The 112,007-nt window shown below is 68.9% G+C and carries 111 protein-coding genes, 1 tRNA gene and 1 pseudogene (2 of these 113 only partly in view); 49 read left to right on the top strand and 64 right to left on the bottom strand.

Features of this window, described 5'->3' with window-relative positions; genetic code table 11:
* Positions 1-335, top strand: the final stretch of a protein-coding gene (locus ACSHWB_RS21790; protein WP_439663842.1) for a PLP-dependent aminotransferase family protein. The gene continues 1,072 nt to the left of window position 1, outside the view; only the last 335 of its 1,407 coding nucleotides appear in the window; the start codon falls outside the window, past its left edge; its stop codon occupies positions 333-335.
* Positions 336-338: 3 nt separating this feature from the next.
* Here the strand turns inward: ACSHWB_RS21790 and ACSHWB_RS21785 are convergent, their stop codons facing one another.
* On the bottom strand, positions 339-935 hold the full coding sequence (locus ACSHWB_RS21785) for a TIGR03086 family metal-binding protein (RefSeq protein ID WP_439663841.1): 597 nt from the start codon (positions 933-935) through the stop codon (positions 339-341).
* Positions 936-981: 46 nt separating this feature from the next.
* On the opposite strand from ACSHWB_RS21785, the gene ACSHWB_RS21780 reads away from it, so the two are divergent.
* Entirely contained in the window at positions 982-1,422 is a 441-nt protein-coding gene (locus ACSHWB_RS21780; RefSeq protein WP_439663840.1) for a MarR family winged helix-turn-helix transcriptional regulator, read from the top strand.
* Between the two features lie 9 nt (positions 1,423-1,431).
* Positions 1,432-2,622, top strand: coding sequence for an amidohydrolase (locus ACSHWB_RS21775; RefSeq protein WP_439663839.1), 1,191 nt, complete (start codon positions 1,432-1,434; stop codon positions 2,620-2,622).
* Here the strand turns inward: ACSHWB_RS21775 and ACSHWB_RS21770 are convergent.
* On the bottom strand, positions 2,619-3,245 hold the full coding sequence (locus ACSHWB_RS21770) for a TetR/AcrR family transcriptional regulator (RefSeq protein ID WP_439663838.1): 627 nt from the start codon (positions 3,243-3,245) through the stop codon (positions 2,619-2,621). The genes ACSHWB_RS21775 and ACSHWB_RS21770 overlap by 4 nt on opposite strands.
* Positions 3,246-3,340: 95 nt before the next feature.
* On the opposite strand from ACSHWB_RS21770, the gene ACSHWB_RS21765 reads away from it, so the two are divergent.
* Positions 3,341-4,921 carry a flavin-containing monooxygenase gene (locus tag ACSHWB_RS21765; RefSeq protein WP_439663837.1) on the top strand — a complete coding sequence of 527 codons (1,581 nt, stop codon included), beginning with the start codon at positions 3,341-3,343 and terminating at the stop codon, positions 4,919-4,921.
* On the opposite strand, the pseudogene ACSHWB_RS21760 reads toward ACSHWB_RS21765, so the two are convergent.
* Together ACSHWB_RS21760 and ACSHWB_RS21755 are read right to left on the bottom strand one after the other, a co-directional pair.
* Positions 4,876-5,196, bottom strand: a pseudogene (locus ACSHWB_RS21760) (SRPBCC family protein); the annotation flags it as partial. The gene ACSHWB_RS21765 and the pseudogene ACSHWB_RS21760 overlap by 46 nt on opposite strands.
* Before the next feature lie 6 nt (positions 5,197-5,202).
* Positions 5,203-5,547 (bottom strand): VOC family protein, encoded by a 345-nt coding sequence (locus ACSHWB_RS21755; protein ID WP_439663836.1) that lies wholly within the window; start codon positions 5,545-5,547, stop codon positions 5,203-5,205.
* A 108-nt stretch (positions 5,548-5,655) separates the two neighbouring features.
* Between ACSHWB_RS21755 and ACSHWB_RS21750 the strand changes: the two genes are divergently transcribed.
* The 4 genes from ACSHWB_RS21750 to ACSHWB_RS21735 all read left to right on the top strand — a co-directional run bounded on the left by ACSHWB_RS21750 (position 5,656) and on the right by ACSHWB_RS21735 (position 9,694).
* Entirely contained in the window at positions 5,656-6,507 is an 852-nt protein-coding gene (locus ACSHWB_RS21750) for a helix-turn-helix domain-containing protein (RefSeq protein WP_439663835.1), read from the top strand.
* A gap of 132 nt (positions 6,508-6,639) precedes the next feature.
* Positions 6,640-8,913, top strand: a complete 2,274-nt coding sequence (locus tag ACSHWB_RS21745; RefSeq protein WP_439663834.1) for a M4 family metallopeptidase — start codon at positions 6,640-6,642, stop codon at positions 8,911-8,913.
* 18 nt (positions 8,914-8,931) lie between these two features.
* The gene (locus ACSHWB_RS21740) at positions 8,932-9,543 is read left to right on the top strand and encodes a lysoplasmalogenase (protein WP_439663833.1); all 612 of its coding nucleotides are present in this window, start codon (positions 8,932-8,934) and stop codon (positions 9,541-9,543) included.
* Between the two features lie 77 nt (positions 9,544-9,620).
* Positions 9,621-9,694 (top strand) — tRNA-Lys (locus tag ACSHWB_RS21735).
* 333 nt (positions 9,695-10,027) lie between these two features.
* Here ACSHWB_RS21735 and ACSHWB_RS21730 read toward each other — a convergent pair.
* Positions 10,028-10,585, bottom strand: a complete 558-nt coding sequence (locus tag ACSHWB_RS21730; protein WP_439664646.1) for an ImmA/IrrE family metallo-endopeptidase — start codon at positions 10,583-10,585, stop codon at positions 10,028-10,030.
* Between the two features lie 32 nt (positions 10,586-10,617).
* Positions 10,618-11,004, bottom strand: coding sequence for a helix-turn-helix domain-containing protein (locus tag ACSHWB_RS21725; RefSeq protein WP_439663832.1), 387 nt, complete (start codon positions 11,002-11,004; stop codon positions 10,618-10,620).
* 158 nt (positions 11,005-11,162) lie between these two features.
* Between ACSHWB_RS21725 and ACSHWB_RS21720 the strand changes: the two genes are divergently transcribed.
* Genes ACSHWB_RS21720 through ACSHWB_RS21710 form a run of 3 tightly spaced genes read left to right on the top strand, consistent with a single transcriptional unit; the run spans position 11,163 to position 13,158 of the window.
* Positions 11,163-11,438 carry a multiubiquitin domain-containing protein gene (locus ACSHWB_RS21720; RefSeq protein WP_439663831.1) on the top strand — a complete coding sequence of 92 codons (276 nt, stop codon included), beginning with the start codon at positions 11,163-11,165 and terminating at the stop codon, positions 11,436-11,438.
* Positions 11,435-11,818, top strand: a complete 384-nt coding sequence (locus ACSHWB_RS21715) for a hypothetical protein (protein ID WP_439663830.1) — start codon at positions 11,435-11,437, stop codon at positions 11,816-11,818. Before ACSHWB_RS21720 ends, ACSHWB_RS21715 begins: the two co-directional genes overlap by 4 nt.
* Complete coding sequence (locus tag ACSHWB_RS21710; RefSeq protein WP_439663829.1) at positions 11,707-13,158, top strand: ThiF family adenylyltransferase; 1,452 nt, start codon at positions 11,707-11,709, stop codon at positions 13,156-13,158. The genes ACSHWB_RS21715 and ACSHWB_RS21710 overlap by 112 nt, the downstream gene beginning before the upstream one ends.
* A gap of 109 nt (positions 13,159-13,267) precedes the next feature.
* Here the strand turns inward: ACSHWB_RS21710 and ACSHWB_RS21705 are convergent, their stop codons facing one another.
* Complete coding sequence (locus ACSHWB_RS21705) at positions 13,268-13,561, bottom strand: hypothetical protein (protein ID WP_439663828.1); 294 nt, start codon at positions 13,559-13,561, stop codon at positions 13,268-13,270.
* Between the two features lie 805 nt (positions 13,562-14,366).
* Between ACSHWB_RS21705 and ACSHWB_RS21700 the strand changes: the two genes are divergently transcribed.
* Positions 14,367-15,698 (top strand): hypothetical protein, encoded by a 1,332-nt coding sequence (locus ACSHWB_RS21700; protein WP_439663827.1) that lies wholly within the window; start codon positions 14,367-14,369, stop codon positions 15,696-15,698.
* A gap of 718 nt (positions 15,699-16,416) precedes the next feature.
* Here ACSHWB_RS21700 and ACSHWB_RS21695 read toward each other — a convergent pair.
* The 18 genes from ACSHWB_RS21695 to ACSHWB_RS21610 form a co-directional block, all read right to left on the bottom strand.
* Positions 16,417-16,974, bottom strand: a complete 558-nt coding sequence (locus tag ACSHWB_RS21695; RefSeq protein WP_439663826.1) for a hypothetical protein — start codon at positions 16,972-16,974, stop codon at positions 16,417-16,419.
* A gap of 291 nt (positions 16,975-17,265) precedes the next feature.
* A complete protein-coding gene (locus ACSHWB_RS21690; protein WP_439663825.1) occupies positions 17,266-18,246 on the bottom strand; it encodes an alpha/beta hydrolase in 981 nt (326 codons plus the stop codon).
* A gap of 23 nt (positions 18,247-18,269) precedes the next feature.
* Entirely contained in the window at positions 18,270-18,623 is a 354-nt protein-coding gene (locus ACSHWB_RS21685; RefSeq protein ID WP_439663824.1) for a hypothetical protein, read from the bottom strand.
* Between the two features lies 1 nt (position 18,624).
* Positions 18,625-19,098 carry a TetR/AcrR family transcriptional regulator gene (locus ACSHWB_RS21680; RefSeq protein ID WP_439663823.1) on the bottom strand — a complete coding sequence of 158 codons (474 nt, stop codon included), beginning with the start codon at positions 19,096-19,098 and terminating at the stop codon, positions 18,625-18,627.
* 58 nt (positions 19,099-19,156) lie between these two features.
* Positions 19,157-19,696 carry a TetR/AcrR family transcriptional regulator gene (locus tag ACSHWB_RS21675; protein ID WP_439663822.1) on the bottom strand — a complete coding sequence of 180 codons (540 nt, stop codon included), beginning with the start codon at positions 19,694-19,696 and terminating at the stop codon, positions 19,157-19,159.
* Positions 19,697-19,720: 24 nt separating this feature from the next.
* Positions 19,721-20,182 carry a nuclear transport factor 2 family protein gene (locus tag ACSHWB_RS21670; protein ID WP_439663821.1) on the bottom strand — a complete coding sequence of 154 codons (462 nt, stop codon included), beginning with the start codon at positions 20,180-20,182 and terminating at the stop codon, positions 19,721-19,723.
* A 98-nt stretch (positions 20,183-20,280) separates the two neighbouring features.
* Positions 20,281-21,873: a glycoside hydrolase family 64 protein gene (locus tag ACSHWB_RS21665; RefSeq protein ID WP_439663820.1), complete on the bottom strand. Its 1,593-nt coding sequence runs from the start codon at positions 21,871-21,873 to the stop codon at positions 20,281-20,283.
* A 183-nt stretch (positions 21,874-22,056) separates the two neighbouring features.
* Complete coding sequence (locus tag ACSHWB_RS21660; protein ID WP_439663819.1) at positions 22,057-22,467, bottom strand: ATP-binding protein; 411 nt, start codon at positions 22,465-22,467, stop codon at positions 22,057-22,059.
* Positions 22,467-23,633, bottom strand: a complete 1,167-nt coding sequence (locus ACSHWB_RS21655) for an AI-2E family transporter (RefSeq protein ID WP_439663818.1) — start codon at positions 23,631-23,633, stop codon at positions 22,467-22,469. The genes ACSHWB_RS21660 and ACSHWB_RS21655 overlap by 1 nt, the downstream gene beginning before the upstream one ends.
* Before the next feature lie 95 nt (positions 23,634-23,728).
* The gene (locus ACSHWB_RS21650; protein ID WP_439663817.1) at positions 23,729-24,085 is read right to left on the bottom strand and encodes an STAS domain-containing protein; all 357 of its coding nucleotides are present in this window, start codon (positions 24,083-24,085) and stop codon (positions 23,729-23,731) included.
* Positions 24,082-25,254: a PP2C family protein-serine/threonine phosphatase gene (locus ACSHWB_RS21645; protein ID WP_439663816.1), complete on the bottom strand. Its 1,173-nt coding sequence runs from the start codon at positions 25,252-25,254 to the stop codon at positions 24,082-24,084. Before ACSHWB_RS21645 ends, ACSHWB_RS21650 begins: the two co-directional genes overlap by 4 nt.
* Positions 25,254-26,063: an alpha/beta fold hydrolase gene (locus ACSHWB_RS21640; protein ID WP_439663815.1), complete on the bottom strand. Its 810-nt coding sequence runs from the start codon at positions 26,061-26,063 to the stop codon at positions 25,254-25,256. Before ACSHWB_RS21640 ends, ACSHWB_RS21645 begins: the two co-directional genes overlap by 1 nt.
* A gap of 18 nt (positions 26,064-26,081) precedes the next feature.
* A complete protein-coding gene (locus ACSHWB_RS21635; protein ID WP_439663814.1) occupies positions 26,082-27,953 on the bottom strand; it encodes a heavy metal translocating P-type ATPase in 1,872 nt (623 codons plus the stop codon).
* A complete protein-coding gene (locus ACSHWB_RS21630) occupies positions 27,946-28,314 on the bottom strand; it encodes an ArsR/SmtB family transcription factor (RefSeq protein ID WP_439663813.1) in 369 nt (122 codons plus the stop codon). Before ACSHWB_RS21630 ends, ACSHWB_RS21635 begins: the two co-directional genes overlap by 8 nt.
* A gap of 95 nt (positions 28,315-28,409) precedes the next feature.
* Entirely contained in the window at positions 28,410-29,933 is a 1,524-nt protein-coding gene (locus ACSHWB_RS21625) for a hypothetical protein (protein WP_439663812.1), read from the bottom strand.
* Between the two features lie 58 nt (positions 29,934-29,991).
* A complete protein-coding gene (locus tag ACSHWB_RS21620; RefSeq protein ID WP_439663811.1) occupies positions 29,992-30,744 on the bottom strand; it encodes a hypothetical protein in 753 nt (250 codons plus the stop codon).
* A 191-nt stretch (positions 30,745-30,935) separates the two neighbouring features.
* Positions 30,936-32,429 (bottom strand): molybdopterin-dependent oxidoreductase, encoded by a 1,494-nt coding sequence (locus ACSHWB_RS21615; protein ID WP_439663810.1) that lies wholly within the window; start codon positions 32,427-32,429, stop codon positions 30,936-30,938.
* A 115-nt stretch (positions 32,430-32,544) separates the two neighbouring features.
* On the bottom strand, positions 32,545-33,195 hold the full coding sequence (locus tag ACSHWB_RS21610; RefSeq protein ID WP_439663809.1) for a fasciclin domain-containing protein: 651 nt from the start codon (positions 33,193-33,195) through the stop codon (positions 32,545-32,547).
* 212 nt (positions 33,196-33,407) lie between these two features.
* On the opposite strand from ACSHWB_RS21610, the gene ACSHWB_RS21605 reads away from it, so the two are divergent.
* From ACSHWB_RS21605 to ACSHWB_RS21595, 3 genes are read left to right on the top strand one after another with little or no spacing between them, the layout of a single operon-like run.
* Positions 33,408-34,007, top strand: coding sequence for a sigma-70 family RNA polymerase sigma factor (locus ACSHWB_RS21605; protein WP_439663808.1), 600 nt, complete (start codon positions 33,408-33,410; stop codon positions 34,005-34,007).
* Positions 34,004-34,729: an anti-sigma factor gene (locus ACSHWB_RS21600; RefSeq protein ID WP_439663807.1), complete on the top strand. Its 726-nt coding sequence runs from the start codon at positions 34,004-34,006 to the stop codon at positions 34,727-34,729. Before ACSHWB_RS21605 ends, ACSHWB_RS21600 begins: the two co-directional genes overlap by 4 nt.
* A 43-nt stretch (positions 34,730-34,772) precedes the next feature.
* A complete protein-coding gene (locus ACSHWB_RS21595) occupies positions 34,773-35,123 on the top strand; it encodes a VOC family protein (RefSeq protein WP_439663806.1) in 351 nt (116 codons plus the stop codon).
* A gap of 1 nt (position 35,124) precedes the next feature.
* Here ACSHWB_RS21595 and ACSHWB_RS21590 read toward each other — a convergent pair whose 3' ends face one another.
* Positions 35,125-36,777 (bottom strand): methyltransferase, encoded by a 1,653-nt coding sequence (locus ACSHWB_RS21590; RefSeq protein ID WP_439663805.1) that lies wholly within the window; start codon positions 36,775-36,777, stop codon positions 35,125-35,127.
* A gap of 18 nt (positions 36,778-36,795) precedes the next feature.
* Positions 36,796-37,953 carry a 4-hydroxybenzoate 3-monooxygenase gene (locus ACSHWB_RS21585; protein ID WP_439663804.1) on the bottom strand — a complete coding sequence of 386 codons (1,158 nt, stop codon included), beginning with the start codon at positions 37,951-37,953 and terminating at the stop codon, positions 36,796-36,798.
* A 211-nt stretch (positions 37,954-38,164) separates the two neighbouring features.
* Between ACSHWB_RS21585 and ACSHWB_RS21580 the strand changes: the two genes are divergently transcribed.
* The 3 genes from ACSHWB_RS21580 (at position 38,165) to ACSHWB_RS21570 (ending at position 41,849) form a co-directional block, all read left to right on the top strand.
* Positions 38,165-39,151, top strand: coding sequence for a fatty acid desaturase family protein (locus tag ACSHWB_RS21580; RefSeq protein WP_439663803.1), 987 nt, complete (start codon positions 38,165-38,167; stop codon positions 39,149-39,151).
* A 92-nt stretch (positions 39,152-39,243) separates the two neighbouring features.
* On the top strand, positions 39,244-41,097 hold the full coding sequence (locus ACSHWB_RS21575; protein WP_439663802.1) for a hypothetical protein: 1,854 nt from the start codon (positions 39,244-39,246) through the stop codon (positions 41,095-41,097).
* Between the two features lie 50 nt (positions 41,098-41,147).
* Positions 41,148-41,849 carry an SDR family oxidoreductase gene (locus tag ACSHWB_RS21570; RefSeq protein WP_439663801.1) on the top strand — a complete coding sequence of 234 codons (702 nt, stop codon included), beginning with the start codon at positions 41,148-41,150 and terminating at the stop codon, positions 41,847-41,849.
* Positions 41,850-41,855: 6 nt separating this feature from the next.
* Here ACSHWB_RS21570 and ACSHWB_RS21565 read toward each other — a convergent pair whose 3' ends face one another.
* The 5 genes from ACSHWB_RS21565 to ACSHWB_RS21545 all read right to left on the bottom strand — a co-directional run bounded on the left by ACSHWB_RS21565 (position 41,856) and on the right by ACSHWB_RS21545 (position 46,240).
* The gene (locus tag ACSHWB_RS21565) at positions 41,856-43,052 is read right to left on the bottom strand and encodes a cytochrome P450 (RefSeq protein ID WP_439663800.1); all 1,197 of its coding nucleotides are present in this window, start codon (positions 43,050-43,052) and stop codon (positions 41,856-41,858) included.
* Positions 43,053-43,066: 14 nt separating this feature from the next.
* A complete protein-coding gene (locus ACSHWB_RS21560; RefSeq protein WP_439663799.1) occupies positions 43,067-43,849 on the bottom strand; it encodes an ABC transporter permease in 783 nt (260 codons plus the stop codon).
* The gene (locus tag ACSHWB_RS21555) at positions 43,846-44,796 is read right to left on the bottom strand and encodes an ATP-binding cassette domain-containing protein (RefSeq protein WP_439663798.1); all 951 of its coding nucleotides are present in this window, start codon (positions 44,794-44,796) and stop codon (positions 43,846-43,848) included. The genes ACSHWB_RS21560 and ACSHWB_RS21555 overlap by 4 nt, the downstream gene beginning before the upstream one ends.
* Before the next feature lie 10 nt (positions 44,797-44,806).
* Positions 44,807-45,649: a DUF4097 family beta strand repeat-containing protein gene (locus ACSHWB_RS21550; RefSeq protein WP_439663797.1), complete on the bottom strand. Its 843-nt coding sequence runs from the start codon at positions 45,647-45,649 to the stop codon at positions 44,807-44,809.
* Positions 45,650-45,718: 69 nt separating this feature from the next.
* Positions 45,719-46,240, bottom strand: coding sequence for a ribbon-helix-helix protein, CopG family (locus ACSHWB_RS21545; RefSeq protein WP_439663796.1), 522 nt, complete (start codon positions 46,238-46,240; stop codon positions 45,719-45,721).
* Between the two features lie 155 nt (positions 46,241-46,395).
* Between ACSHWB_RS21545 and ACSHWB_RS21540 the strand changes: the two genes are divergently transcribed.
* Genes ACSHWB_RS21540 through ACSHWB_RS21530 form a run of 3 tightly spaced genes read left to right on the top strand, consistent with a single transcriptional unit; the run spans position 46,396 to position 47,238 of the window.
* Positions 46,396-46,644: a sigma-70 family RNA polymerase sigma factor gene (locus ACSHWB_RS21540; protein WP_439663795.1), complete on the top strand. Its 249-nt coding sequence runs from the start codon at positions 46,396-46,398 to the stop codon at positions 46,642-46,644.
* A complete protein-coding gene (locus tag ACSHWB_RS21535; RefSeq protein WP_439663794.1) occupies positions 46,634-46,939 on the top strand; it encodes a hypothetical protein in 306 nt (101 codons plus the stop codon). Before ACSHWB_RS21540 ends, ACSHWB_RS21535 begins: the two co-directional genes overlap by 11 nt.
* Positions 46,930-47,238 carry a hypothetical protein gene (locus ACSHWB_RS21530; RefSeq protein ID WP_439663793.1) on the top strand — a complete coding sequence of 103 codons (309 nt, stop codon included), beginning with the start codon at positions 46,930-46,932 and terminating at the stop codon, positions 47,236-47,238. Before ACSHWB_RS21535 ends, ACSHWB_RS21530 begins: the two co-directional genes overlap by 10 nt.
* 55 nt (positions 47,239-47,293) lie before the next feature.
* Here ACSHWB_RS21530 and ACSHWB_RS21525 read toward each other — a convergent pair whose 3' ends face one another.
* From ACSHWB_RS21525 to ACSHWB_RS21490, 8 genes are all read right to left on the bottom strand, one after another.
* Complete coding sequence (locus tag ACSHWB_RS21525; protein WP_439663792.1) at positions 47,294-48,088, bottom strand: TIGR02452 family protein; 795 nt, start codon at positions 48,086-48,088, stop codon at positions 47,294-47,296.
* A 43-nt stretch (positions 48,089-48,131) separates the two neighbouring features.
* Positions 48,132-49,115, bottom strand: a complete 984-nt coding sequence (locus tag ACSHWB_RS21520; RefSeq protein WP_439663791.1) for a hypothetical protein — start codon at positions 49,113-49,115, stop codon at positions 48,132-48,134.
* A gap of 53 nt (positions 49,116-49,168) precedes the next feature.
* Positions 49,169-49,603 carry a universal stress protein gene (locus ACSHWB_RS21515; RefSeq protein ID WP_439663790.1) on the bottom strand — a complete coding sequence of 145 codons (435 nt, stop codon included), beginning with the start codon at positions 49,601-49,603 and terminating at the stop codon, positions 49,169-49,171.
* 2 nt (positions 49,604-49,605) lie between these two features.
* Entirely contained in the window at positions 49,606-50,847 is a 1,242-nt protein-coding gene (locus ACSHWB_RS21510; protein ID WP_439663789.1) for an SLC13 family permease, read from the bottom strand.
* Positions 50,848-50,881: 34 nt separating this feature from the next.
* Complete coding sequence (locus ACSHWB_RS21505) at positions 50,882-51,337, bottom strand: (2Fe-2S)-binding protein (RefSeq protein ID WP_439663788.1); 456 nt, start codon at positions 51,335-51,337, stop codon at positions 50,882-50,884.
* A 13-nt stretch (positions 51,338-51,350) separates the two neighbouring features.
* Positions 51,351-53,564 carry a molybdopterin cofactor-binding domain-containing protein gene (locus tag ACSHWB_RS21500; RefSeq protein WP_439663787.1) on the bottom strand — a complete coding sequence of 738 codons (2,214 nt, stop codon included), beginning with the start codon at positions 53,562-53,564 and terminating at the stop codon, positions 51,351-51,353.
* A gap of 120 nt (positions 53,565-53,684) precedes the next feature.
* The gene (locus ACSHWB_RS21495; RefSeq protein ID WP_439663786.1) at positions 53,685-54,140 is read right to left on the bottom strand and encodes a MarR family winged helix-turn-helix transcriptional regulator; all 456 of its coding nucleotides are present in this window, start codon (positions 54,138-54,140) and stop codon (positions 53,685-53,687) included.
* Complete coding sequence (locus ACSHWB_RS21490) at positions 54,122-55,720, bottom strand: ABC-F family ATP-binding cassette domain-containing protein (RefSeq protein ID WP_439663785.1); 1,599 nt, start codon at positions 55,718-55,720, stop codon at positions 54,122-54,124. Before ACSHWB_RS21490 ends, ACSHWB_RS21495 begins: the two co-directional genes overlap by 19 nt.
* A 140-nt stretch (positions 55,721-55,860) precedes the next feature.
* Between ACSHWB_RS21490 and ACSHWB_RS21485 the strand changes: the two genes are divergently transcribed.
* Together ACSHWB_RS21485 and ACSHWB_RS21480 are read left to right on the top strand one after the other, a co-directional pair.
* Entirely contained in the window at positions 55,861-56,565 is a 705-nt protein-coding gene (locus ACSHWB_RS21485; RefSeq protein ID WP_439663784.1) for a class I SAM-dependent methyltransferase, read from the top strand.
* A 125-nt stretch (positions 56,566-56,690) separates the two neighbouring features.
* Entirely contained in the window at positions 56,691-57,755 is a 1,065-nt protein-coding gene (locus ACSHWB_RS21480) for a sensor histidine kinase (protein ID WP_439663783.1), read from the top strand.
* On the opposite strand, the gene ACSHWB_RS21475 is transcribed toward ACSHWB_RS21480, so the two are convergent.
* The 6 genes from ACSHWB_RS21475 to ACSHWB_RS21450 form a co-directional block, all read right to left on the bottom strand.
* Entirely contained in the window at positions 57,756-59,291 is a 1,536-nt protein-coding gene (locus ACSHWB_RS21475; protein WP_439663782.1) for a helix-turn-helix domain-containing protein, read from the bottom strand.
* Entirely contained in the window at positions 59,288-60,349 is a 1,062-nt protein-coding gene (locus ACSHWB_RS21470) for a DUF917 domain-containing protein (RefSeq protein WP_439663781.1), read from the bottom strand. The genes ACSHWB_RS21475 and ACSHWB_RS21470 overlap by 4 nt, the downstream gene beginning before the upstream one ends.
* An 11-nt stretch (positions 60,350-60,360) precedes the next feature.
* Positions 60,361-61,902, bottom strand: a complete 1,542-nt coding sequence (locus ACSHWB_RS21465) for a hydantoinase/oxoprolinase N-terminal domain-containing protein (RefSeq protein ID WP_439663780.1) — start codon at positions 61,900-61,902, stop codon at positions 60,361-60,363.
* Between the two features lie 9 nt (positions 61,903-61,911).
* A complete protein-coding gene (locus ACSHWB_RS21460; RefSeq protein WP_439663779.1) occupies positions 61,912-63,162 on the bottom strand; it encodes a purine-cytosine permease family protein in 1,251 nt (416 codons plus the stop codon).
* A gap of 183 nt (positions 63,163-63,345) precedes the next feature.
* The gene (locus ACSHWB_RS21455; protein WP_439663778.1) at positions 63,346-63,957 is read right to left on the bottom strand and encodes a hypothetical protein; all 612 of its coding nucleotides are present in this window, start codon (positions 63,955-63,957) and stop codon (positions 63,346-63,348) included.
* 83 nt (positions 63,958-64,040) lie between these two features.
* The gene (locus tag ACSHWB_RS21450; RefSeq protein ID WP_439663777.1) at positions 64,041-64,592 is read right to left on the bottom strand and encodes a hypothetical protein; all 552 of its coding nucleotides are present in this window, start codon (positions 64,590-64,592) and stop codon (positions 64,041-64,043) included.
* 57 nt (positions 64,593-64,649) lie between these two features.
* Here ACSHWB_RS21450 and ACSHWB_RS21445 point away from each other — a divergent pair, with 57 nt between their 5' ends.
* The 5 genes from ACSHWB_RS21445 to ACSHWB_RS21425 are packed head-to-tail and all read left to right on the top strand — an operon-like array spanning position 64,650 to position 67,621.
* Positions 64,650-65,102, top strand: coding sequence for a YbaB/EbfC family nucleoid-associated protein (locus tag ACSHWB_RS21445; protein ID WP_439663776.1), 453 nt, complete (start codon positions 64,650-64,652; stop codon positions 65,100-65,102).
* Complete coding sequence (locus ACSHWB_RS21440) at positions 65,099-65,404, top strand: hypothetical protein (protein WP_439663775.1); 306 nt, start codon at positions 65,099-65,101, stop codon at positions 65,402-65,404. Before ACSHWB_RS21445 ends, ACSHWB_RS21440 begins: the two co-directional genes overlap by 4 nt.
* Positions 65,401-65,889, top strand: a complete 489-nt coding sequence (locus tag ACSHWB_RS21435; RefSeq protein WP_439663774.1) for a DUF6346 domain-containing protein — start codon at positions 65,401-65,403, stop codon at positions 65,887-65,889. Before ACSHWB_RS21440 ends, ACSHWB_RS21435 begins: the two co-directional genes overlap by 4 nt.
* Positions 65,886-67,184: a WXG100 family type VII secretion target gene (locus ACSHWB_RS21430; RefSeq protein WP_439663773.1), complete on the top strand. Its 1,299-nt coding sequence runs from the start codon at positions 65,886-65,888 to the stop codon at positions 67,182-67,184. Before ACSHWB_RS21435 ends, ACSHWB_RS21430 begins: the two co-directional genes overlap by 4 nt.
* Positions 67,181-67,621, top strand: a complete 441-nt coding sequence (locus ACSHWB_RS21425; RefSeq protein ID WP_439663772.1) for a DUF6346 domain-containing protein — start codon at positions 67,181-67,183, stop codon at positions 67,619-67,621. Before ACSHWB_RS21430 ends, ACSHWB_RS21425 begins: the two co-directional genes overlap by 4 nt.
* Positions 67,622-67,684: 63 nt before the next feature.
* On the opposite strand, the gene ACSHWB_RS21420 is transcribed toward ACSHWB_RS21425, so the two are convergent.
* Positions 67,685-68,599 (bottom strand): DUF5655 domain-containing protein, encoded by a 915-nt coding sequence (locus ACSHWB_RS21420; protein ID WP_439663771.1) that lies wholly within the window; start codon positions 68,597-68,599, stop codon positions 67,685-67,687.
* Between the two features lie 122 nt (positions 68,600-68,721).
* Between ACSHWB_RS21420 and ACSHWB_RS21415 the strand changes: the two genes are divergently transcribed.
* From ACSHWB_RS21415 to ACSHWB_RS21400, 4 genes are all read left to right on the top strand, one after another.
* Positions 68,722-69,768 carry a hypothetical protein gene (locus ACSHWB_RS21415; protein WP_439663770.1) on the top strand — a complete coding sequence of 349 codons (1,047 nt, stop codon included), beginning with the start codon at positions 68,722-68,724 and terminating at the stop codon, positions 69,766-69,768.
* A 66-nt stretch (positions 69,769-69,834) separates the two neighbouring features.
* Complete coding sequence (locus ACSHWB_RS21410; RefSeq protein WP_439663769.1) at positions 69,835-71,235, top strand: TIGR02677 family protein; 1,401 nt, start codon at positions 69,835-69,837, stop codon at positions 71,233-71,235.
* Entirely contained in the window at positions 71,232-72,305 is a 1,074-nt protein-coding gene (locus ACSHWB_RS21405; protein ID WP_439663768.1) for a TIGR02678 family protein, read from the top strand. Before ACSHWB_RS21410 ends, ACSHWB_RS21405 begins: the two co-directional genes overlap by 4 nt.
* On the top strand, positions 72,298-76,068 hold the full coding sequence (locus ACSHWB_RS21400) for an SbcC/MukB-like Walker B domain-containing protein (RefSeq protein ID WP_439663767.1): 3,771 nt from the start codon (positions 72,298-72,300) through the stop codon (positions 76,066-76,068). Before ACSHWB_RS21405 ends, ACSHWB_RS21400 begins: the two co-directional genes overlap by 8 nt.
* Before the next feature lie 17 nt (positions 76,069-76,085).
* Here the strand turns inward: ACSHWB_RS21400 and ACSHWB_RS21395 are convergent, their stop codons facing one another.
* Together ACSHWB_RS21395 and ACSHWB_RS21390 are read right to left on the bottom strand one after the other, a co-directional pair.
* On the bottom strand, positions 76,086-77,234 hold the full coding sequence (locus tag ACSHWB_RS21395) for an exonuclease domain-containing protein (protein ID WP_439663766.1): 1,149 nt from the start codon (positions 77,232-77,234) through the stop codon (positions 76,086-76,088).
* 32 nt (positions 77,235-77,266) lie between these two features.
* The gene (locus ACSHWB_RS21390) at positions 77,267-79,549 is read right to left on the bottom strand and encodes a LuxR C-terminal-related transcriptional regulator (RefSeq protein WP_439663765.1); all 2,283 of its coding nucleotides are present in this window, start codon (positions 79,547-79,549) and stop codon (positions 77,267-77,269) included.
* A gap of 84 nt (positions 79,550-79,633) precedes the next feature.
* On the opposite strand from ACSHWB_RS21390, the gene ACSHWB_RS21385 reads away from it, so the two are divergent.
* Complete coding sequence (locus ACSHWB_RS21385; protein WP_439663764.1) at positions 79,634-80,686, top strand: cytochrome P450 family protein; 1,053 nt, start codon at positions 79,634-79,636, stop codon at positions 80,684-80,686.
* Here ACSHWB_RS21385 and ACSHWB_RS21380 read toward each other — a convergent pair.
* From ACSHWB_RS21380 to folP, 3 genes are read right to left on the bottom strand one after another with little or no spacing between them, the layout of a single operon-like run.
* On the bottom strand, positions 80,643-80,927 hold the full coding sequence (locus tag ACSHWB_RS21380) for a hypothetical protein (RefSeq protein WP_439663763.1): 285 nt from the start codon (positions 80,925-80,927) through the stop codon (positions 80,643-80,645). The genes ACSHWB_RS21385 and ACSHWB_RS21380 overlap by 44 nt on opposite strands.
* Positions 80,928-80,975: 48 nt before the next feature.
* Entirely contained in the window at positions 80,976-81,914 is a 939-nt protein-coding gene (locus ACSHWB_RS21375; protein WP_439663762.1) for a hypothetical protein, read from the bottom strand.
* A 14-nt stretch (positions 81,915-81,928) separates the two neighbouring features.
* A complete protein-coding gene (folP, locus tag ACSHWB_RS21370) occupies positions 81,929-82,753 on the bottom strand; it encodes a dihydropteroate synthase (RefSeq protein ID WP_439663761.1) in 825 nt (274 codons plus the stop codon).
* 62 nt (positions 82,754-82,815) lie between these two features.
* On the opposite strand from folP, the gene ACSHWB_RS21365 reads away from it, so the two are divergent.
* The 3 genes from ACSHWB_RS21365 (at position 82,816) to ACSHWB_RS21355 (ending at position 84,792) form a co-directional block, all read left to right on the top strand.
* Positions 82,816-83,880, top strand: coding sequence for a DUF2786 domain-containing protein (locus ACSHWB_RS21365; RefSeq protein ID WP_439663760.1), 1,065 nt, complete (start codon positions 82,816-82,818; stop codon positions 83,878-83,880).
* 94 nt (positions 83,881-83,974) lie between these two features.
* Positions 83,975-84,457: a hypothetical protein gene (locus ACSHWB_RS21360; RefSeq protein ID WP_439663759.1), complete on the top strand. Its 483-nt coding sequence runs from the start codon at positions 83,975-83,977 to the stop codon at positions 84,455-84,457.
* 62 nt (positions 84,458-84,519) lie between these two features.
* Positions 84,520-84,792, top strand: coding sequence for a GlsB/YeaQ/YmgE family stress response membrane protein (locus tag ACSHWB_RS21355; protein WP_439663758.1), 273 nt, complete (start codon positions 84,520-84,522; stop codon positions 84,790-84,792).
* A gap of 31 nt (positions 84,793-84,823) precedes the next feature.
* Here ACSHWB_RS21355 and ACSHWB_RS21350 read toward each other — a convergent pair whose 3' ends face one another.
* A complete protein-coding gene (locus ACSHWB_RS21350) occupies positions 84,824-85,084 on the bottom strand; it encodes a hypothetical protein (protein ID WP_439663757.1) in 261 nt (86 codons plus the stop codon).
* A gap of 213 nt (positions 85,085-85,297) precedes the next feature.
* Between ACSHWB_RS21350 and ACSHWB_RS21345 the strand changes: the two genes are divergently transcribed.
* Entirely contained in the window at positions 85,298-87,481 is a 2,184-nt protein-coding gene (locus ACSHWB_RS21345) for an esterase-like activity of phytase family protein (protein WP_439663756.1), read from the top strand.
* 1 nt (position 87,482) lies between these two features.
* Here ACSHWB_RS21345 and ACSHWB_RS21340 read toward each other — a convergent pair whose 3' ends face one another.
* Both ACSHWB_RS21340 and ACSHWB_RS21335 read right to left on the bottom strand, forming a co-directional pair.
* Positions 87,483-88,310 (bottom strand): SWIM zinc finger family protein, encoded by an 828-nt coding sequence (locus tag ACSHWB_RS21340; protein ID WP_439663755.1) that lies wholly within the window; start codon positions 88,308-88,310, stop codon positions 87,483-87,485.
* Entirely contained in the window at positions 88,303-91,281 is a 2,979-nt protein-coding gene (locus tag ACSHWB_RS21335) for a DEAD/DEAH box helicase (protein ID WP_439663754.1), read from the bottom strand. Before ACSHWB_RS21335 ends, ACSHWB_RS21340 begins: the two co-directional genes overlap by 8 nt.
* Positions 91,282-91,311: 30 nt before the next feature.
* Between ACSHWB_RS21335 and ACSHWB_RS21330 the strand changes: the two genes are divergently transcribed.
* Both ACSHWB_RS21330 and ACSHWB_RS21325 read left to right on the top strand, forming a co-directional pair.
* The gene (locus tag ACSHWB_RS21330) at positions 91,312-92,778 is read left to right on the top strand and encodes an aromatic amino acid ammonia-lyase (protein WP_439663753.1); all 1,467 of its coding nucleotides are present in this window, start codon (positions 91,312-91,314) and stop codon (positions 92,776-92,778) included.
* Between the two features lie 83 nt (positions 92,779-92,861).
* On the top strand, positions 92,862-93,860 hold the full coding sequence (locus ACSHWB_RS21325; RefSeq protein ID WP_439663752.1) for a zinc-binding dehydrogenase: 999 nt from the start codon (positions 92,862-92,864) through the stop codon (positions 93,858-93,860).
* A gap of 207 nt (positions 93,861-94,067) precedes the next feature.
* On the opposite strand, the gene ACSHWB_RS21320 is transcribed toward ACSHWB_RS21325, so the two are convergent.
* A complete protein-coding gene (locus ACSHWB_RS21320; protein WP_439663751.1) occupies positions 94,068-94,352 on the bottom strand; it encodes a MoaD/ThiS family protein in 285 nt (94 codons plus the stop codon).
* Entirely contained in the window at positions 94,349-95,428 is a 1,080-nt protein-coding gene (locus ACSHWB_RS21315; protein ID WP_439663750.1) for a WD40/YVTN/BNR-like repeat-containing protein, read from the bottom strand. Before ACSHWB_RS21315 ends, ACSHWB_RS21320 begins: the two co-directional genes overlap by 4 nt.
* Before the next feature lie 146 nt (positions 95,429-95,574).
* Here ACSHWB_RS21315 and ACSHWB_RS21310 point away from each other — a divergent pair, with 146 nt between their 5' ends.
* Both ACSHWB_RS21310 and ACSHWB_RS21305 read left to right on the top strand, forming a co-directional pair.
* A complete protein-coding gene (locus ACSHWB_RS21310) occupies positions 95,575-97,257 on the top strand; it encodes an acyl-CoA dehydrogenase (RefSeq protein WP_439663749.1) in 1,683 nt (560 codons plus the stop codon).
* A gap of 118 nt (positions 97,258-97,375) precedes the next feature.
* Complete coding sequence (locus ACSHWB_RS21305) at positions 97,376-99,379, top strand: NPCBM/NEW2 domain-containing protein (RefSeq protein ID WP_439663748.1); 2,004 nt, start codon at positions 97,376-97,378, stop codon at positions 99,377-99,379.
* On the opposite strand, the gene ACSHWB_RS21300 is transcribed toward ACSHWB_RS21305, so the two are convergent.
* Positions 99,376-99,969 (bottom strand): TetR/AcrR family transcriptional regulator C-terminal domain-containing protein, encoded by a 594-nt coding sequence (locus ACSHWB_RS21300; protein WP_439664645.1) that lies wholly within the window; start codon positions 99,967-99,969, stop codon positions 99,376-99,378. The two genes, ACSHWB_RS21305 and ACSHWB_RS21300, sit on opposite strands and share 4 nt — an antisense overlap.
* A 107-nt stretch (positions 99,970-100,076) precedes the next feature.
* Here ACSHWB_RS21300 and ACSHWB_RS21295 point away from each other — a divergent pair, with 107 nt between their 5' ends.
* On the top strand, positions 100,077-100,517 hold the full coding sequence (locus ACSHWB_RS21295; protein WP_439663747.1) for an ester cyclase: 441 nt from the start codon (positions 100,077-100,079) through the stop codon (positions 100,515-100,517).
* Here ACSHWB_RS21295 and ACSHWB_RS21290 read toward each other — a convergent pair.
* The 5 genes from ACSHWB_RS21290 to ACSHWB_RS21270 form a co-directional block, all read right to left on the bottom strand.
* Positions 100,514-101,413, bottom strand: a complete 900-nt coding sequence (locus ACSHWB_RS21290; RefSeq protein ID WP_439663746.1) for an asparaginase — start codon at positions 101,411-101,413, stop codon at positions 100,514-100,516. The two genes, ACSHWB_RS21295 and ACSHWB_RS21290, sit on opposite strands and share 4 nt — an antisense overlap.
* A complete protein-coding gene (locus tag ACSHWB_RS21285; protein ID WP_439663745.1) occupies positions 101,394-102,161 on the bottom strand; it encodes an amino acid ABC transporter permease in 768 nt (255 codons plus the stop codon). The genes ACSHWB_RS21290 and ACSHWB_RS21285 overlap by 20 nt, the downstream gene beginning before the upstream one ends.
* Complete coding sequence (locus ACSHWB_RS21280) at positions 102,161-102,775, bottom strand: amino acid ABC transporter permease (RefSeq protein WP_439663744.1); 615 nt, start codon at positions 102,773-102,775, stop codon at positions 102,161-102,163. Before ACSHWB_RS21280 ends, ACSHWB_RS21285 begins: the two co-directional genes overlap by 1 nt.
* On the bottom strand, positions 102,772-103,650 hold the full coding sequence (locus ACSHWB_RS21275) for a glutamate ABC transporter substrate-binding protein (protein WP_439663743.1): 879 nt from the start codon (positions 103,648-103,650) through the stop codon (positions 102,772-102,774). Before ACSHWB_RS21275 ends, ACSHWB_RS21280 begins: the two co-directional genes overlap by 4 nt.
* Before the next feature lie 107 nt (positions 103,651-103,757).
* Positions 103,758-103,964: a cold-shock protein gene (locus ACSHWB_RS21270; protein WP_030468404.1), complete on the bottom strand. Its 207-nt coding sequence runs from the start codon at positions 103,962-103,964 to the stop codon at positions 103,758-103,760.
* Between the two features lie 211 nt (positions 103,965-104,175).
* Between ACSHWB_RS21270 and ACSHWB_RS21265 the strand changes: the two genes are divergently transcribed.
* Both ACSHWB_RS21265 and ACSHWB_RS21260 read left to right on the top strand, forming a co-directional pair.
* The gene (locus ACSHWB_RS21265) at positions 104,176-104,409 is read left to right on the top strand and encodes a hypothetical protein (protein WP_439663742.1); all 234 of its coding nucleotides are present in this window, start codon (positions 104,176-104,178) and stop codon (positions 104,407-104,409) included.
* A gap of 74 nt (positions 104,410-104,483) precedes the next feature.
* Entirely contained in the window at positions 104,484-105,188 is a 705-nt protein-coding gene (locus ACSHWB_RS21260) for a hypothetical protein (RefSeq protein ID WP_439663741.1), read from the top strand.
* 10 nt (positions 105,189-105,198) lie between these two features.
* Here ACSHWB_RS21260 and ACSHWB_RS21255 read toward each other — a convergent pair whose 3' ends face one another.
* Entirely contained in the window at positions 105,199-106,281 is a 1,083-nt protein-coding gene (locus tag ACSHWB_RS21255) for a sugar ABC transporter substrate-binding protein (protein ID WP_439663740.1), read from the bottom strand.
* Between the two features lie 243 nt (positions 106,282-106,524).
* Here ACSHWB_RS21255 and ACSHWB_RS21250 point away from each other — a divergent pair, with 243 nt between their 5' ends.
* The 5 genes from ACSHWB_RS21250 to ACSHWB_RS21230 all read left to right on the top strand — a co-directional run.
* Positions 106,525-108,225 (top strand): S8 family serine peptidase, encoded by a 1,701-nt coding sequence (locus ACSHWB_RS21250; protein ID WP_439664644.1) that lies wholly within the window; start codon positions 106,525-106,527, stop codon positions 108,223-108,225.
* 179 nt (positions 108,226-108,404) lie between these two features.
* Entirely contained in the window at positions 108,405-109,121 is a 717-nt protein-coding gene (locus ACSHWB_RS21245; RefSeq protein WP_439663739.1) for a MerR family transcriptional regulator, read from the top strand.
* A 52-nt stretch (positions 109,122-109,173) separates the two neighbouring features.
* On the top strand, positions 109,174-110,634 hold the full coding sequence (locus ACSHWB_RS21240; RefSeq protein WP_439663738.1) for an alpha/beta hydrolase: 1,461 nt from the start codon (positions 109,174-109,176) through the stop codon (positions 110,632-110,634).
* Positions 110,635-110,743: 109 nt separating this feature from the next.
* Positions 110,744-111,529, top strand: a complete 786-nt coding sequence (locus ACSHWB_RS21235; RefSeq protein ID WP_439663737.1) for a chitosanase — start codon at positions 110,744-110,746, stop codon at positions 111,527-111,529.
* A 174-nt stretch (positions 111,530-111,703) separates the two neighbouring features.
* Positions 111,704-112,007: the 5' portion of a chitosanase gene (locus tag ACSHWB_RS21230; RefSeq protein WP_439663736.1), read on the top strand. 485 nt of this gene lie beyond the right edge of the window; the window shows 304 of its 789 coding nt (coding positions 1-304); it begins with the start codon at positions 111,704-111,706; the stop codon falls past the right edge of the window.

Below are 112,007 nucleotides of genomic sequence, written 5' to 3'. Positions count from 1 at the left end.
AGTTCATCGAGTCCGGTGCGTACGACCGGCACATCCGCACCATGCGCCAGCGGTACCGGCGCCGCAGGGACCAACTGGTCACGGCGCTGGCGGGACACGCCACCAGGATCACCGGGATGGCAGCGGGTCTGCACGTCCTCGCCGAGCTGCCAGACGGCGAGGAAAGCGTTGTGTCGCAAGGATCGGCGTGGCAGGGGCTCGCGACCAAAGGACTCGCGGACTTCCGGCACCCTGACGCGGCGCCGGGCAAGGACGCGTTGGTGATCGGGTACGCCACGCCGTCACCGAGCGCGTGGAACGGGGCGCTGCGGGCGTTGGCCCAGCTGCTGCCCTGAGCCTCACCGCTCCGGACTCCAGTCGGGCGAACGCCCCAGCGTCGCGAGGATCCGGCGCAGCGGGTCGGCACCGCCCGCGTCCACCGCCGGCCCGAACGGTGCGTCCGGCTCCAGCCTGCCCGCCCCGTCCGGGACCATCAGCGCGATCGCCAGCGCGGGCTCGGCCAGTTCCGGGGCCAGGCGGTAGTCGAGCCCGAGCGACCGCGCGACGTCCCAGCCGTGCACCACGTAGTCGATCAGGTGGAAGCCGATCGCCTGCTCGGCGGGGAAACTGGCACCGAACTCCGGTAGCTCGAACATCCGTTGCGGCACTTCGGGTTCCGCGAAGACGGTGAGCAGGTCCTCGGCCGCCTCGACGTACTCGGCGACCGGGTGGGAGCCGAGGGGCCGGACCTCCCACGCCGCGAGGTCGCCTCCCTTGCCGCAGGCCGCGGCCGCGAAGCCGTGGTGCTGGGCGGTCATGTGGGCCAGCAGCCCGGAGACCGTCCATTCCGAACAGGGTGTGGGCCTGCCCAGGTCCGCGACCGAGACCCGCTCCACGACGTCGATGCTGGTCCGCACGGCGGTGCGGTGGAGGGCGAGCAGATTATTAATAAGCACGTGCTTACGATAAGCATGTGCTTATGATCGACGCAAGGTCGGTATCATGTGGGACGTGGATGGCCGGCGACGTGACCTCGCGGCGATGATCGCGCCGCTGCAACGAGCGCTGGTCGCCGCCGAGCAACCGGTGCTGCGCGCGCACAGCCTGAGCATGTGGAGTTACGTCGTGCTCGACGCGCTCGAAGGCCAGCCGGTGCGCACCCAGGCCGCGCTCGCCGAGTTCATCGGCGCGGACAAGAGCCGGATCATCGGCGTGCTGGACGGACTGGAGAACGACGGCCTGCTGGAACGCACCCGCGACCCTGCGGATCGGCGCGCCCGGCTCGTCACCATCACCGCCGAGGGCCGTCGCCGGCACGCCGCGGCCCAGGCCGAGATCCAGCGCGGCGAGGAACGCCTGCTCGCCCAACTGCCCCCGGCCGACCGGGAGGCGTTGCTGCGTTCACTGGCCGCGCTCGTCGACGCGTTGCCGAAGCTCGACTGAGGAGTCACAGTGCCCGACCTGCACGCGCTCTACCGCGATCTGCACCAGCACCCGGAGCTGTCGCTGCAGGAGGTCCGCACGGCCGGTCTACTGGCGGACGCGTTGCGGCCGTTGGGGTACGAGGTCACCACCGAGGTCGGCGGCACGGGCGTGGTCGGCGTGCTGCGCAACGGCGACGGCCCGGTCGTGATGCTCAGGGCGGACATCGACGCGTTGCCCGTGCAGGAGACGACGGGGCTGCCGTACGCGTCAACGGCCCGTGCGACCAATTCGGACGGTGAGGACGTGCATGTCGCGCACGCGTGCGGGCACGACATGCACGCGACGTGCCTGATCGGGGCGGCCGAACGGCTGGCGCAGACTCGCGAGGAGTGGTCCGGGACGCTGCTCGTGGTGTTCCAGCCGGCCGAGGAACTGGGTCGTGGCGCGCGGGACATGGTCGCCGACGGCCTGTTCGAACGGTTCGGCAAGCCGGAAGTCGTGCTGGCGCAACACGTCAGCCCGTTGCCCGCCGGGATGATCGCGCACGGCAGCGGTCCGCTGATGGCGGCCTCCGACTCGGTCCGCGTCACGTTGTTCGGACGCGGCGGCCACGGTTCGGCGCCGGAGATCGCGGTCGACCCGGTGCTGATGGCCGCGCACACCGTCGTGCGGCTACAAGGGATCGTCGCGCGCGAGATCGCCCCGTCCGAACGTGCCGTCGTCACGGTCGGACGGTTGCAGGCGGGTACCAAGGAGAACGTCATCCCGGAGACGGCCGAGATCGGCGTCAACATCCGGACGTTCAACGAGCACATCCGCGGCATCGTCCGCGCCGCCGTCGAACGGATCGTGCGCGCCGAGGCCCAGGCGTCGGGAGCACCGCGCGAGCCCGAGTTCGACTGGTACGACGGCACTCCCGTGCTCGTGTCCGATCCGGACGCGACCGCGAGGACGGTGGCCGCGTTCACCGAGCACTTCGGCGCACAGAACCTGATCCCCGGTGCGGTCGTCAACGCGAGCGAGGACGTCGGCGTGTTCGGCACGGCCGCGGGTGTGCCGACCGTGTTCTGGTTCCTCGGCGGCACCGACTTCAGCACCCGCGAACCCGGCCGGCCCGTCGCGATGAACCACTCCCCCGAGTTCGCGCCGGACATCGAGCCGACGCTGTCCACCGGTGTCGACGCGCTGGTCGTCGCCGCGCGGGCGTGGCTCGGCTAGCGTGCGGCGATGCCGTCGTACATGACTCGGCGCAGCGCTTCACTTTGCGCGGCTTGGGCTTCCGGCGTGCGCAGCGATGAGATCGCGGTGCCGAGGATCATGCCGTTGATCGCCCTGGCCGTGTTCTCGACGTCGAGGTCGGCGCGCAGGTAGCCCAGCTCGACGCCGTGTGCGAGGTACGCGGACGTCAGCGCGGCGGCCAGGTCGAACAGGTCGAGGATCCGTTCGGCCATGGCTCGGTCGATGCCGGGGGCCTCGAACAGCAGCAGGCGCGGCACTCGGGGGTCCTCGCCGAAGATCCGGCCGAGCGACTCGCCGATGCGCGCGGACTGTTCGCGGTACTCGGCCAGCGTCGACACCGCGTCCGGCGCGTTCTCCGCCGTGAGCGCGCCCGTGATGCGTCCGACCAGGTCGTCGACCACGTGGTCGACGATGTCCCGCTTGTTCTCGAAGTAGCGGTAGAACGTGCCGTGCCCGATGCCCAGGCGCGTGGCCACGTCCGCGATGCCGGTGGCGTGGTAGCCGCGTTCGGCGAAGCAGTCGAAGGCCGCGTCGATGATCTCGCGGCGCAGCTCCTGCTTCTTGCGCTCGGCTCGGCTGACGGGCTCGGCACTGGACGTCATGACCTCAAGTCTATGACCTGCGGCGTCTTGCGATCACCTCGGAACTGACATACGGTTCCGAAACTGACACGCGATTCCGTTTCAGGGAGGCCGGGATGAGCCAGCGGTACGACGCGGTGATCGTCGGAGCGGGGTTCGGCGGCATGGGCGCGGCGATCGAGCTCAAACGGCTCGGGCTGCACGACCTGCTGATCCTGGAGCGGGAGGACGACCTCGGCGGCACCTGGCACGTGAACCGCTATCCGGGGCTGGCCGTCGACATCCCGTCCTCGACCTACTCCTACTCGTTCGAGCCGAACCCGCACTGGTCGCGGCTGTTCGCGCCGGGTGCCGAGCTCAAGCGGTACGCCGAGCACGTGGCCGTGAAGTACGGGCTGCGGCCGTTGATGCGCTTCGGGGTGACGGTGACCGGCGCCCGCTGGCGGGACGACCACTGGGAGGTGACCGCGGGAGAGGAGTCCTTCACCGCGCGGTACCTGGTGACCGCCACGGGGTTCCTGTCGATGCCGAAGAAGCCGGACATCGCGGGCATCGAGTCGTTCCAGGGGAAAGTGCTCCACACCGCGGCCTGGGAACCCGCCGATCTGACCGGCAAGAGGGTGGCGGTCATCGGCACGGGCGCCACCGCGGTGCAGCTGATCCCCGAACTCGCGCGGCAGGCCTCCGCGCTGACCGTCTTCCAGCGCACGCCGATCTGGGTCAGCCCCAAGCCCGACTACGCGGTTCCCCGCCCGGTCAGGAAGCTGTTCGCGCGGCTGCCGTTCGCGCAACGGGCGGTGCGGTGGCTGGGCAGTTCGGTGCTCGAGCTGATGATGATCTCGGGAGTGGTGCGCTACAAGCAGTTGCGGGTCGTGAACCGGCTGGCCGAACGGTGGTGCCTCGCGCACCTGCACCGGCAGGTCCGCGATCCCGCGCTGCGCCGCCGGCTCACGCCCGACTACTCGTTCGGCTGCAAGCGGCCCACGTTCTCCAACGACTACTTCCGCACCTTCACCCGGCCGCACGTCACGCTGGAGACGTCGGCGATCGAACGGATCGACGCCTCCGGAGTCGTCACGGCCGATGGGCGCACCGAGATCGACGTCCTCGTGCTGGCCACGGGGTTCAACCTCTGGGACACCAACTTCCCCGCGTTCGAGGTGGTCGGGCGCGACGGCAGGGACCTGGGCGCGTGGTGGCGGCAGAACCGGTTCCAGGCCTACGAGGGCGTGACCGTGCCGGGCTTCCCGAACTACCTGTCGCTCAACAGTCCCTACTCCTACAGCGGACTGTCGTACTTCACGACGATCGAGTGCCAGATGACGCACATGCGGCGTCTGTTCACCGCGATGCACGCACGTGGTTCGTCGGTCTTCGAGGTCACCCGGCAGGCCAACGACGAGTTCCTGCGACGGATGCGCGCCAAGGTCACGCAGAACACGGTGTTCTCACTCGGCCAGTGCGCCACCGCGCACAGCTACTACTTCAACCAGCACGGTGAAGCGACGTTGCTACGGCCGACCTCGACCGTGAGCGCACACCGCGCGGCGCGCAGCTTTCCTTTGTCGCACTACGACTTCTCGAACGTCCGCTTGATGACCTCCAAGCCGCGCGACATCGAGTCGGCCATGGGCTCGGCCAGCCGGTCGGGCAGCACGTCGCGGGTCCACACCAGCCGGCAACGCCCCTCGTCGTAGGGGAAGGCCTGCATGGACGCGTTGTCGTGGACCGGTTCCACGGAGCCGCCGACGATCGAGTAGGCGATCCGGCGCGCCTGGTCGTCGACACCGATGCGCCGTTCGTTGACCACGACGCCGTCGGCGAACGTGACGGTGCGGAGGTCGCCTTCGGACCGGGTGTCCACCACGAGTCCGGGCGCCATCCGCGACGGGCCGGTGGCGAACTCGCCGATCACCTTCCACACGTCGTCGGCGCTGGAGTCGATGACGATCTCCCTGATGATGGAGGCCATGGCGCGTCACCCTGCCAGACAGAGCAGGTGGCCCTGCGGGTCGGCCAGCACGGTCCACTGGCCGTCGCCGGGCTGGAACTCCGGTTTGGTGGCACCGAGTTCGAGCAGTTGCTTCACCGCGAGCGCGACGTCGGCGACCTGGAAGTCCAGGTGCGCCTGCTTGTCCGAACCGGGCCACTGAGGTGGCTGGTAGTCCGGCACGCGGACGAACGCGAGCTGGACGCCGCTCTCGCCCAGGTAGGCGGAGTCGTCGCTGGAGGTGATCGTCCACCCGGTGACCGCGCGGTAGAACTCGGCCAGCGGGCCGGGTTCCGCGCAGTCGAGGACGATCGTGGTGAGCTGGGCGAGCATGTTCTTTCTCCTTCTGGGTCGGCGGGCACCAGCCTGCGCCGCGACCACCCCTGGGTCTTGAACATCCTTGCGCCGAAAATTGTCAGACCCCCTCCCTAGCCTGAACAGGTGCTCTCCTTCAGCGCTCTCGCCTCCCGTCCGGAGTTCAGCGCGTCCGCGGTGGACTGCCGCGAGGACCACCGCGGCTGGTCCGCCGAGCAGCCGCGCGCGGACGTGCGGCTCGTGCTCGTGCGCAGCGGTGGGTTCCGTCGCCGTGTCCGGGGCGTGTGCACGGACCTGGATCGCACGGTCGGTTATCTCGGCTTACCCGATGAGGAGGAGCACTTCTCGCACCCCACGGGTGGGGACGTGTGCACGTCGATCAGCCTGCGGCCCGATCTCTGGCGCTCCCTGGCGGGGGACGCGGCGAGGGTGGCCGGATCGGCGCTGTACGTGGACGGCGGGCTCGATCTCGCGCATCGCCGGTTCGTCACGGCCGTCCGCGACGACGGGAGCGAGGAGCTGGTCCGGCTGGTGGGCCTGGCCGTCCGGCAGCTGGTCACCACGCCTGTTCCCGACGGCGGTGGTGAGGAAGCGTTGGTGGCGAAGGCTCGCGGGGTGATCGGTGACGACCATCCGGCGGCTTCGGGGCTGATTCCGCTGGCCGCGTTTCTGGGCGTCTCGCCGTATCGGCTGAGTCGCGCCTTCAGCCGTTCGCTGGGAGTCTCGCTGACCCGCTACCGCAACGGGGTGCGCGTCTCCCGTGCGCTGGACCGCCTGGAGGAAGGGGAACCCAGCCTCGCCGTGCTCGCCGCCGACCTCGGGTTCGCCGACCAGGCACACCTGTCCCGCACAGTGCGCGAACACCTCGGACACACGCCAACCGCTCTGCGCCGACTTCTCCGGGCAAATCGAACATCGGGCGCGACAAAGGAATACCCGGCCGCAAGTCCTACAAATGCGCACGAATTATCGGTGTGAATAAGTTAGTACTTGTTGACGATCGCCGTTGAACTCATTCTTTCCCTGCTCCGCCATCACATTCACCTCGACGAACACCCGGCTCCCCCTGCAACCGAGGGCCGGTCTGTTCGCCCTGCAACGAGGAGAAAAATGCAAGCGAGACGCACACTCGTGCTGGCCGCGGCAGGTTCACTGGTCGCGGCCGTTCTCACCCAGACCGGCGCGCAGACCGCCGTCGCCCAACCTTCTCAGACCGCCGAGGCACTGGCCGTGGACGCGGCCGCCAGCCTCGTCGCGAGCCGCCCGGCACAGCTGCACGCCGGGTCGAACGACGAGTTCGTCCGTCACGGCGTCATCTCGTCGACGAACGGCCTCAAGTACGTCCCGTACGACCGGACCTACAAGGGGATCCCGGTCGTGGGCGGCGACTTCGTCGTCGTCACGAACTCGACCGGCCAGGTCCTGCAGACCTCCGTCAGCCAGAACGCCCCGATCGACCTCGCCGTCACCACGCCCTCCGTCACCAAGGCGCAGGCCGAGGCCACCGCGCGGACCACGATGTCCACTGTGGACGGCGTGGGCACCGCGGAACAGGTCGTGTACGCGCTCGACTCCGCGCCGGCGCTGGCGTGGAAGGTCACGGTCACCGGCCGCGACGCCGAGGGCCCGAGCAAGCTCGACGTGGTCGTGGACGCCGCCACCGGCAAGGTGCTGCGCAAGCAGGAACGCGTCATGCACGGCACCGGCACCAGCGGCTGGAACGGCCCGAACCCCGTCACCATCGCCACCACGCAGTCCGGTTCGAACTACTCGCTCAAGGACCCGACGCTGACCAACGTCAGCTGCCAGGACGCGGCGAACAACACCACGTTCACCAAGACCACCGACACGTGGGGCAACGGCACCCAGACCAACCGCGAGACCGGCTGCGTCGACGTGCTGTTCGCGGCGCAGACCGAGGCGAAGATGCTCTCGCAGTGGCTGGGCCGCAACGGTTTCGACGGCAACGGCGGCGGCTGGCCGATGCGCGTCGGCCTGAACGACCAGAACGCCTACTACGACGGCAGCCAGGTCCAGATCGGAAAGAACTCCGCGGGCCAGTGGATCGGCTCGATCGACGTCGTCGCGCACGAACTGGGTCACGGCATCGACGACCACACGCCGGGCGGCATCTCCGGCGCGGGCACCCAGGAGTTCGTCGCGGACGTCTTCGGCGCCACCACCGAGTGGTTCGCGAACGAGCCGTCGCCCTACGACACCCCGGACTTCCTCGTCGGCGAGACGATCAACCTCGTCGGCCGCGGCCCGATCCGCAACATGTACAACCCGTCCGCGCTGAACCACGCGAACTGCTACTCCAGCTCGATCCCGAACACCGAGGTCCACGCGGCCGCCGGCCCCGGCAACCACTGGTTCTACCTGCTCTCCCAGGGCACGAACCCGGCCAACGGCCAGCCGACCAGCACCACGTGCAACAACACGACGATCACCGGCCTGGGCGTCGAGAAGGCCATCAAGATCTTCTACAACGCCATGCTGCTCAAGACCTCCAGCAGCTCGTACCTGAAGTACCGCACGTGGACGCTGACCGCCGCGAAGAACCTCTACCCCGGTAGCTGCGCGGAGTTCAACACGGTCAAGGCGGCCTGGGACGCGATCAGCGTGCCCGCCCAGTCGGCCGACCCGACCTGCAGCGCCACCGGCACCGTGACGATCGGCAACCCCGGCAACCAGTCGAGCACCATCGGCACCGCGGTGAGCCTGCCGCTGTCGGCGAGCGGCGGCACCGCGCCGTACAGCTGGTCCGCCACCGGCCTGCCCGCGGGCCTGTCCATCAACGCGAGCACCGGCACCATCTCCGGCACCCCGACCACCGCGGCCACCTCGAACGTCACGGTGACCGCGACGGACAGCGCCTCCAAGAGCGGCACCGCGTCGTTCAGCTGGACCGTCGGCACCACCGGTGGCAACTGCTCGGGCCAGAAGCTCGCCAACCCTGGCTTCGAGTCCGGCACGGGCTCCTGGACCGCGAGCTCGGGCGTCATCGGCCAGCACAGCGCGGACGGCGAACCCGCCCGCACCGGCACCTGGTCGTCCTGGCTGAACGGCTACGGCTCCTCGCACACCGACACGCTGTCCCAGTCGGTGACGATCCCCGCCGGCTGCAAGGCATCCCTGACGTTCTACGTCCACATCGACACCAAGGAGACCGGCAGCACCGTCTACGACAAGCTGACCGTCGCGGCAGGCACCACCACCCTCGCCACTCTCTCGAACACGAACGCGGCCGCGGGCTACGTCCTCAAGACGTTCGACGTCTCCGCGTTCGCAGGCCAGACGGTGACCATCAAGTTCACCGGCGTGGAAGACGCTTCGCTGCAGACGTCGTTCGTGATCGACGACACGGCGGTGACGCTGAGCTGAGGCTCTTAGTCTGAGCCGATGAAGAAGCAGGCGTACGCGGTTGCCGCGATCGTGGACTCGATCGCGGCAACCGTGCGCGGCGCCCACCCCGCGCGCACTGTGACGAAGACCGCACTGATGCCCGCGCTCGCCGTGGCCACCCCACCCCGCGACCCCGGCATGGCACTCGGCCTGGCCGGCTCCTGGGCAGGCGACATCGCGCTGCTCGGCGACTCGGACCGCGCCTTCCGAACAGGACTCTTCAGCTTCCTGGCGGCCCACATCGGCTACACCGCGGCCCTCGCCCGCCGCTCCTCACCGGGCACGCGCAAAGCCGTCGCCCCGATCGTCGCCGCGTCGGCCGCAGGAGCACTCGCGTTCGCCAAAGCAGCAGGCCCGCTGGGCAAACCGGTAGGCCTCTACGCCCTCACGCTCGGCACGATGGTCGCCGCCGCCTCCACGGCCAGAGGCACCGGCGCACGACGAATTTTTGGTGGTGCGGCACTGTTCGCGGTGTCGGACGCCCTGCTCGGCGCGAGCCGGTTCGTCCTCAAGGGACGCGCGGCACGGGTGGCCTCGGCGGGCGTCATGCCGACCTACGCGGCGGCCCAGTGGCTCCTGCACTCGGGGTTCGAGACGTCCAACGGGTGACCCGCGTGAAAACCCGTTGGAAGCACTGTGCTAACGTTCTTGTCGTCGGAACGAGCAAGCCTTCGGCACACAAACAAGCGCCGCTAGCTCAGTTGGTTAGAGCAGCTGACTCTTAATCAGCGGGTCCGGGGTTCGAGTCCCTGGCGGCGTACTCCAGAGAAGCAGGCAGAGATTCGTCTCTGCCTGCTTCTCTGCATTTCGGGGTTCATCTTCATCCTCCGTTTCTGCGTTGTGGATCATGGTTTGCGAGCCTGAGACATCCCTGGAATTAAGGGATCAGGCCCTGGCGCGGCGGTGTTATGACCCCAGGCGGTGGCCTCGTCGTAGGTCGCGTGGTGGCGAGACAGCCGTGGAGGATGCCGACGAGACGGTTGCTGACGTGTCTCAGGGCGACGTCGCGCGGGAGCCCGCGTGCGCGTTGACGGTCGTAGTAGCCCGCGCTCCAGGCAAGCCTGACAGCGCGGCCATCGCAGCGATGGGGTGACTAACCCGCCTTACCTCTCGTGCCCTTCTTAGCCCGAATGTTTCGAGCCACAACACGAGCTCCGGACATCCTCATCTGGGCAAACTGCTCACTCACCCCATATGTCTGCGCCACCTGCGCGTTCGTCATGTCGGCGAGGGCTGCTTCGACGGCGCCCTTCCACGGCACCAGTAGCTCGCCGGACACGAAGGTCGCCTGCTTCTCCTTCTCCCGGTCGAACCGGCGGCATCCCTCCGCGGTCAGAAGCACCTCGTCGAAGACGTGCTCGAGCAGGAAGTGGCCGAGTTCATGGGCGATGCTCGACCGGCGCCTGACAGGCGCGTGGGACGTGTTCTCGATGATCAACCGCCGATGCCCGACCGGCACCAGCGCAGCGGACCAGGTATCTGTGCGCCTCGCGGTGAAGTGGCGAACAGCGCGCTCGGCGCCCTCGCAGTCGGGCAGCTCGTCGACGGGGTAGACGCGAATCCCGTGCGTCTTGGCCAACAGATACGGATCGAGCGGCTGATCCCAGGTAAGACCGAGTTCAGCCCGCTCCTCTGCGGCCACCTCCCGCATCTTCGCCTGGGTCCAGCGGCAGCTCATGAGTGTCAGCCCTTCCTCGCAGCCCGTTCGGCGGCAAATCTCCGCACCGCGGAGCCGATGATCTCCTCGAGATGCTCGACGTCTTCCTTCTTCAGATCGCTGCGCGCCCGAAGCAGCGGCGCCAGCTCCGCGAGCAGCGGCGGCTCCTCGTCAGTCCTGACCGCGAGATCGTCCTCGTCCACCATGAACTTCTCGGCGGGCACTCCGAGCCACGTCACCATCGCCGCGAAGGCGTTCACGTCGGGCTTTGCGTCGTCGTTCGCCAACCGGGACATCGTTGACGGGCTCACGCCGAGTTCCTTGGCCAGCTGCCGCCAGGACATGCCTTTGCTCTCTCTCGCGGCATCCAACGCCGCGTGCAGGCGACTCACGTCGACCGTCATCCGTGCCATGCACACCCCTCACTGGTTCGTGTCGCGTTTCTACCACCACTCGACTTGTCGAGCACGTGTGCTACCGTTCAACCTAGTGTTCGACTTCTCAAACACTGACAGCAAGTCGGGACACTCGTTTGGAGCATCCCGGCACAGCACCAATGAGGAGGACGACGATGTCCACCGCCACTGAACACACGGACCACGGAGCCCACGGGCACCCGGTCAAGATCCAGGTCACCGTCAACAACCAGTCGGTGACGCTCACCGAGCACCGGATGACGGGCCTCGAGATCAAGCAAGCGGCCAAGAATCAGGGAGCCGCGGTCGAAGTCGACTTCCAGCTCTCCGTGAGGCACGGCAACCGCTACGAGGTCGTCGGCGACGACGACACGATCGCCGTCCACACGGGGCAGGTGTTCCTCGCCGTCGCCCCCGACGACAACTCGTGACGCCCCTGACCCCGGCGGTCACTGAGGCCGTCGCCGCCGTCCGGGAACACTTCACCGGTCACCCGGTCGAGGTCACCCCGGACGGCGCCGGCGGCGCCGTCGTCATCGTCAGCGACGTGGACTTCGGGGACCGCTACACCCCGCGCACCACCTGGCTCGGGTTCCTGATCGACGCGGCCTGCCCGCACAGCGACATCTACCCCTTCTACTGCGGCCGGATCGCCCGAGTCGACGGCAACGCATACGGCGACGGTGTCCAGCCCCTCGAGTGGCAGAACCGACCCGCACTCCAACTCTCCCGTCGATCGAACCGGCGCAACGGCTTCGACAACGCCGTCCTGAAAGCAGAGAGGGTGATCCAATGGTTCGCCACCAAGTGAATCCACCAGCTGACGGATGGAGCCTCGCGCTCCCGCCACGCATGTGGGCAGAACTTTCGGAGCACCTCTTCCTGGACGGTGACGAGCACGGCGCGGTGATCCTCGCGGGAATCGCCGACGGGCCTCGTGGGCCTCGCCTGCTTGGACGGGAACTCCTCATCGCCACCGACGGGGTGGACTATGTCGCGGGTACTTTCGGGTACCGCGCGTTGTCGCCTGAGTTCGTACGGGACGCAGCGGTCCGTGCCGCGGACGAGCAACTGGCTTATCTCGCGGTGCACAACCACTTCGGCTCCACCAGCGTCGGGTTCTCCCCTGTCGACTTCGCCAGCCACGAACGCGGCTATCCCGCTCTGCGGCAGATCACCGGGCAAGTTGTCGGCGCTGTCGTGTTCACACCACAAGCGGCGGCAGGCGACCTCTGGCTCCGCGACGGTGCCCGTGCAGAGCTGGCCGAAGTGATCGTTCCGGGCAACAACCTCATACGTCTGCGGCCACGGCTCGCCCCGGCAACAGTCTCCGACCTCCGCTACGACCGGCAAGCCCGGTTGTTCGGCGACCAAGGCCAGGAAACCTTCAACCGTCTGCGCGTTGCCGTCGTCGGACTGGGTGGCGTCGGCAGCATGCTCGTCGAGTTCCTGTCCCGCCTAGGAGTCGGGCACCTGGTGCTGATCGACGACGAGAAGGTCGAGGAGACGAACCTGTCGCGACTGATCGCCGCCGAACAAACCGACGTGGGCAAACTCAAGACCGACCTCGCCAGCCGCAACGCGCTCCGAGCGAACCCGGAGATCACTCTCGAACCGATCGCGGAACGCGTTGAGCACCCGACCGCGCGGCAAGCGCTCGCCAGTTGCGACTGGATCTTCCTGGCCGCCGACACCGACGCGGCGCGCCACTGGGTGAACGAGACCGTCCACCGCTACCTCATCCCCGCCACCCAGGCAGGCGTGAAGGTCCCTGTAGGAGCTGACGGCACCATCGGGCAGATCCACGCGGCCACGCGGCTGCTCGTACCAGGAAAGACCTGCATGTGGTGCGACGGGCTCATCAACTCGACCAACCTCGCGATCGACATGCACCCTGGCGAAGAACGCCGGCTAGCGCGCTACCTCGACGAGGTTCCCGCGCCCAGCGTCATCGCTCTCAACTCCGTCGCCGTCGCCGAGGCCGTCAACCATTTCATGCTCGCGGTCACCGCGCTGCACGAAGACGACACCGACACCGCTTCCATACTCCACCGGCCGCGGAGCCGCGATCGCGCCCTGGTCGTCTCCCGACAGGATCCGACGTGCAGCGCCTGCGGTCTCAACGGGCCGCTCGGGCGCGGTGACAGCTGACCAACGGCCTCGTCCATCTAGTTCTTCTGGTGCTGCAGAGATACAGGTCGAGATTCGTCTAGACCTGCATCTCTGCATTTCCGCCTCAGGCCGCCAGCGCACTACCGACTTAAGCTGGGTGCGCGCTGTGTCCGTCTGCCGCCGATCCAGTTGCTCCAACGATCCACTGCGCCGCTTCACGGGCGATGTAGCCCGCGCCGACAACGACCGCGAATGCCGTGGGTAGGTCCATCCCGATCGCAACCTCTACAACAACCACACCGAGGACGACGAGCCACACAATGACCCGCTGTCCAGCCTTGAGGATTCGGCGCGTCAGGTCGAAGAGCAAACAGAGCCACAGACGCATCTGCTCACCACTCAGACAGCCGAACTCGGCCGCCTTTCTCCACAGGTACAACACTTCCCGCTCCTTAGATGCATACACACCGGTTCTGGGCCAAGCAGACCGATTGAACGGCGCCAGGCTGGGAAGCGGCGGTACGTTCGATCGGAAGTACGTTTTGTATCACGCTCCCCTCGGAACCCGCGCAACCGGGATGGCGAATCGAACCGCCGTGTCGCGAACCCAAGATCAACATTCTTTGGGGCCATGCGCCTTAGCGCCCCTTCCGGGTGAAGATTCCACCTCCTTCTCTTGTCATAAGTCCTATTTGCCCAGCTCAGGACACACAAAGACCCTCGACTCAACCTAGCGTCAACTGTTAATACGCTGCCCGCCTGAACCATTCAGACCCCCCGCGCGTATCCGAGGACGCCGAGGCAGGTGTAGCGTCTTGCACCAAGGCGGCAGATTCTCTGCGCCGCAGAAAAGCCCCCCGGATGTCTCGCTCCAAAGGTTCTGGGCTGACAGCCGGCAGTGGGAAGAGAGTGGAGTCCCGGCTGGGAAACTTGGACTCCACTCTCACCTTCACGCTTCCAGAGCACAGCAGCAACACGGGCAGGCAAGCGCTACCCGGACGCAACAAGGCATAAGATATTAAAATATCAGCACGTCAAGCAAACGCAGAGGATGTGCGATCCAGTTTCCTCGCCGACTCGAATCTTCCGCAAATCCCATGAACGCCCGGTCGAGTGCAAACGCCCTTAGCCGATGATGCATCCTTACTGTCCACCGCTAGACCGAGTACATCTCGTCTTCAGAGCAGCCGGTCACGTCCGGCGACACCGTGGCGCAGCGCGTTGTAGGAGACCTAAGGGCGCATGGGATGACCGATGACCGGAGAGCTGGCCGCCGACTGCCCAGCGAGTTGAGTGATTTCTCAAGCGAGCATCCGCTGTCGGCGCAGAAGAAGCTGTACGTCCTGAAGATCAACGAGGTTCTACGCTTGCGGTTCAGCTACGCGACCGACTTCGCGAGATGGACGCTCGATCAACCCGACCGTCCCAGCTGGACGTACGAGCAGAACTTCACGCAGTGGATCTACCCCCGGCTCGGGGCCGAGTCCAGGGCCACCAAGTTGCCCGAGTGGAGACTGATTGACTGGGTGGTCAAGAGCGCGATGCCTTTGGGGCGCTACTCCAGAGACGACCACACCGAGAAGCTCTGGGAGTTGGCTGATGGCTGGAAGACCCTGGAAGGCGAGCGCCCACCGGGCTACGTCGGCCCACATTCTGATGAGCCCCCACTGACTCGACTCGATCAGGCGCGTGACCGCGATACCGAGATTGCACTGCTGCGAAACCTCGTGCGGCCTCACCTGCTGCCCAGCAACCGGCATCAGCTGAGTCTCGGCCGGCACCACAGGCCCGAATCACTACCAAACGCCAATGAGCTCAGCAAGACGATGGGTCAGCAACACGCTCAGACCGATCAACAGCTGCAAGCCGAACTACAAGCACTCAGACGGCAGAACGACGACCTCGTCGCCCAGCTCGATGCAATGACGAAGGCCACCGAACTCGAACGAAGCGAGAACGCCGCAGGAAGAGCGTGGATCATCGCCTGGCTTAACGTCCTACGGACCAGAATCCCGCACGGCGAGTTCAGTGAGTGGGTTCGGGTGATGCACTTCGGCGAGCTCCCGATCGCGAACCTCCACAACGTACTACGTGCGCCTCGCCCGCCCGTGTACGGCTGCGTAGCACTGTGGTTTAGCGCGTATGTTCGGGCGTTCCTGCTCATGCGGTACCCCGCCGGGTACAGCTGCGTGGACTCAGGCGGTCACCTTGAAGATCTCGTAGACAACGGGACGTTGCCTACCCACGACGGACTCAAGAACCTGCTGGCGGCGGATGCCGTCCTGCGGACCGTAGTCCCGCCTCTGCTGGACGAAGCATTCCACGAGGTCCAAGAGCGGACAGCTGCTGGCTTGGGTGCTGCAGATACCGCCATCATGCCGGTCATCAAGGAGAAGAACCCGATGGAAGTCCCATCCACGATCTCCCGAGACCAGGACGTCTTCGTCCAGCAGGCACTTCCTTCCACAGCTGGCGACATCCTCGACTTCTCCAAGAAGTTCAACAGAGCCGGGTCCGGAGACAGGACGGTCTGCGAACTGATCACCCGACTTCGTGCCCTGAACAGGCTCAGCGCCTGAGTTCGGCCGACAGCTGCACATTGCCGAAACTCGCGCGAGTTAGGTTACGTGCCAATCGCAGCGTCTTTCATGGCCTGCGGCGGAGACGCGGTCGGGACTTGACGAGGGCCACACGGACGTCCACACGGGGCTGCTACGCGGGCGTTGCCGAGTTGGGGCCCAGGGAGTCGGCGTCGGGGACAGCTCTGCCGGTGATCGCTCCTGCGACGGTGGTATGTGGTGAGATCTGGCAGGTCGTCTTGAGCGAAGTGCCCGGCTGGAGTGCTTATCGACCCCAACACCCACGCACTGCGCCAAGCGGTGGCGGAGATCGGGCTGCAGTCCAAGCGGGAGACCGGATACGACCTCGGCCCGTTCGCCCCTCGAACCCGAACTACCAGGGCGTCCTGATCAACTCAGAGAGGTTCTCCGCAACGTTCCCCATCGCCGCAGGCGCGTCCGGCTTCAGCCGCGAATGCGACACGTGGTGGATGGACTGGGTGTGGGTACACCCCTACGAGCGCGGCACGGGGCTGTCTCGCCAGGCCTGGAACGAGATGGAGCGGCTCTACGGCCTGTTCCGCATCGATGGGCCGTACTCGCATCCATGAGCACTTTCCTCCGGGCCAGGCAGATAGACCCGAACCGGCTGAACCTTCCCCTGCACGACGGCCGATGGGATTGAACTAGGCAACCGCAGCACACACCTTGGCCGCGACTTCACGGCGGATCACCGCAATCAACTCACGTGCCTGGACGGTGCCGATCTCCAGCTCCCTGCGAAGCACATCAGCCGGAATCGGCCGCAGGTGCGACGCCCAGTACCGCGCGTCAGCACCCCGAGCACGCACCAGGTCGTCCGGCGAAGGCACTGCAAGCTCCACCTCATCAAGGTCAACGGGTTCGGACGCAAGCTGGACGGGTGCAGCCGGACTGACGCGGGCGAGCGCCTGCAGACCTGCGGGCCGACCTCCGCCCATCCGATCAGCAACACTGGACCAACCGCATCGAACGCCGCCTTGCCGTACTCGCCGCTCAACACGGGCTCAGCCACGTTGAGAGCCAACGACACCACGCTGACGAACAACGTGAACCCGCGTAGAGGCCGAAGGTCCTCCGCCGAAGCGCCATGCATGGCGAGATACCTCGACGCAAGAAGAAGCCCAAGGATTGACAAGTCGACCGCAGGCGCGATCAACGGAGCCACCCACACCGGTTCACCGAGCCGCAGCGCAAGGCTGAGCACGTTGCCGAACCCGAAGAGAAACGTCAGACCAACAACCACCGCGGTGATCACCGTGACTGCCCGCGTCACGTCCTGCAAGACCCCTGAATGCGAGCCCGTGACGGGCCCGAGATCCCTGACCTGCGACGACACAGGACGGCATAGAACGAAAGGCTGCGCGTCCGCTTCTTGGATCTGACGTGCAGAAACGGCATCAGCTGGCATCACTCGCCACCGCAGTCGAGGGCCACCCGAGGACTCTTAATCAGCAGGTCCGGAGTTCGAGTCCCTGGCGGCGTGCTCCAGAGAAGCAGGCAGAGATTCGTCTCTGCCTGCTTCTCTGTTTTGCGTGCGAATTCCTCGTCACCACCGCAGGGCGCTGAGCTCACGGATCAAGACGGGCGAGAACGTCCCGTCGGCGGTGGTCATCGCGTGGCCCACGCCGGGGAGCACGACACGGTGCCCCACAACGGATGCGAGCTGGTCGGTCGTGTGACACGGCACCTGGGGGTCCAGCTCGCCGCAGGTCAGCAGCACCGGCATCGGCGGCAGCCTCCGTGCGACGTCGGGCGGGAAGACCGCGTCGTCCGTGGTGACGAACTTGCGGCTCGGCCCCGCCAACGACTGGAAGAGCGCGGCGAGCGCTGCCGGCATAGCCGTTGTGTCGACGGCGCGGCCGCCTCGCAGGTCCGCGACAGCCACGTCGATCGCCCGGTCGATGACCTCTGCTTCCTGCTCGGTCAGTGCTCCGGCGGCGACGGCTTGGCTGATCTGGTCGTGCAGTTGCATGGCGAGCACGTCCAGCAGTCGCAACGACTGGGGCTGCAGCATGATCAGGGCAGCGGCGCGCTGGTGGCGAGGCGCTTGCGCGGCCAGCACCAGTGCCGTCATGCCCCCTTCGCTGTGGCCGACCAGCGCCACCCTGTCGCGCGCCACCTCGGCACGGTGTCGCAGGAGGTCGCGGGCTGCCTCGGCCTGACGCACGAACGCCGGGTAGTCGAGGTCCTGAGGACGGTCGGCCCAGGCTCCCAGTCCCGTGCGGCCCGTGCCGTACTTGTCGAACCGGAGGGTCACCACGCGGTCGCGGTCCAGCGCGCCGGCGAGGTCGCGGAGGGTGTTCGGCGTGAGCGATGACTGGTTGCCGTCACGGTCGGTGGGACCGCTTCCCGGCAGAAGGAGGGCCGCGGGCAGGCGTTCGCCGCGCCGCCGGGCCGGCACGTGGAGCGTGCCGTACGTGGTCGTGCCCTCGACCACGAAGGACACCTGCTCGTCGCGTGCGGGCAGCCAGGCCGTGGAGCCGTGGCCGACGGCGGGCGTGATGCCGGTGGCGAAGACTGCTGCCATGAGGGCCGAGGCGACTTTGACGATCAACGGCTCGTCGCCTGTTCGACCATGGCCACCACCGCGCGGGGGTCGTCGACCTCGACGACCAGACGGGTGTAGTGCTCGTCGGCCAACTCCACGACCACTGCCTTCTGCCCGTCGCGGACCGCCCAGAAGACCTTCTCGCCGTCCTGGTGGAACGTGCCGGCCGTGATCACGCCGGGCAGGTGCGTGCCCGGTGCCCGAACGCCCTTCGGCTCGCCCACGATCCCGGGATCCACCGTGGCACCGCGCACGTGTGCGAGCGGGATGGTCAGCTTGCTCTTCAACGACCACAACTTGTCCAGGCCGTTCATCTCCACCACCAGGTCCTGACCCTGCACGCTGATCGTCGCCATGTCAGATCTCCTTACCCTGCACCGTTTCCGGCACATCACGAATAGTGGGGACGTCGGCCTCCTCGTGGCGCGCGACGTCCGGCCGGCCGCGCAGCCATCGGCCGAGCAGCGCCTCGGTGGCGCGCGGGTCGCCCGTCGCCTCGTCGAGCTCGGCGAAGACCGACGACACCAGGCCGGCGACCTCGGGGTCGTCTGGAGCCCGGTCGACCGCGGCCACCAGCAGGAAGTCCCACGCCGGCACCTGGTCCTGGACAACACGAGCCAGGTGCGGGCGGACGTCCTGCTCGATGTGCCGGCGCAACGCGGCCAGGTACAGCCCGCGCTTGCTGCCGAACACGCCGTAGAGGCTGTTGCGGTGCACTCCGAGTCGAGTGACCAGGTCGTCGATCGAGACACCGTCGTAGGCACGGCGGGCGAACAGATCCGCCGCCGCCTCCACGGTCTCGTCCACGTCGAAAGACCTGCGTCGTCCCATGTCACGACCGTAGCGTTTTCAGGAACGGTCAGTCAAGAACAATCGTTCCTAAAAACGGTCAGCGAGCGGCGAGCACCCGCGCCCACGACTCGTCGACGTCGGCCAGACCCAGCACGGCGACCACGTTGTCGAGCATCCCGGTGCCGAACCACTGCCGCACCGCGTCGTCGTCGCCGAGCAGCTCCCGGACGGTGGCGACCTGCTTCGCGTAGCACTCGCGCACGGCCTGCGCCACCAACGGCTCACCGGCGGCACAGTTCGCGTGCATGAGGAACCGCAGGACGGTGCGGTCCGCGACCAGGGCGGCGTAGGCGTCGCGTGCGGCGGCCATCGCTTCCTCGGCCGTCCGTTCACCACTGGCCGCGTGGTCGGTCAGGGTCTGGGTCATCACCACGGACACGTGGTCGACCGCCGCCGCGAACAGCGCCTGCTTGTTCGGGTAAAGGCGGTAGAGGTACGGCTGCGAGATGCCCACCCGCTCGGCGATCTCGTGTGTTGTCGTGCCGTAGAAACCCTTGTGCGAGAAGGCTTCGACGGCCGCGACCACGACGGCCCTGCGTCGTTCGTCGCTCTTGGCGCTGGTACCGGGGGCGGGCATGGCGTCAGTTGAACACGCGTGCTGTCAGCGCCCGAAATCCACGCCGAGCTCACGATCGGACAGTGCGTCGTCGGGCGTGAGGGCCTCGATCGCCACCAGTGGGTTCCAGTAGTCGAGGTAGCGGGTGATGAGTCCGTCGTCGTCGGTTCTGACGACGGAGATGCAGGTCTGCTCGTACGGCTTGCCGGTCGGCAGGGCGGTGCCGGTGGAGCGGAACTCGGCGATCGCCAGCTTCGGATCGACGGTGTGGTGGAACACCAGGTCGACGAACTCGACGTCGAAGGTCTCCGGGAAGCCGGCCATGTGCGCGACCAGCGCCTCCCGTCCCACCACCCGGCCGGGAACTCCCGCGGGGGCGTAAGGGAATTCGAGCACCGCGTCCGGGGCGAACAGGGCCACCCAGTCGTCGATGCGTCCCGCCGCGGTCAGGCGCAGGTGCTCGGCGACGGCGTGCTGGGCGGCGGTGCGGCGTCCGGTGTCGACCACGGCGGCCTCCTCAGGTTAGTGATTGACCGATAACCTAGCACGAGAAAACAAGGGCGGGACCGACCGAGGTCAGCCCCGCCCTCGCGGTCACGAGAACGTCAGCCGCGGTGCCACTTCTGGTTGGCGCCGCCCACGCAGTCCCACATGTGCAGGACAGCGTCGTTGTTCGGGTTCCACTCGGCGATGTCCACGCACTTGTTGGCCTGCGGGTTTACCAGGTCACCGTTGCCGTTCAGCACGAACTGCTGGGCAGGGTTGCCGGAGCAGGTCGCGAGCTGCACGGCCGCGCCGTTGTCCCGCGAACCCCACGCCACGTCCACGCACTTGTTGTTCTCGGTGCGCAGGGTGCCGCTCACGAACTCGAACTTCTGGTTCGTGCCGCCCGTGCAGTTCCACACGATCAGGCGCTGGCCGTCGGCGAAGTTCCAGTTCGGCACGTCGATGCACTTGCCGTGCCAGTCGCTGACGATGCTGCCCGTGGTGGCCGGCGGCGGCGTGGAGCCACCGCTGAACGGGGTCAGGATGATGCCGGCCGAACGCGGGTCGCCGTCGTGCACCAGGGACTCCTGGGCCTGCACGTCGTCGAACGCGAACCCGTACGCCTTGCCGTCCACCATGTTCTGGTGCACCAGCCGCGAGTAGTGGTTGGTGATCGCGCCCTGGTAGAAGTCCGCGGGGCCGCCGCCGGGCTGGACGTCGATGCGGCCGAGCGTGGAGCGGTGCAGTGCCGCGCACAGGGTGCGCGCGATCGGGCCGACCACCTGGTCGTTGGGGGCGGCCAGGGCGCCGTCGCAGCCCCACACGTTCGACGTGGACGGCTTCGAGAACGACGCGACCTGCTGGCCGGCGGTGTTGCGGAAGTTCATCGTGCCGCCGGAGGTGCCGCCGAAGTACTTCACGTCCGGCCGGTCGCCGAACGGCTGCACGGTCAGCGTCTTGGTCATGTAGGCGTTCCACGCCTGGGTGATGTACGAGTCCAGGTAGTTGCGGTCGAAGTTGCCGACGTCGGCCGCCTTGCCCGGTGCGAGCACGCGCAGCACGGTGCCGTCCGAACGGGACATGACCGAACCGCCCCAGCCCGCCTGGTTGCGGATGCCGTTGATGACGGCGTCCCGCCCGCCGGACTTCAGCTCACCGGTCTTCTTCGTGGCACCGCTCGCGCCCGTCACGGTCACCGCGTGCGGCACCGCGAACATGTCCACCTGGGAGCTGTTGAGCCACAGACCGGCGTCGTTGTAGGTGAACTCGCTCCAGTCGAACAGGATGCCGCTGTTCGGGTCGCCGCCCGCCCACGGCGCCGGCTGCACCAGGCCGTCGGGCGTCAGGAAGAACTTCAGCTTCTCGCCGAACGACATGTAGACGCGGCCGGAGATGAACCGGGGCACCCGCAGCGAGGCGGTGCCACCGGGACCGGGGCCGGCGATCGACACGTCGGGCGCTGGGGTGGGCGGGTTGCCGCCCGGCGACCACGGCGTGAACGTGCCCGCCTGGTTGACGTACCCGAGTCGCCCGTTGCGGATGTCGGTGCCCAGCACGTACAGGTGCACGGACTCCGACCGGCCGCTGTTGTTGGTGACGTTGAGCGGCAGCAGGTCGGGGCCGATCGCCTGTGCGGGTGTGCTCGCGATGGCCATCGACGCGGTCGCCGCCAGTGTGGCGAGCGCGCTCAACCACTTTGTCCGAGTGCGCATGTGACTCCTTGTGCAGGGGTGCTCCCGTCAGCAGGTCCCCGGCCGGTCCAGGGCGGCAGGGGGCTCCGGTCGGGGGAAATGGTCCAGACCGGTTATGAGAGCGCTTCCATGGTTGATCGCAGAGACGAGCCCTGTCAATACCGGACCGGAACAACGCGGGTCACGACCGTGCGCGCGACCGGTTCAAGCCTGTGAGGACTCCTGCGGCACGCGGATCAGTGCCCACACCGTTTTCCCCTGTCCCGTCAGAGGACGGACGCCCCACTCCTCGGTGACGTGCTCGATCATGACGATGCCCCGGCCGCGGTGCCCGCCCAGGCGCGAGAGGCCCTGCGTCGGGAGGTGCGGGGACACGTCGTCGACCTCGAGGAGGATCTGGCCGGGTTCGTCGCGGCGGATCCGGATCTGGCCGGGCCCCGGGGTGTGGTCGTAGACGTTGCTCGCGAGCTCGGAGGCCACGAGCAGGACGTCGTAGAGGTCGTCCTCGTCCAGGTCGCCGAGCACCGTGGTGATCCACCGGCGCATCTCGGACAACGACGTGAGCGGGTCGACGCACAGGTCCATGGCGGGCGCGGCGCCGTTGAGCGGGCGCATCAGCCGGCCTGGTCCTGGTCGGCCACCGGTGCGGACTCCTCCGGCGCGCTGGCACGGACGTCGGCGGGACTGACGTGTTCGTCGGCTTCACTGAGCAGGGAACGGATGCCGGAGTTGAGCACCGCCAGCAGGGGAACGGCCAGCAGCGCGCCGGCGATGCCCGCGGTCAGCAGTCCGGCCGCGATGGCCAGGATCACGGCCAAGGGGTGCAGCTTCACCGCACGTCCTAACAGGAGTGGTTGCAGCACATGACTTTCCAGTTGCATGACGGCGATCACGACACCCAGCACCACCAGTCCGGCTACGAGTCCTTTCGCGACGAACGCGATGAGGACGGCGACCCCGCCCGCGACGACGGCGCCGATGATCGGGACGAACGCGCCGAGGAACACCAGCGCCGCCAGCGGAACCGCCAGCGGCACGCCCAGGACGGCGAGTCCGATGCCGATGCCGACCGCGTCCACGACCGCGACGGCCGCGGTGGCGCGCACGTAGCTGACGAGGGCGGCGAGACCCCGGCGACCGGCGACGTCCACCCTGGTCCGCACGCCGGTCGGTGCCACGCGGATGACGAATCCCCAGATCCGCCCGCCGTCGTACAGGAAGAAGATCAGCGTGAACAGCACGAGGAGCATCTGCGTGAGCGTCTCGCCGACGGTGGCGGCCGTCGTCAGCGCGCCGGAGGTGATGCCGGCCTGGTTCTCCCGCAGGGTCGCGAGCAGCCGGTCGGTGAACTCGCGCAGCTGGAGCTCGCTCAGGTGCAGCGGGCCGGCGGTCAGCCAGGCGGAGACCGCGTCGACGCTGTTCGACAGCTGGGCGACGAGGTCGGGCACGCCGTTGACGAACGTGATGACGACGAACGTGAGCACGCCGCCGAGCACGAGCAGCCCGCTGACCAGCACCAGGGCCGTCGCGACACCACGGGGCACCCTGCGGCGCACGAGGTAGTGCACGGCGGGCACCAGCAACGCGGCCAGCAGCAACGCGATGGCCACCGGAACGATCATGGCCGCCAGGTAGCCGGCGGCCCTGCCGATCACGTAGAGCGCGGCCACCAGCACGAGGACCCGCCAGCCCAGCGCGGCGCTGATGCGCAGCGCGCGCGGGACGGCGTCGTCCACGTCACGGTCGCCTCTCGGCGTCTGCGGACCTGTGCGATCGCCCATGCTGGTCCGCCACTCGTAGATGTCCTGTGCGTCGGGGTGACAGGACCTGCTCGCGGATACCCGGCACGGCACTGCGCGAACCGGACACCTTCGGGTCAGTGTCTCCCGGCCCAGGCCTGCTGGGCCTGCTCCGCGGTGGGGTGTGTCGCGAACAGGTCCGTGAGGCCGAGCAGCCCGAGCACTTTGCCCAGGTGACGTGGCACGGCGGCGAGCGCGATCTCCCCACCGGCGCGGTGGGCGAAGTCGCGTGCCGCGATGAGGGCGGCGATTCCGCTGGAGTCGCAGAACGTCAGGCCGGTCAGGTCGACGACCAGCTGGTCGCCTGCGCTGATCGTGAGCTGCCGGATCGTGTCGTGCGCGGCGGGAGCGGTGGACGAGTCGAGCTCGCCGACGAAGGCGAGCACCGGCCCGGTCGTGGTGGCCTGGGTCGTGGTGCTGAACTCGGTGCTCACGAATCCCCGTTTCCGGTCGAGGGGATGCTCAGGGCGAGCAACGCCGTGTCGTCCTCCACGCCGTCACCGAACCCGGTGAGCAGCCCGATCAGCGCGTTGATGACCTCGGACGCGGTGTCCGCCGCCGACTCCGCGAGGAAGTCGAGAAGCTCCTCCTCGCTGTAGCGCGTCCTGCTGGACCTGGTCGGGACGGCCTCGGTGAGGCCGTCGCTGTAGAGCAGCAGGGTGTCGCCCGGTGCGAGGTGCAACGCGACCTCGATGAACCGCGCGTCCGGGATCGCGCCGACGAGCATTCCGCCCTCGGTGTGCAGGAAGTGCGCCTGGCCGTCAGCGCGCACGACGATCGCCGGTGGGTGCCCGCCACTGGCCAGGGTGATGGCGCAGCCCGTGTCGTCGGGGACGAGCGAGCCGTAGATGACCGTGCAGAACCGGGTGTCCCCGCCGCGGTACTGCTGGTGCAGCACGGTGTTCAGGTTGTCCAGCACCTTGACCGGCTCGGGGCTGAACACCGCGGCGGAGCGCAGGGTGTAGCGGGCCAGCGAGGTCACCACCGCGGCCTCGGCACCCTTGCCGGACACGTCGCCGAGGAAGAACCCCCAGCTGTCCCCGGTGAGCGGGAAGAGGTCGTAGAAGTCGCCGCCGACCTCGTCCGCCGAGGCCGGGTGGTAGTAGGCGGCCACCTCCATGCCCGGCACCGTCATCAGCACCGGCGGCAGCAACGTCCGCTGCAGCGTCGACGCGAGGTGCCGCACCCGGTCCCGTTCGGCGTCGGACTCCTGGCGTGCGCGCAACAGCTCGCGTTCGTACTCACGACGGACGCGGCCGTCGAAGAGCGCGGTGCGGATCAGCTGCGAGGCACCGTCGGCGTCCTTCTTCACCGTCGACGTCGCGAGCACCGGCAGCCGCGTCCCGTCCGCGGTCTTCAGCTCCAGCGCGAGACCGCCCGCCTCGCCGTGCAGCGCGAGCGTCGGCCCGATGTGGGTCTCGTAGTAGATCCGGCCGCCCGTGGTCAGCAGGTCCGAGAACCGCCGCAGGCCGACCACCTCGTCGCGGCGCAGACCCAGCCAGCCCAGCAGGGTCGTGTTGATCCTGGTGATCGTGCCGTCCATCGACGTGGAGAGGTGACCGCACGGGGCGTTCTCGTACAGGTCCTCGGTGGTCTCGGACATCACGGCGCACCGGCGAACACGAGGATCGCCGCGGCGGTCGGCTCGGGGGCGCTCAGCTGCGGGCAGTGCCCGGTCGCGTCCAGCGTCACCAGCTCGCTGCCCGCGATCTGGTCGTGGACGAACCGGCCGACCTCCTGCGACGCGATGGCGTCCTGCGCGGTCTGGATCACCAGCGTCGGCACGGCGACCTCCGGCAGGTCGGCGCGGTTGTCGGAGAGGAAGGTCGCCCTGGCGAACACGCCGGCGATCGTCGGATCCGTGCGGCAGAAGCTGTCCGTCAGCTCGCCGCCCAGCTCGGGACGATCTGGGTTGCCCATGATCACCGGCGCCATCGTCGCCGACCAGCCGAGGTAGTTGGACTCGAGTGACTCCAGCAGCTCGTCGATGTCCTCGCGGCTGAACCCGCCCCGGTAGTCGCCGTCGTCGACGTAACGGGGGGACGGCGTCAGCAGCACCAGCTTCGCGAACCGGTCCGGCTCGAGGTTCGCCGCCAGCACCGCGATCATCGCCGACACCGAGTGCCCGACCAGCACGACGTCGCGCAGGTCCAGCGCCGCGCAGATCTCCAGCACGTCGCCGGCGTAGGCGTCCAGCGTCGAGTACCGCTGCTCCGACCACTCCGACGCGTCCGACCTGCCCGAGCCGATGTGGTCGAACAGCACCACCCGGAACCGTTCGGACAGCGCCGGCACGATCAACCGCCAGAGGTTCTGGTCGCAGCCGAAACCGTGAGCGAGCAGCACCGTCGGGCTGCTTTCACGACCGACCACGGTCACGTTGTGCCTGGCGATCACGTCCACGGTGCGCATACTGCCACCGCGACGAGGTCAGCGGGTGGTCCTGGCCGCGCGGACGGCGTTGAGGATGACCAGGACCTCGGCCGTCTCGTGCACGAGCACCACAGCGGCCAGGCCCATGACGCCGAAGGCCGCCAACGGGATCAGCACGCCGATGATCGCCAGCGACAGGCCGACGTTCTGCAGCATCACCCGGCGGGCGTGCCGGGCGTGCGCCAGGACCTGGGGCAGGTGGCGCAGGTCCTCCCCCATCAACGCGACGTCGGCGGTCTCGATCGCCACGTCGGTTCCCATGGCGCCCATGGCGATGCCGACGTCGGCGGTGGCCAGCGCGGGGGCGTCGTTGACTCCGTCACCGACCATGGCGATCCTCCGGCCGTTGCGCAGCCGGCCGATCAACGCGGCCTTCTCCTCGGGGAGGAGTTCGGAGTGGACGGTGGTGATGCCCGCCTGTGCGGCCAAAGCCGTTGCGGTGGCGGTGTTGTCGCCGGTGAGCATCGCGGTGTCGATGTTCAGGCCGTGCAGCCTGCTGATCACCTCGGGGACCTCGTCGCGCAGCTCGTCACGAACCGCGACGGCGCCGAGCAACGTGCCGTCCCGTTCGAGGAGCACGACGGTGGCGCCCGCCCGTTGCAGGCGGTCGACCTCGCCGTGCAACGAGCCGGAGTCGACCCAGCCCGGCTTGCCCAGACGCACTTGGGCGCCGTTCAGGCTTCCGGTCAGCCCGTGGCCGGGCACCGCGGTGACGTCGTCGGCGACCGGTGCGTTCGGCACGGCCTCCAGGATCGCGCGGGCCAGCGGGTGTTCGCTGCGTGCTTCGAGCGCGGCGGCCGTGGTCAGCACCTCGTCCCGCAGGGCGTCTCCGGCGGGCAGCACCTCCACGACGCGCGGGGCGTTGCGGGTCAGCGTGCCGGTCTTGTCCAGGGCGACGGTGCCGACGCGGCCGAGCTCTTCGAGAGCGGCACCGCCCTTGACCAGCGCACCCTGCCTGCTCGCCGCTCCGACCGCGGCGACGACGGTGAGCGGGATGGAGATCGCCAGCGCGCAGGGAGAGGCGGCCACGAGCACGACCAGCGCGCGTTCGAGCCACACCACCGGATCGCCCAGCAGCACACCGAACCCGGCGATGAGCGCGGCCAAGACCATGATCGAGGGAACGAGCGGGCGGGCGATGCGGTCGGCGAGCCGTTGCCCGGCGCCCTTGCGGTCCTGGGCCTCCTCGACGATGTGCACGATCCGCGCCAGCGAGGAGTCCGCGGCGCGGGCCGTGACCTCGACCTCGATCGCGCCACCGCCGTTGATCGCGCCGGCGTGCACCACGTCACCGGGCCCTGCCTCCACCGGCACCGACTCACCGGTGATCGCGGACAGGTCCAGGCTGGTGTGGCCGGTGCGGATGGTTCCGTCGGTCGCGGCGCGCTCCCCCGGCCGCAGCACCATCCGGTCGCCGGTCACGAGCTCGTCCGGCGCGACCCGCAGCTCGGTCCCGTCGCGCAGCACCGAGGCGGTGGGCGGCACCAGTCCCAGCAGTGCGCGCAGGCCGCGACGGGTGCGGGCGAGGGCGTAGTGCTCCAGACCCTCGGCGATCGAGAACAGCACACCGAGCATCGCGGCCTCGGTGACCTGCCCCAACGCGACCGCGCCGATCGCCGCGATGGTCATCAGGGTGGCCACGCCGACCCTGCGCCGCAGCAGGCCGCGCACCGCACCCGGCACGAACGAGGCCGCGCCCACCACCGCCGACGCCAGCGTGACCAGTTCGACGCCCGTCAGCCAGCCCACTGCCAGCAGGACCGCGGCGACGGCGGCCAGCTGCAACTCGCGAACCTGCCACCAGCTCGCCGGCCCGTGGTCGTCGCGTTCTTCGGCCTGTTCCTGCGGCCCGCAGCACTCGTCAGCCACGGCTGGCCCTGTCCTCTGTCAGGACCGCGGCGACCAACGCCCGTCCACGACCGGTCAGCGCGTACATCACCAGCCGGCCGTCCCGCCGCGACGACACCAGCCCGCCGATCTTGAGCTGCCGCAGGTGGTGCGAGGTCAGGTTCTGCGCCGCGCCGACGACCCACGAGGCGTCGCACACGCACAGCTCCCCGCCGGTCAGCAGCGCCGCCGCGATCCGCAGCCGGGTCGGGTCGCCCAGCGCCCGCGCCGCCGCCGCTGCCTCCTCGATCGCGGACAGCTCCGGCAGCCCCGCCCTGATCTCCTCGGCGTGCGGCAGGTCCAGGCACAACAGGTCACAGGTGTCCCCGCGCTCGTCAGTCACCGGGACATCCTAACGTTCGTTGATACGTTGGTACATGCAGACGATAAAAAGGCGGGGCCGGCAGATGCCGGCCCCGCCCTGAGATCACCTCGTGGTCACGCCTTCACGGAGTGCTTCCCGTGGGTCCAGGACGAGGCGTCGCCGCCGTCGCCCGCCGGACCGGAGTGGCCACCGGCCGTGGTGCTGTGGTTGGACGCGTCACCGGTCGAGCCGGTGGCACCCGTGTCGCCGGAGTTGCCCGAGGTGACCTCGGTCCAGGACTTGGTGCCGTGGTTCTTCCAGTCGTGCTTCCAGCCGGAGTGCTTCCAGCCGTGGTTGTTCCAGCCGTGGCACTTGTCGCCGCGGTGGTCGTTCCACTTCTGGTTCTTGTTCTCGGTCTTCACGACCGCGGTGTTGCCACCGGTGTCACCCGAGTTCCCGGAGTTGCCCGAGTTGCCGGTCGTGGCGTTGTTCGAGCTCGTGGCGTTGCCGCCATTGCCCGAGTTGCCGCCGTTGCCCGCGATCGCCTTGGCCGAACCGGACTTGTCGTTGTGCTTCCACGACTTGCCCTGCTCGGTCACTGCCCACGCGTCGCCGCCGTCACCGGCCGGGCCGGAGTTGCCACCCACGGTGTTGCTGTGGTTGGAGGCGTCACCGGTCGCACCGGTGGCACCCGTGTCGCCGGAGTTGCCCGACGTCACCTTGGTCCAGGACTTGGTGCTGTCCCAGTGCTTCGACCCGATCGTGCGCACGAAGGCCTTGTTACCGCCGGTGTCACCCGAGTTCCCGGAGTTGCCCGAGTTACCCGTGGTGGCGTTGTTCGAGCTGGTGGCGTTGCCACCGTTGCCCGAGTTGCCGCCGTTGCCCGCGGTCGCCTTGGCGGAGCCGGACTTGCTGTGGTGGCCCCACTTCTGGTCCTTGGTCAGGACGGTCGCGTCGCCACCGTCACCGGCCGGGCCGGAGTTGCCGCCCACGGTGTTGCTGTGGTTGGAGGCATCGCCGGTCGCACCCGTGGCGCCGGTGTCACCCGAGTCGCCCGAGGTCACCTCGGTGTGGCACTTCGCCAGCACGCAGACGCCGTAGGCGCTGTTGCCACCGGTGTCACCCGAGTTGCCCGAGTTACCGGAGTTGCCCGACCGCGCGGTGTTCGAGCTCGTGGCGTTGCCGCCGTTGCCCGAGTTGCCGCCGTTGCCCGCGGTCGCGCCGGTGTTCTGCGCACGACCCGCAGCGGTGGCGTCGCCGCCATTGCCCGCGGCGCCGGACTTTCCGCCCACGGTGGTGCTGTGGTTGGAGGCGTCGCCGGTCGTGCCGGTCGCGCCGGTGTTCCCGGAGTCGCCCGAGCTCACCTTGGTGTGGCACTCCGCCAGCACGCAGACGCCGGTGGCGCTGTTGCCGCCGGTGGCGCCGGAGTTCCCGGAGTTGCCCGAGTTGCCGGACGTGGCGTTGTTCGAGCTGGTGGCGTTGCCGCCGTTGCCCGAGTTGCCGCCGTTGCCGCCCTGCACCACGGAGTTCACGACGTCGCCGACGCCGCCCAGGAGGCCGTTGCCACCCGTGTCAGCGCTCGCCATCGCCGTTCCGAACAGGAGGAAGCCTCCCGAGAACGCTGCGGCCATCAGACCGCGTCGCACATAGCTGTGCATTGTCGAACCTTCCTGTCAAACAAGCTTGGTGATCTGCCGGCTTGGTTGTCAGGACTGCTCAGCTGGGATGACTTCGGCCGTAGTAGTAGCACCACGACCCGTGGATCCAGTCGTTCGAACCGACCACGAGCACCTCGTCGTGCGCGGGAATTCCCTGTCGTGCCGGGAGATCCGCCACCACGGGACTCGCTGATCCACCCGACAGCACCGATCCCGTGGTGCCCGGTAGAGCGAAGGGCACTTCGGGCAACGGCTGCCGGGGCGCCTCGGGTGCGGGCGCCGCGTCAGGTGCGGTGATCGGGTGCTCGGCGATCTGCGGCCCGGCGATCTGGTGCCACTGCGGGGTTTCCGCCACCCAAGCCGCAACGCGGTCGGGCTGCGCCGCTGGCGTTTCCGGTGCCGCGGCAGGCGTTTCCGCCGCCACGACTGGCGCCTGAGGAACCGGCATCACCTCCGCCGGAGCGGTTTTCTTCGCCACCAGCGGTTCCGCGATCCTCGGCACCACCGGCACGTCCTGCACCGTGCTCACCACGGGGGCGAGCAGCGGGGCGGTCACGGGCTGGAGAGGCTCCAGCACCGGGCTCAGCGACTCCGTGACGGAGTCGACGGCCGGCGCCAGCGGCGTCAGCACCGGTTCGGTCACCGGCGCGAGGACGTCGACCACGGGCGAGACGAGCGACGTGACGCCACCCAGCAGGCCGGGTGAGTCGTCATCGGCACTCGCGACGCCCGCGGACAGCAGGCCGAACCCGATCAGGAACCCGGCCACGCCGAGCGTTCGCCGGAGCACTGCAGAGCAGGTCGACTTCATGCAATCACCCCCTTTCAGCGAATCGGCAACCTGTTCACCTGGTGATTCGGTGACACATGGACTGCGGTTCACTCGAAAGTGGAGATATTTTTGTTCTCCCAGCTCAGCGAGCTGAAATAATTCGAAACATCTATTTGCAACTACTTTATGACATGAATTCGAACCCGTAAGATCAACAGACCGTGACCGCTCTATTCGGTCGTGAACACCATCGAATGCCAGCCCGTCGCACCGTCCGGGATGGGCGCGGCCCGCTCGTTCGTCTGGGTGTAGCCGGTGCGGTCGGTCGCACGGCACTCCAGGGTGTGGTTGCCCGGCGCCAGATCGAGCTCGACGCGCCACATCCGCCACGTGTCGACGTTGACCTCGGTGGCCAGCGTCGCCTTCTGCCACGGCCCTCCATCGACGCGGACCTCGACCCCGTCGACGCCGGTGTGCTGGGCCCAGGCAACACCCGCCGCGACGAACTTGCCCGCGGGCGCCCTCTCGAAGGACTTCGGCCGGTCGATCCTGGACATGACCTTGACCGGGGCCTTCTTCCCCCAGCCACGCCGCGCCCAGTACGCGTCGAACGCGGCGAAGGTGGTGAGCTCCGCGTCCACCAGCCACTTCGTCGCCGACACGTAGCCGTAGAGCCCCGGCACGACCATGCGGACGGGGAAACCGCGCTCGATCGGCAGCGGCTCGCCGTTCATCCCCAGTGCCAGCAACGCGTTCGAGCCCGGCGCCATGATCGAGGCGACCGGGGTGCCGCACGTCCAGCCGTCCACACTGGTCGTCGCGAGCTGGTCCGCACCGGGACGCACACCGGCGTCGCGCAGCAGGTCGGCCAGCGAGACGCCGATGAAGTTCGACGTGGAGATGTACGGCCCGCCGACCTCGTTGGACACGCACACCAGCGTGATCGTCTTCTCCACCAGCGGACGCCGCAGCAGGTCGTCGTAGGTCAGCACCATCTCGTTGTCCACCATGCCGTGCACCCGCATCCGCCAGTCCTCCGCACGCAGGCGGGGCACGGTGAGCGCGGTGTCGACGCGGTAGAACTTCTCGTTCGGCGTCAGGAACGACGGCGTGCCCTCGCGGGCGAAGTCGGCATCGAACGGGATCTCCGGCGCGGTCTCCCGCGGCCGCAGCCTGATCCCCCGCCGCGACGCCTCGACGTCCACCCGGCCCGCGAGCAACTGCCCGCCCGCCGCGGCGACCCCGGCGACGGCCGCGACCGCCGCCGTCGACAGCAGGAACTTGCGCCTGCCCGGCACCACGGCCGGCGCCAGGGACCACAGCCAGCGGAACGCGGCCACCCCGGCCACGAGACTCACGAGCGGGGCGAGGACGGACAACGCGGTCGTCGTCGGCCTGGCGAGCACCGCGGCGATGCCGAGCAGACCGAGCAGGCCGGCGAGAACGGTCCCGGGCCAGGGACTGCGGCGCGACAGCAGCCCTGCCACCACACCCAGCACCGCGAGCACGACCCCCATGCCGCCGAGCAGCACCAGCTTGTCGTTCTCACCGAACGTGCGGACCGCGAAGTTCTTGAGCGCGGTGGGGGTCAGGTCGATCGCCGTGTTCCCGACCGCGAGGAACGGCGAGGCCGCCGGGCTCACGAGCCCTGCGACGAGATGCCCTGCGGCCAGCGCCACAGCCACCGACACGAGGCCGATGAGGATGGATCGAGTTGGCTTCACGCGGGTGATTCGGAGCCAACCGCTCAACGGATTGGCGCCCGCTGAAGTCCACAGTGGACGCCAGAAGGCGAGCGCCCGGGAAAGGGCGCTCGCCTTCTGGAGGTCACACGTGTTGTCAGGCAGGCATCAGGACCGAGTCGATGAGGTACACGGTCGCGTTGGCGGTCTTCACGCCGCCGCAGATGACGTTGGAGTCGTTGACCTTGATGGCGTTGCCGGAGCCGGTGACCTTCACGGTGCCGGTCTGCACGGTCTTCTGGTCGCCGGCGATCTTGTCGGGCGTGATCTGGCCGGGGACGACGTGGTAGGTCAGGATCTTGGTCAGCAGCGCGTCGTCGGTCTTGAGCTTCTCGATCGTCGCGGGGTCGATCTTGGCGAACGCGGAGTCGACCGGCGCGAACACGGTGAACTCGGCGCCGTTGAGCGTCGAGACCAGGTTGACCTTCGGGTTGAGCTTGCCGGACACCGCGGAGACCAGGGTCGTGAGCAGCGGGTTGTTGCTCGCGGCGACGGCGACCGGGTCGGCGGCCATGCCGCTCACGGAACCCGAACCGGACGGAACCTGCTTGGCGTAGTCGGCACAACCGGGGCCGACGAGGTCCTTGGCCGGGTCGGCCATGGCGGCCGACGACGTGGCCGTAGAGGTGGGAGCGGCGCTGGAAGAGGTGCCGCTGCTGGCCATGTCGCCCGAACCGCACGCCGCGCCGAACAGGGCGAGCGAGGCGGCGCCGAGGGCCAGGACGGTGTTGCGGACGGTCTTGTTCATGACGAGACATCTCCAAGGGGTGGTCGAGCAGTTGCTATCGGTGATTCGCCACCCCTCGGGGAGCGGATGGGTGTGGTTATGAATCCGTTACCAACCACACCGTCCACAGTGGATGGTTCAGGCCCGTCCGGGTGTGACGGCGCATTCAGGACCGATCCATCCGCGCCTCTGCTGCGAACACCAGAGGACAACGCTCGAGGAAAGGACCCGGGATGCCTGAGCGTGAGCGGGCGCTGCAAAGCCTGCCGAGCACCCCTCGTGACGTCGGCCCGACCGCCGACGACCTGCTCGCGCTGGTCGCACGAGGCGACGAGGCCGCGTTCGAACGGCTCTACGACGCCGTGTCCGGCTCGGTGTTCGGGCTGATCAGGCGGGTCGTGCGGGACCAGGCGCAGTCGGAGGAGGTGTTCCAGGAGGTGATGCTCGAGGTGTGGCGGACCGCGACCAGGTTCGACCCCGATCGCGGCAGCGCGAACACCTGGATCCTCACACTGACGCACCGCCGTGCCGTCGACCGCGTCCGGTCCGCCCAGGCCGCGACGCACCGCGAGGACCGCGCCGCCCGGCTCGACCCCGCCAGGCCGTTCGACGAGGTGAGCGAACAGGTCGACGGCCGGATCGAGCAACGCCAGGTGCGCAGGTGCCTGAGCTTCCTGACCGAGCTGCAGCGCGAGTCCGTGCTGCTCGCCTACTACCAGGGCTACTCGTACCCGGAGGTCGCGAGCCTGCTGAGCATCCCGCTCGGCACGGTCAAGACCAGGATGCGCGACGGCCTGATCCGACTGCGGGACTGCATGGGGGTGACCGGATGAGGACCACATCCGCTGATCTGCACACGCTCACCGGCGCCTACGCCGTGAACGCGCTGTCCGACCTCGAACGGGCCGCCTTCGAGGCGCACCTGACCCGCTGCGAGAGCTGCGCGGTCGAGGTCGCCGAGCTCGCGGCCACGGCGGCGCGCCTGGGTGTCGCGGTGGAGACCGCGCCGCCACCGCAGCTGCGTGCCCGCGTGCTCGCCGCGGCGGCCGAGACACGGCAGATCTCTCCCCACGCGGAACGTGTGCCGAACCCGCGCCGCGCGCGCTGGGCCGGCGCACTGGTCGCGGCCGCCTGCCTGGTCGCCGCCGTCTTCGTGACGGTGCAGTACACGGGGTCGTCCGACCAGGACCGGCAGCTGGCGCAGCTCTCCAGCGAGTACACCCGCTTCTCCGACCTGCTGTCCACACCGGACGCCAGGCTGATCAGCGGCACCGCGCCGAACGGGGCGACCGGCACCGCCGTGATCTCGGCCAGCCGCGACGAGGCGCTGTTCCTCGCCAGGGACCTGCCGGACCCCGGCCAGGGCAAGGTCTACCAGGCCTGGACGATCGGCGACAACGGCCCGCGCTCGGCGGGAGTGCTCAAGTCGCTGACTTCGCCGCTCGTGGTCTCCGGACTGACCGGCGCGCAGCGGTTCGCGCTCACCGTCGAGCCGGAGGGAGGTTCGGAGCAGCCGACGACGCTCCCGCCCGTGATGGAGATGCCGCTCGCGTGAACCAGGGCGGTCCCTGACCTCGATCCGTGCCAGCATCCCGCGCATGATCGGACGTTGGCACGGCCTGGTGATCGACTGCCCTGATCCGCAGGGCCTCGCGGAGTTCTACGAGAAGCTGCTCGGGATGGTCCGGGTGCAGGACGACGGCGCGTTCGTCGTCATCGGTGACGCCCCGGACCGGCCCGGTGTGGCGTTCGCGCGGGTCGAAGGCCGGCAGCCGCCGAAGTGGCCGGACGAGACCGCCCACATGCACTTCGACGTGCGGGTGGACGACCTCGCGTCGGCGGGCGGGAAGGTCCTCGCCCTCGGTGCGCGCAGGCTCGAAGGCGGTGGCGAGCGGTTCCACGTGTACGCGGATCCCGCCGGCCACCCCTTCTGCCTCGTGAGCTGGTGAACTAACGCAGCCGGGCGCGCATCACGTGCGCGTCCAGCGGCAGGGCCTGCGTCTCGACGAGGTCGAACCCGGCCTCGGCGAGCAACGCGCGGTAGTGCGACTCGGTGCGCTCGCGGCCGCCGGTGTTGCACAACATGTGGATGTCCCAGGGGATCGCGAGCGAGTCCACCTCCCCCGCCTCGGGCAGCAGCCGTTCGATCACCAGCAGTTCGGCGTGTGCGGGCATGTTCCGCGCGCACGTGGCCAGGATCGTGCGGCACTGCTCGTCGTCCCAGTCGTGCAGCACGCGCGACAGCAGGTAGACGTCGCCAATGCCGGGAACGGCGCGGGTGAAGTCGCCGGGGACGAGGGTGACGCGGTCCGCGAGGTCGGCGAGACGCGGTTCGGCCGCTGCGAGGGCGTTCGGGAGATCCAGCAGAACGCCGTGCAACGCCGGGTTGGCGTGCAGGACTCGGGACAGCAGCTCGCCGTTGCCGCCGGCCACGTCGACGACGGTGCCGGTCCCGGGGAAACCGACGACCTTGGTGACGCCGGTGAACATGGCGTTGCTCGCCGCCATGGACCCGTGGAACAGCTCCGCCAGCGCCGGATCCGTCGCCATGTGGGCGAAGTGGTGGGCGCCGAAGGCCTTCGCGTACGACTCCTCACCGCTGCGCACAGCCTCGGTCAGCTCGGCGAACGACCGGTAGAACGGGCCGCCGTACATCAGCGCGAGCGGGCGCATCGAGCCCGCCAGGTCCGACCGCAGCAGCTCGCCGAGGTCGGTGAGGCTGTGCCGCTCACCGGACATGTGCACGACACCGAGCGAGGTGAGGTAGCGCAGAAGCCTTGCCAGGCTTTGGGGTTCGGTGCCGGTGGCCGACGCCAGACCGGGCAGGTCGGGGATCGTCACGAGGTGGTCGAGCAGCCGGAGTTCGGCCGCGGTCGCGATCGCCTGCGTCGCCCAGGCTCCGGTCAGCAGGCGCAGCAACTCCGTGCCGGCACAGGACTCCCGCTGGTGGGTGGCCTGCAACTGCGGGAACCGGCCCGCGGCGATCAGTTCGAGGCGGCGGAACGCGGGATCGGCGCAGTGCGCGTCGCGGAAGTAGAGGACCGAGTTGTTCTCGTAGCCGTTGTAACCACCGCCGTCCGGCCGCATGACTCCGGCGATCATCGTCCGGAGTCCGCGCAGCAGCACGGGATCCGGCCGGCGCACGGCCAGCCCGACGTGGTTCTCGTGTTCGTGGCGGCGTTCGTCCTCCGCGATGTGCGCCAGCTCCGGCGGCGTCACCATCACGAAGATCTCCAGTTCGCACGGCCAGCCGTTGCGGTCGGAGACGGGTGCGCGCAGGATGCCGACCTTCAGGTCCGCGACGGGCACGGAGTAGCGGGCGCTGAGCCGTTCGCGGACGACGACGCTCGGGGTCATCGTGCCGACCTCGATGCCGTGCCGCGCGAGCTCGTCCGCAAGTCCCGCAAGGGTTTCCGGGAAGATGAGCAACGCGGCGTGGTCGAGGGTGGCGTGCCGCGTGACGGCGGCGCGCTGGTCTGCGGGCAGCGACGGCACCGCGGCGGCGAGGGCCGAATGCGTGTCGTGCGCGCCGAGGAGGGCCATCGTGGCGGTCAGCCGGTCGAGGTCGGCCGCGGCGATGACGGGTGTGCTGGTCGAGATCATGGTGACGGTTCCTGAGGCTCAGATGCCGACGTAGTGCTCGGCGAAGAAGTTCTGGTGGGCGCGGCAGTCGCGCAGGCTGTGCAGCCGGGCGCGACGGAGAGCGCGGTGGAAGTCGTCGTCCTGGGTGTGCAGAAGATCGATCATCCAGCGCGAGAACTCCTGCGCCCGCCAGACGCGGGGCAGGCAGGTGCGCGAGTAGGCGGCCAGCGGCCGTTCGTCGTCGCCGTGCAGTGCGGAGATCAGGGCGGAGGCCAGCACCTCGGCCTCCATGATCGCGAGGTTGGCGCCCTTCGCGGCGGAGGGACTGATCAGGCTGGCCGCGTCACCGACGAGGAACAGCCTGTCGTGCTGGATCGGGTCGACGACCTCGGATCGCAGCCGGACGATCCGCCGTTCGACGACGGGGCCCTGTTTGAGCTGGCCGAACTCGTCGGTGCGCATCCGGGTGCCGAGCGCGGCCCAGATCCGTTCGTCCGTCCAGGACCCCGGGTCGTCGCCGGGAGGAACCTGGAGGTAGTACCGCGTCACCTCGGGGCTGCGCGCCATGTGGCCCGCGAAGCCGTCGTCGTGGATCGCGTAGGTGACCGCGGCCATGCTCTGCGGCGCTTCGACGAGCACCGCGAGCCAGCTGACGCCGTGGTCCTGGGTGTGGCGCCGGCCTAAGCCCGCCGGGATCGCCTGGCGGGTGGCACCGTTGCTGCCGTCGCACCCCGCGAGGAACCGGCCGGTGGCAACACCTTCGCCCTGCTCGTCGCGGTAACGGATCGTCGCGGTGCCGGAATCGACGCCGGTGACGGTGGCACCGAAGCGGATCTCGCCGCCGCGGTCCAGGTATTCGGCGATCAGGTCCGTGACGAGGTCCTGCTGCGGGTAGACGGTGTGCACCTCGCCCTGGCCGAGCGAGGAGTAGTCCAGCTCGAACTCCCCGTCCTCGCCCCGGAAAGCGCAGACGCCGTGCGACCGTCCTTTGTGGAGCATTCCGGCGGAGAGCCCGTGCTGGACGAGGATCCTGGCGCTGTTCGGCCCCAGGAAGCCCGCTCTGGCCCTGGTCTGCACCTGCTCACGGCTCGCCCGCTCGACGATGAGGGTGCCGATCCCCGCCGCACGCAACAAGTTGCCTAACACGAGCCCTGCCGGCCCCGCGCCCGCGATGAGCACGGTTGTGTGGTCGACCACGCCTACTGGTCCTCTCTCCGGATCGGCCCGCGTCCACGGCGGGCCCGATTGCGCAGCACTGGACCTCAGCGGCCGGGGCGGGGGCCAGCGGCTCGCCGGAGATGATGATCATGATCACCTGATCGTGTCGGTGCGGGACCGACTCACGCGGTTTGTAACGACTTCATCGGCCGTGCATGACTTCGTCGCCCCCATCCGGCATTCTGCGCAAATGGCACTCCGGCAGGCGAGCGACTTCGCCCACTTGGCCGCCGAGATCAAGCAGGCTGGCCTGCTCGCTCGGCGGCGTGGTTACTACTTCGCTCGAATGGGCGTGAACCTCGCCGTCTACGCGGCGGCGTGGTTGACGTTCGCACTGCTCGGCGACTCCTGGTGGCAGCTCGCTGTCGCGGTCGTGCTGGCCGCGATGACCACGCAGCTCGCGTTCATCGGGCACGACGCGGGCCACAAGCAGATCTTCGCCACGAAGAGGTGGAACGCGATCACCGGCTACGTCCACAGCGGACTGGTCGGCGTCAGCTACGACTGGTGGGTCGGCAAGCACAACCGCCACCACGCCAACCCGAACCACGAGGACGAGGACCCGGACGTCGACATCACGGTGCTCGCGTTCACGCAGCGGCAGGGCGAGGGCAAGCGCGGGGCGTTGCGGTGGATCGCCTCGCACCAGGCGGTGTTGTTCTTCCCGTTGCTGCTGCTCGAAGGCTTCGCGCTGCACTGGCACTCGATCCGGTACTCGGGCCGCGAGCGGTTCGTGATGATCGCGAACGTCGTGGTGTACCTCGGGGTCGTGTTCTGGGTGCTCTCGCCCGTGTACGCCATCGCGTTCATCCTCGTGCACCAGGCGTTGTGGGGCTTCTACATGGGTTGTTCCTTCGCCCCCAACCACAAGGGCATGCCGGTGCTCTCGGCAGGGCACTCGCTCGACTTCCTGCGCAAGCAGGTGCTCACCTCGCGCAACATCCGCGGCGGCTGGTTCACCGACATCCTGCTCGGCGGCCTGAACTACCAGATCGAGCACCACCTGTTCCCGAGCATGCCCCGGCCCGCGCTGCGGCACGCGCAGGTGATCGTGCACAAGTTCTGCGAGCAGCGCGGCATCTCCTATGCCCAGTGCGGTCTCTTCCGCTCGTACGGCTACGTGCTGGAGCACCTGCACGAGGTCGCGGCACCGTTGCGGGTCAAAGCCGCGGTCTGAATGTCCGAAAGTGGACAAGGACAGGCCGAAACGCCCGTCTGAGTGCAAGGGCGCTGGTTTCCTCGGTTCAGGACCGAACTGGGGGAACTTCTATGCGCAAACAGCTGTTCGGCGTGCTCACGGCAGGTGTGGCACTGGCTCTGGTCGCCGGCGGGCAGTCGGCGGCCGAGCCCGCGCCGAGGCTCAGCCAGCCCGAACCGATGCTGGCGTTCCTGCCGGCGGAGGCGCAGATCGACTGGGCCGCGGTGCACCGCAACCGGGAGTCCCGCAAGCAGTCGCGGATGGCGGCGAAGAGCGCCGGCCGGCCGTTGACGTACGCCGAGAAGGAAACCGGGCAGGGCGCGAACGACACGCCCGCCAGCGCCGAGCACGTGGCCGGTTTCGGCACAGGCCGGGGCAAGAACCCGAAGCTCGCGCTGACCGGTGACCTCGCGGGTGATCCCACGACTCCCGTGGTGCCGCCGTTCGCCGAGACCAACGACGCCGTCCCGCTCGCGAGCGACCTCGGCGCACCGGCGTCCCTGCGGACCAGCGGGACGATCGGGGACGGCCCGTACGGCAGCAGCGGCGACGGCAGCGGTGACCACGACTTCTACAAGCTCTCCGGCGGCACCCAGAACCGGATCGTCGTCGTCGAGACGGACACCCCGTCCGGCGACCTGGACACGATGCTCGCCGTGTTCGACGCGACCGGCGCGTTGCTGGACCAGCACGACAACCTCGCGGGCACCACGGACAGCAGGCTGCGGATCCCCGTGTCCGCCGGGCAGGACCTGTACGTCATGGTCGCGGCGGCGGGACCGGGCGGAATCCCGGCCGACCCGATGAAGCCGGGCACCGGCAAGCGGGTCCTCACCGAGGGCGCGTACGACCTGACCGTCTCCTCCGGCGGCGGCCAGGCGGACAGGGACTACTTCTCCGTCGATCTCAAGGCGGGTGACGTGCTCGGCGCGTCGGCGGCGGGCAAGGCGACCAGGGTCGTCGTGCACGACCCGGCCGGACGCGAGGTCTTCGGTTCGTCGCAGGACTTCAGCTTCATCTTCGCGGAGAACACCCCGCTGCCCGCCGGTGGCAACGCCGTCGCGGACTTCGTGGCACCCGAGAACGGCCGCTACACGGTCGGCGTGGAGAACGGTGACGGGCGCTACGACGTCACGGTCGAGGCCTACCGTCCTGGCTCCGAGCTCAACCCGCGGCCCGACGTGCTGACGCTGTTCCTCGACTTCGACGGCGCACGGGTCAACACCAGGATCTTCGGCGCCGACCCCGCCGGCAACCGGGACCTCTCGCCGATGCGGAGGTTCCTGCCCGGCTGGGGCCTCACCGCCGCCGACGAGAACGCCGTGATCGACGGCGTGGTCGCGACCGTGCGCGAGAACATCGAGAAGGACCTGGCCGCCAAGGGCACCAACAAGCGGTTCGCCGTGCGGATCCTGAACAGCCGCGACCACGCCGACCCGTGGGGCCGGCCGAACGTCAGCAGGGTCGTCGTCGGCGGCTCGATCGCCGAGTCCGGCATCCCGACCGTCGGCATCGCGCAGTCGATCGACGCGGGCAACTTCGCCAAGGAGGAGACCGCGCTGGTGCTGCTCGACGTACTCAGCGCACCCGCCGCCCAGACGCGCACCTCGCTCAACGGGTACATCACCCCGGCCAGCGACAAGCTCGCGTTCATCGGCAGGGCGATCGGCAACATCACCGCGCACGAGGCCGGTCACATGTCGGGCAGCTGGCACCAGGACCAGTTCAACGCGCTCGACACCATCATGGACCAGGGCGGCAACCCGAAGGGCATGTTCGGCGTGGGCCCGGACGGCATCGGCGGCACCCCGGACGACGTCGACGTCGACTTCCACGAGGACGTCCTCAACCCCAACGAGGGCTTCACCGGGATCGAGGACACCCTCAACCGCACCGCGTGGGCGTACGTCCGGGGCGCCAACTGACGGTCTGATTCCCGCCAGACTCCTGGAGCCGATTCCAGGAGTCTGGGGGCATGGGATCACTTGCAGGGAAAGCGGCTCTCGTCACCGGCGGGAGCCGCGGCATCGGGGCCGCGATCGCCGGGAAGCTCACCGCGCTCGGCGCACAGGTCGCGGTCACGTACCAGAACACCAAGCCGGACAACGGTTTCGCCATCCAAGCGGACAGCGCTGATCCGGACGCCGTCGTGGCGGCGGTCGAGGAGACCGCCGTCCACTTCGGACGGTTCGACGTCCTCGTCAACAACGCCGCGGTCTTCCAGGTGGGACCGCTGGAGAAGCTCGGCCGTGAAGAGTTCGACCACACGATGGCCGTGAACGTGCGCGCGCCGTTCCTCGCGGCACGTGCGGCGGCACGGCACATGCACGACGGCGGGCGGATCATCAGCATCGGCAGCAACGTCGCGGTGTACGCGCCGTTCCCCGGTTTCGCCCTGTACTCGGCCAGCAAGACCGCGCTGATCGGAATGACGAAGGGACTCGCTCGCGAGCTGGGACCGCTGGGCATCACGGCGAACGTGGTGAACCCCGGACCCACGGACACCGACATGAACCCGGCCGACGGGCCGATGTCGGACACGATTCGCGGACTGACCGCGTTGGGACGCTACGGAAAGCCGGCGGAGATCGCCGAGCTCGTCGCGGCCCTGGCCGGCGAGGCCGGTGCGTACGTCACCGGTGCCAGCATCAACGCAGACGGTGGCTTCACCGTCTGACGGGTACTACGCCAGGGTGACCGGCAGGGCGTGGACCCCGTAGATGTTCATGTCGGTCCTGAGCTTCACCTCGCGGGCAGGAACCGCGAGCTGGAGACCGGGGAAGCGGCGCAGCAGCCCCTCGAACCCGGCGCGCATCTCGATGCGGGCCAGCTGCTGGCCGAGGCACTGGTGGATGCCGTGCCCGAACGCCAGGTGGCCGCGGGCGTTGCGGTGCACGTCGAGCTGGTCGGCGTGCTCGTAACGCTCCGGGTCGTGGTTTCCCGCCAGCAGCGACAGGATGACCGACGAGCCCTGGGGGATCGTCTCCCCGAAGAACTCGATGTCCTCGGCGGCGTACCGGAAGAAGACGTCGGCGACGGCCAGGTAGCGCAGCAGCTCCTCGACGGCGTCGGGGATCAGCGCCGGGTCCTCCCGCAGCGCGGCGAGCTGGTCCGGGTGCTCCAGCAACGCGAAAGTGCCCAGCGCCAGCATGTTCGCGGTCGTCTCGTGGCCCGCGAGCAGCAACAGGAACGCCATGCCGCAGAGTTCCTCGATGCTGAGGTCCTCGTCCCGTGCGAGATCGGACAGCAGGTCGTCGGCCGGTTCTGCGCGCTTGCCGATGACCAGTTCGGCCAGGTACGTGTTCATGGCCATGTACGCGGCCATCTTGTCCTCGAGGTTCACCTCCCGTTCCATGAACTTGGACGAGTTCGTCTGGAACGTGTCGCGGTCCGCGTAGGGAACGCCGAGGATCTCGCAGATCACCAGTGAGGGCACCGGAAGCGCGAACTCCTTGACGAGGTCGACCGTCCCGGTGAGCCGCGCCAGCTCGTCCAGCTGCCGTTCGGTGATCTCGACGATGCCCTCTTCGAGAGCCTTCATCCGCTTGACGGTGAACGCGCCGGTGAGCTTGCGGCGCAACCGGGTGTGGTCCGGCGGGTCCATGCTGAGGAACAGGCCGGGCGTCTGCGGGGACGGCTCCGTCTGCTCGGGCATGCCGGGCGTCGGGAACGGCACGTGGATGATGCCGAGGTCCTGGCGGTTGCTGAACCTGACGTCCGCCAGGGCCTGCCGGACGGCCTCGTAGCCGGTGATGAACCAGCCCTCGTGGCCGTCGGGGAAGAGCATCGGGCTGACCGGGCGGCTCGCGCGCACCAGGGAGACCTGGCTGGGCGGGACGAACGGGGTGACGTCGCGGTCCGTGGGAAGGCCGTGCAACATGATCGATGTCCCCTTCAGCGGGTGGATTCGCGGTTGAAGAGCTTCTTGGACCAGAGGTAGCCGCCGAGTCCGATGACGGCGCACCAGGCGAAGGCGATGTAGCCGCTGTTGCCGATCGGCGTACCGCCCAGCAGACCGCGCAGGGCGTCGATGAACGGGGTGAACGGCTGGTACTCGGCGAACCAGCGCAACACGGTCGGCATCGAGTCGGTGGGCACGAAACCGTTGCCGAAGAACGGGAGCAGGATCAGCGGCAGGCCGACGTTGCTCGACGACTCGACGGACTTGCTGGCGAGGCCCAGCGCGGCGGACAACCAGATCATCGCGAACGACATGGCGATCAGCAGGCCGGCCAGCGCGAGCCAGCCGAGAGCGCTCGCCTGCGGCCGGAACCCGATCGCGACCGCGACACCGAAGACGAACGTCATCGCGAGCAGCGTCTGCACGAGGCTGCCGATCACGTGTCCTGTCAGGACGGACACGCGGGCGATCGCCATGGTGCGGAAGCGGTCCACGATGCCCTCGGTCATGTCCATCGCGATCGAGATGCTCGTGCCCTGCACCGCGGCCGTGATCGACATCAGGATGATCGTCGGCGTCACGTAGCTCAGGTACTCCGCGCGCCCGCCGGACGGGCCGCCGAGCCCGGCACCGAGCGTGCCGCCGAAGACGTAGACGAACAGCAGCAGGAAGACGACCGGCATGATCAGGAGCTGGAACGTCAGGGACGGGTAGCGGATCATCCGCCGGAGGTTGCGGCGGACCATCGTCGCCGAGTCGGTCAGGACGTAGCTCATGGCAGCGTCACTTTCTTCTGGGCCGCCGCTTCCGGCTTGCCGGTGAGGGCGAGGAAGACGTCGTCGAGGTCGGGCGTGTGGGTGCTGAGCGACTCGACGGCGACCGCGTTCTCGTCGAGCCGGTCGAGCATCGACTTGAGCGAGCGGACGCTGCCGTCGCTCGGGATCCGCAACGCGAGCGCGTCGCCGTCGCGCGAGGCCTGGCCGATGATCCGCGTGGCGGCCTCCAGGTCGCGCAGCTCGGTGAACTGCAGGAGCACGTGACCGCCGGGGATGCGGCGCTTGAGCTCGTCCGCGGTCCCCTCGGCAACGATCTTCCCTTGGTCCAGCACCGCGATCCGGTCGGCGAGCTCGTCGGCCTCCTCGAGGTACTGGGTCGTCAGGAAGATCGTGACGCCGCTCGCCACCAGCTCCCGCACGATCTGCCACATGGTGCGGCGGCTGCGCGGGTCGAGGCCGGTGGTCGGCTCGTCCAGGAAGATCACCTGCGGCGACCCGACCAGCGTCATCGCGAGGTCGAGCCGGCGCCGCATGCCGCCGGAGTAGGTGGACGCGGACTTGTCGGCCGCCTCGACCAGGTCGAACTGCTCCAGCAGCTGCTCGGCCTTGCGCTTGCCCTCGGCCTTGCCGAGGTGGTGCAGGTCGGCCATCAGCTTCAGGTTCTCGCGGCCCGACATCAGGTTGTCGACGGCGGAGAACTGGCCGGTGACACCGATCGCGGCGCGGACGGCGTCCGGGTCGTCCGCCACGTCGTGCCCCGCGACGGACGCGCTGCCGCCGTGCGCGGCGATCAGCGTGGAGAGGATCTTGACGGTGGTGGTCTTGCCGGCGCCGTTCGCGCCGAGCAACGAGAAGACGGTGCCGCGCTGGACGTTCAGGTCGACACCCTTCAGCACCTCGGTGTCGCCGTAGGACCGGCGCAGGCCGGTCGCCTGGATCGCGTACATGGATTCCCCCTCAGGAACGGCGGACGGTGATGTCGCCGAAGGACGTGTGGGCGGTGACCTTGACGGTCGCCGCGGAGTTGCCGGGGCCGTCGCTGCCCTCGAGCGTGTTGGTGACGCGGCCGAACGCGGTCTTGGCGTCGATCCACGCGGCAGTGCCCTGGGCGATCCCGATCTCGATGCCGCCCATCGCGGTGTTGAGCGTGACGGTGTCGCGGACGACCTCGCCGATGTTGATGGACCCCATCGCGGTCCTGGCCTCCGCCGGCCCGGCGACACGTTCGACGGTGATGTCGCCGTTGGCGGAACGCGCCTTCAGCTCGCCCTCGACCGTGCCGGCGTCGATGTGGCCGTTGGAGTTCTTGGCGACCAGCGAGCCGCGGACCGTGCCGATGCGGATGTGCCCGCTGCCGGTCCTGACGTCGGCGTTGCCCGTGACCACGCCGACGTTGACCACTCCGGCGCCGGTGTCGGCCTTGAGCGCCCCTGTCCGGTCGGTGTGGATGTTGCCCGCGGACATGTCGACCTCGGTCACGCCGAGCACGCCGGAGGTGCGGACGCTGCCCGCCGTCACGTCGGCGTCCACTTTGGACCCGGTCGGCAGCTCGATCACGACGTCGACCGACCTGGTCTTCTTGGAGAAGTCGAACGTCCGCTTCGGCCCCCGCACCATCAGCGTGCCGTCGGAGTAGTCGACGCGGGTCTTCTGCGCCGCCTCGACGTCCGAGGAGTCGGACGGGTCGGAGGGCCGCACGTCGACGAACGTGTCGGTGCGGTCGGTCGCGGTGATCTGGACGTAGCCCGCGTAGACGTCGAGCAGTACGGAAATCGGTTCTGGCGTTTCGTAAGAAGGCATGGCTGTCCCCTCAGAAGGTGTCGGTGGAACATCCCCGCAGGTCGGGGCGAAGTGAAGAAGGCTGGAGAGCTAGCGGACCCAGCCGACGAAACGCTGGGAGGCGGGCAGCCCGCCGGTCAGCGCTTCGGTGACGGCGTCCCGCTTCGGGCTCAGCTGGGCCGACGCGGCACGCACCAGCCACGCGTTGACCGAACGGCCCTCCTTGGCCGCGGCCTCGTCGATCGCGGCCTTGAGCGGTTCGGGCAGCCGGACGTTGATGCGCACGGTGGTGCCGTCGTCGAAACCGGCCGCCACGTCCTCGGCGGGCGCGGCGGTGGGCTCCGGTGCGGCGGCGGCCGGCTGTTCGGGCGCCCGGCGCGTCACGACGAACTTGGGGTCACGGCCCCGCAGCAGCACCTGCACTGAGTCCGGTGCCAGGTCCGCAGTGATCTCGTCGGCGGCGGCGGACAGCGCCTCCAGCAGCGCCAGCCGGATCGCCGACTCCATCGTCACGGTCAACCGCTCGACCAGCGCACTCGCTTCGTCGCCGCCTGTTTCGACGGCGGTCAGCAGCTCGCGGCCGAGGGAAGCCACATACGGGGTCAGATCCATGGCACCACTATGGCACACGGTGGCACCACCGGCAAGCAATTCTGGCTCAGTTTGGCATCACTCTGGCTCACCGCAGGTCGGAGCCGGTTTCAGCCTCATGTCATCCGAGGTTCGCGGATCTTCGTCTACCTGGACGTGCAACCAACGCCCACCACGTGACGTCCGGCCGCGATCCCGCCGACACCGTGGTCGACCGCGACGCGCTGCGCAGGGTCTTGGCCGAGCTGCCCAGGAGACAGCGGGAAGCGGTGGTGCTGCGGCACTTCGCCGGGATGTCCGTGGCGGAGACGGCGGACGCGCTGCGCACCTCCGAAGGAACCGTCAAAGCACACACGAGCCGGGCCGTCGCACGGCTGCGAGAACTGCTCGGGGAACAGATCACGGAGAACGTCCATGGTGTCTGACAACGAACTGCTCGACGACGTGCGCGCGGTGCTGCGCGCCGAGGTCGCCGCGGCGGTCGCCGCCGTCGTGCTGATCCCCGCCGCTACCCGGCCCGCGCCGGTGAACGCCGCGCTGGAGCTCACGAGCGCCGCGCTCGACGGCGTCCGGGGCATGGTGATCCACGAACAGGCCGTGGTGGTGGGCGACAAGTACCTCGACCCGGGTCAGCGGGGCTGGCCGAACGCTGGCACGCGGCGGACGGCAGCGCGTTCCGGTTCCGGGTCTCCGTCGACGGCAGGACGGTCGTGGACCTGAGCCGTTCGGCCGCCGGCAACGTCTTCACCGATCACCGGAACCGGACGTTCCGCTCTCTGCCGGGTGAGTCGCCGGACGAGGAGGTGTGGACGCCGGAGAAGATCCAGAAGGCGATCGTGGGGGGTCGCATCGTCGTGGCAGGGCCAGGCGAGGTGATCAACGGCAAGGAGACCGTGCGACTGACCGTCGCCGGCCGGAAGCCGGACCCCGCCACTCAGATGTGGGTGGACGCCTCCACGCACCTGCCGATGCGCTGGCGGTGGGAGCAGGACGGAGCGACGGCGTTCGACGTGACGTGACTGCCGCCGACACCGGAGAACCTCGCGCGGCTCAGGACCCAGATCCCGGAGGGGTTCAGCGAGGTGAGGTGAACACGTCGGCGAACGCGGTCAGCGTCGGCGCGCCCGCCTGCCCGTCCAGCACCGCGAAGACGACGTGGTCGAAGAAGCGGTTGTCCCGCAACGCGAGCGCGAAGATCTTCGCGACGGTGGCGGGGTCGTTGCCGAAGACACCGCAGCCCCAGGCGCCCAGCACGAGCCGGCGGTGCCCGTGCGACGCGGCCACGTGCAGCACGCGGATGGTCCGCCGCAGCAACGCGAGCGGGACGCCGTCGGCCCGGCCGGGCTGGTTCTGCAGGATCGCCGTGAGGTTGGGCGCCGCGGCCGTGAGGAACGAGACCTCGCACGGTCGAGGCAGCAGGTTCCCCTCGTCGTCGCGGAACACCGGGACGCGCGGCGAGTAGATCACGCGGTCGCTGTAGGTCAGGTCGTCGTGCTCGCGGTGGTGGACGTAGAAGTCGCCGGCGGCGCGCAGGCACGGGTAGAGCGCCGACGCACGGGCGATGCTCTCCTCCTGCGCCTCGCGGCCGTTCAGGAACCCGCCGCCGGGCTTGCGGGCCGAGGCGAAGACCAGGCCCGCGACGTCACCGCCGAGCCGGCGAGCGGCGTCCAAAGTGGACTCGTTGGTGACCTCGACCCGGACGCCGGAGGTCTCCGAGGGCAACGACAGCACCTCGTCCGGCAGGTGGAGCCGGGTTCCCTCGACCGCGGGCGCGACGGCGATCGAGACCTCGCCCGCGTCCGTGGAGTAGGAGCCCCGCTCGGAGATCTCGACGGTCTCGTGGGCGATCGCGCGCAACCTGCTGCTCATGATGCCCCCGAGTCTGACCGCCTTCCCCCGGCACGCCAAGCGGTTATGTCCGGGCGTAGACCTCGGCAACGGCGCCGAACGCGGCCTTGGGCTCCCAGGTGCCGTCCTCGTAGACCTTCACGATGCCGGGACCGGCCATGTCGAGGTCGCGGCCCGGGTCGTCCGGCCGGTGCACGTAGTTGTTGAGCGCGAACAGGTAGACGAACGCGCCGTCGACCCCCTCGGCCTCGAAGGTCTCCAGCACCTCGCGCAGGTACGTGGCCTGCTCGGCCTCGTCGCGGACGTACCCGTCCTTCACCCGCGCCGGCAGCCCGGCCTCGTCGTGCTCCACGATCTCCATGCTGCGCGGCGCCACGGCCCCCGAACCGTGCCAGGCCGCCGTGCCGAAGCCCGTGATGGCGACCGGCTTCCCCTGTGCCACCACGTTCCTGATGCTCGCGGCGTACACGTCGGCGACCTCGGCGGACCGGATCAGCTCGAACGACTTGATGTCGAACAGGTCCCAGTCGGGGTTCTCGAACGGGATGCAGGCGTAGGTGAGCCTGCCCCCGAAGTGCTCCCGCACCACCGCGACCGCCTCGGCTAGGAACTCGTTGAGCTTCGCCGACGCCTCCTGCATCCGTTGCGGCTGCCCCAGGAGCCGGGTCAGGCGCTGCAGCACGTCGTCGCCCGGCATGAAGCCCGAGTTCATGATGCTGAGCTCGACGCCCGTCACGAACACCACCTCGGCCGCGGCCCGGATCCGCTCGGCCCGCCGGGCGCAGTCGGCGAACAGGTCCAGGATCGCCGCGGGCGTCAGTTCCAGCGGGTACGGCGAGAACCAGATCTCCAGCCCCAGTCCGGCGGCGATCTCCGCGGCCCGTTCGAGCCGTTCCGGATCACCGCCGACGAGGTGGACGGCGTTGCAGTGCAGGTCGTCCCTGATGACGGTCAGGTCCCGCCTGACCGCGTCCAGGTCGAACTTCTCCAGCGAGATCTCTCCGTGGCGCACGAAACCGGTGTCGTACGCGATGCCTTTGGCGCGCATGCCACCGAGACTAGAAGAGAAAAGTGCGTGCACGCAAGTTTGCGGGAACGCAGTTACGACGGCCAGACGAGCAGCACCGGACAGGGCGCGTGGTCGACGACGAACCGGGTCGCCGACCCGAGGCTGCGCGGGCCGGCGTGGCTGACGTCGCCGTCGCGGCAGAGGACCAGCAGTGACGCTTCCCGGGCAGCGGCAACGACTTCGTGCTCGACGCGCCCGGCACGGGCCTCCTTCGCACACGGAAGGCCCAAGCGTTCCGCGGCCGCGTCCAGGAGCTGCGCGGCATGGCCCGCGGCGAGGTCGTCCAAGCGCTTGCCGGGGTCGCGCGCGGGATGCCCGCGGCCGAACAGCCCGGCGAACGCCCCGTGCGCCGCTCCTGGCACGTCGTGGTCGCTGACGTGCAGCAACAGGAAGTCGCCGGAGTAGGCGCGAGCCGCGTCGACGCAGTCCTGCCAGGTGTCGTCGGCGATCCACACGACCACCGTCATGGTCATCCTCCGATCAGCCGCAGGGACGCCCACAGTGCCACGACGGCGCCGATCAGGGTGGCAGGCACGGCGAGCAGGCCGAGCTTCGTGAACTCCGGCAGGTTCACCTCGGTGTCGTGGTCGTGCACGATCCGCCGCCACAGCAACGTCGCGAGCGACCCGGCGTAGGTGAGGTTCGGGCCGAGGTTCACACCCAGCAGGACCGCCAGCACCACACCCGGCCCCATCGGCGCGACCAGCGGCAGCAGCACGAGCACCGCCGGCAGGTTGTTGATGACGTTGGCGAGCACGGCGGCGACCGCGGCCACGCCGAGCAACGCGAGCAGGCTGGTGCCGCCGGGGATGACGTTGCGCAGCAGGTCGTCGAGGCCGTTGTCGACCACCGCCCGCACCACGATCCCGAGGCCGAGCACGAACGCGAGGAACGGCAGCGAGACCGCCCGCACGATCTTGACCACCGAGGTCCGCCGCCGCACGAGCGCACGCACGGCCATGGCGAGCGCACCCGCACAGGCCGCCCACGCCGGGTCGATCCCGGTGGCCGACGCGACCACGAAGCCGAGCAGCGTCAACCCGACCGTGGCCAGCGCGAACACCGGCAGCTCCTGCGGCGCCTGCACCACGGGCGCGTGCGCGGGCGCGTCGAGGTCGGTGCGGAAGAACCGCCGGAACACCACGTACTCGGCCACGATCGCCACCACCCACGGCAACGCCATCAGCGCCGCGAACCGCGTGAAGCTCAGCCCGCTCGACGCGAACGCGAGCAGGTTCGTCAGGTTCGACACCGGCAGCAGCAGCGAGGCGCTGTTGGACAGATGTGTGCACGCGTAGACGTGCGGCTTCGGCCGGACGCCGAGCTGTGCGGCCGTCGCGAACACCACCGGCGTCAGCAGCACGACCGTCGCATCCAGACTCAGCACAGCGGTCGTCACCGAGGCCGTGACGAACACACCGCCCAGCAACGTGCGAGGTCTGCCGCCGGACGCCCGCGCCATCCAGTGACCGCAGGCCTGGAAGAGCCCGTCGTCGTCGCAGAGCTGCGCGAGCACGAGGATCGCGGCCAGGAACCCGATCACGGGCCCCAGCCGCTCCGCCTCGTCCACCACGTGCTCGAACGGCAACGCGCCGGCCAGCACGACGAGCACCGCCGCCGGCACCGCCACCGCGGCCTCCGGCCAGCCCCACGGCCGGACGACCGCGCACACCAGCACGGCGACCAGCAGCAACACGGACAGCGCCAGCACGGGATCCTCCTGCGCCGGCGGGGCCCGGCTCCAACTACATCTTCGCCGCCGCCGACTTTATGGCCTGCCGGATGCGGAAGTAGGTGCCACACCGGCAGACGTTCGCGATCCGGTCGATGTCCTCGTCCGAAATCTCCTTCTTCGTCCGGAGCAACGCCGCCGCGGCCATGATCTGGCCCGGCTGGCAGTAGCCGCACTGCGCGACGTCCTGCTCCAGCCACGCCTCCTGGACCGGGTGCAGGTCGTCACCGGACGCCAGCCCCTCGATCGTGGTCACCGACTGCCCGGCGCACTCGGCCACCGGCGTCACGCAGGGCTGGATCTCCGCACCGTTCAGATGGGACGTGCAGGCGCGGCAGACGCCGATGCCGCAGCCGAACTTCGGGCCGCGCACACCGAGCTTGTCGCGCAGCACCCAGAGCAGTGCCATGTCGGCGGGGGCCTCGACGGAGACCGGCTTCCCGTTGACGATCATGGTGTAGGTAGGCACAGGGGACGCTCCTTCAGCGCGGGAACGGCTCGAAGTCGACCGGGAAGATGATCGGGAAACTGCTCGGCACCACGCCGGTCGCCCGCGCGTAGGCGTTGGCGATCGCACCGACCGCCGCCGGCACGCCGAGCTCGCCCGCGCCACCCGGTTCGCCGGTCGCCGGCATCACGAAGATCCGCACGTCCCGCGGCACGTCCTTCTGACGCGCGTAGTGGAACTGCGAGAACGAACCCTCCAGCGGCAGGCCCTTGTCGATGTGCAGACCGGCGCGCAACGTCGTGGAGATGGCGTCGGTCAGGCCGCCGAGCATCTGCGCCTCGAGCCCGCGCGGGTTGATCGGGCGGCCGACGTCGACCGCGATCACGGCCTTGACCACGCGCGGGTTCTGCGGGTCGCGGGCGTCGATCTCGACCAGGCAGGCCGTGCACGACTTGTACTCGTCGTGGAACGCGACGCCCTGCGCGAACCCCTTGGGCATCGCGCGGCCCCACTCGCCCTCGGCCACGGCCTTGTTCAGCACGGCGCGCTGGCGGGCGGTCTTGAGGTACTCGCGGCGGAACGCGACTGGGTCCTTGCCCATCTTCTTCGCGAGCTGGTCGACCAGGACCTCTTCCGCACCACGGGTGTTGGCCGAGTAGACCGACCGCCACGAGCCGGTGTGCATGCGCAGCGGCACCTCGTTGAGCAGCGAGGTCACCACGCCGAAGTTGTAGGGCACCTTGCAGGTCGTGAGAAACACCGTCTGCGCGAACGACAGGTTGCCCGCGACCGGCAGCGACGCGGCGGTGGCGGTGAGGATCTCGCCCAGGCCGTGCCGGAAGTCGGTCTCGACCGAGGCCACCCGGTGCTCGAACGTCAGCACGTTGCCGAGTGCGAACGTCGCCCGCAGCTTGTGGTGGCTGGCGGCGCGGGCCCGGCCGTGGCGCATGTCGTCCTTGCGGTCCCACATGAGCTTCACCGGGCGCCGCAGGGCCTTCGAGATCTGCGCGGCCTCGATCGCGGCGTCGAAGAACAGCCTGCGCCCGAACGAGCCGCCGCCCTGCATGACGTGCACGGTCACCGCGGACTCGGGCAGTCCGATGGCGGCGGCGATGGTCTGCCGCGCCACGATCGGCGACTTCAGGCCGGCCCAGATCTCCGCCCTGTCGTCCCGGACGTCCGCGATCGCCGAGTTCGTCTCCATCGGAGCATGGCTGACGAACGCGAAGTCGAACTCCATGTCCACGTGCTGCGTCAGCAGTGGCGGCACCACGAACGGCAGCGTGGCCGCCCGCAGCTTCGCGCGGATCTCCTTGTCCGACAACGCGTCGATCGTGCCGGGGTTCCAGGTGACCTTCAGCGCGTCACGGGCGGCCATGGCCTGTCCGAACGTCTCGGCGACCACCGCGACGCCCGTGGGCACGACCCCGATCGCGAGCACACCCGGCATGGCCTTCGCCGCCGTGGAGTCGACCGACTTCACCGACCCGTTGATCGTCGGGGGCCGGCGCACGACCGTGGGCATGGCGCCCGGCACGTCCTGGTCGAGCGTGTACCGGAACTGGCCGGTGACCATCGCGCGGGCGTCGATGCGCGACTGCGGCGTGCCGATCAGCCGGTGTTCCGAGGCCGGTTTCGGTTGTGCCGCGAACACTCCGGTCAACTGCGCCGCGGCCGACGTCAGCAGCCCGTAGACGATCGGACGTCCGTCCGGCAGGATCACCGCGCCGTCTCTTGTGGACAGCCGGTCGACCGCGACGCCGTGCTGCTTCGCCGCCGCCGCGAGCAGCCTGGCCCGTGCGGCCGCCGCCGCCTGACGGACCGGGCCGTACACCGACCGCATCGTGTTCGAACCGCCCGTGAGCTGGTTCATCAGCAGCTCGGGCCGTGCGTCGGCGAGCGTGACGCGCACGTCGGCCAACGGCAGGTCGAGCTCCTCCGCGACGAGCATCGCGCAGGCGGTGGTGATGCCCTGACCGACCTCGGCGCGCGGCAGTTCGAGGGTGACGACGCCGTCCTCGCCGACGCTGAGCACGGCGAGCGCGCCCGCCGTCGGAGTGCCGGCCAGAATCAGGATGTCGCCGAGATCGAGGATCTCGGCCGGTTGCGGCAGTGTCGGGATGACGGCCTCGGCCGTACCGGGAACCGCGACGGTGAGCACCGGCGCGGCGACCAGGAACGTGAGGAACTGCCGCCGGCGAACGGGGACCCGGGCTTCGGGGACCGGGACTTCGTTGTCACAGGTCATGTACTCGTCAACGACATCTGGCGGACCGGGGTACGCCTGTCAGCCGAACGGGTGCAGGCCTGTCCGGCGCAGTGCCGCACCTGCGCCTTCGCCGAGGACGATTCGCCGTACCTGAGCCGACTAGGCGTCCGGAACGACCTGCAGCTTCAGCACCTTCTCCGCGCCGCCGGTCGAGACGAGGAGCCCGACCAGCGCGCGTTTGACCTCGTCGTTGCCGTGCACGCCGAGCTCACGCCGGAGCCGGCGGCTGTCCTCGACCAGCCGCTGACCCCGCGGGGTCAGCTGGGCGCGCCTGATCCTGCCGTCCACGCGGTCGGGCACGCGCTTGACGTAACCGAGGCGTTCCAGCTCCAGCAACTGCTTCGAGGCGGACTGCTGGGTCACGCCGAGCAGCTCGCCCAGCTCCCCCACCTTCGGCTCGCTCTCGACGAGGTGCTGGAGCACGTAGCCGTGCGACATCCGAACGCCCTTGTGCCCGAGCTCGTGCAACCGCTTGACGATCGCGTCGTTGGCGGAGCTGCCCGCGAGGTACGCGAGTGTCGCGAGGTCGATGTCCATCAGGTCCACATCCGGCATCCTGACATTGACAACTGCGGTTGTACACCGATGGTTGTGAACAGGAAACCTGTTGCTCCTCCTCGCCACCGCCGCCGCAGCGAACGGTCGTGCGACGCCACGACGACCGCGCCGGGGTAGTGCGCGAGCGCGGCCTCCAGTTCTTCCACCAGAGCGAGCGACAGGTGGTTCGTCGACTCGTCCAGCAGCAGCACGTCGGATTCCCCGCGCAGCAGCCGGGCGAGCGCGAGCCGCCGCCGTTGCCCGACCGACAGGGCACCCACCGGCGTCGCGAAGTCCTCCCTGCGCAACAACCCCAGCGCTTCGAGCTCGTCCGCACTGCCGCCGAACGCCCGCAGGACGGTCTGCTTCGGTTCGCGCACAACGGTTTCCTGCGGCAGGTACCCGACGACGCCGGTGCGGACGACCGTGCCGCGATCCGGTTCGAGCACCCCGGCCAGCACGTCGAGCAACGTCGACTTGCCGGCGCCGTTAGGCCCGGTCACCAGCACCCGTTGCCCGGCCATCACCTTCAGCTCGTCGACGCGCAACCGTTGGTCAACGCTGACCTCCTGGAGTTCGAGCACCACACCTTCACGCACCGCCGTGCCGCGCGGAACGTTGAGGCGCAACGGTTCCGGCGGCTTCGGCACCGGATCGGCCCGCAGCCGCTCCAGCCGTTCGGACGCGCTGCGCACCCGCGTCCTGATCGACGCCTGCACCCGGCGGCCGTCGCCGTTGTACTTGCACTTGTTGTGGTCGGGGATCGGCCGCCCCGGCGCGACGCGGTGCGCCGTCGTGCCACGCCACTCGGTCCAGTGCCCGATCTCGCCGACCCACTCCGCGTAGGCCTGCTCCCACCGCTGCCGCGCCGCCCGCTTCCCGGCGACGTAACCCGCGTAACCGTTGCCGTAGCGGGTGATCGACCGGTTCTCGACCTCGACGATCGCCGTGGTCACCCGTTCCAGCAGGAGCCGGTCGTGCGTCACCACGACCAGCGTCCCCTGGTGCCGCCGGAGCTCGTTCTCCAGCCAGCCGAGCGCCTCGTCGTCCAGGTGGTTGGTCGGTTCGTCGAGCAGCAGCAGCTCCGGCCCGGCCGACAGCACACCGGCGAGCGCGAGCCTGGCCCGCTGCCCGCCGGACAACGTGCCGAGCCTGCGTTCGCGGCCGATGTCCCCGATGCCCAGGACGGACATCGCGGCCTCCACCCGCGCGTCGGCTGAGTAGCCGTCGCGCAGCTCGAACGCCGTGAGCAGCTCACCGAGCTCGGTCAGCATCTCCTGCTCGCACGCGACCTCGATCCGCCGTTCCAGCGAGCGGATCTCGGCGAGGGCGGCGTCGATCGCGTCCCCGACCGTCGCCTCGAACGGCAGGCCGAGCACCTGCCCGAGGTAGCCGACCCCTTGCGCCACAACGGTGATCTCGCCGTCGTCGGGCACGTCCTGCCCGGCGATCAGCCGCAGCAGCGTCGACTTGCCGGAGCCGTTGTCCCCGACCACGCCGAGCTTCTCGCCCGGCCGGACCGTCAGGGAGACGTCTTCGAGCACGCGCTTGTACGCGTAGTTCCTGGTGATTTTCTTGATCGTCAACTGAGCTGACACGAGGGACCCCCACACGGCCGAAGGAAATCGGGCACGGATGCGTTGGAAGCGGGGTCAGCAGATCACCTAACTGATGTTGCCATACACCGTACGAGACGGCGAGCAGGATATACTCACAGGGCATCTACCTGGGGGTTTGAGTGCATCGGAACGTTCGCACGATCGACGACGTCATGACCCTGCTCGACGGTCTTTTCGCGCCGGAGGCAGACCGCTGGACCGCGCACGCGGGCGACTGGTGGGACGGCTTCTACGCGGACCGCTCGCGCGAGATCCCGTTCTTCGTGGCCAAGCCGGACGAGAACCTCGCCGCGCACGTGCGGAGCGGCCTGATCGAGCCGGGCCGCGCGCTCGACGTCGGCTGCGGACCCGGCCGCAACGCCATCTTCCTGGCGCGCAACGGTTTCCAGGTCGACGCCGTCGACATCTCGGCCACCGCGGTCACGTGGGCCGCGGAACGCGCCGAGGGCCTCGACATCCGGTTCCGGCACGGCGACGCGTTCGCGACCGAGGGCTCGTACGACCTGATCTACGACTCCGGCTGCTTCCACCACCTGCCACCGCACCGCCGCATCGGTTACCTGGCGCTGCTCGACCGCGTCCTCGTCCCCGGCGGCCACTTCGCCCTCACCTGCTTCACCGCGGAGGAGGGCACCGCCACCCCGGACGCGGACCTCTACCGGCAGTCCGGCCTGTCCGGCGGCGTCGGCTACACCCCGCAGGACCTCCGCTGGATCTTCCAGGACCTCACCGAGGTCGAGCTGCGCCGGATGACGGAGGAACCGCCCGACTCCCCGCTGTTCGGCAAACGTTTCCTGTGGACGGCGCTGTTCCGCAGGCAATAAGTGCAGCCAACGAACACACACGTCCGGCAGGCGGAAAAGTCGGGTGCCGCCACCTGCGAAAGTAGGGTCAACCCCCTGCTCCAGTAGGTGATCCAAGGCACAAAAGCGCCAGTATCGTCAGCCGCGTGACACGGGCAGGTGATCTGGCGCTGGTGCTGCTCGTGGCGGCACTGGGGGTCTCGCGCGAGTTCGTGCTGCCAGGACCGTCCCGGCTCGTGATCGCGCCGCTGGCCGTCTACCTCGCGATCCACCTGCTCTCGGCGGCCGCGCTGTGGTGGCGGCGCACGCATCCCGTGGCGTCCAGCCTGGTGGTCGCCCTCCTCGCCCTGCTCACCCCGACCTGCGCCTCGATCGCGTCCGCGTACTCCGTCGCCGCCCACGCCACGCGCCACCGCTGGCTCGTGTGGACACACCCCGTGACGTGGGCGATCGGCGCCGCGGCGTGGGCGGGCACCGGCCTCACCGGTCCCGGCGTGATCGTGATCGCCGGGTTCGCCGGCCTCTACGCCGGGGCGCGCCGCAGGCTCGGGCAGGCACTGGCCGAACGGGAGCTCGAACTGCTGGCCGAACGGGCCCGCGCCGACGAACGCACGAGGCTCGCCGCCGAGATGCACGACGTCGTCACGCACCGGCTGAACCTGATGGTGCTGCACGCCGGCGCGTTGCGGGTGACGGCGAAGGAGGTCGGTGTGCGCAAGGCCGCCGAGGAACTGCGCACCGCGGGCTGTCAGGCGCTGGCCGAGTTGCGCGACCTCGTCGGCGTGCTGCGCTCCGGTCGTGCCGCGCGCATCCCGGACGTGCTGCCGGACCGGCTCTCCCGCCTCGTCGCCGACTCCGCCGCCACCGGCCTGGAGATCACCCTGACCGAACACGGCGACGCGGACACCATCTCCCCCGCCATGCGCCGCACGATGTACCGGATCGTCCAGGAGTCGCTGACCAACGTGCACAAGCACGCTCCCGGCGCCCACACCGAGATCACCATCCACTGTGGACCGAGCAGCGTCCGCGCGGTCATCCGCAACACCAGGCCGCCGGCCACCCGCACCCTCGCGCTCCCCGCCTCCGGCAGCGGACTGCTCGGCCTGCGCGGCCGGGTCGAGATGGTCGGCGGCACCCTCACCGCGGGACCGACCGACGACGGCGGCTTCGAGGTGGACGCGGTCCTGCCCGCGTTCGTGCCGACCTGATCACTCGTCCGAGGCGCGCACCGCTCTGCACGCCAGGTGCACCGCCAGCCGTTCGTCCGGGTTCAGCAGACTGACCCCGAGCAACTGCTCGGCCCGGTTGATCCGCTGCGTCACGGTGTTGCGGTGGACCTTGAGCCGCACTGCCGCCGACGACGTCACCGACTCCTCGTCGAGGTAGATGGCGAGCGTGCGCAGCAGCTGCCCGTCCTCCACGCCTGTCAACGGTTCCAGCAGGCGCGCGGCCTGGTCGACCAGCGCCGGGGTCTCCGCCGCCATCGACAGCAACCGCCGCACGCCCAGTTCGTCGACGTGCACGACCTTCGCCGACCCGGTCATCGAGGCGGCCTCGCGCGCCTCCGCCAGCGTCCTGCCCACGCCGGAGACGCCGGGGTGCGGCCGTCCGATGCCGGCGACGAGCGGGCAGCCGCCCAGCACCTGCGCGATCTTCGTGGTCAGCTCGCGGTGCTGCGACTGCGGCGGCTCCGAGTCGTTGGTGAGCCAGAACGACCAGCCCTCCGCGCCCTCGACCAGCTGGCCGTGCAGGCCGCGCCGGGACAGCTCGACGCGCAGCCGTTCGGTGTTGGCGGTGTCGAGCAGGCTGGGCGTCGGCGAGCTCGGCACCGCGTAGACGCCGGTGTGCCAGCCGTCGAGCCGCCACCCAGCGAGCACGGCCTGCTGCACGAGCTGCGGCGGCACGTCGTCACCGCAGGCGAGCAGCTCGGACAGCAGCGAGCCGCGGGAACGGGCCCTGCGCTCGGTCTCGAGGCGTTCGGCGGCGACCCAGCTGCCCAGCGCCCACGAGGCGACCTGGCTGATCTGCAGGACGGTCTCGGCCCAGCGCTTGTTGCTGCCCGACGCGTGCGAGACGAGCCACAGGTGCACGTGCCCGGTCCGGTCGGTCTCCACCGGCACGGCCACGGCGAAGCCCTCCGCGAGCTCGACGGTCGCGGCGACGGAGCCGGCCAGCAGGTCGGGCGGCAGTCCCGGCGGGGAGACGCCCTCGATCGCGGTGCCGTCCGCGCTGATCACGGCGCACGTCACGTGCAGCTCGCCGGACAGGATCGTGATCACCGAACGCGGATCGGGCCTGCTGCGGCCCAGCCGCGCGGTGACGGCGTTGAGCAGCCTGGCCGCCGCGACCTCCGGCCGCCGCACCGCCGTCCGCAGCGCGTCCGCGACCAGCAGCGGGTCGTCCGCGCCCGCCTGCAGCAGCGGCACGCCGAGCCGGTTCGCGAACGAGATCGTCGCCGTGGACGGGGCCTGGTACGCGCCGGTCGACGGCCGCACCAGCACGACGGCCCGCACGTCCGCGCTGTAGGCCCGGCGCAGCGCCACCTCCACGAGGTACGGCTGGTGCCCGGTCAGGATCACCAGGTCGCCGGCCGAGCACGCCTCGACGGCCGTGATGTCCGCCGCCAGCCGCACGTCCGCGACCTCGGTGCCGATGCCGCGTTCGCCCGCCAGCAAGGTCGCGTCGCCGAGCACGCCGATCTCCAGGAGATCGCGCACGGTCAGGGAGTCCGCGTCGTCGATCACTCGGCGCCCCGGAACGGCACGTAGTCGAGGTCGTAGCCGAACGCCCTCGGGTCGACCCTGCCGAGCATCTCCCGGCACAACCAGGGCGCCGGTGATGGGAGCGCTACCACGTCCACGACCGCGCCGAACCCGAGCCGTTCGGCCGACAGCGGGTGGCCGGTCTCGGCGTCCAGGCAGCACAGCAGGTCGGGTGTCGTCACGAGCGCCTCGCCGTCCGCGAGCGCGATGAGGTACTCCCCCTGCATCTCCAGGCGCACATAGGCATCGTCGGCGTCCAGCCGCCGCAACGCCACCGTTCCGCGGGGGAAGTCGCCAACCGACTCGCGCCACACTTCGACGACTTTTCCCCGTGCCACGAGGAAACCGCCGGACAGCCTGGCCCGTTCGCTGACGGGAACCGTGTGCTGCGACCAGATCTCGCCGAGTTCGAGAGCCCGGGCGAGCGAGCCCGTTATGCCCGCTTTGACCGCGTCCGCGAGCTTCAGCGGTTTCGCGACCATCATCGCCCAGCCGCCGAAGTCGACCATGACCGTGCGGGCGAGTTTCTCGATGCCGGTCGAGTCGAGCACCGCGCGGTTGCCGCTGGGTTCGGTGATGGCCAACGGCGTCGTGGGCAGCCCGGCCGCGTCGTAGGTCGTCTGGTCGATCCGCGGGAACGCCCTCCCCATGCCGTCGACGTCGACGTAGGGCAGGCCCAGCCGCGAGGCCAGGATCAGCGGCAACAGGCCGTTGCACCCGCCGATCTCCCACCCGATGACGGCCGTCGCCCGCGTGGAGTCGTGCGCCTGCAACGCCTTCAGGGCCTCCTCTGCCTCCATGCCGGAGGGCAGTTTCTCGATCATCACGGTCGGTGCGCCGAGCAGCCCCACCCGTGCGCCGTAACCGCCGGGATCGGCCTCCCCCGGCGCCAGGACCGTGACCGGGCCGCTCTGCCGCATCTCGTGCCGCAGCATCGCGGCGAACGCGTGGGTCTCCTGCTCGCCGCCCCCGCCTCCGCTGCCGAGCATGACCACGCCCAGGGCGAGCTGGTCCACCTCGTCAGGCCCGAGCAGGTGCATGTCTCAGGACATTAGTGGCCGAGCAGCAGATCCCCCACCGCACGCGCCCGCACGCGGCTCGCGTTTCCCGGCAGGTACGCGAGCGGGATCTCCTCGATCTCGACGATCCGCACGCTGCCGGCGTCCGCGCCCGCCGCCACCGCCTTGTCCACGGCCTCCTGCCTGGCCGCGTCGAGCACCTCCTCGCGGCGGGCGGGTTCCATCGTGAACACCCGGTCGACCTCGCTGCCGACCTGCGCGATCGCGGCGCCGATGGCGTTGGCGAAGGCGTGGTGCGCGGGCCGGACGACGTCGCTGACGCCCTCGATCTCGTCCGGCACGAGGACACTGCCGCCGCCGACCAGCACGACGGGCAACGGCTTCGGGCTCGTGCGCATGCGGTCGACCCGCGCGGCGATCTGGTCGCGGACGTGGTCGAGTACCGACCGCACGAGCGTGCGGTCGAGGTGCCGCACCAGGGACGCGTCGCCGATGTCGGCGAGGCCCGCCGCGACCGCGACGTCCGTCGCCGTCAGCGTGTCGCCGCCGAAGACCAGCGCCTGCTGCGCCAACCGGAAGCCGACGCTGTCCGGGCCCACCTGGAGGTTCCCTTCGTGCCGCACGACGCTGCCTCCGCCGAGGCCGACCGAGCGGACGTCGGGCATCCGGAAGTTGGTGCGCACGCCGCTGATCAGCACCTCGGACGCGGCCTCGCGCGGGAAACCGTTGTGCAGCATGCCGATGTCGGTCGTGGTGCCGCCGACGTCGATCACCGCGCAGTCGTCCATTCCGGACAGGAACGCGCCGCCGCGCATGGAGTTCGTGGGCCCGGAGGAGAACGTGGCGACCGGGTAGCAGCGCGCGTACTCCAGGTCCATCAGCGTGCCGTCGTTCTGACTCAGGTAGAGCGGGGCTTTGATGCCTTGTGCCGTCAGGGATTCCGTGAGCCCGTCGGCGATCTGCTCGGCGAGCACGCGCAGGGCGGCGTTGATGATCGTCGCGTTCTCCCGCTCCAGCAGTCCGAGCCGCCCGATCTCGTGCGAGAAGCTCACCAGCAGGTCCGGCACCTCGGCCGTGAGGATCTCCGCCGCCATTCGTTCGAACTCGCTGCTGACCAAGGAGAACACCGACGAGATGGCGACCGACCGCACCCCTTTGCCGGCGATGTCGGCGGCCACGGCACGCAGTTCGGCCTCGTCGAGCGGCGAGATGACCCTGCCGTCGTACTCGTGGCCGCCGTGACAGAGGTAGGCGTGCCCGCCGATGGCCTCCCGCAGCTGCTCGGGCCAGTCCAGGAACGGCGGAAGTGCCGTGGTGGCGGGAAGTCCGAGCCGCACCGCCGCCGTCCGCGCGAGCCCGCGGCCCTCCACGACGGCGTTGACGAAGTGCGTGGTGCCGATCATGACCGCGGTGATCTCCGCCGGTTCGAACGCGTGTCGCAGCCCGCCGACCGCCTCGACGATCCCCGTCGTCACGTCGGCCGTGGTCGTCGCCTTGCACTCGGCCAGCACGCGCCGGCCCTCGACGAGAACGGCATCGGTGTTCGTGCCGCCGACGTCGATACCGATGTGCATGTCCACCCCTCAGGCGGCCGACGCTTCCCCGGCCACCTTACGGTTGGTGGCCCTGCGCGTGCGCATCCTCAGGAGATCCAGCCGCCCGGCGGAAACGTACAGCGCGAACGCGAGCACGAGAGAGTTCACACTGGACTGTCCGAACGGCAGCAGTTCTGCGAGAACGGCCGAGGCGGGCCAGATGACCACCGTCGCGGGCACCCACGAGGGCGCGGACCGCGGCACGTGCGGCCTGGTCGAGATGATCTCGTTGCGCCACCGCCGCACGACGAAGTACTCGGCGATCATGATCCCGGTGACCGGCGGGAACACCACGCCGAGCAACACCAGGAAGTGGCTGAACTGGTGCACGATGCCCGCCGCCGCGAGGAAGCTCCCCGCGCACCCGACGATGACGGTCACCTGCGCCCGGCTGATCCTGACCGCGAACACCGCGTCGAAGAAGTTCACGAGCCCGAGCGACGCCGAGTAGAGGTTCCAGTCGTTGATCTTCAACACGGCCGTGACCACGATCAGCGCGCCGATCCACCCACCGGACGCGCCGATGACGCCCATGACGTCCGCCGTGCCGAGCCCGTGCGCGATGACCACGCCGGTCAGCCCGATGACCCACTCGCCGAGCGTGATCCCCAGAACCGTCTGCTTGACGACGTCCCACTCGTTGCGGTTGAAGCGCGTCATGTCCGGCGCGATCGCCGCACCCACGACAAAACTGCCGGTGACCAGCGTAATAGCGGTCATCATCCCGATAGCGGGCCCCGGCGCCGCCCCGCTGAGAACAGCACCGACATCGTTGACGTTGCTCAGCACGAGATAGACCAGCAACAGCAGGAACGCGGGCACCGCCACGTACGACGTCCACGCCATCCACCGCACGCCATAGGCCGCGATAACGGTGACGAACACCCCGAAGAGCAACGACCACACCGCCGCCGGCAACACCCCCGCGACACCGGCGATCGCCGCCCCTGCCAGCCCCGTCTGCACCCCGAACCACCCGGTGCACGACAGGGCGATGATCAACCCGAGCATCGCAGACCCCGCATGCCCGAACCCGGTCCACCGACTGAGGATGGCCGTGGAAAGCCCTTCCCGCTGCCCGATGATCCCCACGGTGACCGCCACCGCGTTGAGCAGCACGGCCCCGATCGTCAGAGCGAGAAACGCGTCCCAGAACGTCATCCCGAAGCCAAGCGTCGCGCCCAGCAGCAACTGGCTCAGCGCGGTCGTCTGCCCGAAGCGCTGGGTCGCGACTGACAACCAAGGGTGCCGCGCCTGGTCAGGGACACGGCTGAGGGCCTGATCATCACGCCCGAGAAGAGCGGCCACGATCATCCTCCCGCCCTGTGATCGACAACCCGGACAGTAATAGCCCAGTCACGATCGAGCTACAGACAATGTGCACAGTCGGATGAATCACCACGTTGCGATACGCACAGCCACCTAATTCATCGCAAGGGCAATACGTCGGCGCGCCACCAGCCGAGTCTGGTGCACGTCCATGCTCACGCCAAGCCCGGGCCGCCGCTCGAACCGGTCGTAGCTGCGGCTGAGCAGCCAATGAGCCGCCACCGGGGTGATCAGCTCCAACCGCATCTCGTCCCGCAACCGAGCCAGCGCCTCCCCCACCTGCCGCGTCAGAAACGCGTGCCGAGTGAGACTCCCACTGATTTCATCGATCATGAAAACCATGGCATGAGGCGCATCGCCGTACGAATAACTGCACAGCAGTGCCAGATATCCCGCGTCGATGGACCGGTCCCCGATCCAGCACTCCCCGAATGTGAGCGCTCCCAGATCCCACCGAGGCGCTTCCTGATACCGCGCGGCCTCCTGCGCCCACACCCCAGGCCGTCCAGGAAGCAGATGCCCAAGGGCAGTGAGGAGCGCGGCACTACGTCGGCTCGGCACCTCCCGCAGGTGCCCGACGACGACCTCCCACAACTCCTCGTTGTCGGCGAAGGCCCCGGCGAACGCGCTGACCTGGAGCTCGACCTCCAGCGGATCGGTCAGCTGCGGCAGCGGGCGCCCGGCGTCCACCACCGCCTGCTGCATGGGGGTCAGCCTCGTCCGCATGGCGGGAGATTAGGCCGATCGGCGCAACGCAGCCCTTTCGTGGCTCAACGCCACCACGTGGATCACCCCATCGTGATCACGGCACGCAGCCCGTCCACGAGCAGGTCGCCCGGTATCTCGAACTGAACCCCGCCCTGCGCGGTCACCAGCACGGTGACCGGCTGCTCCAGCGCGTCCACCACCACTGCCAGCTCAACTCCGCTGAACCGGTGCCAGTGCGGTGGCCAGTCACGCGGCCGCGCTCGTTCCGACGCGAAGACATCCACGACGTCCTTGCGCAGGACGAGGTGCTTTCTCGGTTCGCGAGCGGGATCGGCGGGCAGCACGAGTTCGGCGGCCAGCACCGCGTCGACCAGTTCAGCCTTGTCCGCATACCCGCGCTGTACGAGGTACATCAACGACTCGAGGTCGTTCTCGAAACTGATTTCACGCGCCTGATATCGGGGATTGTGCACGTACTGATCAGTGATCTCTCCGCGTGCGTCCACGAGGTAACGCCCGATCACCGCCTCGGTGGAGACGCCGTCGTGGCCTGGATCGGTCACGTGCAACCAACTGTTGGGCGCGCGACGAGCGCGTTCCCGCATCTCCCGAGTGATGAGCGGCTTCACCATGCACGCATTGTGCCGAACCGTGCGCGGAGAGTTCGTCTCAATGAGAACATTTCGCCCATGACCGATCCGCACCAGTTCCTCGCGAACTTCGAGGGGCGTCTTCAGCAGGCACAGGAACAGGCGAACGCCATCAAGGCGGCGTTCCGCGAGTCCCGCACCGAAGCCCAGAGCCCGGACGGCGCGGTCCTCGTCACCGTGGGCTCTGGCGGCCGGATCGAGTCGCTCCAACTCACCCCGCGTGCCGACGACCTGGGCCACACCGCGCTGGGCCGCTCCATCATGGACACCATCCGCCGAGCCCAGGTCGAGGCCGCCCGCAAGATCGAGGACACGATGCGCCCGATCCTCGGCGACGGCGAGGGCATGGCGTTCCTGCGCGAACAGGTGGAGCAGGGCATCGCCGTGATCGACCCGGCCGGCACCGTGGCCGAACCGCCACCCGCCCCAGGCCGTCCCGCACCACCTCGGGGCGATGACGACGACTTCGGCGGGAACTCGGTGCTGCGATGACCGGTTTCGCGGCGCAGTCCGAGGCCGTCGCGGCCCACGGCAAGCAGATCGTCGGCGGGCTCTCCCCGTCCCTGCGGGAGGTCGCCTCCGCCTCCCAGGTGAGCCTGGGGCCCACCGTGATGGGTGAGCTGTGCCAGGTGTGGTCGTTCATCTTCAACGACGAGCTGGACAAGGCGAAACTGCTGCTCGCCGAGCTGCCCAAGGCGTTCGAGGCCACCGGCGACAGCCTCTGCTCCACCGCGGAGACCTACCAGCAGACCGAGGACGGCAACCGCGCCTCCATGCGGGGAGTGGACGGGTGACCAAGCGCATCGCGATGGCGACCGTCCTCTGGATCGTCGCCCTCTACCTCGCCCAAGCCGGACCCAGGTTCTTCGGTGGTGAGGTCGGTTCCGGCGGAGAGACGAAGGGCTACGCCGAGGACATCTCCTGTTCGAGGAACTGGTGGGCTTTCGGAGTCCTCTGGTCCTGCGACGCCACCATCGTCGCCAACGACGGCAAGCGCTATCGCTACCACGACGGCGGTTCCGCGCTCACGCCCGCCGACGTCGGCCAACGCGTGCCGATGACCAACCACCGAGTGCGGACCAGCGGTTCTTCAGCCCCATCCCTGGAATGGGGAGTCACAGAACTGCGCGAGCCCGTCAAAGCACTCGCGGCCCTCTCCATCGTCGGCATACCGGGAATCGCGTTCATCATCACCGTCCGCATGTTCCGCAAGAGGAAACCCGAGGGCGCGGAAGAAACCGGACCCGCACCGACCCAGCACGAGGGAACGAACCGATGAGCAATCCACTGGTCGCCCAGAAGGAGCCCGAGAAGAAGTGGCTCGCCGGCGCCGGCTTCGCCGACACAGGCGAGGACCTGGTCAGGCCGTTCCTCGAAGGCAAGGACATCGACCCGGTCGCGCTCGGCATCGACGGTGCCGCGATGGTCCTTGATGTCGCCGGCCTGCTCACCGACCCGCTGGGCACGCTCGCCTCGTCCGTCGTCGGCTGGATCATCGAGAACGTCGGCTTCATCCGCGAGCCCTTCGACAAGCTCGCAGGCGACCCTCCCGCCATCGAGGCGGTAGGCAACACCTGGGAGAACATCGCCAAGCGCCTGAGCGAGGAGGCCACCGCCTACGAAAACCAGGCAAAGGCACTCGCGGACTGGACCGGCGACGCCGCCGACGCGTACCGGACCCGGTGCAGCAGCCTGGTAGCGCAACTGCAGGGCTCTTCCGCCGCGGCGTCCTCCGCCGCGAACAAGATCAAGGTGGCCGGCGCGATCGTCGCCGCCACCAGGGCGTTGATCCGCGACCTGCTGGCCGACCTAGCGGGAACCCTGCTGATGTGGGGCATCCCGGCCGCCGCGTCGGCCATCCCCACGGCCGGTGCCTCGATCGCCGCCTTCATCACGCGCGCCGTGACCAAGGCCGTCGAGATCGGCACCAAGATCGCGAGGTTCGTCGCCAAGCTGTTCAAGGCCCTGGACAAGCTCGGTTCCCTGGCGAAGAAGGCCGGCGAGGCGATGCGCAAGCAGGCCGACGACCTGGCCGCGCTGAGCAGGCAGATGCCGAACAGCCGCTACGGCAACCAGCGCGCGGCGGAACTGGCGTCCGACTCCGCGACGAGGGTCTCCCGGGCGGACACGCTCGACAACGTCGGTGAGGGACTCGGCAACGCGAGCAGGCGGATCCAGGACGGCGTCGACAACGCGATGAACAAGGTCGACGACATCGCCCAGCGCACGAGCCGGAAAGTCGACGACTGGGCGAACCGCGTGAAGGAGAACGGTCCCGCGCGCAAGCAGAAGGTCAAGGACTACTACGAGAAGATGAACCAACCGCCGCTCACCACGCGCAAAGAGCACATGGGCGACCCCGGCTCCGGGCTGGGCCGCGCAGCCGACCGCGTGGACGCGCCGTTGAGCAAGGGCCTGCTCGACGGCCAGAACTGGGTGCGAGCGGTGGCCAGCAAGGACATCAGCCACCTGTTGCCGAACTGGGGCGACCTGGTCCACCCGGCGAAGGAACTGTCGAAGGAGCTGAACAAGGCAGAAGGCGGCGGCCACAAGGACCCCGAGGCTGGACGATGACCAAGCCCATCGCCATCACCGCCGCCCTGTGGATCGTCGCGCTCTACACGGCCCAGGCGGGCACGCTGTTCTTCGACGGCGAGGCCGGCTCGGGTGGAGAACCGAAGGGCTACGCCGAGAACATCTCCTGCGCGCGGAACTGGTGGGCCTTCGGCGCCCTGTGGTCCTGCGACGCCACCATCCTGGCCGAGGACGGCAAGCGCTACCCGTACAGCAGCGACAACTCCGGGCTCACTCCCGCCGACATCGGCGAACGCGTACCGATGACCACCAACCGCGTGCGGTCCGGGAGGTCCTCGCAGGCAAGCACCGAGTGGGCACTCGCCGAGCGCAGGGAGCCCAACAAGGTCGCGTACATGCTGTGCCTCATGGGCATTCCGCTCGTCGCGCTCTTCGTGACGTTCCGCGTGTTCCGTGACAAGAAGCCTGTGACATGAAGAACTCGGAGCGGACGCGGCGACTGAATTCCGCCCAGCAGCGATGGTCAGGGCATCGCCGCGTCAGCTGGCGTCATAGCTCATGCGCAGGTACGGCTCAGCTTTGACCAGGTCCGTCGAGTTCGTGATCCGAAGCTCCAGATCACCGGTACCGAAGTGTCCGATGCTGCGCACATCCCTGGAAAAGCCCGACTCGAGGTCCACCGACTCCGGATTCACCTTGAGGTAGACCAGCAGGGCACGACTTCGTGGATGCACCTCGACGCAAGCGAAGTTCTTGAGCCGCTTGTAGGAGAAGTACAGCTTGCGGGTGGTCTTCTGGATGTCGTCACCGAACGCGAGCAGCCGCGCATCGAGGTCTGCGTACAGGTTCTTCAGTTCCTCCGGCGCTTTCGCCAGGTAGTCGGCCACGGTCGGCTCGACGGAGGACACCGGTTTCGCCGAACTCAGCCGTTGAGGCATCGGCGTGGTGGTGCTCACCGAGGTCAGCAACTCCAGGGCCAGCAGGTCACCGCCGAAATCGCGGTATCGAACGAGTTCGATGTTGTGGTTGTTCTGCCGAACGGCATGTTCGTCGTACCGCGTGAAGTCGCCAGCGACGCAAACCAACCTCGGGTTCGTCCAGTCGATCTGCTTCGCTGCTTCGGCACCGAGGCGGTCCATCACCAGCAACGTGAACTCGGCTTGGTGGTCGAGCAGCCAGTCCAGGTAGAACAAGCCTTGGTTGATCACGTTCTCGTCGCGCGAGCGTTTGTACTCGAATATCACCGGTGAGCCGGTCTCATCGACACCGAGGGAGTCGATCCGGCCGCGATGCTTCGGACCTGTCGAGTACTCGGAGTCGAGGAACGTGACCCCGAACAGGATCTCCATGTTCGATTCGATCGTTCGCTGCAAATGACGTTCCAGCGCAACAGAGCCGCTGGACAGTTCTTCTGCACGCCCTGCCGTGATTCGGAACAGCTTGAGGTCACTCATGCGCCACTCCGTCCGCTGGCTACGCAAGGCCCGACCAGCGCACATTAACATCAGCGTTGGGCACCGAACGAGATTCGCCGTTCGCCCGAACAAGCGATACATCCCGCTCTACCATTGCCCCAATGGATGATCACCGAGCGCAGCCTCACATCCTCCTGGCCCCGTGCTACGGCAACCAGAAGACCCGTCGCCGCTACCACCAGACGATCGAGGCCGGCGTCAACTTCGAGGCGAGCGAGTACGCCGAACTGCTCCAGCCAGCCGAACTGGCCGCCCTGCGCACCCTGCACCCGTCGGGAACCGCCCGCTTCTGGGGAGCGATCGCCACCCACGACCGGATGATGGACAGGCTCCGCACCGGCGACGTCGTGGTGTTCACCGGAGGCAACAGGGTGAAGGCGGCCGGCGAGATCGGCTACCTGTTCCGCAACCCACCGCTGGCAGACCTGCTGTGGGACCAGTTCGACGGCGACCGGAGTTTCGTCAACGTCTACAGCGTGCGGAACGTGCAGGTGATCGACCGCCCCCGGCAGGAGGTCTGGCGCAGTCTCGGGTTCGACGAGCGGGACAACGTCGCCGGGCAACGTCTCGTCACGGGCGAGCAGGTGACGAGGATGCTGTCCGAGCTCCGCGTCGTGCCGAGTCTGGAGGAGGCGCTCGCGAGCGCCCAGCTCGAAGCCGTCGACCGCGCGCTCACGACGGGATCACGGGTCATCCCCGTCGAGACCTTCCACACCGACTCCGTGTCGCTGCACATCACCGAACGGATCGCACACCACGAGCGGGTGGAAAGCCGGTTGGTCTCGCACTACCAGCAGTCCTGTCCGGACGTGGCGTTCACGAGCTTCCGCACGCACAACGGCAAACGCGCCGACCTCTACCGCGTGGAGCAGGACGAGGTCGAGATCCTCGAGGCCAAGAGCCTGGCCAGCCACGAGAAGGTGCGCGAAGCCGCGGGGCAGCTGCTCGACTACTCGGCCGAGAGCCCTCACCCGGTGACCCGCCTGAGCGCGCTGTTCCCGTTGCGGCCCGATCAGTACGGCATCGACTACCTGCACCGCCTCGGCATCGACTGCGTGTACCGGTCCGACAGCGGTGCGTTCGTTCGCGACGAGGCTCCGGAAGACCGTCGGAGGTACATGCGAACGGTGTGGCGCGGCGACAGCTAGTCCCGGGATCCCGGGGCGTCCGCCCTGTCACCCGAAAGCCCTACAACGCCAGCTACGGTGGCACAGGTGACGACGTTTCCACCGGTGCCCGCGGACCTGTTCCGCTTCACCACGACCGACCAGGCGGAGCTGCACATCGCGGTCCTGCGCGTGTTCGGGGTGGCGAACGAGTGCCTGCAGACCGTCCTCACAGCCGATGACGTGCAGCAACGACTCCGCCAGGTCGGCTGGTCCGAGCAGGTGACGGACGACGACCTCCAAGCGTCCCTCAACGCGCTCCGTCAGTGGGGTCTGCTCGACGCCTCGCAGCTCCGGTACGGCCTCACCCAGTTCGGCGAGGCCGCGTACGCCGGCATCCAGCACGCCGCCCACACCCTCACGAGCAACGGCGCGCTGCAGACCGCCGTGCTCGACGCCATCGCGGCCCACCTCGACGAGCTGGGCAAGCCGCTGGACGACCGCGCGGCGTTCACAACCCTCATGCAACTCGAGGCCCACCTCGAAGCCTTCAAAGCAGGCACGACGCGGTTCAACGCCGACCTGCAAAGACTCCTGAGGGACGAAGACGCCGACCTGGCCACGTTCCAGGACGTCAAGCGCACGACGATCACCTACCTGCGCGACTTCATCGCGGACTTGGACGCGCGCAAGCACCGAATCCGCGAGTCCATAGCGGCCATCGACCAAGCTGACCTGCACGAACGCGCGCGCAACGGTGCCGGGCTCGTCCACGACCACTGGTTGCAGCAGCGGAAGGAGCAGTGGAGCAGCCTCAAGAGCTGGTTCCACGACAACCCGCCGCGCGTCGAGGAGCTGCAGGACGTGTCGCGCAAGGCGATCGTGCAGCTGCTGCGCGTGCTCGACCGGATCAGCGAGCAGCGCAAGAAGCCGACGAACACGGCCGCGGACTTCCGGGCGCTCGCGCACTGGTTCGCGAGGACCGAGACCGAGGACGAGGCGCACGAGCTGTTCAACGCCGCGTTCGGGCTGTGGCCCGCCCGGCACGCGCATCTCGCGCACGCGGACGGTGAGCTGATGCCGAGCGCCGAGGCCTGGCACAACACGCCGCCGGTGCCCGTGTCGCCGCAGCTGCGCGCCACCGGCAAGCAGGAGCACATCGGCAGCACCGGCAAGGTCCGCAACGTCGACGAGGTGCGCCGCAACCGCCGTGAGCAGGCGCAGCGGGAACGTGAGGAGCTCGAGTACGCCTGGTCGCAGATCCAGACGGACGGCGCGATCCGGATCTCCACGCTCACCAACCTCGACCACGACACGTTCCACCGGCTGATCGACCTGGTCGGCAGGGCGCTGGGCAGCGACCCGGACAGCACGGGCACGCGCACGGCCGGCACCAGCGACGGCCGGATGCAGATCAACCTGCGCAACGCCCGCGGCTGGGCGACCATGACCACCCAGAAGGGCACTTTGAGCGGGCCCGACTACGTGATCGACGTGCAGAGCCGATGAGCCGCACGGGGAACCAGCTCGCACGGCTGGAGAGCGAAGAGGTGGCGCGTGGCGTTCGCATGCTGCTCGCGCGGCCGTTGCTCACTGCGGCGCAGGACCACGACGGCTTCGACCTCATCAGAAGGCGCCGCGAACCGATCGTGAAGTGGTTCGACTACTACTGCGGCTGGCGCGTGCACGTCGAGCCACGCGCCGGATACGCGCGTCTGTTCAAAGTCACGCAACGGCCTGACCGCACACGACCGGCGTTCGACCGGAGGCGGTACATCCTGCTGTGTCTCGTGTGCGCGGAACTGCTGACCACGCCGACGACGACGCTCGACGAGCTGACGGCGCGCACGAAGCAGGCGGCCACTGACGGCATCCAGTTCGACCCGGCCAGGCGCAGCGACCGCAACGCGTTCAACGACGTGCTGACGTTCCTCGAAGAACACGGCGCGGTCGAGGTGAACGAGCAGGTCCGCGCGGATCCGACGCTCATCACGCGCCTGCTGGCCGCACCGGTCCCGCCCTCCACAGTGGACACGATCGCGGACCTCACCCGCGAGACCCGCTACGACAACACGCACCGCAGCCTGTGGCAACGGCACTCGGTGATGCGCAGGCTCATCGACGATCCCGTGGTGTACAAGGACGATCTGACCGCTAGCCAGCTCGCGTTCCTGACCTCACCGGCCGGCCGCAAGGTCGTCCAGACGGGCATCGGGCTCGCCGGCTGCACGCTGGAGGAGCGCAAAGAGGGGTATGTCGTGGTGGACGCCGACGCGATCGCCACGGACACGAGATTTCCGGACGACGACAGCAACGCGAAGGTCGCCGCGTTGTTGTTGCTCGACCGGTTGGCACAGGGTCCGGCCACCACGGAGGACCTGGTCGAGGAATCACGCGAGCTGCTCACGAAATTCCGCACCTGGGCGAAGGCCTACCAGTCGGACGGTGGCGCGGGCAGACTCGCGGCGGACGGGCTCGAACTGCTCGAAGCGTTCGGGCTCGCACGCACGGAGAACGGCACCGTTCACAGGCTGCCCGCCGCAGCCAGGTACGCGGTCGAGGAGCAGCAACATGGCTGACCGGTGGCAACCGAGCCGCGCCGGCATCATCAACGTCTGGCGCTACTACGACGAGATCTTCTCGTTCTACCAGGGCAGGCTGCTGCTCAGAGGACCCAACGGCACGGGCAAGTCGAAAGCGCTCGAGCTGCTGCTGCCGTACCTGTTCGACGCAAACCTGCGCCCGCACCGGCTGTCGACGTTCGGCAGCGCGGACCGCACGATGCACTGGAACCTCATGGGCGAGGGCAACCAGGGCAGCACGCGCGTCGGGTACGTGTGGCTGGAGTTCCAGCACGGCGAGCAGTGGTTCACGTGCGGTGCGCGGCTTCAGGCCACCACGAACACGTCGAACGTCATCGCCACGTACTTCACGACGTCGCTCAGGGTCGGTGACCTGGCGCTGGTGAACGAGGCCGGGCGCCCGTTGACCAAGAATGATCTCGTTGCGGCGATTGGTGATTACGGCGTCGTGCACGCCACGCCGGCCGATTACCGCCACACGGTGCGGACGACGTTGTTCCCGGGTGTGAGCGAGCAGCGGTACGACTCGCTGATCACCGCGTTGCTGCAGCTGCGCACGCCGAAGCTGTCCGAACGGCTCGACCCGAGCGTGCTGTCCTCGTTGCTGTCCAAGGCACTTCCGCCGCTGGACCAGTCCGATCTCACCGAGATCGCCGAGGGGTTCGAACGGCTCGACCGCCGGCGCGAGGAGCTGCGGCGGCTCGACGAGAACATCACCACCGCCGAACGACTCGCGGACGTGCAGCGCGCCTACGCCCAGCGCGTTCTCGGGGTGGCCGCGAACGCGCTGGAGTCGTCGACCGAGCAGCTCGAGGACCTGACGCGGGCCGCGCGGATGAGCGAACGGCGCTACCAGCGCCAGATCACGCTGACCGACGAGGCGTTCGACCAGCTCGCGGCGCTGGGACGCGAGGCGAGCGCGGTCGACGCGGAGATTTCCGGCATCTCCGACCTGCCCGCGTACCAGGAGGGCAAGCAGCTCGACCTGTTGCGGCAGCAGCTCTCCGCCGCGAACCTGCGTGCCGCGGAAGCCTCTGCGCACGCCACGAAGCTGCGCGCCCGTGCCGTCGCCGACGACGAACTGGCGGAGCAGGCCAAGACCGAGGCGGCCGCGCGCGCCGACGAGCTGCGCCGTTCCGCCGTGCAGGCAAGGGAAGCGGCCGAGCGGGCCGGCATGCCGTCGGTGTTCGAGGAGATCGAGTCGGACCCCGACGTGCGGGCGGGACGTCGGCTGCTCACGGCCGCTGTCGATTCCCGGTCCGCCGAGATCGGTTCGATCATGCGTGCCGTGGCCGCGCACGAGAGAGCTGTCGACGCACGCAACGCCGCACGCCAACGGCTTGAGGAAACCCGTGACGAGCTCGACCTCGCCACGGAGGCGGAAGCTGCGGCTCAGCAGACGTTCGAGCAGGCGTTCGCGAAGTTCCGCGCGGACTTCGACACGTGGGCGCACGGCTGCTCCGAGCTGAGCGTGTCCGAGAACAGCGAGGTCGTCGAGGCCTCCGCACGCGCTCGCGAGGAGTTCAGCCGCATCGAGGCGCGCCTGGAGGAGACGCGCACGGCGTTGAACGGCCAGCTCTCGCAGTACAACGCCATCCGCGAAAAGCTCGCCAACCAGGTCGACGTGCCGCCGCCCGCGCCGTACACGCGCGCCGACGACTTCCGCTCTTCCGCCGCAGGCGCCCCTCTGTGGCGTCTGGTCGACTTCCGCCCCGGTACGCCGGCGTCCGTCTGCGGCGCGGTCGAGGCAGCGCTGGAGGCGTCGGGCCTGCTGGACGCGTGGATCACGCCGGACAACTCGTTCGGCCTGCCCGACCAGGACCGCTTCGTGGAGCCGTCGCTGGCCCCTCCCGCCCCCGGCTACACGCTGCTGGAGGTGCTCGTCACCGAGGACGAGCGCTGCCACCGCCTCCTGGAGAGCATCGCATTCGGCGAAACGGCCACCGGCCACGCCGTCGCGATCGGCGCGGACGGGACGTGGCGCCTGGCCAACGCGCACGGCCGCTGGACCAAGGCCTTCCCCACCTACATCGGCACGGACGCCCGCAAACGCGCCCGCGCGGGCAGGATCGCCGAGCTCACCGGCCTGATCGAACAGCTGGCCACGGATCTGTCCGGTGTGGACGCCGCGCTGAACCAGATCGCCGTGCGCCGCGCGACCCTGGCAGGCGAACTGGCCAGGCAGCCCTCGACCGACCCGATCGAGATCGCCGAGGAACAGCGCACCAAGGCCCAGCTGCGTTGCGCGGCAAGGAAAGACGCCGTAGCGGCCGCGACGCAACGGGTCTCCGTCGCCGAGGCCGCCATGGCCCAGCACGCGACCGCTGATCTCCCGGACGTGGAGGCGCTGGCGGCGTTCGGCACCGCGACCCACCGCTGGCTGGACGACCGCCACGACGCGTCCGCCGCCGAGAAGCTGTCGGTCGACGCCGGCAGCCGCGCCCTGCTGAGCAGCGCCCTGGCCGACGAGGCCGAGGAGACGACGGCCGCCCGCCAGCAGGAAGCAGCCGACCTCGCCATCACGCTGGAGACCGTGGAACGTTCCGCGGGCTCCGAGTTCCAGGCCCTGGACCAGCAGCTGATCGCGTTGCGCACCAAGGCACTCGAACTGGCAGAGCAACGCGAACTGCTGCAAGACAAGCAAACGGGCCTAGCGCGCACACTCGGCACGTTGGAGGAGAAGCGCAAGGTCGACACCGCACGCGCCGCAGAAGCCGCCGTCGTGCACGAGGCAGCCGAAGCGCGCCACCGCCACCTGACCAGCGGCCACCTGCCCGCAGACGCCGGCGAGGTCCCCGACGGCCCGGTCGACCCGCGCCTGATCCGCGACTACGAGGCACGTCTGAGCCGAACCGTGCACGAAGCGCAACAACAACTAGCGGGCCGCATCGACCTGTCACTGGACCCAGACGACGACGTCACGATCCTGACCGCAACGCTGGACGGCACGCGCATGGGCGCACACGCCCTCCTTCACGCTCTGCAGGCCGAACGCGCGCGCATGCGCACCCACATCACCGACGGCGAACGCGACCTCTTCGACCAGACCCTCACCGGCGACACCCGAAGGCACATCGCCCAACGCATCCAGGGCGCCTCCGAGCTGGTCGGCACCATGAACCAACGCCTGGAGCGCGTCCAAACCGCCTCCGGCATCCGCGTGCAACTCGACTGGCAGGTAGACCCCCAACTACCCCCAGGCACCCGCGAGGCCCGCGACCTCCTGCTGCGTTCAGACCTGAACGACGACGAACGCGAGTCACTGCACCAGTTCTTCCGCGAGCGCGTAGAGGAAGCACGCGCCCACGACTCCGCCACGGGCTGGGAACAACAACTCGCCCAGGTCCTCGACTACACGACATGGCACCAGTTCGTCGTGAAGGTGGACCGAGGCGAAGGCTGGGTCCCGGTCACCAAACGCGTGCACGGCGCGTTGTCCGGCGGTGAGAAGGCCATCGTGCTGCACCTCCCGCTGTTCGCCGCGGCGGCCGCGCACTACCACGCGACCCCGACCGCACCGCGTCTGATCCTGCTGGACGAGGTCTTCGTCGGCGTCGACGCCACCAACCGCGGCCAGCTGCTGGAACTGCTGGTCAACTTCGACCTGGACCTGGTGCTCACGTCGGACCACGAGTGGTGCGACTACCGGGAGCTGACGGGCATCGCCATCCACCAGCTCACCACGGGCACCGATGGCGATGACGCCGTGACGACCGTGCGGTTCACGTGGGACGGACACAGCCTCACGGCCGATGACTAGACCTCCGCGTTCCTGGATCAGCCCTGCGAGCCGCTCAGCTGACCGAGCAGACCCGCGAACAGATCCTCGGACACCACCGGAATCCCGTATGTGCGCGCCTTGTCCGCCTTGCCCGACATGGAGTCCGGGTCCGCCGCGATCACCACGGCGGTCCGCTTCGTCACGCCTGCTTTCACGGTGAGCCCGGCGGACAGCGCCCGGCTCTCCCACACGTCGCGGCCCTCGCGCATCTGGCCGGTGAACACGACGAGGTCGCCCAGCGAGAGCCGGACCGGCCTGCGCAGCGCGTCGCCGACATCCACTCCGAGCAACGACGCGACCAGCCGCAGGTCCGCCTCCTCGTCCGAGGTCACCCGGCCGTCCTCCCACGCGGCGTCGGCGAGCGCGGCGAGGTAGCCGCGGTGCAGCTCCATCACCTGCGGCAGGCCCAGATCGAGCGCACGAGCAACTTCGAGAAGTTCTTCCTGTTCCTCCAGGGTCAGGTGCCGGTCGACCAGGGCCCGGTCGAGCACGTCGAGGTACTCGTCGCCTGACGCGGTCTCCACGCGCGGCAGCAGCCGCACGAGTTTCGCCAGGAAGTGCTGTTCGGCTCCGTGGGAATGGCTGCGTTGCACGGCGAACGCGTTCAAGGTGCGCGGCACCGTCAACCGCACCGGCTCCACGTCCTCGACCCGGTCCAGGCAACGCGCCAGCAGCCCCGCGGATGCCCGCGCGTCGTGCAGCGCGGAGTGTGCGGTGCCCATCGGCACGCCGGCCACCTCGCAACACGCGGCGAGCGACCGCGACGAGGCACCGAGGTACCGGCCCGCGAGATCCATCGTGCAATGCCCGTCCGCGAAGAGCTCGTGGCCGAGCCTCGCGAACTCGGCCTGCAGGAACCGCAGGTCGAACGACAGGTTGTGCGCGACGAGCACCCGTCCCGACAGTCTCGCGGCGAGCTCACCGGCTATACCGGCGAACTCGGGCGCGCGCCGGGCGTCCGCGGCGCTGATGCCGTGCACGTGCTGGGCGCCGAGATCGCGGCGCGGGTTGACCAGCGTGCACCACTCGTCCACCCGACGGCCGGACGCGTCGAGGTGAACTACGGCGACCTCTATCACCCGGTGGTGCTGACCAGGTGAAAGTCCGGTGGTCTCGACGTCGACGACCGCGTACCCGTTGCTCATGCCGGACCTGTCGTTCGGACCCGTGCCGAGCGTTATCCCCTGCCGCCGAGGTCATCCGTAAGGACCAACGCGAGCTCACCGCGGGTCGTGATCCCGAGCTTCGCGTAGGCGTTGGAGAGGTGGTTGTCGACAGTCCGCACGGAGATCACCAACGACTCGGCGATCTCCCGGTTCGTGAGCCCCCGCGCAGCCAGCACGGCAACCTCGCGCTCCCGCCGGGTGAGCGGTTCCAGCGCCACCCGAGCCAACGCGGGCGTGCGCGCGCCCTCGCACAACCCGATCAACCGCCCGGCCAGCACCCGATTGCCCGAAGCGGCGGCGGCTTCGGCTGCGAACAGCATGTACCCGGCCTCCGAGAACCGCGCCGCCACTTCCTCCAACGCTGTGGAGTCGTTACGCACCAACGCCTCCGCATGCGCGGCGTACACCGGCACCAGCAACCCGGTAGTCGTGACAGCGAGCTCCCGCAGCCGTTCAAGAGCATCGGCAGCGTGCCCGAGCCGCACCGCCTCGTGCAGGAACACGGCCTCGGCGGCGAACTCGGTGTGCGCCCTGGCGTCCGCAGCGGCCTCGAACGGCGACGTCCCGCCCGCCCAGATCCGCGCCTGCCAGAGCCCGATGCCGTACGGGCGCATCCCCGGCGGCGCCAGCGCTTCCGCCTCGGCGAGCAGTGCGCGGCCGTCGTTGCCCAGCAACGCCTCCACGTGGGCGAGCACGCAGAGCTTCATGAACGGCTGCGCAGGCCGTGCCTCCAGCAACAACCTCCTGGCTTCGAGCAGCCGCCCGCCCGCGCACGCCAGGCCGGCGCACGACACGGCCCAGCTCGACCGCATGGAGTCCCACTCGGCCTTCGCCTGATGCGCTTGCACGGCAAGACGTTCCGCATAGGCCAGTTCACCGTGCATCGAGTGCACGAACACCTCGGAGAACGCGTTCATCTCAGCGCTCAGCCCCACGTCGGGGTTCGGAGGGACGACCGGGAACGGTCCCGTGTACATGCCCTGCACCACGTCGATCATCGCGAGGATCGCCGCCTCGCCCGGATCGGAGTCCGAGAGCAGCGCACGGGCCTCGTCGTACCTGCCGGCGAAGTACAGGAACACGGCCCGTCCCACCGGCATGATGATCATCTCCGCCGCTTCCTCTGTGCGCCCGAGAGCCCAGCCGAGGTTCATCGCGCGCATGGTGCGGACCTCGATCGGGTCGTCATCGGTCGCGACCGATGCGAAGACCTCCTCTGCTTCCTCCGCACGATCCGTGAACACCAGCACGTACGCCAGCTGCCGTGCGGCCTCGACACCACCACCAACGGACCATGCGGCGCGTGCGAGCCGTTCTGCCAGAACAACACCACCAGTTGAACTGGCGAGATTCGCTGCCTTCAAAAGCAATGCGGGATCGTCTGCTGTACCACTGTCCAGACGCAACACAGCTACTCGCAACGGATCGTCGAGCACGGAAGCCAGATACCGCTGATGGTTGCGCTTGCGCAGAGGAGGGCACTGCGCGCGCAATACCTCGCCGTACAACGGATGCGCGAGCCTCAGCCCGTCCGACGTCACGGTCACAAGCCCGTCCAACGCCTCCGAAGCGGCCAGGTCCAGCGGTTCGCCGAACGCGAGCAGCTCCAGCACCCGCCGTTCCTCCGCGGGCACGGCGGCGAGGTGCGCCTCGATCAGTTCCACGAGCCGTGCGGACAACGGCAGCGGACCGTCCAACGACCACACACCGCCGTGCGACACCCACTGCGCGGCGAAGTGCATCTCTCGCAGCAGCAACATGTTTCCGGCCGACGCCGTCCACAGCCGTTCAGCCGTCGCGCTGTCCAGCACTCCGCCAAGCACGGTCTCCAGCACCTCGACCACCACCGCACGGCCGAGCGGCTCCAGTTCGATGCGCGGCAGCAGCTCGTCCTTCCACAGCGCCACAACCGACTCAGGCGCTCGTTCGCCCGAACGCAACGTCGCCACCACAACGGCTTCCCGGTGATGTACGAGCTGGTGCAAAAGTCCTGCTGACGCGTCATCGAGCAGATGAATGTCGTCGACCACCACGACGCGACCGCGCAACACGGTCCGTGCGGCGGTCAACATCGCCAACGGCGAGGGATCCACGGACGGCAGGAAGGGCGCCATCACCCCAAGTGGAATCTCCGACATCGCGGCGGTCGCACGCAACCGGACGTCACACCCGACCTCGTCCAACAGTCGTGTCTTGCCCACACCGGCGGGACCCGCCACGATCAGCCCGGCACCGCGCACCGCACGCCGGACCGCGGTGAGTTCGGCGTCCCTCCCCACGAACGGCCACCCCATCCGGTCAGGCTAGGTGATCCGCGCCGCCGAGTTGGGTGATCGCCTACTCATGCCCCTGAACAGCGCAAACGCCACGATGAGGGCATGAGTTACTTCACCGATCCGACCCCGTACTTCGACCGGTGGCGCGAGCAGGGACCCGCGCTGATCGAGACCCCGGACGGCCAGAGGTCGTGGATGATCGCCCGCCACGACGACGTCGTGCAGGCGCTCGGCCACCCCGGCCTCAGCAGCGCCATCATCCCCGGCGGCATGCTGAACCACACGGACCCACCGGAGCACACTCAGCTGCGCAAACCCGTCGCGCGCGCGTTCTCCACACGGCGGATGGAGGCGCTACGGCCACGCATCGAGGAGATCGCCAACGAGCTGCTGGACGCGTGGCAGGGCGCGGAGGAGGTGGACTTCATCGAGACGTTCGCCTATCCGCTGCCGATCACCGTCATCTGTGAACTCCTAGGTGTGCCCGAAGAGGACAGAGACGAGGTCCGGAAGCTGTCCGCGGAGCTGCTCGCGCCCGCGACGATGGCCGAGGCGTTCGGCAGGTTCGCCGCGTACGTGGAGCGCCTGCTGGCGACCAAGGAGCCCGGTGACGACGTCATCACCGAGCTCCGCGAGGAACCGAACCTCGTGATGAACCTTGTGTTGCTCATCACAGCAGGCCACGAGACGACCGTGCAGCTCATCGGCAACGGCCTCTTCGCCCTGCTGCGCGATCCCGCCCTGAAGCGGTCGCTGATCGACGATCCGATCATGATTCCGGAGGCCGTCGAGGAGTTCCTGCGCCTCGACGGGCCCCTGTCCACGGGGGTGGGTCGTGTCGCCACTTCCGACGTGGTGATCGGAGGGGTCACGATTCCGCGATCTTCGCAGGTCACCGTCTCACTTGGGGCGGCGAACCGGGATCCGTCCCGGTATTCCGACCCCGACGTGCTGCAGCTGGGCCGAGACCCACACGTCGCGTTCGGTCACGGGATCCACTACTGCGTGGGAGCGCGGCTGGCCCGTATGGAGGGCGAGATCGCGTTCGGAACGCTCCTGAGGCGTTTCCCGGAACTCGTGCTCGCCGCTGAGCCCGAGTGGCGGGAGTCATTCATCCGAGGCTTGGGATCATTTCGCGTTCGACCGAAGCCCTGACGGCGGCACGGGCCGCCGACAGGTCGTCGACAGCGTAAATCTCGGGGCAGGACGCGATGACGAGGTCCTTGTCCGACGCGACGGTCAGCAAAGAAACTTTCTCGGTCAACGACTTGGCTTGCCGGACAACTCCCTTGGCATCAACGCGGATCAGCGTGACCCACGTCTCTGACCAGGGAAAGTCCGCGACGGCGCTGGATTTACGCAGGCCTTCCACATCGAACTCGGCAAATCTGGGCATGACACCAAGATAACGAGTCGAGGTTGCGGAAAGTCAAAGATCACCCTTTCACCGCAATGCAGCCAGCAGATGGGACAGGTTGACACCTACGGCGTCCGCCAACCGGCGCACGACTTCTGGAGCGGGTGCCAACGGGTGTGTCTCGCGGGTGAACGGGAGGCCTTCACCGCCGGAAAACTTCGATTGCGGCGTAACGGGCGCGAGGATCGGGTAGACGCGCCAGCGCGGCACCTTCGAGTCCGCCATGGCGAGAGTGTTCTCGTGCCACAACATCACGGCCGATGACCGAATGTTGCGCGCGAGGACGCAGCCATGGCCCGTGAGCGTGATCGCGCGCGCAGCAGCCCGCACTGCGTTGCGGAACTCGCCCTCCACCACCCACACGCCGTTCATGAACTCCGCGGTGAAGCCCTCGGTCTCCAGGGCGGCGATCGTCTCGGCGTGCTGGTCGTCCGCTGCGGCCGTGGCCAGCTCGACCACCTCCTGCACCTCGGACGCCGTCACGACGCGCGCACCGGCCTCCGTGGAGGCGTACAGGAGCCTTTCCACGTGACGGTCCTCCGCGTAGGCAGCCCACTCCTGGGCCTTCTCCCAAGCAGACCGTGCGATGACATCAGCTTCGGAACCGCCACGCAGCCGTGCGTCCTGCAGCAGCTGTGCGAGCACCACGGCGATGACAGAGCTCAGCAGGGCGTCGTCATGTGACTGGTCGCCTTCGGGCACGAGAGAGACGACCAGGTCGCGCAGATCGGCACGCCAGCTCTCGTCGCCCGCCCACACGCCGATGGCGAGCAGGTTCAGGTAGTGGTCCGCGAGGGCCATCCGCACGAGCAACGGCTGCGTGCCCGCCTCCCGTGCGTCGCGGCGCGCGGTCACCTTCATCTGCTGTCGTTCCGCGGGATCCACCACGCTCACGCGGATCTTGTCGAGTTCGTCGAGGAAGTCGTCCCACCGGTCGTCCGAGAACCGGGCGAAGACGTCGTCCACCTGTTACCTCCAGCTCAGAGTCGAGCGACGGACTCGAGTACTCGTCTGGTGCGCGCCACCTCGTGCGCGCGAAAGACCGCGGCGCCCGCCAACGCCGCGATCACAGTCGCGACGAGGGTGCCCTCGACGCGCTCGTGCAGTTCCACGCCGAGGGTCTCCCCGACGAAGTCCTTGTTGGACAGAGCCATCAGCACGGGCCACCCGGTCGCCACCAGCTCGTCCGTGTGCCGCACCAGCGCGAGGCTGTGCCATGTGTTCTTGCCGAAGTCGTGTGTGGGGTCGATCAGCACGCTCTTGCGAGGCACACCGAGCGCGACCACCCTCTCCGCACGCGCCGTCGTCTCCGCGATGACGTCCGCGACGAGGTTCGGGTAACTAACCCTATGCGGACGCGTGCGGGGCCGCGCACCGCCCGTGTGCGAGCAGACGTAGCCGGCGCCGTACTCCGCGGCGACCTCGGCCAGCTGCGGGTCCGCGCCCGCCCACGTGTCGTTGAGCAGGTCGGCACCGGCCTCGCAGACGAGCCGGCCGACGTCCGCTCGCCACGTGTCGCTACTGATGATCAGGTCCGGGTAGGCGGCACGCACGCGGGCGATGAACGGCACGACGCGGCGCACCTCCTCGCCGGAGTCGACCAGATCGCCTGGGCCGGCCTTCACACCGCCGATGTCCACGATGTCCGCGCCCTCGTCCACGACGCGGTGCACGGCCTCCATGGCCACGTCCTCGGCGTAGGTGGCGCCCTTGTCGTAGAACGAGTCCGGGGTGCGGTTGATGATCGCCATCACCAGCGCGTGGTCGCGGACGACGGTCCGGCCGCGGAACTGGAGCTCGATCACATCCCGTGTCTACCAGGTGGTCCCCGACCTTCGCACATGGCGGACGTCTCATACTGCATGGCGTGGAACTGGTGAAAGCGGTCGACGCGCTCTGGCAGCGCGGATGGCTGCCGTACGACGTGCGCGAGATGGTGGCGCGTTCGCTCGATGAGTCTGCCGCCTCTCTCGTGGTGGACGTGATCGCTTTGTCCTGTTCGCCGCATGCGCCGACGACGGTGCATCCGCGGTGGCAGAGTCAGCTCGAGGAGATCGGCGCCTCGGTGTGGTGGGAGGGGCCACTCCTGGAGGCGTGGGCCACACGTCACATCGAGACGCAGGCCTATGCGAACCGCACGGCCGCCGAACTCTTGAAGTTCCTCGGGCGGATGCCGTCGTTGCCGCAGATCCTGCCGTTGCCGGGGGACGTGCTGATGTCGGCCGTGCGCGCGGGGCTCGACCCGAAGGTGCTCAACCGGGTGCGCGGGCTGCTCGCGAAGGCCGAGTCGACGGCGTTCCCCGAGGAGGCGGAAGCGCTGTCGGCCAAGGCGCAGGAGCTGATGAACCGGCACGCGCTGGAGCGGGCCATGCTCGACGCGGACCTGCCCGCGCAGGCGACGTCGCGGCGCATGTGGCTCGACAAGAGCTACTTCAAGGAGAAGGCGCAGCTCGTGCACGTGGTGTCGGAGGCGTTCCGGTCGCGTGCGGTGGCCTACGACGGGTTCGGGTTCATCGCGCTCGTGGGCGACGAGGTGGACTTGGAGAGCGTGGAGCTGCTGTCGACGTCTCTGCTCGTGCAGGCGACACGGGCGATGGTGGCGGTCGGTGGTCGGGCCGGGAAGGGTAGCGAGGCGCGCTCGCGGCCGTTCCGGAAGTCGTTCCTGGTGGCGTACGCGGCGCGGATCGGGGAGCGGCTGGAGGCCATGGCCGCGGCGCCGGCCCCGGAGGACGACCCGATCGTCTCGGACGAGCTGCTGCTGCCGGTGCTGGCCGATCGCAAGGTGGCCGTGGACACGTTGTTCGAGGAGATGTTCACGCGGACGCGCACCTCACGCGTGACGGTGCGTTCGGCCGCGGGGTGGGGCGCGGGGCGTGCGGCGGCGGACCGCGCGGACATCGGAAGCAGTCGACGGTCAGTGACCTCGGGCTGATCTCCCACCCCTTCGAGTGAACCCCCGGTCCACCAAGGCATCCCCGGGCCGTCCCAGCCGAAAACCGTCAGACCCCCTCCCTAACGTCGACCCCATGACATCCACCTTCCACAACGAGATCAAGCTCGGCGAGGTCAACTACCGGCTGAGCGCGACGACCGACTCCGATGAGTCGATGGTGCTCGACCTGCTGGGGTCGCTCGACTCCGGCGAGGTGGTCGCGGACGGCCGCCTCCGCCTGCCGGTCGAGGGCGGCACCACGATCGGCAAGCTCCTCGCCCGCGTCCTGAGCGCCCACACGCGGCTGCGCAGCCGCCCGTCCCGCCACGCGAACGCCAACCAGCCCTGGACCGAGTCCCTCGACACCGAGCTGCGCACCGTCTGGCTCAGTCCCTCCGCGCCGGGGACCCCGAACCTGATCAGGTCCCTGGCCGACGACATGCAGCGCTCCCCCACCGCGATCCGCGCCCGCCTGGCGAGGGTGGGCTGCGATCCGGACGTGCCGGGCCGCGAGCTCTCCGAGGCGGCCGCAGTCCTGCTAGGGGGAAAGTCAGGGACCTCTCAGGGAAAGACCTGATTCGTGCCGCCCACGCCCGGCGGACCCTGGAGTAGCAGGTACCAGAGTCTCAGGGGGCAACAGTGGAAATCGGCGGCTTGTTCACCGCGCTGCTCTTCGGCGCCATCATCGGCGGTCTGGGCCGTCTGGTGGTCCCGGGCAGGCAACACGTGTCGCTGCTCGCGACCATCCTCGTAGGCATCGCCGCCGCCCTGCTGGGCACCGCGGCCGCCACCGTCCTGGGCGTGGCCAACACCCCGGGAATCGACTGGATCGAACTGGCTCTGCAGGTAGGCCTCGCCGGCGCCGGCGTGACCGTGCTGGCCAACCGCTCCAGGCCGAAGATCCCCCGCTGACCCCAGGGCTCGGGCGGCCCCGCCCGCCCGCTCACCTCACGCGCCGCAGCCCGAGCAGCCCAGCCCTCCGCGCGCCCACAAGCCACCGCGCCCGGACCGCACGGCGTCCAACGGGCTCCGGCGCCTCACCGACCACGGCGAACAGCCGCCGTTCCCGGTTGCTGCCCGCGATCCGAGTCTGCGCTGCCCTCCCGCACCCGAACGTGCCGGAGCCCCAGCGCCCCAACGGATCCCGCGGCCCCGGCACACCATGCCCGTTGCCGGGCAACGACCTCCCAGCCCTTCTGCGCATCCGCGCCTCCCCCACCCCACGAACCTTCTCGACATTCCCCCACCGAAACGTCTCAGGCCGGCCACATCCCCCAGTGCGGCCGGCCTGGAAAGGAGGTCCCCGGCCACTGCCGTCCGGCCTGAACCAGAACCACCCCGGACGATCAGCGGACGTTCATCCGGCGTACCACTCGATCGGCCACAATGCGCGCCTCCGAGCTGTTGAGGAGGACCAGTGGTCCGGTTGTGCACAGGCCTGGTGGCCTTGGTGTTGCTCGTCTCCGCCGCGCCCGCCGAGGCGTCGGTGTCGTCGCGGTTCCAGCGCTTCGACACGATGCCGGTGTTCCGGAACAGCTCTGCCGCCGAGCACACGGCCGCCGAGATCGCGGCCGCCACCGCGGACGGCAGGCTGGTCGTCTACACCGACTCGCCCGCGCGCCGGATCGGGTTCGCCAAGGCGGGGCGGAAGCTCACGCCGGACGGTGTGCTGGCGATGCCCGGTGAGCCGACGTCCGTCGACATCATCGGCGGGCTCGCCCTGGTCGCGGTCAACACCTCGAAGTCGCACGCCGAGCCGTCGGGTGTGCTGGTGGTCGTGGACCTCGGCAAGCGCGCGGTCGTCGCCACGCACGAGCTGGGCGGGCAGCCGGACTCGATCGACATCTCCAAGGACGGCCGGTACGCGGCCATCGCGATCGAGAACGAGCGCGACGAGGACGTGAACGAAGGCGCGATCCCGCAGGCGCCTGCGGGGTATCTCACCATCGTCGACCTGGTCGGGCGCGGGCCGGCGGCGTGGCAGCTGCGCAAGGTCGAGCTGACCGGGATCGCGCAGGTCGCGCCGACCGACCCGGAGCCGGAGTACGTCAGCATCAACGGGCGCGACCAGGTCGCGGTGACGTTGCAGGAGAACAACCACATCGCGATCGTGGACCTGCGCTCGGGCAGGATCGTCAAGCACTTCTCGGCGGGCACGGCCACGGTCAAGGGCGTCGACACCGCGGACGACGGGAAGATCTCGCCGACCGAGACCATCACCGCCGCCCGTGAGCCGGACGCGGTCGCGTGGCTGGACGACCGCACGCTCGGCACCGCCGACGAGGGCGACTACCTCGGCGGCTCGCGCACCTGGACGATCTTCGACGCCGACAGCGGCGAGGTCGTGTTCTCCTCCGGCAGCGAACTCCAGCGGATCGCCATCGAGCAGGGCCAGTACCCGGACGGGAGGTCGGACAACAAGGGAGTCGAGCCGGAAGGTCTGGCCGTCGCCACGTTCGGTCGTGACAGGTACGCGTTCGTCGGCCTGGAACGCGCCAACCTCGTCGCGGTGTACGACGTGAACAACCCGCGCAAGCCGCGCTTCCTGCAGGCGCTGCCGACCGGTGTGGGGCCCGAGGGTCTGCTGCCGATTCCGGCGACCGGCACGCTCGTGGTCGCCGCGGAGGAGGACTCGGCGGGTGACGGCGTCCGCTCGTCGCTCAGCGGGTACCGCCTCACGCGCAAGCCGCTGGCGTTGTCGCTGGCGCACAACCAGGGCACGCCGTCGATCGTGTCGGACGGCATCGGGTTCGGTGCCCTGTCAGGGCTTTCCGGCATCCCGGGCAACCACCGCGATGTCGTGGCCGTGACGGACGCCGCCTACGACCCGACCCGGATCCTGACCATCGACACGGTGGCGGCGCCCGCGAAGGTCCGCGAGGAACTGACGCTGACCAAGGACGGCAAGCCGGTCGGCTACGACGGCGAAGGTGTTGCCGCACGCAAGGGAGGTGGCTACTGGATCGCAGTGGAGGGCGACGGCAAGCAGAAGCCGAACCTGCTCCTGGAAGTGGCCGCGAACGGCGCCGTGGTCAAGGAGATCCCGCTGCCCGAGGCGGTCGCGAAGACCGCTACCGGCAACGGGTTCGAGGGCGTCACCGTGATCGGCGGCGGCAGGTCGGAGCAGGTGTGGCTCGCCGTGCAGCGCGAGTGGAAGGCCGACAAGCCCGGCCAGGCCACGCTGGCGCGGTTCACGCCAGCGACCGGCGAGTGGGCGTTCGCCGCCTACCCGCTCGACGCACCGCAGGCGGGTGCGTGGATCGGCCTGTCGGAGGTCACCGCGCTGAACGACCGCACGCTGCTGATCCTGGAACGCGACAACCAGCGCGGTGAGGCGGCCAGGACGAAGAAGGTCTACCGGGTCGACATCGGCGGTGTGACGCCGGTGCCCGCGGGCGCCGAGAAGCCGTTGGTGTCCAAGAAGCTCGCCTCGGACCTCGTTCCGGTACTCCAGGCGGACGGCGCCGCCACGCACGACAAGCCGGAGGGTCTCGCCGTGGTCGGCAGCGGGCCGTTCCAGCGGCTGGTCGGCGTGGTGGACAACGACGGTCTGGACGATGCGCCTGGCGAGTCGGTGTTCCTGCGCCTCGGCCGGATCTGACCTAGTCAGTGGGCTTCAGCGACAGGTAGGCCGGGCGCAGCAGGTCTGCCAGTGACGACTTGCCGACGGTGATCGGCACGCCGTCGAGCTGGTCGAGCACCGCGTCCGTGCGCACCACGGCCGTGGGGTCGCCGAAGTGGAGGTTCGACGTGGTCTGCCGCTGCCAGAACGTGTCCAGGCACCTCGTGAGGGGCGGCGCCTCCTCGCGGACCACGGTGGACCGCACCGTGCCGCGCAGGGCGCGGAGCCGGTCGAGCAGGTCCTCACGGCCGCGGCCACGCCAGGCGAGGATCTCGAACGGATCCTTGTCGAACGACTCGGCCAGCAGGTAACAGGTGGCGGCGAGGTGCTTGCACGGCACCTCCCAGTCCGGGCAGCTGCAGTCCATCGTCAGCTCGCGCTGCGTCGCGGGGAAGAGCCGCAGCCCGAGCGAGGCGAACAGCGTCTCGATGTCCGCGGGCATCTCGCCGGCCAGCAGTTTGGCCGCGTACAGGGCCTTGCCGGCCAGTGCGTGCTCGATGCGCTGCCATTCCTGGCCGGTGAACGACTTGATCGCGATCCGCGTCTTGTACGGCGTGGGTCGCGAGCCCTGCACCAGGGCGATGACCATGCTCGTGGACAGCGACAACGACAGAACCTGGCCCTGACGCGCGTAGTTGCGCCCGCGGGTCAGCCTCCCTCCCATGCCGAACGACTCCAGCACCTCGATGAACCGGCGTGACCACCAGGTAGCGCCGATGTCGCCGCGCTTGCTCTGCGCCTTGAGACCGTTGTCCACCTTGATGGTCTTGCCGTAGCGGGGACGTTCGCCCGACCAGTGCTCACTCACCGATGGCCTCCCCGGACAACGTCAGCAGGTCCCGCAGCTGTGCGGTGGACAGGTCGGTGAGCCAGTTCTCGCCGGCGCCGACCACCAGCTGGGCCAGGGCGCGCTTCTCCTCGATCATGGCGTCGATGCGTTCCTCCAGCGTGCCGATGCAGACGAACTTGCGCACCTGCACGTTGCGTTTCTGGCCGATCCGGAACGCGCGGTCGGTCGCCTGGTCCTCGACCGCCGGGTTCCACCAGCGGTCCAGGTGGATCACGTGGTTGGCCGCGGTGAGGTTGAGGCCGGTACCGCCTGCCTTGAGCGACAACAGGAACAGCGACGGCCCCTTGCGGTCCTGGAAGCGTTCGACCATGCGGTCGCGGGACGCCTTGTTCGTGCCGCCGTGCAGGAACATCACCTCGGTGTCGAAGCGCGCGGCCAGGTAGGGCACGAGCATGCTGCCGAACTCGGTGAACTGCGTGAAGCACAACGCCTTGTCGCCCTCGGCGAGCACTTCCTCCAGCACCTCCTCCAGGCGCGCGAGCTTGCCGGAGCGGCCGGCGACGCGTGAGCCGTCGCCGAGGAAGTGGGCGGGGTGGTTGCAGACCTGCTTGAGCTTCGACATGGTCGCGAGCACCAGGCCCTTGCGGCCGATGCCTTCCTCCGCCTCCTCGATCCGCTCCAGCATGTCGTTGACGACGGCCTGGTAGAGCGAGGCCTGCTCGGTGGTGAGGTTGCAGAGCTGGCGCATCTCGACCTTGTCCGGCAGGTCGCTGATGATGCGCGGGTCGGTCTTCACGCGGCGCAGCACGAACGGGTTCGTGATCTTGCGCAGGCGGGCGGCGGCGTCCTGGTCGTTGTGGCGCTCCACCGGAACGGCGAACCGGGCGCGGAACGTGTTGACCGTGCCGAGCACGCCGGGGTTGGCGAAGTCCATGATCGACCAGAGCTCCGCCAGGCGGTTCTCGACGGGCGTGCCGGTCAGCGCGACGCGGTGCCGTGCCTTGAGCCGGCGCACGGCCTGGGACTGGCGGGTCGCGCTGTTCTTGATGTTCTGCGCCTCGTCGAGCACGACGCGGTCGAAGGTGAGGTCGCCCAACGCGTCGGCGTCGCGGGCGGCCAGCGCGTAGGTGGTCAGGATCAGGTCGTGGCTCTCCACGGCTTCCCGCAGCGCGTCGCCGTCGAGGCGGTCCGCGCCGTGGTGCACGTGCACCGAGAGTTCCGGGGTGAACCGCGCTGCCTCGCGTTGCCAGTTGCCGACGACCGACATCGGGCAGATCAGCAGCGTGGGCGGCCTCTTGCCGTGCGAGCGGTTCAACGCCTCCAGTGCCAGCAGCTGAACGGTCTTGCCGAGGCCCATGTCGTCGGCCAGGCACGCGCCCAGGCCGATCTTGTCGAGGAACGCGAGCCACGCCAGGCCGCGCTGCTGGTACGGACGCAGCTGCGCGAGGAAGTTCGCCGGTGGTTCAACGGGTTCGATCTGCTCGTCGGCCTTGCCGGACAGCAGGTCCCCGAGCCAGCCGTCGGCGTCCACCGACATCAGCGGGAGCGGGAGGCTCTCGTCCTCCTCGGTGAGTCCACTGTGGAGCATCACCTCGGCCGCGGTCATCTGCCCACCGCCGCGCTTGAGGAACGCGAGCCCGGCGGCGAGCCGCTTCTGGTCGACCTGCACCCACTGGCCGCGCACCTTGACCAGCGGCACCTTCGCCCTGGCCAGCTCGGCTAGCTCGGCGTCGGTCAGCGTGTCCTCACCCAGGGCGAGCTCCCACTTGTAGTCCACGATGGACTTCAAGCCGATCTCGCTCTCCTTGGCGACGGTGCCGGCCGTGCCGCGGCTCTTCGCCGTGAGCTTCAGGCCCAGCTTCGTCGTCTGCTGCCACCACGACGGCAGCAGTACGCCGAAGCCCGCCTGCGCCAGCACGGGCGCCGCGGTCAGGAACCGGTAGGCGCCCTCCGCGTCGACCTCCATCTCGGCGGGGTGCGAGCCGCGCAACGCCTCGTCCAGGTCGGGGTGCAGCTTGCTCGCGCGGCCGAGGTCGGCCAGCAGGTGCTCCTGCGGTGCCGGGATCCAGCGCCGCAGCACGCCGTCGTCGGCGAACCAGACCTGTTGTGCCGGCACGAGAACACTCGGCTCGTCGACGGCCTGCAGCAGGAACTCGACGGCCCACTCCTCGTCGTCGCGCTGCTCCGGCGAGCGCAGCCGGAAGCAGGTGCGCACGGGGCTCTCGTTGCCCGCGCTGTCCCGCCAGCGGTCCAGGTGCTCGCGCAGTTCGTAGAGCTCGACCGGGTCCGCGTCGAACGCGGGCTCGCCGGTGAGCGCGTCGAGCCACGACTCGGCCGTCGTCGCGCGGCCACGTCGTGCCGGGGCGAGCGCCGCGCCGTTCAAGCGGCTGCGCACCTGTTCGTCGACCGCGGTGGTGAGGGCCGCGCGCACGAGCTCGGCCGGGTCGCTCGCGATCTCCTCGCAACGGCAGGCGGGCGGCATCGCAGCCTGCAGCGCCGCGAACCGCGCCGAGTCCGTACCCGACAGCACCGGCACCCACCGCGCGACGGCCCGCTCCGGCGCGACCGAGGGCAGCACGCGGCCGCGGTCGACCAGGTCGGCGGCGAACCCGGCCACGTCGAACACGAACCGCGCCGAAGCGCTCATCCGCGTCTCCGCACCCAGGTCAGGGGTGCCGTCAAGCCTGATCGTGGGGACACCCCACTGCCGCAGCTGCACCTTGCCGCGTGGCGCCCGTCCCGCCGTCAACGGGTCGCGGACCAGCTCAGGAGAGGCCATCGGCCCTGACGAGAACGACGGCAGCAACAGCGTCCGCGTGGTCGTTTTGAGCGGTTCCAGCCCGAGCGCGGCGGCCAGCGACTCGGCCGACGCCGCGAACGGGTGCGGTGCGTCCCGTCGCCCGCTCTCACTGCGTGCGGGCAGCCCGGAGTCTTCGGCCCACAGCGCCAGGACGCCGTCGGTCGTGCACAGGCCATGCAGTACGAGCACGTCCGAACCCTATGTGCTCACATTGGCGCCATGGTCGAAGACTCCCCTGTCGTGCTGGACGGTCGCTCACTCAGCGCCGACGACGTGGTGCGCGTCGCGCGGTATCACTCCCCCGTGACCCTGCACGCCGACGGCGTCGCACGCCTCGAAGCATCGTGGGGCGCCAGCCAGCGGCTAGTGGTGCGACGACAGGTCTACGGCCGCACGACAGGTGTGGGCGCGAACCGCGACCAGATCGTCAGCACGGAGGGATGGGCCGAGCACGGTCTGCGCCTGCTGCGCAGCCACGCGGGCGGACTCGGCGGCATGCTCCCCGAGGAACAGGTGCGCGCCATGATGGTCGTGCGCCTCAACCAGCTCCTCGCGGGCGGCGCCGGCGTGCGCAGAGCCGTGGCCGACGCGCTGCTCGCCGCTCTGAACAGCAGCTGCTACCCCGGCGTCCACGAGTACGGTGCCATCGGCACGGGCGACCTCACCGCACTCGCCGAGACCGGCCTGACCCTGCTCGGCGAGCGCTACTGGCTCGGCTCCACGCAGACCCCGGACCCGATCGAGCTCGACTCTGGCGACGCGCTGGCGTTGATCAGCAGCAACGCCCTCACCATCGGCATGGCGGGCCTGGCCTGGCAGGACGCGCACCAGCTCCTGAAAGCCACCCACGTGGTCGCCGCGCTCTCGTTCCTCGCGGTCGACGGAGCCGTCGAGGCCTACGACGAACGCGTCCACCTCGGCCGCCCACATCCAGGTCAGGTGGCGGTGGCCGCCGAGATGCGCCGCCTGATCGGCGACCCGCCGCGCCCACCGGCACGCATCCAGGACCCGTTCGGCTACCGCTGCTTCCCGCAGATCCACGGCCCGGCCGTCGACGCCGCCACCGACCTGGCCCGCGTCCTGGACGTGGAGTTCAACGCCGCCGCCGAGAACCCGCTGATCGTCGCCGACCACTTCGGCCCGGACGACGACGCCGCGTACCACCACGGCGCCTTCCACAGCGCGTACCTCGGCCAGGCCCTCGACCGCCTGCGCCTGTCGATGCTGCACACCGGCCACATCTCGACCGCCCGCCTCGCGACGCTGGTCGAACCGAGCTTCACGGGCCTGCGCCCGTTCCTGGCGGAGGGCGTGCCCGGCAGCTCGGGCGTGATGATCCTCGAGTACAGCGCCAACTCCGCCCTGGCCGAGGTCCGCACCCTCGCCGAGCCGGCGAGCATCGGCAACGCCGTCGTCTCCCGCGGCCAGGAGGAGAACTCGAGCTTCGCCTTCCAGTCCGCCTCCCAGGCACTGCGCTCGCTGACCGCGTTCCGCCTGGTGCTCGCCTGTGAGGTGGTGGCCGCCGTCCGCGCTCTGCGACTGCGCGGCATCACACCCCGGACCCCGTCACTGCGCACCGCCTTCGAGGCAGCGGAGTCCAAGCTCAACCCGGACATGTCCGACCGCCAGCTCAGCCCGGACGTGGAGGTCGCCTCAGCACTCCTGGACGACTTCGCCTCCTGCTAGAGCACCGCTCCCCCCGTCCCGAAACAACCCTTGATCTCCACCAAGCTAGAGCTCTTACGGTGGGCCACAGCCAGGTTGTTCGAGTGGGGGATGTGGTTGTGATGCGTGCCGTCCGCGTGCACGAGTTCGGTGGCCCGGAGGCGCTCCGGCCGGAGGAGATCCCAGAGCCGGCAGCCGCCCCGGGACAAGTGGTGGTCGGCCTGGCAGCCTCCGACGTGATCTTCCTGGACACGCTGCTGCGCCGAGGCTGGGGCGGCGAGTACTTCCCGCTGACCCCGCCTTACGTGCCAGGCGGAGGCGGCGCGGGCCACGTGCTCTCAGTCGGCGAAGGCGTGGACCCGGCCTGGCTGGGCGAACACGTGACGGCCCGCGGCGCCGGCGGCTACGCGGAACAGATGGTTTTCGCGGCCGACGAGATCGTCCCGGTCCCGGACGGCCTGAGCTCGGCAGAGGCAGCGGCACTGGTCCACGACGGCGTGACCGCCCTGAACCTCGCCCGCCGCGTGAAGGTGGAAAAAGACGACTGGGTCCTGGTGGCAGCCGCCACCGGCGGCGCCGGCTCCCTGCTGGTCCAACTGCTGCGCGACGCCGGCGCCCGAGTGGTCGCCGCGGCCAGAGGCGACCGCAAGCTGGCACTGAGCCGCGACCTGGGCGCGACCCTGGCCGTCGACTACTCCCGCGCCGGCTGGCAACACGAGGTCCGCGAGGCAACGGGCGGCGTCAGCCTGGCCTTCGACGGCGCGGGAGGCCCGCTGGGCCAAGCGGTGTTCGAGACGGTGGCCACCGGCGGCCGCTTCGTCACCTACGGCACCTCGGACGGGTTCGCCGACATCGACCAGCAGGTAGCGGACCAGCGCCAGGTACAGGTGGACAACGTGCTCGCAGCCGGCCCGCCCGATCCGGCGACCGTGCGCGAACTCCTCACCGACGCACTCGCGCTCGCCGCGCAGGGCCGGATCCGCCCGGTGATCGGCGCGACGTTCCCGTTGGAGGAGGCCGAGAAGGCTCACCGGTCGCTCGAGGAACGCGCCACCCTCGGCAAGTCGCTCCTGCTGATCCAGCCGAGCCCGGTCGCCGGGTAGTGGCGGCTCGCCCTGCGCTCACCACTGCCGCGCGGACCCGCTGAGGTGCTGGTTGGCCGCCAACGCCGACCAACAGCGGCACTGCCAGCGGCAGCACAGCAAGGTGGCCAGACGAGGGCGGCAGTTGACCGCAAGCGGGAGTGCGGCCCGCCCCGCCGCTCGCCATCAACTACCCGTCGTCAGCCATCAGCTGTCTACTGCCTGAGATCAGCCTCCCGCCACCGACGGCAGGATCTGGATCTCGGCGCCTGCCGGGAGTGGCGTGTCCGGGCCGGCGAGGCGGCGGCACTCCTCGCCGTTGACGTAGAAGTTCACGTAGCGGCGGAGGGTCGCGCGTTCGTCGCGCAGGCGGCGGTCGAGGCCAGGGTAGGTGTCCGCGAGGACGTCGAGGGCCGCGCCCAGGGTGGCTGGGTCCGGCACTTCCACGTCCAGGTGGGCGGCGCCGTCGGTGGCCGTGCGCAGGACGCCTGGGATCAGGACCGTGACCTTCACGTCGGGACCACCGCTGCTCGGACCGACATCACGTCCGGGAGGTGGGCGGCCACGCGGTGCCAGGTCTCGCCCTCGTCCGGGCTGGCGTAGACCTCGCCTGAGCGGGAGCCGAAGTAGACGCCTGGGGTCGGAGCGTCGTCGGTGCACATGGCGTCGCGCATCACGGCGGACCAGAAGCTGTCGGGGAGGCCTGCGGACAGCGGTTGCCAGGTGGCGCCTGCGTCGCGGGAGCGGTAGACGCGGCACTTGCCCTCTGGTGGGAAGCGGCGGCCGTCCGCCTCGATCGGGAAGGTGAAGATCGTGTCCGGGTCGTGGGGGTGGACGACCATCGTGAAGCCGAAGTCGGTGGGGAGGCCGTCGGCGATGGACTGCCAGGTGTCGCCTCCGTCGTCGCTGCGGTACACGCCGTGGTGGTTCTGGGCGTAAAAACGTGAAGTCAGCGCGGGGTGTTGCGCGACCTTGTGGACGCATTGGCCGAACTCCGGCCACGGGTCCGGGAAGAAGTACGCCTTGATGCCCTTGTTGCGGGCCTCCCAGGACTTGCCGCCGTCCGCGGTGCGGTAGACGCCGCCGGTGGACATCGCCACCAGCATCCGGTCCGGGTCGACCGGGTCGGGCACGATCGTGTGGACGGCCTGGCCGCCGAAGCCCGCCTCCCACTCCGGGCGGTGCGGGTGGTTCCAGAGGCCCTCGACGAACTCGAACGAGCGGCCGCCGTCGGTCGACTTGAACAGCGCCGAGGGCTGGGTGCCCGCCCAGACGACGCCCGGCTGCGAGGCCGGTGCGGGCTGCAGCTGCCAGACGCGCTCCAGGGCCGCGTCGTCCACCGGGAACGAGATCGGTGGCGTGGAGGACTCCTCCCAGGTGGCGCCCAGGTCGTCCGAGATGGACACGCCGGGGCCGAAGTGCGGCGACGACACGCCGGCCATCAGGCGCAGGCCGGAGCGCGGGTCGAACGCGACCGCGTACACCTCCTGCATCGCGTGGTGCGGTCCGTCGACCTGCCACGAGACACGGTCCTCACTGCGGGCGAGCCACAGCCCCTTGCGCGTACCGATCGCCACGACCACCGTCATCGCAACGCCGCCTCCTAAGTCGGGAGATGTGATGCGGAGCACGTTACGCCGGGGGTCCGACAATTTCTGAGGAGGAGGGAAACCCCACGTAGACCCACAAGTTACTCACTGGTAGCGTCCGAAACAGGAGACGCAAGGAGGCGCCAGTGCTGCTCGACCCGAACCACTACGACCCCGCCCATCTCGACGACGAGACACGCCGCCTGCTCAAGGCGACCGTCGACTGGTTCGAGGCCCGCGGCAAGCGGCAGCTCATCGCGGACGCGCAGGACAAGGTCTGGTACACCGAGTTCCTCGACTTCGTGAAGCAGGAGAAGCTCTTCGCCACCTTCTGCACGCCGAGTTCGGTAGACGGCACCAAGCGCTGGGACGCCGCCCGCAACGCCGCGTTCAGCGAGGTGCTCGGCTTCTACGGCCTGCAGTACTGGTACGCCTGGCAGGTCACGGTCCTCGGGCTCGGCCCCATCTGGATGAGCGGCAACGAGGAGGCCAAGCAGAAGGCGGCGGCCCTCCTCGACAGCGGCGCGGTCTTCGCGTTCGGCCTCTCCGAGAAGGAACACGGCGCCGACGTCTACAGCACCGACATGATCGTCACGAAGACCGACGACGGTTACCGCGCCAACGGCAGCAAGTACTACATCGGCAACGGCAACGTCGCCGGCATGGTCAGCGTGTTCGGCAAGATCGACGACGAGTACCTCTTCTTCGCCGTCGACAGCCAGCACGAGAACTTCCACCTCGTCAAGAACGTCGTGGACAGCCAGATGTTCGTGAGCGAGTTCCGCCTCGAGGACTACCCGCTCACCGACGCCGACGTCCTACACCGCGGCCCCGACGCCTTCAGCGCCGCGCTCAACACCGTGAACGTCGGCAAGTTCAACCTCTGCACGGCCAGCATCGGCATCTGCGAGCACTCCTTCTACGAGGCGATCACCCACGCCCACAACCGGATCCTCTACGGCAACCCGGTCACGGACTTCCCGCACGTGCGCCAGAACTTCGTGGACGCCTACGCGCGCCTCACCGCGATGAAGCTCTTCGCGGACCGCAGCGTCGACTACTTCAGGTCCGCCGGCGAGAACGACCGCCGCTACCTCCTCTTCAACCCCATCACCAAGATGAAGGTCACGAGCGAGGGCGAGAACGTCATCGACCTGCTCTGGGACGTCATCGCGGCCAAGGGTTTCGAGAAGGACACCTACTTCACCCGCGCCACGGCCGACATCCGCGCGCTGCCCAAGCTCGAGGGCACCGTGCACGTGAACCTGGCCCTGGTGCTCAAGTTCATGCCGAACTACCTCTTCAACCCCAAGGCCTACGACGAGGTCCCGACCCGCCACGACGCGACGGACGACGACTTCTTCTGGCACCAGGGCCCCGCGCGCGGGCTCGGCAAGATCCAGTTCCACGACTGGGAGCCGATCTACACCGAGCACGCCCACCTGCCCAACGTGGCGCTGTTCCACGAGCAGGCCAACGCCATCAAGGCGCTGCTCACCCAGGCCGCGCCGGACGAGGCCCAGCAGAAGGACCTCGACTTCCTGCTCAACCTCGGCCATCTCTTCACCCTGGTCGTCTACGGCCAGCTGGTCCTGGAGCAGGCGAAGATCACGAACACCGACCAGAACGTGCTCGACCAGATCTTCGACGTCCTGGTCCGCGACTTCGCCGGCTACGCGACCGCCCTGCACGGCAAGGCGAGCAGCACCGAGGCCCAGCAGCAGTGGGCGATCGGCCAGATCCGCAAGCCGCACGTCGACCAGGCCCGGTTCGACGCCGTCTGGCAGCAGGTCGAGGCGCTGTCCGGCAAGTACGAGATGCGCCCGTAGGCACCGAACGAGACGCGAGGGGGCGGAGCCGACAGGTTCCGCCCCCTTGACGGGTGCGTTACACAAACGTTTACATGAAGCTCTGCCGCCGCACTCCGCAGATTGGAGCGCGCGCAAAGTGGATCTCCGCAGATGGCGCACAGCCGCAGTCGCCAGCCTGATCGCCGCAGGCACCCTCGTCACGCCCCAGGCTCACGCGCAGAAGCCAGACCTCGCGCTGACACCGCCGATGGGCTTCAACAACTGGAACAGCACGCACTGCCGCAACGACTTCAACGAAGACATGGTCAAGGGCATCGCCGACATCTTCGTGACCAAGGGCCTGAAGGACGCGGGCTACGAGTACGTCAACATCGACGACTGCTGGGCCCTCCCCGAACGCGACGCGAACGGCGACCTGGTCCCCCATCCGACGAGATTCCCCAACGGCATCAAGGCTGTCGCGGACTACGTGCACGCCAAGGGTCTCAAGTTCGGGATCTACACGAGCGCGGGAACCAAGACCTGCAACAAGGAAGGCGGTTTCCCGGGCGGCCTCGACCACGAGGTGCAGGACGCGCGGCTGTTCGCGAACTGGGGCGTCGACTACCTCAAGTACGACAACTGCAACAACCAGGGCGTCGACGCGAAACTCCGCTACACCAGGATGCGCGACGCCCTGAACGCCACCGGGCGGAAGATCGTGTTCAGCCTCTGCGAGTGGGGCCAGAACAAGCCGTGGGAGTGGGCGAAGGACGTCGGCCACCTGTGGCGCACCACCGGGGACATCAGTGACAACTGGAACTCCATGGTGTCGATCGCCAAGCGCAACATGGAGCTCGCCGACTTCGCGGGCCCCGGCCACTGGAACGACCCGGACATGCTGGAGGTCGGCAACGGCGGCATGACGGACCTCGAGTACCGCAGCCACTTCAGCCTCTGGTCGATCATGGCCGCACCGCTGCTGATCGGCGCGGACCTGCGCAAGGTCAGCCCCGAGACGTTCGAGATCCTGGAGAACCGCGAGGTCATCGCCGTCAACCAGGACAGGCTCGGGGTGCAGGGCAAGGTGATCCGCAACGAAGGCGGCAACCACGTCCTCGTCAAGCCGCTCAGCAACGGCGACAAGGCCGTCCTCCTCTTCAACGAGAACGACAGCGCGGCCACGATGTCCGTCACGGCAACGGAACTGGGCCTGGACCAGGCATCCGGCTACCGGGTCCGCGACCTCTGGGCCAAGACCACCACGCACACCGCGAACGCGATCAGCGCCGCACTCCCGCCGCACGGCTCGGCGATGTTCCGCGTCAGCAAGGCCACCGACTGGTACCGGTACCCGCCCGCGATCACCACGGCCGCGGACGGCGAAGTCCTGTACCCGGGCGCACTTCCGATCGTCCAGCCAGGAAAGACGGTCACCTACACGACGTCGGTCACCAACGCCGGCCGCCTGCCGGTCGCCCTGGTCCAGGCCGCTCTCCAGGTCCCCCTGGGCTGGTCCGCGAAGGCCACGACGACCAGCTTCAAGGCGGTCCTGCACGGCGAGAAGAGCTTCCGGACCACCTGGCAGGTCACCGTGCCGCAGGACGTCCAGGCAGGCCGGTTCCCCGTCACCGCGAGCTTCTCCTTCCACAGCCCGCACGAGAACAACCCGGTGACCAGGCAGTACTCCACCGAGGCACTGGTACCCGGCGCGGCACCGAAGGGCGAGCTCTTCGTCAGCGACCTCAAGTGGTTGCGGTCGGCGAACGGCCACGGCCCGGTCGAGGCCGACACCACCAACGGCGAGGCCAAGCAAGGTGACGGCGGCCCGATCACCCTGCGCGGCAAGGTCTTCGCGAAGGGCCTCGGCACGCACGCCCCCGCCCACGTCGAGTACTACACGGGTGGCGCCTGCACGAAGCTCACCGCGACCATCGGCATCGACGACAGGAAGGTCAACCCGCTCAGCCTCGTCAGCTACGAGGTCTGGGCCGACGACCGGCTGGTCCACGACAGCGGCCCGGTCACCGGCACCGACGCCGCGAAGCCGCTGCAGGCCGACGTCTCCGGAGCCGTGGTCACCAGGCTGGTCGTCAAGGACGGCGGCAACGGCAAGTCCTACGACCACGCCGACTGGGCCGACCTCAGGATCACCTGCTAATCGGACCGGTACCGCTCCAGGGCCGCGATCATGAGTTCGAGCCCGAACTCGAACTCATGATCGTGGTCGTAGGTCCCCAGCTCGTCGAGCACCCCGGCGGACAACGGGAACGCCGCCATGTCGACCTCGACGTACGGGGACAGCGCGATCCCGCCGAGCTCCGGCGAGGTCGCGACCTCCCTCATCAACGTGCCCAGCAGGTACGACACCATCGCGCGCATCATCCCGACGGCGACCTTGCCCCGGAAGCCCGCGCGGTCGAAGTTCATCAGCGCCGCCTCGATCGTGCGGAACCCCGCCTCGGTGCTCAGCCGCCGCGTCGCCAGCATCACGAACGCGCGGGGGTGCCGGCGGGCCAGCGCCCGCACCGCACGGGCGTGCGCCCGGATGTGGTCGCGCCAGTCGTCACTGTCCACCGCGTACGGCTGCGCCTCGGCCATGATCCGCTCGGCCGCGAGATCGACCAGCACGGCCTTGTTCGGCACGTGGTTGTACAGCGACATCGTGCCCGCGCCCAGCTCGGCGGCGAGACGCCGCATCGAGACGGCCTCGACGCCCTCGCATTCGATCAACCTCACGGCCGCATCCACGATGCGTGCGCGGGTCAGCGGTTCACGTGACGAGGACACTGGCGGAGACCATGTGACGTGGAGTAGCTTCCCTGCGACGTACGGCGTACGTAGGAGGGTCAGCCGGCATGACCGAGTCCAAGGCGCTCAGAGCGCTGCGTGAAGCGATCGTCTTGGAGCACATGGAGTCGCAGAACGAGCACGACTTCGACACCTCCCTGAACACGTTTCCGCACCCCCGCTACGAGATCATGGCGTCCGGCCAGGTCTTCGAAGGCGTGGACGCGGTTCGCGACTACTGGCAGCGCACCCGTGCGGCGTTCCCCGACCAGCGCAACAAGGTCATCGACGTCCACCACGCGGACGACGCCGTCATCCTCGAGTTCGAACTGCAGGGCACGCACCTCGGCAGTCTCACCGGTGAAGAAGTTACCGGACGGTCGTTCAAGGTCAGGATGGTCGGCTTCTTCCTCTTCGACAAGGACGTCCTCGTCTGCGAGCGCGTCTACGGCGACACGGCCACCGTCATGGCCCAGCTCGGCATGCTCGACGTCCCCGAGAAGTTCTAGAACACCACGCGGACCTCCCCGACGACCTGCCCACCCCCGAGCACCGGTACCGACAGGGATTCCTTGGCGGGCGACACGTCAAACCCCAGCGCCGCCAGCGCCGTGAGCCCGATCGCCGTCGTGGCGCGGGGATTGCCGTCGAGGACCTTCACCGCGACCGCGTGGCCCGCCGAGGTCGCCAGCACCAGCACGCCCTCCGCGCCGCCCTTGGCCACCACGCCCGGCAGCTGCTGCATGACCACGGTGTTCACGTGCCCGGTTCCTCCGACGTACTCGGGAAACCCGCGCATGGCATCGGCGACGGGCGTGCGCACCAGGCCCTGCATCGCGCGCGCCAGGCCGTGCAACGACAACCCGAAGACAGGCGCGCCGCAGCCGTCGATCGCCGTGTGCGCGACGGACTCGCCAGACAGGTCCTCCACCGTCCGCATCACCAGCTGCTGCAACGGATGTGACGGCTCCAGGTAGGTCTGCGTCGGCCATCGAGCCGCCACACACGCCGCGAGCATCGCCGCGTGCTTGCCGGAGCAGTTCATCCGCACCCGAGAAGGCTCCGTCACGCGCCGGCGCGTCTCCTCGTCCTCCGGCCAGGAGGCAGGACAGCGCAGCAACCCCACCGGCAACCCGCCGAGCAGCTGCATCACCAGTTCGACGTGCCGGTTCTCCCCCGTGTGCGACCCTGCCGCGATCGCCAGCGCGGGCCCGGCGAGGGGCGCCCCCGCGGACAGGCACGCCAGCGCCTGGAACGGCTTCATGCACGACCGCGGCAGCACCGGGTCCTCCACCGCGCCGACGGACACGCCCACGGCACCGGACGGCAGCAGGCCGACGACGCTGCCGTGGTGCAGGCTCTCCACGAACCCCGACCGGGTCACCTCAGCGAGCAGTGCGGGCACGGGAAGCCTCCAGCCGGTGGGCCAGCCTGGACAGCGCCAGGTTGACCACGAGGTAGACGAACGCGACGACGATGAACGTCTGGATCAGCAGACCGTTGTAGTTCGCGAGCACCCGCCCGTTGAACAACAACTCCGTGTAGGACACGACATATCCCAGCGAGGTGTCCTTCAACAGACTGACAGCCTGGGTCACGAGCAACGGCGTCATGTGCCGCACGGCCTGTGGCAGCACCACGAACCGCGTCACCACGCCGTCCGGCATGCCGAGCGACAGCCCTGCCTCGCGCTGACCGGGATCGACCGCCGAGACGCCCGCCCGGAAGATCACCGCGTAGGACGCCGCGTGCGACAACGCCAGCGGCACCACGAGTTTCCAGAACAGCGGCAGGTTGATCCCGAACGACGGCAGCACGAACAGCATCACGTATACGAGCAGCAGCACCGGAACCGTGCGCATGACCTCGGCGTAGTCGCGGGTGAACCGGTTGGGCCGCAGCGCGAGCAGCAACCCACCCGCCATCGCCAGCACTCCCGTCGCGCACGCCGCCACCACCGTCGACCACAGGCCCCCGAGCAGATAACGCCACACGGGCCAGGTCAGATACGGCCTCCACCGAACAGGGTCGAGCTGCCCGCCGGCCGCGAACTGCCGCAACCCCAGCGCCACCAGTCCGAGGATCACCAGCGCGGACACCACCGAGACCCAGAGGACCCGGCGGCGGGCGCGGGGGCCAGGAGCGTCGAACATCAGGCCAGCCGCCGTTCCAGCACCCGAGCCCCGAACCCGATGCCCGCGGCCATCACCAGATAACAGAGCCCGACGCCGGTGAAGACCAGCAACGGCTGCGCGAGCTCCAGGTTGATCCGTTGCGCCGCACGGGTCATGTCCACCACGCCGACGGCACCGGCCAGCGCCGTGGCCATCGTCAGCGCGATCGCGATGTTCGCCAACGGCTGCACGACGTTCCTGGAGGCCTGGGGCAGGATCACGTGCCGCAACGACTGCCGCAGCGACAGCCCCAGTGCCCGCGCGGCCTCCCCCTGCCCGGACGCCACCGAGTTCACGCCCGACCGCAGCGCCTCCGCCACGAAAGCCGCCTCGTACAGGGAGATCGCCGTGAAGGCCGTCCAGAACAGCGGCATCTTCAGGCCCACCTCCGGCAGCCCGAACACGAACAGCACGAGCCACGCGAGCAGCGGGATGTTCCTCCACACCTCGACGTAGACGGCACCGACGCCCCGCAGCAACGGGACCGGCACGATCCGCAGGACGGCCACGAGCAACCCGACGAGCAACGCGCCGGCGAACGACAGCAGGGTCAGGGCAACGGTGTTCAGAAAGCCTTCGAGGACCAGGCTCATGAGGCGATCGCGGGTGGCGCCGGCGCGTCGCCGGTCACCACGGTGCCGATCGTCTGCTTCCAGACCTCCCGCCACAGCCCCGACTTGCCGATCTCGCGCAGCCAGTCGTTCACGAACTTCGTGAACTCCGCGTCGCCGTGCTTGATGCCGATGCCGTACGGGTCCTCGGTGAACGGCTCGCCGACGAGCTGCAGCTCGCTGTCCTTGGACGCGTCGGCGACGAGAATCGCCTGGTCCTGCACGTAAGCCTCACCGCGGCCCTGCTTGAGCGCCGTCAGGCACTCGGGATCGGAACCGAACTCCAGGATCTTCGCGGTGGGCGCCGCGTCCTGCACCGCCTTCACGCCGGGGGTGTTCGCGCCGACGATGACGGTCTTGCCCGCCAGATCAGCGGGTGTGCCGATGCCGGACGTGCCCTTGCGCACCGCGATCGACTGCCCCGACTGGTAGTACGGACCGGCGAACGACACGCGCTCCTGACGGGCGGGCGTGATCGTGTAGGTCTGGATGATCACGTCCACGGTGCCGTTGGCCAGCAACGGTTCGCGGGTCTCGGAGGTGGCCGACAGCAGCTCCGTCGAGGGCTTGCCGACGACGTAGTGCGCGAGCAGCTTGCCCAGGTAGGCGTCGAACCCCGTGAGCTCGCCGCTGATCGGGTCGAGCTGCGACAGCAGAGGAGCGTCCTGGGAGCCGCCGATGAGCAGCTCACCGCGCTTCTTGATGCGGTCGACGGCCGAGCCAGGGGTGACCTGACCTGTGTAGACGGGCGCCTTGGCCAGCAGCGCGTCGATCTTGCTCCCGCCCGGCACGGCGTCAGAGCCACCGGCGCACCCGGCCACGAAGAGCAACACAGCCGCTACGAACAGTCTCCCCATGCCGCGACGCTACTGAGCGCGATCAAGCGGGCACAAGACACGACAAAGCCGCTTGTCCGATAGTGGACAGGCGGCTTGTCTTGATTCAGATGCAGATCAGTTCAGACTCAGACGGCGCGAACGCCCTGGGCCTGCGGGCCCTTCTGGCCCTGACCGATCTCGAACTCGACCCGCTGGTTCTCCTCGAGAGCCTTGTAGCCGTTCATCTGGATCTCGGAGTAGTGGACGAACACGTCGGCGCCACCGTTGTCAGGGGAGATGAAGCCGAAGCCCTTCTCCGCGTTGAACCACTTGACGGTGCCCTGTACTGCCATCTTGCTACTTCTCCTCTAACAGGTGCCGGATCGCGCTCGCGACCACCGGGTCAAGTCACGGGCAGCGTCTTCTCCGGAACCTGGAGAACCCGCTCGCTCGCAACCTCGTTCCGCGAGCGGGGTGATCCACGAACACGAAACGTACGACCGCAGACAGTCAACCACGCCTCCCCGTCCTCAGTCGAGCGCTCGATTTCGCTGCTACCGTGAGATGCCAAATGAGTTCGCGGAGGTGCTCGTGTCGGAGCAGACGGCGGTGTCGATCAAGGTCACGGTCGCCTCCGGTGGCCTGGCCGCGCTCGCCGGAAAGCTCCTCCGCAAGGCCTCCGCGGAAGATCGCGACGAGGGCCCCAGGACCATCGTGAACCGCTCCGAGGGCGATGTGCTCGGCACCCTGTTGCAGATCGGCACCGTGAAGAACATGCACCTGCGCGAAGGCCGGTAACCTGGAGGGTCGAAGACCCAGGGGGCCGTGGCTTGACCGGCAGCGAACGACTGCTCTTCTTCTTCATCGGTTTGGTGACCACATTCGTGTTCATCCGCATCAGCGTGCGCCTGATCAGGGCGAAGGTCCGCTGGTGGCCGGGAAACATCGTGCACGGCGACACGCACGTGCATCACGTCGTGTTCGGCACCGTGCTGTTGCTCCTGTCCAGCGTCACGAGCCTCGTCATCCCGGACGACCTGCACGGCGCCAGGCTCGCCTCCTCGGCCGTGCTCGGGGTGGGCGCGGCGCTGGTGCTGGACGAGTTCGCGCTGATCCTGCACCTGAGGGACGTGTACTGGACGAAGGCAGGTCGGCTGTCCGTGGACGCCGTGTTCCTCGCCGTCGGTCTCACCGGGACGTTCCTGCTCGGCGCCCGCCCGTTCGGCTACGACGAGGTGCTGCAGCTCAACCCGGAGACGACGCCGGCGTCCACGTTCACGCTGAGGGTGATCGCGATCTCGGTGAACCTGTGCTTCGCGATCGTGGCGCTGCTCAAGGGGAAGATCTGGACGGGGCTGCTCGGCCTGCTCGTGCCGGTGGTGCCGGCCGTGGGCGCCGTGCGGCTGGCGCGGCCGGGCTCACCGTGGGCGCGCTGGCGTTACCCGGAGGGCTCGCGCAAGCTGACCCGCGCGTACCGCCGGGAGGCGAGGATCCGGCAGCCGATCATCAAGGTGAAGATCGCCGTGCAGGAGTTCATCTCGGGACGTCACGACCTGCCCGATCAGGACAGGCCGTGACGACGGTCTCCTAGCCTCCGAGGATGTCCTGCTGGGCGCACGCCTGCGCGAGGGCACCGGCGCACAGTTCCGCCGGCTTGACGATGCCCTCCGTGACGAGCGTCCGGACGGTGTCCTTCTTGATCAGCGTCGCGCCGAGCAGCACCGACTTCATGTCGCGCCGCGAGACGGGGTCGCGGAGGTTGCCGGTGGCGAGGTCGTCGGCACCCTCCAGGTCACCGCGGGCGACGGCGATCGCCAGCCTGGCCGCGGCCTCGGCCTCGTCGCGCACCGGCTTGTAGACGGTGACGCACTGGTCGCCGCTCAGCACGGCCCGCAGACCGTCCACAGTGGCGTCCTGGCCGGTGACCGGGACCCTGATGTTCTTCTTCTTGAGCACGGCGATGACCGCGCCCGCCAGTCCGTCGTTGGCCGCGACCACGCCGTCGACCTTGTTCTGGTTCTCGGTCAGGATCTGCTCGAACAGCTGCCCGCCGAGCTCGTTGTCCCAGTTGTCCACCGGCTGCGACTTCACCAGCTTGAGCGCGCCGCTGTCGTACTTCGGCGCGAGCCTCGACTTCTGGCCCTGGGTGAAGAGCGTGGCGTTGTGGTCGGTCGGGGCGCCCTCGATCTCGATGATGTTGGCGCCGGGTTTCTCGCCGAGGCAGCTCAGCAGGCCGTCCGCCTGCAGCTGCCCGACGTTCACGCTGTCGAAGCCGACGTGGTACTCCGCCTGGCCACCCAGGGTGACGCGGTCGTAGTCGATGACCGGGATACCCGCGGCCTTCGCCTTCTTCTGGACCGCCAGGCCACCCGCGGCCGAGAGCGGCGTGATCATCATGACCTTCACCTTGCGGCGGATCATCTCGTCGGCGATCTGCGCGAACTTCGCCTCGTTGCCCTCGGCGTTCTCCATGAACGGTTCGATGTCCGCATAGTTGAACGCCTGCGTGAGCAGAGGACGGTCCTGTTCTTCCCAACGCGCGGATGTCGTTCGGTCGGGAAGGATTACCCCGACGATTGGTTTGGGACCGCGCGTGGGCAGCGTCGGAGAGCCCTGACCTGCGTCACCACAGGCAGAGAGGAGAAAGAGCAGGCACGCCGACGTTGCCATTACCCGTCTTCGCATAATCGCGAAGTCCAGCGCTTGAATCTTGTTAAGTCAAGATTTGTTCTCATAACATCACGCTCCGCTTCCGATCGGCTACAGTTCGATTCCGTACGAAAGGTGCTGATGCGAGGCGAATTTTCGTGTCAGTGTGTCCAACTTGGGCGGCAATCGGGGGCTGCCCGTGTTGTTGGATCCAGCCCTGATCGGGTGTGAGGAGACAGCTAGGTGAGAACGCGCAGAACCGTGATGGCGGTGGCGGCAACGGTGTCGCTGATCGCCGCGGGCACTTCGGCGGCGGGGGCCGCACCGGCCTCCACAGGGCCGGTCACGGAGTACACCGTCCTTCTGGAAGAACCCGGAAACCGCGACTTCGCGATCGACGCCGTGGAAGCGGCGGGCGGCGAGGTCGTGCGGAGCAACGACGCCGTCGGCCTGCTGACGGTGAAGGCTCCCGCGAACGGCTTCGCGGAGAAGGTTTCCGCTTCGAGCGCGATCGTCGGTGCGGCTCGGACCAAGCCGATCGGGCACGCGCCCGCGGCGAAGGCCGAGAAGGCCAAGCGGGACAACGTCGAGAAGGAGAACAAGGGCGAGAAGCCGAACAAGGCTCCCGCCCAGCAGGGGTCGACCGCCGGCATGGACCCGCTCGACGGGGACCTGTGGGGCCTGAACCTCGTTCGCTCCAACATCGCCCGGGCCAAGCAGGCCGGCGACAAGCGCGTGTACGTCGGCATTCTCGACACCGGTGTGGACGGTTCCCACCCGGACATCGCGCCGAACTTCAACAACGAGCTCTCGCGCAACTTCACCGTCGACATCCCGAACGACTCCGACGGTGGCGTGTTCGACGGCCCGTGTGAGTTCCGCGGTTGCGTCGACCCGGCGAACTGGGACGACGGCGGCCACGGCACGCACGTCGCCGGCACCATCGGCGCCGCTGCCAACGGTTTCGGCATCTCCGGTGTCGCGCCGAACGTGTCGCTGGTCAACATCCGCGGCGGGCAGGACGCGGGTTCGTTCTTCCTGCAGCCCGTCGTCGACGCCCTGACCTACGGCGCCGACATCGGCCTGGACGTCATCAACATGTCGTTCTACGTCGACCCCTGGTACATGAACTGCGCCAACGACCCCACGGCCTCGGCCGAGGAGCAGCTGGAGCAGCGCACGATCATCGCGACCGTGCAGCGCGCGCTGAACTACGCGCACCGCAAGGGCGTCACCCTGATCGGTGCCGGTGGCAACAACCACGAGGACCTGGGCAAGCCGCGCCAGGACACCGTGAGCCCGAACTACCCGCCGGGTCACAACCGCCCGCGCCCGGTCGACAACGCGACCTGCCTGAACCTGCCGACCGAGGGCAACCACGTCATCTCGGTGTCGGCTCTCGGCCCGTCGACCCTCAAGGCCGACTACTCGAACTACGGCCTTGAGCAGACCGAGGTCTCGGCTCCCGGTGGCTACTTCCGCGACGGCCTCGGCACGCCGTGGTACCGCACCAACGAGAACCTGATCCTGTCCACCTACCCGCGCAACGTCGCTCTCGCCGAAGGCGCGATCGACGAGGCCGGCAACATCACGCCCGACGGCCTGGCCGCCGGCGTGAAGAAGGCCGTGCAGGGCGACAAGGTCGGCTACTACCAGTTCCTGCAGGGCACCTCGATGGCCGCCCCGCACGCCGCTGGTGTCGCCGCGCTGATCGTCAGCCAGTACGGCAAGAAGGACAAGAAGAACGCCGGACTGACCCTCGACCCCGACAAGGTCAAGAAGGTCCTGCTCAAGACCGCGACGCAGCGCGCCTGCCCGAACCCGCGCACTGTCTCGTACGTCAACGTGGGCCGCACGCCGGAGTTCGACGCCACCTGTGAGGGTGACTCGAAGTTCAACGGCTTCTACGGTCACGGCATCGTGGACGCCTACGGCGCTGTCACCCGTGGTGGCCAGTTCCTGTAAGTCGTTGTAAGTCCTTGTAGGACAACAAAAGGCCCCCGGTGTCTTGCCGGGGGCCTTTTGCGTGCGACGAAAGTGGACTCTCGCCGACACCTTCGTCTGAACTGTCCCGGCCTGCCTTGACCGTGCCGTAGCGGCATAGTTTCAACTGGGTCCTGTCAGCAACCGGGGAGGAGGACGTCGTGGCGTGGAGCACCAGTCAGCTGGCCGATCTCGCCGGCACGACGTTGCGCACGATCCGGCACTACCACGACGTGGGCCTGCTCGCCGAGCCGGAACGCCGCGCCAACGGCTACAAGAGCTATGGCGTGCCCCATCTCGTGCGGGTGCTCAGGATCAAGCGCCTCACCGATCTCGGTCTGTCGCTCACGCAGATCGCGGACCTCGGTGACGGGGACGAACATCCCCGCGAGGCGTTGCGGGAGCTCGACACCGAACTGGCGGCGCAGATCGAACGCCTGCAGCAGATCAGGGCCGAGCTGGCACTGGTGCTGCGCCAGGAGGTGCCGACCGACCTGCCGCCGGACGTCGCGGCGATGATCGAGAACGCGAACCTGTCTCCGCAGGACCGCTCGTTCACCGTCGTCATGGCCCAGCTGCTCTCACCGGAGACGCTGACGAGGTACGCCGGGACGCTGAAGGACTACGCGCGGGATCCGGCGGTCGTGGCGTTCGACAACCTGCCGGAGGACGCGGACGAGGCGACCCGGCAGGCCGTGGCGGACGCCATGCGCGAGATGCCGTACATGGCGCAGATGCGGGCCGAGTTCCCGGATCCGGCCGGCCTCTGGAGCGACGCGCCGCGCGGCGTGGAGCACGCGAGGCGGACGGTCGTGAAGGTCATGGTCGAGCTCTACAACAAGGCTCAGCTGGACGTTCTCGTCCGCATGAGCAGCTGAGCACTCATTTGTGGCGCACCGAGAGAGTGCGTCGTCGGGGAGGTATTTGCTAATGCGAAAAACGTTGTCGCTGGCCGCGGTCGTGACCGCCGCCGCAGGGCTGGTGGCGGTGCCGGGGGTGTCTGCCGCCGCCACGCCGAAGCCCGAGGTGCAGTGGGTCGCGTGTCCCACTGACGTGGCGCTGCCCGGACTGGAGTGCGGAAAGCTCCAGCTGCCGCTCGACTACCGCAAGCCGGAGGGTCGCAGGACCGAGGTGATGATCACCCGGCTGGCCAGCAAGAACCCCGCCAAGCGCAAGGGGATCCTGCTGACCAACCCCGGCGGCCCGAGCGAGGGCCTGACGTTCCCGTTCGTGCTGAAGGCGGTCGGACTGCCGCAGGACGTGCAGGACGCGTACGACATCATCGGCATGGACCCGCGGGGCATCGGCTACAGCTCACCGTCCACATGCGACATGACCGACGAGCAGATGGCGGACGGCAGCGTGCCTCCGTACGCCAACAACTCCGCCGAGGTGCGGCAGCGCGCCGACGAGGTCAAGAAGATCGCCGAACAGTGCCTCAGGTCGGCCTCGGCCGGCGAACTGCCGTACAACACGACCCAGAACATCGCGCGTGACCTGGACTCGGTCCGTGCGGCGCTGGGCGAGAAGAAGGCGTCGTTCCTCGGGTACTCGTACGGCTCGTACCTGGGTTCGGTGTACGCCACGCTGTTCCCGAAGACCTCCGAGCGCGTCGTGATCGACAGCAACCTGCCGAAGGGTGGCTGGGACGTCGAGGGCGGCCGGCTGATGGGCCGCGGCGTCGAGGACACGTTCCCCGACTTCGCGAAGTGGGCCGCGGCGCACCCCGAGTACAACCTGGGCACGACGCCGCAGCAGGTGCGCGCCAAGTTCTTCGACCTGGCCGCGAGGCTGGACAAGAAGCCTTCGGTGGAGGGCATCGACGGCAGGCTGTTCCGCTTCCTCACCTTCACGGCCCTCTACGCCACGGGTGACGAGGCCTTCGCGAAGCACGCCGCCTCCTGGAAGGCCTTCGACACCGGCCAGCCGCAGCCGCCGCAGGAGTACCCGGAGGTCCCGCGCGTCCAGGCCCTGCTGGCGGGCCGCCTGAACGTGATGTGCGGTGACTCCGCCTGGCCGTCGTCGGTCCGCACGTACGAGCGCAACGTGGAGATCGACCGCCTCCGCCACCCGATGTTCGGTGCGGGCGCCGCGAACATCCAGCCGTGCGCGTTCTTCCCGAAGCCGGTGGAGAAGCAGATCCTGCCGTCCGACCGCGGCCCGCGCAACGTGCTGCTGGTGCAGAACGAGCGCGACCCCGCGACGCCGCTGGTCGGCGCCCAGTCGACGCGTCGCGCGTTCGGCGACAGGGCCGCGATGATCACGATCGACCAGGGTGGGCACGGTGCCTACATCTTCGGCAAGAACAAGTGCGCCAACGACAAGGTGACCGCGTACCTGCTCGGCGGACAACGCCCGAACGACGTCAAGTGCGCAGCTGAAACTGGCTGATCCCTGACGGCCGGCTCGCCCACCGGGGTGAGCCGGCCCTTGCCGTGCGAGCGCTCCCACGCTACGGTCGCCCATCGTCGCCGCCGATTCCACTGTGGATTGGAGCGGCATGAATACGTTTGCACGGCTCGCGGCAACGGTTCTCTGCGCGGCGGCCCTCGTCACGCCCGGCACCGCCCAGGCGGCGGACCTGAACGACCCGCAGCTCAAGGACATCGCGATGCAGCTGGTGTCCAGTGCGGAGAACTCCTCTTTGGACTGGCGCGCGCAGTTCGGCTACATCGAGGACATCGACGACGGCCGCGGCTACACCGCCGGCATCATCGGCTTCTGCAGCGGCACGGGCGACATGCTCGACCTCGTCCGCCTCTACCGCGACTGGAAGCCCGGCAACGTCCTGGAGAAGTACCTGCCGGCGTTGGAGCGGGTGAACGGCACGCCGTCGCACGACGGCCTGGACCCGAACTTCCAGGGCGACTGGCGGGCAGCGGCCCAGGACGGCACGTTCCAGGGCGCGCAGGAGCACGAACGCGACCGCGTCTACTTCGACCCGGCCGTCACCCGCGCGAAGCAGGACGGCGTGCAGGCACTCGGTCAGTTCGCGTACTACGACGCGATCGTCATGCACGGCGACGGCTGGGGTGACCTGGACTTCTCCAGCATCCGCCGGCGCGCGCTCGACACCGGCGCCCGCCCGCCGGCCCAGGGTGGCGACGAGGTGCAGTGGCTGCACGCGTTCCTGGACGCACGCGTGTGGGCGATGAAGCAGGAGCCCGCGCACGAGGACACCAGCCGCGTCGACACGGCGCAGCGCCGGTTCCTCAACGAGGGCAAGCTCAACCTCGAACGCCCCCTGCAGTGGCACGTCTACGGCGAGCAGTTCGACATCAGGTGACCTGATTCTCCGGCGGAAACGTTTGCGCGACAAACGTTTCCGCCGGATTGCGCCAACTGAAGGCAATTGTCCGTTTCGCGAATTAGTAAAGACTCTTGCCAATAAAGGTATGGACCCCTTACCGTTGCTCCCACGCCGCCCGGGCCCCACAATCCCTGCCCCGGAGGGAACTTCGTGAAAATCACTGGTCGCATCGCGGCCGCACTGCTGACGTGCGCCGCCCTCTTCACCACCACCGTCGGTACCGCCTCGGCGGCCAACCTCGACGAACCGCGCCTCAAGGACATCGCGATGCAGATCGTGTCCAGCGCGGAGAACTCCTCCACGGACTGGAAAGCGCAGTTCGGTTACATCGAGGACATCGACGACGGCCGCGGTTACACCGCGGGCATCATCGGCTTCTGCAGCGGTACCGGTGACATGCTCGACCTCGTAGAGCTCTACAAGACGAGGAAGTCCGGCAACGTGCTGGAGAAGT

The sequence above is a fragment of the Lentzea sp. HUAS TT2 genome, from assembly GCF_051853195.1.
GTDB lineage: Bacteria > Actinomycetota > Actinomycetes > Mycobacteriales > Pseudonocardiaceae > Lentzea.
The sequence above is the reverse complement of the archived record's forward strand: the minus strand, read 5'-3'. Positions and strand labels throughout refer to the sequence as shown.

Excerpts from the sequence above, each read along its gene's own strand:
- ACSHWB_RS21235 (WP_439663737.1), top strand. The coding sequence starts at position 110,744 with ATGAATACGTTTGCACGGCTCGCGGCAACGGTTCTCTGCGCGGCGGCC.
- ACSHWB_RS21660 (WP_439663819.1), bottom strand. The coding sequence starts at position 22,467 with ATGCGCCCGCTCAACGGCGCCGCGCCCGCCATGGACCTGTGCGTCGAC.
- ACSHWB_RS21240 (WP_439663738.1), top strand. The coding sequence starts at position 109,174 with ATGCGAAAAACGTTGTCGCTGGCCGCGGTCGTGACCGCCGCCGCAGGG.
- ACSHWB_RS21265 (WP_439663742.1), top strand. The coding sequence starts at position 104,176 with ATGCCAAATGAGTTCGCGGAGGTGCTCGTGTCGGAGCAGACGGCGGTG.
- ACSHWB_RS21520 (WP_439663791.1), bottom strand. The coding sequence starts at position 49,115 with ATGCGCGCCAAAGGCATCGCGTACGACACCGGTTTCGTGCGCCACGGA.
- ACSHWB_RS21755 (WP_439663836.1), bottom strand. The coding sequence starts at position 5,547 with ATGCTCGCCCAGCTCACCACGATCGTCCTCGACTGCGCGGAACCCGGC.
- ACSHWB_RS21285 (WP_439663745.1), bottom strand. The coding sequence starts at position 102,161 with ATGTTCGACGCTCCTGGCCCCCGCGCCCGCCGCCGGGTCCTCTGGGTC.
- ACSHWB_RS21770 (WP_439663838.1), bottom strand. The coding sequence starts at position 3,245 with ATGACGTCCAGTGCCGAGCCCGTCAGCCGAGCCGAGCGCAAGAAGCAG.
- ACSHWB_RS21390 (WP_439663765.1), bottom strand. The coding sequence starts at position 79,549 with ATGGGGTGGCCGTTCGTGGGGAGGGACGCCGAACTCACCGCGGTCCGG.
- ACSHWB_RS21280 (WP_439663744.1), bottom strand. The coding sequence starts at position 102,775 with ATGAGCCTGGTCCTCGAAGGCTTTCTGAACACCGTTGCCCTGACCCTG.
- ACSHWB_RS21275 (WP_439663743.1), bottom strand. The coding sequence starts at position 103,650 with ATGGGGAGACTGTTCGTAGCGGCTGTGTTGCTCTTCGTGGCCGGGTGC.
- ACSHWB_RS21545 (WP_439663796.1), bottom strand. The coding sequence starts at position 46,240 with ATGGATCTGACCCCGTATGTGGCTTCCCTCGGCCGCGAGCTGCTGACC.
- ACSHWB_RS21745 (WP_439663834.1), top strand. The coding sequence starts at position 6,640 with ATGCAAGCGAGACGCACACTCGTGCTGGCCGCGGCAGGTTCACTGGTC.
- ACSHWB_RS21620 (WP_439663811.1), bottom strand. The coding sequence starts at position 30,744 with ATGAAGTCGACCTGCTCTGCAGTGCTCCGGCGAACGCTCGGCGTGGCC.
- ACSHWB_RS21740 (WP_439663833.1), top strand. The coding sequence starts at position 8,932 with ATGAAGAAGCAGGCGTACGCGGTTGCCGCGATCGTGGACTCGATCGCG.
- ACSHWB_RS21665 (WP_439663820.1), bottom strand. The coding sequence starts at position 21,873 with ATGCGCACTCGGACAAAGTGGTTGAGCGCGCTCGCCACACTGGCGGCG.
- ACSHWB_RS21515 (WP_439663790.1), bottom strand. The coding sequence starts at position 49,603 with ATGACGGTGGTCGTGTGGATCGCCGACGACACCTGGCAGGACTGCGTC.
- ACSHWB_RS21330 (WP_439663753.1), top strand. The coding sequence starts at position 91,312 with ATGGTCGAAGACTCCCCTGTCGTGCTGGACGGTCGCTCACTCAGCGCC.
- ACSHWB_RS21450 (WP_439663777.1), bottom strand. The coding sequence starts at position 64,592 with ATGGTGAAGCCGCTCATCACTCGGGAGATGCGGGAACGCGCTCGTCGC.
- ACSHWB_RS21395 (WP_439663766.1), bottom strand. The coding sequence starts at position 77,234 with ATGAGCAACGGGTACGCGGTCGTCGACGTCGAGACCACCGGACTTTCA.
- ACSHWB_RS21655 (WP_439663818.1), bottom strand. The coding sequence starts at position 23,633 with ATGGGCGATCGCACAGGTCCGCAGACGCCGAGAGGCGACCGTGACGTG.
- ACSHWB_RS21570 (WP_439663801.1), top strand. The coding sequence starts at position 41,148 with ATGGGATCACTTGCAGGGAAAGCGGCTCTCGTCACCGGCGGGAGCCGC.
- ACSHWB_RS21600 (WP_439663807.1), top strand. The coding sequence starts at position 34,004 with ATGAGGACCACATCCGCTGATCTGCACACGCTCACCGGCGCCTACGCC.
- ACSHWB_RS21440 (WP_439663775.1), top strand. The coding sequence starts at position 65,099 with ATGACCGGTTTCGCGGCGCAGTCCGAGGCCGTCGCGGCCCACGGCAAG.
- ACSHWB_RS21720 (WP_439663831.1), top strand. The coding sequence starts at position 11,163 with ATGTCCACCGCCACTGAACACACGGACCACGGAGCCCACGGGCACCCG.
- ACSHWB_RS21420 (WP_439663771.1), bottom strand. The coding sequence starts at position 68,599 with ATGAGTGACCTCAAGCTGTTCCGAATCACGGCAGGGCGTGCAGAAGAA.
- ACSHWB_RS21385 (WP_439663764.1), top strand. The coding sequence starts at position 79,634 with ATGAGTTACTTCACCGATCCGACCCCGTACTTCGACCGGTGGCGCGAG.
- ACSHWB_RS21295 (WP_439663747.1), top strand. The coding sequence starts at position 100,077 with ATGACCGAGTCCAAGGCGCTCAGAGCGCTGCGTGAAGCGATCGTCTTG.
- ACSHWB_RS21555 (WP_439663798.1), bottom strand. The coding sequence starts at position 44,796 with ATGTACGCGATCCAGGCGACCGGCCTGCGCCGGTCCTACGGCGACACC.
- ACSHWB_RS21685 (WP_439663824.1), bottom strand. The coding sequence starts at position 18,623 with ATGGCGACGATCAGCGTGCAGGGTCAGGACCTGGTGGTGGAGATGAAC.
- ACSHWB_RS21550 (WP_439663797.1), bottom strand. The coding sequence starts at position 45,649 with ATGCCTTCTTACGAAACGCCAGAACCGATTTCCGTACTGCTCGACGTC.
- ACSHWB_RS21565 (WP_439663800.1), bottom strand. The coding sequence starts at position 43,052 with ATGTTGCACGGCCTTCCCACGGACCGCGACGTCACCCCGTTCGTCCCG.
- ACSHWB_RS21470 (WP_439663781.1), bottom strand. The coding sequence starts at position 60,349 with ATGCACCTGCTCGGGCCTGACGAGGTGGACCAGCTCGCCCTGGGCGTG.
- ACSHWB_RS21675 (WP_439663822.1), bottom strand. The coding sequence starts at position 19,696 with ATGCCCGCCCCCGGTACCAGCGCCAAGAGCGACGAACGACGCAGGGCC.
- ACSHWB_RS21680 (WP_439663823.1), bottom strand. The coding sequence starts at position 19,098 with ATGGGACGACGCAGGTCTTTCGACGTGGACGAGACCGTGGAGGCGGCG.
- ACSHWB_RS21445 (WP_439663776.1), top strand. The coding sequence starts at position 64,650 with ATGACCGATCCGCACCAGTTCCTCGCGAACTTCGAGGGGCGTCTTCAG.
- ACSHWB_RS21415 (WP_439663770.1), top strand. The coding sequence starts at position 68,722 with ATGGATGATCACCGAGCGCAGCCTCACATCCTCCTGGCCCCGTGCTAC.
- ACSHWB_RS21595 (WP_439663806.1), top strand. The coding sequence starts at position 34,773 with ATGATCGGACGTTGGCACGGCCTGGTGATCGACTGCCCTGATCCGCAG.
- ACSHWB_RS21765 (WP_439663837.1), top strand. The coding sequence starts at position 3,341 with ATGAGCCAGCGGTACGACGCGGTGATCGTCGGAGCGGGGTTCGGCGGC.
- ACSHWB_RS21590 (WP_439663805.1), bottom strand. The coding sequence starts at position 36,777 with ATGATCTCGACCAGCACACCCGTCATCGCCGCGGCCGACCTCGACCGG.
- ACSHWB_RS21495 (WP_439663786.1), bottom strand. The coding sequence starts at position 54,140 with ATGCCGGATGTGGACCTGATGGACATCGACCTCGCGACACTCGCGTAC.
- ACSHWB_RS21525 (WP_439663792.1), bottom strand. The coding sequence starts at position 48,088 with ATGAGCAGCAGGTTGCGCGCGATCGCCCACGAGACCGTCGAGATCTCC.
- ACSHWB_RS21455 (WP_439663778.1), bottom strand. The coding sequence starts at position 63,957 with ATGCAGCAGGCGGTGGTGGACGCCGGGCGCCCGCTGCCGCAGCTGACC.
- ACSHWB_RS21645 (WP_439663816.1), bottom strand. The coding sequence starts at position 25,254 with ATGTCCGAGACCACCGAGGACCTGTACGAGAACGCCCCGTGCGGTCAC.
- ACSHWB_RS21560 (WP_439663799.1), bottom strand. The coding sequence starts at position 43,849 with ATGAGCTACGTCCTGACCGACTCGGCGACGATGGTCCGCCGCAACCTC.
- ACSHWB_RS21580 (WP_439663803.1), top strand. The coding sequence starts at position 38,165 with ATGGCACTCCGGCAGGCGAGCGACTTCGCCCACTTGGCCGCCGAGATC.
- ACSHWB_RS21270 (WP_030468404.1), bottom strand. The coding sequence starts at position 103,964 with ATGGCAGTACAGGGCACCGTCAAGTGGTTCAACGCGGAGAAGGGCTTC.
- ACSHWB_RS21500 (WP_439663787.1), bottom strand. The coding sequence starts at position 53,564 with ATGACCTGTGACAACGAAGTCCCGGTCCCCGAAGCCCGGGTCCCCGTT.
- ACSHWB_RS21250 (WP_439664644.1), top strand. The coding sequence starts at position 106,525 with ATGGCGGTGGCGGCAACGGTGTCGCTGATCGCCGCGGGCACTTCGGCG.
- ACSHWB_RS21725 (WP_439663832.1), bottom strand. The coding sequence starts at position 11,004 with ATGGCACGGATGACGGTCGACGTGAGTCGCCTGCACGCGGCGTTGGAT.
- ACSHWB_RS21405 (WP_439663768.1), top strand. The coding sequence starts at position 71,232 with ATGAGCCGCACGGGGAACCAGCTCGCACGGCTGGAGAGCGAAGAGGTG.
- ACSHWB_RS21380 (WP_439663763.1), bottom strand. The coding sequence starts at position 80,927 with ATGCCCAGATTTGCCGAGTTCGATGTGGAAGGCCTGCGTAAATCCAGC.
- ACSHWB_RS21535 (WP_439663794.1), top strand. The coding sequence starts at position 46,634 with ATGGTGTCTGACAACGAACTGCTCGACGACGTGCGCGCGGTGCTGCGC.
- ACSHWB_RS21350 (WP_439663757.1), bottom strand. The coding sequence starts at position 85,084 with ATGCGCAGAAGGGCTGGGAGGTCGTTGCCCGGCAACGGGCATGGTGTG.
- ACSHWB_RS21465 (WP_439663780.1), bottom strand. The coding sequence starts at position 61,902 with ATGCACATCGGTATCGACGTCGGCGGCACGAACACCGATGCCGTTCTC.
- ACSHWB_RS21315 (WP_439663750.1), bottom strand. The coding sequence starts at position 95,428 with ATGACGGTGGTCGTGGCGATCGGTACGCGCAAGGGGCTGTGGCTCGCC.
- ACSHWB_RS21575 (WP_439663802.1), top strand. The coding sequence starts at position 39,244 with ATGCGCAAACAGCTGTTCGGCGTGCTCACGGCAGGTGTGGCACTGGCT.
- ACSHWB_RS21730 (WP_439664646.1), bottom strand. The coding sequence starts at position 10,585 with ATGCGGGAGGTGGCCGCAGAGGAGCGGGCTGAACTCGGTCTTACCTGG.
- ACSHWB_RS21400 (WP_439663767.1), top strand. The coding sequence starts at position 72,298 with ATGGCTGACCGGTGGCAACCGAGCCGCGCCGGCATCATCAACGTCTGG.
- ACSHWB_RS21605 (WP_439663808.1), top strand. The coding sequence starts at position 33,408 with ATGCCTGAGCGTGAGCGGGCGCTGCAAAGCCTGCCGAGCACCCCTCGT.
- ACSHWB_RS21255 (WP_439663740.1), bottom strand. The coding sequence starts at position 106,281 with ATGGCAACGTCGGCGTGCCTGCTCTTTCTCCTCTCTGCCTGTGGTGAC.
- ACSHWB_RS21425 (WP_439663772.1), top strand. The coding sequence starts at position 67,181 with ATGACCAAGCCCATCGCCATCACCGCCGCCCTGTGGATCGTCGCGCTC.
- ACSHWB_RS21700 (WP_439663827.1), top strand. The coding sequence starts at position 14,367 with ATGACCGATGACCGGAGAGCTGGCCGCCGACTGCCCAGCGAGTTGAGT.
- ACSHWB_RS21430 (WP_439663773.1), top strand. The coding sequence starts at position 65,886 with ATGAGCAATCCACTGGTCGCCCAGAAGGAGCCCGAGAAGAAGTGGCTC.
- ACSHWB_RS21780 (WP_439663840.1), top strand. The coding sequence starts at position 982 with ATGTGGGACGTGGATGGCCGGCGACGTGACCTCGCGGCGATGATCGCG.
- ACSHWB_RS21625 (WP_439663812.1), bottom strand. The coding sequence starts at position 29,933 with ATGCACAGCTATGTGCGACGCGGTCTGATGGCCGCAGCGTTCTCGGGA.
- ACSHWB_RS21640 (WP_439663815.1), bottom strand. The coding sequence starts at position 26,063 with ATGCGCACCGTGGACGTGATCGCCAGGCACAACGTGACCGTGGTCGGT.
- ACSHWB_RS21610 (WP_439663809.1), bottom strand. The coding sequence starts at position 33,195 with ATGAACAAGACCGTCCGCAACACCGTCCTGGCCCTCGGCGCCGCCTCG.
- ACSHWB_RS21690 (WP_439663825.1), bottom strand. The coding sequence starts at position 18,246 with ATGGCAGCAGTCTTCGCCACCGGCATCACGCCCGCCGTCGGCCACGGC.
- ACSHWB_RS21360 (WP_439663759.1), top strand. The coding sequence starts at position 83,975 with ATGACATCCACCTTCCACAACGAGATCAAGCTCGGCGAGGTCAACTAC.